73 protein-coding genes and 1 tRNA gene (1 of these 74 only partly in view) are annotated in these 87011 nt (G+C 47.8%); 7 read left to right on the top strand and 67 right to left on the bottom strand.

Annotation, left to right across the window (positions count from 1 at the left end; genetic code table 11):
* The 7 genes from rlmN to DWZ61_RS02815 form a co-directional block, all read right to left on the bottom strand.
* Positions 1-815, bottom strand: the 5' portion of a protein-coding gene (rlmN, locus tag DWZ61_RS02785) for a 23S rRNA (adenine(2503)-C(2))-methyltransferase RlmN (RefSeq protein ID WP_118537315.1). Its footprint begins 259 nt before the window's first position; the window shows 815 of its 1074 coding nt (coding positions 1-815); its start codon is at positions 813-815; the stop codon falls past the left edge of the window.
* A gap of 25 nt (positions 816-840) precedes the next feature.
* A complete protein-coding gene (gene rsmB, locus DWZ61_RS02790; RefSeq protein ID WP_118537316.1) occupies positions 841-2154 on the bottom strand; it encodes a 16S rRNA (cytosine(967)-C(5))-methyltransferase RsmB in 1314 nt (437 codons plus the stop codon).
* Positions 2155-2156: 2 nt separating this feature from the next.
* Complete coding sequence (locus DWZ61_RS02795; RefSeq protein WP_118537317.1) at positions 2157-2876, bottom strand: zinc metallopeptidase; 720 nt, start codon at positions 2874-2876, stop codon at positions 2157-2159.
* A gap of 61 nt (positions 2877-2937) precedes the next feature.
* Positions 2938-3873: a methionyl-tRNA formyltransferase gene (fmt, locus tag DWZ61_RS02800; protein ID WP_117464741.1), complete on the bottom strand. Its 936-nt coding sequence runs from the start codon at positions 3871-3873 to the stop codon at positions 2938-2940.
* A gap of 23 nt (positions 3874-3896) precedes the next feature.
* On the bottom strand, positions 3897-4379 hold the full coding sequence (gene def / locus DWZ61_RS02805) for a peptide deformylase (RefSeq protein WP_022312555.1): 483 nt from the start codon (positions 4377-4379) through the stop codon (positions 3897-3899).
* 13 nt (positions 4380-4392) lie between these two features.
* A complete protein-coding gene (gene priA / locus DWZ61_RS02810) occupies positions 4393-6657 on the bottom strand; it encodes a primosomal protein N' (protein ID WP_118502577.1) in 2265 nt (754 codons plus the stop codon).
* 13 nt (positions 6658-6670) lie between these two features.
* Positions 6671-8188 (bottom strand): UDP-N-acetylmuramoyl-L-alanyl-D-glutamate--2,6-diaminopimelate ligase, encoded by a 1518-nt coding sequence (locus tag DWZ61_RS02815; RefSeq protein WP_022312553.1) that lies wholly within the window; start codon positions 8186-8188, stop codon positions 6671-6673.
* A gap of 157 nt (positions 8189-8345) precedes the next feature.
* Here DWZ61_RS02815 and DWZ61_RS02820 point away from each other — a divergent pair, with 157 nt between their 5' ends.
* A complete protein-coding gene (locus DWZ61_RS02820; RefSeq protein ID WP_118537318.1) occupies positions 8346-10493 on the top strand; it encodes a hypothetical protein in 2148 nt (715 codons plus the stop codon).
* On the opposite strand, the gene DWZ61_RS02825 is transcribed toward DWZ61_RS02820, so the two are convergent.
* Positions 10483-11160 carry a YitT family protein gene (locus tag DWZ61_RS02825; protein WP_118502581.1) on the bottom strand — a complete coding sequence of 226 codons (678 nt, stop codon included), beginning with the start codon at positions 11158-11160 and terminating at the stop codon, positions 10483-10485. The two genes, DWZ61_RS02820 and DWZ61_RS02825, sit on opposite strands and share 11 nt — an antisense overlap.
* 637 nt (positions 11161-11797) lie before the next feature.
* Complete coding sequence (recJ, locus tag DWZ61_RS02830) at positions 11798-13561, bottom strand: single-stranded-DNA-specific exonuclease RecJ (RefSeq protein ID WP_118537319.1); 1764 nt, start codon at positions 13559-13561, stop codon at positions 11798-11800.
* A 228-nt stretch (positions 13562-13789) separates the two neighbouring features.
* On the opposite strand from recJ, the gene DWZ61_RS02835 reads away from it, so the two are divergent.
* Positions 13790-14608, top strand: coding sequence for an Rpn family recombination-promoting nuclease/putative transposase (locus DWZ61_RS02835; RefSeq protein WP_118537320.1), 819 nt, complete (start codon positions 13790-13792; stop codon positions 14606-14608).
* Positions 14609-14684: 76 nt separating this feature from the next.
* On the opposite strand, the gene secD is transcribed toward DWZ61_RS02835, so the two are convergent.
* The 4 genes from secD to DWZ61_RS02855 all read right to left on the bottom strand — a co-directional run bounded on the left by secD (position 14685) and on the right by DWZ61_RS02855 (position 19322).
* Complete coding sequence (gene secD, locus DWZ61_RS02840) at positions 14685-16946, bottom strand: protein translocase subunit SecD (protein ID WP_118537321.1); 2262 nt, start codon at positions 16944-16946, stop codon at positions 14685-14687.
* A 16-nt stretch (positions 16947-16962) separates the two neighbouring features.
* Complete coding sequence (gene scfB / locus DWZ61_RS02845) at positions 16963-18360, bottom strand: thioether cross-link-forming SCIFF peptide maturase (RefSeq protein ID WP_117464732.1); 1398 nt, start codon at positions 18358-18360, stop codon at positions 16963-16965.
* Between the two features lie 279 nt (positions 18361-18639).
* A complete protein-coding gene (scfA, locus tag DWZ61_RS02850) occupies positions 18640-18783 on the bottom strand; it encodes a six-cysteine ranthipeptide SCIFF (protein WP_022154192.1) in 144 nt (47 codons plus the stop codon).
* Between the two features lie 158 nt (positions 18784-18941).
* Positions 18942-19322 carry a TIGR04086 family membrane protein gene (locus tag DWZ61_RS02855; RefSeq protein WP_117464731.1) on the bottom strand — a complete coding sequence of 127 codons (381 nt, stop codon included), beginning with the start codon at positions 19320-19322 and terminating at the stop codon, positions 18942-18944.
* 148 nt (positions 19323-19470) lie between these two features.
* Between DWZ61_RS02855 and DWZ61_RS02860 the strand changes: the two genes are divergently transcribed.
* The gene (locus DWZ61_RS02860; RefSeq protein ID WP_118537322.1) at positions 19471-20769 is read left to right on the top strand and encodes a hemolysin family protein; all 1299 of its coding nucleotides are present in this window, start codon (positions 19471-19473) and stop codon (positions 20767-20769) included.
* Here DWZ61_RS02860 and DWZ61_RS19565 read toward each other — a convergent pair.
* Positions 20760-20909, bottom strand: a complete 150-nt coding sequence (locus tag DWZ61_RS19565) for a hypothetical protein (protein WP_182426968.1) — start codon at positions 20907-20909, stop codon at positions 20760-20762. The genes DWZ61_RS02860 and DWZ61_RS19565 overlap by 10 nt on opposite strands.
* A gap of 134 nt (positions 20910-21043) precedes the next feature.
* On the opposite strand from DWZ61_RS19565, the gene DWZ61_RS02865 reads away from it, so the two are divergent.
* Positions 21044-21325: a hypothetical protein gene (locus DWZ61_RS02865; RefSeq protein WP_243026334.1), complete on the top strand. Its 282-nt coding sequence runs from the start codon at positions 21044-21046 to the stop codon at positions 21323-21325.
* Between the two features lie 205 nt (positions 21326-21530).
* Here DWZ61_RS02865 and DWZ61_RS02870 read toward each other — a convergent pair whose 3' ends face one another.
* From DWZ61_RS02870 to DWZ61_RS02995, 27 genes are all read right to left on the bottom strand, one after another.
* On the bottom strand, positions 21531-22136 hold the full coding sequence (locus DWZ61_RS02870; RefSeq protein ID WP_118537323.1) for an HAD family phosphatase: 606 nt from the start codon (positions 22134-22136) through the stop codon (positions 21531-21533).
* Positions 22137-22212: 76 nt separating this feature from the next.
* Positions 22213-23121 carry a LysR family transcriptional regulator gene (locus DWZ61_RS02875; protein WP_022312299.1) on the bottom strand — a complete coding sequence of 303 codons (909 nt, stop codon included), beginning with the start codon at positions 23119-23121 and terminating at the stop codon, positions 22213-22215.
* A gap of 275 nt (positions 23122-23396) precedes the next feature.
* A complete protein-coding gene (locus tag DWZ61_RS02880; protein WP_117466207.1) occupies positions 23397-24689 on the bottom strand; it encodes an adenylosuccinate synthase in 1293 nt (430 codons plus the stop codon).
* A gap of 260 nt (positions 24690-24949) precedes the next feature.
* Positions 24950-26356 (bottom strand): amidophosphoribosyltransferase, encoded by a 1407-nt coding sequence (locus tag DWZ61_RS02885; RefSeq protein ID WP_118537324.1) that lies wholly within the window; start codon positions 26354-26356, stop codon positions 24950-24952.
* A 121-nt stretch (positions 26357-26477) separates the two neighbouring features.
* On the bottom strand, positions 26478-27935 hold the full coding sequence (gene purB / locus DWZ61_RS02890) for an adenylosuccinate lyase (protein WP_118537325.1): 1458 nt from the start codon (positions 27933-27935) through the stop codon (positions 26478-26480).
* A gap of 227 nt (positions 27936-28162) precedes the next feature.
* Positions 28163-29614, bottom strand: a complete 1452-nt coding sequence (gene purF / locus DWZ61_RS02895) for an amidophosphoribosyltransferase (RefSeq protein ID WP_182426969.1) — start codon at positions 29612-29614, stop codon at positions 28163-28165.
* Between the two features lie 55 nt (positions 29615-29669).
* Positions 29670-30545 (bottom strand): phosphoribosylaminoimidazolesuccinocarboxamide synthase, encoded by an 876-nt coding sequence (locus DWZ61_RS02900; protein ID WP_117466209.1) that lies wholly within the window; start codon positions 30543-30545, stop codon positions 29670-29672.
* Positions 30546-30657: 112 nt separating this feature from the next.
* Complete coding sequence (locus DWZ61_RS02905) at positions 30658-31425, bottom strand: amino acid ABC transporter ATP-binding protein (RefSeq protein WP_117466210.1); 768 nt, start codon at positions 31423-31425, stop codon at positions 30658-30660.
* A 15-nt stretch (positions 31426-31440) separates the two neighbouring features.
* Complete coding sequence (locus tag DWZ61_RS20050; protein ID WP_022313394.1) at positions 31441-32091, bottom strand: amino acid ABC transporter permease; 651 nt, start codon at positions 32089-32091, stop codon at positions 31441-31443.
* A gap of 30 nt (positions 32092-32121) precedes the next feature.
* A complete protein-coding gene (locus DWZ61_RS20055) occupies positions 32122-32922 on the bottom strand; it encodes an amino acid ABC transporter substrate-binding protein (protein WP_119623565.1) in 801 nt (266 codons plus the stop codon).
* A 110-nt stretch (positions 32923-33032) separates the two neighbouring features.
* Positions 33033-34193 (bottom strand): hypothetical protein, encoded by a 1161-nt coding sequence (locus DWZ61_RS02915; RefSeq protein WP_118537326.1) that lies wholly within the window; start codon positions 34191-34193, stop codon positions 33033-33035.
* A 21-nt stretch (positions 34194-34214) separates the two neighbouring features.
* On the bottom strand, positions 34215-35066 hold the full coding sequence (locus DWZ61_RS02920; RefSeq protein WP_118537327.1) for a hypothetical protein: 852 nt from the start codon (positions 35064-35066) through the stop codon (positions 34215-34217).
* A gap of 33 nt (positions 35067-35099) precedes the next feature.
* A complete protein-coding gene (locus tag DWZ61_RS02925) occupies positions 35100-36338 on the bottom strand; it encodes a DUF5716 family protein (RefSeq protein WP_118502595.1) in 1239 nt (412 codons plus the stop codon).
* A 37-nt stretch (positions 36339-36375) separates the two neighbouring features.
* Positions 36376-39951, bottom strand: coding sequence for a DUF5717 family protein (locus tag DWZ61_RS02930; RefSeq protein WP_118537328.1), 3576 nt, complete (start codon positions 39949-39951; stop codon positions 36376-36378).
* 77 nt (positions 39952-40028) lie between these two features.
* Complete coding sequence (locus DWZ61_RS02935; protein ID WP_118537329.1) at positions 40029-40916, bottom strand: hypothetical protein; 888 nt, start codon at positions 40914-40916, stop codon at positions 40029-40031.
* Complete coding sequence (locus tag DWZ61_RS02940) at positions 40910-41608, bottom strand: ABC transporter ATP-binding protein (protein WP_118537330.1); 699 nt, start codon at positions 41606-41608, stop codon at positions 40910-40912. The genes DWZ61_RS02935 and DWZ61_RS02940 overlap by 7 nt, the downstream gene beginning before the upstream one ends.
* Before the next feature lie 46 nt (positions 41609-41654).
* Positions 41655-42014 carry a GntR family transcriptional regulator gene (locus DWZ61_RS02945; RefSeq protein WP_118537331.1) on the bottom strand — a complete coding sequence of 120 codons (360 nt, stop codon included), beginning with the start codon at positions 42012-42014 and terminating at the stop codon, positions 41655-41657.
* Between the two features lie 252 nt (positions 42015-42266).
* Positions 42267-43508, bottom strand: coding sequence for a peptidoglycan-binding protein (locus DWZ61_RS02950; RefSeq protein WP_117466221.1), 1242 nt, complete (start codon positions 43506-43508; stop codon positions 42267-42269).
* A gap of 301 nt (positions 43509-43809) precedes the next feature.
* Positions 43810-45915 (bottom strand): molecular chaperone HtpG, encoded by a 2106-nt coding sequence (gene htpG, locus DWZ61_RS02955; RefSeq protein ID WP_118537332.1) that lies wholly within the window; start codon positions 45913-45915, stop codon positions 43810-43812.
* A gap of 201 nt (positions 45916-46116) precedes the next feature.
* Positions 46117-47193: a peptidylprolyl isomerase gene (locus DWZ61_RS02960; RefSeq protein WP_118502607.1), complete on the bottom strand. Its 1077-nt coding sequence runs from the start codon at positions 47191-47193 to the stop codon at positions 46117-46119.
* Between the two features lie 168 nt (positions 47194-47361).
* Positions 47362-48417 (bottom strand): branched-chain amino acid aminotransferase, encoded by a 1056-nt coding sequence (locus DWZ61_RS02965; protein ID WP_279220466.1) that lies wholly within the window; start codon positions 48415-48417, stop codon positions 47362-47364.
* A gap of 159 nt (positions 48418-48576) precedes the next feature.
* On the bottom strand, positions 48577-49530 hold the full coding sequence (locus tag DWZ61_RS02970; RefSeq protein ID WP_022313539.1) for a hypothetical protein: 954 nt from the start codon (positions 49528-49530) through the stop codon (positions 48577-48579).
* A 12-nt stretch (positions 49531-49542) separates the two neighbouring features.
* Positions 49543-50037: a dihydrofolate reductase gene (locus DWZ61_RS02975; protein ID WP_022153191.1), complete on the bottom strand. Its 495-nt coding sequence runs from the start codon at positions 50035-50037 to the stop codon at positions 49543-49545.
* 111 nt (positions 50038-50148) lie between these two features.
* Positions 50149-50997, bottom strand: coding sequence for a thymidylate synthase (thyA, locus tag DWZ61_RS02980; RefSeq protein WP_117466224.1), 849 nt, complete (start codon positions 50995-50997; stop codon positions 50149-50151).
* Positions 50998-51130: 133 nt separating this feature from the next.
* Entirely contained in the window at positions 51131-52732 is a 1602-nt protein-coding gene (locus tag DWZ61_RS02985) for an MBL fold metallo-hydrolase (protein WP_117466225.1), read from the bottom strand.
* Positions 52733-52756: 24 nt separating this feature from the next.
* Positions 52757-54517 (bottom strand): ABC transporter ATP-binding protein, encoded by a 1761-nt coding sequence (locus DWZ61_RS02990; RefSeq protein WP_118537334.1) that lies wholly within the window; start codon positions 54515-54517, stop codon positions 52757-52759.
* A 29-nt stretch (positions 54518-54546) separates the two neighbouring features.
* A complete protein-coding gene (locus tag DWZ61_RS02995) occupies positions 54547-56166 on the bottom strand; it encodes a diguanylate cyclase (protein WP_117466227.1) in 1620 nt (539 codons plus the stop codon).
* A gap of 214 nt (positions 56167-56380) precedes the next feature.
* Between DWZ61_RS02995 and DWZ61_RS03000 the strand changes: the two genes are divergently transcribed.
* On the top strand, positions 56381-57448 hold the full coding sequence (locus tag DWZ61_RS03000; RefSeq protein WP_182426970.1) for an acyltransferase: 1068 nt from the start codon (positions 56381-56383) through the stop codon (positions 57446-57448).
* An 89-nt stretch (positions 57449-57537) separates the two neighbouring features.
* Positions 57538-57609 (top strand) — tRNA-Gly (locus DWZ61_RS03005).
* A 397-nt stretch (positions 57610-58006) separates the two neighbouring features.
* Here the strand turns inward: DWZ61_RS03005 and DWZ61_RS03010 are convergent.
* From DWZ61_RS03010 to DWZ61_RS03100, 20 genes are all read right to left on the bottom strand, one after another.
* The gene (locus DWZ61_RS03010; RefSeq protein WP_118537335.1) at positions 58007-58384 is read right to left on the bottom strand and encodes a PBECR2 nuclease fold domain-containing protein; all 378 of its coding nucleotides are present in this window, start codon (positions 58382-58384) and stop codon (positions 58007-58009) included.
* Positions 58385-58584: 200 nt separating this feature from the next.
* On the bottom strand, positions 58585-59901 hold the full coding sequence (locus DWZ61_RS03015; protein WP_182426971.1) for a glycoside hydrolase family 3 N-terminal domain-containing protein: 1317 nt from the start codon (positions 59899-59901) through the stop codon (positions 58585-58587).
* A 622-nt stretch (positions 59902-60523) separates the two neighbouring features.
* Positions 60524-60703: a hypothetical protein gene (locus tag DWZ61_RS19470; protein WP_147354665.1), complete on the bottom strand. Its 180-nt coding sequence runs from the start codon at positions 60701-60703 to the stop codon at positions 60524-60526.
* Positions 60704-60771: 68 nt separating this feature from the next.
* A complete protein-coding gene (locus tag DWZ61_RS03020; RefSeq protein ID WP_118537337.1) occupies positions 60772-62517 on the bottom strand; it encodes an ABC transporter ATP-binding protein in 1746 nt (581 codons plus the stop codon).
* Positions 62517-64265: an ABC transporter ATP-binding protein gene (locus DWZ61_RS03025; RefSeq protein ID WP_118537338.1), complete on the bottom strand. Its 1749-nt coding sequence runs from the start codon at positions 64263-64265 to the stop codon at positions 62517-62519. Before DWZ61_RS03025 ends, DWZ61_RS03020 begins: the two co-directional genes overlap by 1 nt.
* A gap of 88 nt (positions 64266-64353) precedes the next feature.
* Positions 64354-65055, bottom strand: coding sequence for a 4'-phosphopantetheinyl transferase superfamily protein (locus tag DWZ61_RS03030; RefSeq protein WP_182426972.1), 702 nt, complete (start codon positions 65053-65055; stop codon positions 64354-64356).
* Positions 65056-65130: 75 nt separating this feature from the next.
* A complete protein-coding gene (gene aspS, locus DWZ61_RS03035; protein WP_118537340.1) occupies positions 65131-66894 on the bottom strand; it encodes an aspartate--tRNA ligase in 1764 nt (587 codons plus the stop codon).
* A gap of 27 nt (positions 66895-66921) precedes the next feature.
* The gene (hisS, locus tag DWZ61_RS03040) at positions 66922-68184 is read right to left on the bottom strand and encodes a histidine--tRNA ligase (RefSeq protein WP_118537341.1); all 1263 of its coding nucleotides are present in this window, start codon (positions 68182-68184) and stop codon (positions 66922-66924) included.
* A gap of 172 nt (positions 68185-68356) precedes the next feature.
* Positions 68357-68581 (bottom strand): hypothetical protein, encoded by a 225-nt coding sequence (locus DWZ61_RS03045; protein WP_118537342.1) that lies wholly within the window; start codon positions 68579-68581, stop codon positions 68357-68359.
* A 19-nt stretch (positions 68582-68600) separates the two neighbouring features.
* Entirely contained in the window at positions 68601-69119 is a 519-nt protein-coding gene (locus DWZ61_RS03050) for a hypothetical protein (RefSeq protein ID WP_118537343.1), read from the bottom strand.
* A gap of 222 nt (positions 69120-69341) precedes the next feature.
* A complete protein-coding gene (sstT, locus tag DWZ61_RS03055) occupies positions 69342-70565 on the bottom strand; it encodes a serine/threonine transporter SstT (RefSeq protein WP_118537365.1) in 1224 nt (407 codons plus the stop codon).
* 200 nt (positions 70566-70765) lie between these two features.
* Positions 70766-71335, bottom strand: coding sequence for a chromate transporter (locus tag DWZ61_RS03060; protein ID WP_118537344.1), 570 nt, complete (start codon positions 71333-71335; stop codon positions 70766-70768).
* Positions 71332-71916, bottom strand: a complete 585-nt coding sequence (locus tag DWZ61_RS03065; protein ID WP_118537345.1) for a chromate transporter — start codon at positions 71914-71916, stop codon at positions 71332-71334. Before DWZ61_RS03065 ends, DWZ61_RS03060 begins: the two co-directional genes overlap by 4 nt.
* A gap of 1 nt (position 71917) precedes the next feature.
* Positions 71918-72808: a hypothetical protein gene (locus DWZ61_RS03070; RefSeq protein ID WP_118537346.1), complete on the bottom strand. Its 891-nt coding sequence runs from the start codon at positions 72806-72808 to the stop codon at positions 71918-71920.
* Between the two features lie 3 nt (positions 72809-72811).
* Entirely contained in the window at positions 72812-73924 is a 1113-nt protein-coding gene (locus tag DWZ61_RS03075; protein WP_118537347.1) for a hypothetical protein, read from the bottom strand.
* Positions 73921-76146: a YfhO family protein gene (locus DWZ61_RS03080; RefSeq protein WP_147354666.1), complete on the bottom strand. Its 2226-nt coding sequence runs from the start codon at positions 76144-76146 to the stop codon at positions 73921-73923. The genes DWZ61_RS03075 and DWZ61_RS03080 overlap by 4 nt, the downstream gene beginning before the upstream one ends.
* A 131-nt stretch (positions 76147-76277) precedes the next feature.
* Complete coding sequence (locus tag DWZ61_RS03085) at positions 76278-77045, bottom strand: amino acid ABC transporter ATP-binding protein (RefSeq protein WP_022313277.1); 768 nt, start codon at positions 77043-77045, stop codon at positions 76278-76280.
* A 38-nt stretch (positions 77046-77083) separates the two neighbouring features.
* A complete protein-coding gene (locus tag DWZ61_RS03090) occupies positions 77084-77758 on the bottom strand; it encodes an amino acid ABC transporter permease (RefSeq protein WP_022313276.1) in 675 nt (224 codons plus the stop codon).
* A complete protein-coding gene (locus DWZ61_RS03095) occupies positions 77739-78398 on the bottom strand; it encodes an amino acid ABC transporter permease (protein ID WP_118502638.1) in 660 nt (219 codons plus the stop codon). Before DWZ61_RS03095 ends, DWZ61_RS03090 begins: the two co-directional genes overlap by 20 nt.
* A gap of 166 nt (positions 78399-78564) precedes the next feature.
* Positions 78565-79455: a transporter substrate-binding domain-containing protein gene (locus DWZ61_RS03100; RefSeq protein ID WP_118537349.1), complete on the bottom strand. Its 891-nt coding sequence runs from the start codon at positions 79453-79455 to the stop codon at positions 78565-78567.
* A gap of 224 nt (positions 79456-79679) precedes the next feature.
* Here DWZ61_RS03100 and DWZ61_RS03105 point away from each other — a divergent pair, with 224 nt between their 5' ends.
* Positions 79680-80999: a CapA family protein gene (locus DWZ61_RS03105; protein WP_118537350.1), complete on the top strand. Its 1320-nt coding sequence runs from the start codon at positions 79680-79682 to the stop codon at positions 80997-80999.
* Here the strand turns inward: DWZ61_RS03105 and DWZ61_RS03110 are convergent.
* The 6 genes from DWZ61_RS03110 to DWZ61_RS03140 form a co-directional block, all read right to left on the bottom strand.
* Complete coding sequence (locus tag DWZ61_RS03110) at positions 80989-82230, bottom strand: SH3 domain-containing protein (protein ID WP_118537351.1); 1242 nt, start codon at positions 82228-82230, stop codon at positions 80989-80991. The two genes, DWZ61_RS03105 and DWZ61_RS03110, sit on opposite strands and share 11 nt — an antisense overlap.
* A 105-nt stretch (positions 82231-82335) precedes the next feature.
* Complete coding sequence (locus DWZ61_RS03115; RefSeq protein ID WP_181968702.1) at positions 82336-83088, bottom strand: cache domain-containing protein; 753 nt, start codon at positions 83086-83088, stop codon at positions 82336-82338.
* 430 nt (positions 83089-83518) lie between these two features.
* On the bottom strand, positions 83519-84073 hold the full coding sequence (locus DWZ61_RS03125; RefSeq protein WP_118537353.1) for a hypothetical protein: 555 nt from the start codon (positions 84071-84073) through the stop codon (positions 83519-83521).
* A 44-nt stretch (positions 84074-84117) separates the two neighbouring features.
* Positions 84118-85047 carry an AEC family transporter gene (locus tag DWZ61_RS03130; protein WP_118537354.1) on the bottom strand — a complete coding sequence of 310 codons (930 nt, stop codon included), beginning with the start codon at positions 85045-85047 and terminating at the stop codon, positions 84118-84120.
* Between the two features lie 211 nt (positions 85048-85258).
* The gene (locus DWZ61_RS03135) at positions 85259-85939 is read right to left on the bottom strand and encodes a hypothetical protein (RefSeq protein ID WP_147354667.1); all 681 of its coding nucleotides are present in this window, start codon (positions 85937-85939) and stop codon (positions 85259-85261) included.
* A 163-nt stretch (positions 85940-86102) separates the two neighbouring features.
* The gene (locus tag DWZ61_RS03140) at positions 86103-86813 is read right to left on the bottom strand and encodes a LytTR family DNA-binding domain-containing protein (RefSeq protein ID WP_243026335.1); all 711 of its coding nucleotides are present in this window, start codon (positions 86811-86813) and stop codon (positions 86103-86105) included.
* Positions 86814-87011 lie beyond the last annotated feature (198 nt).

The raw sequence follows: 87011 nt of genomic DNA on the forward strand, positions 1-87011 counted from the left end.
GCATCCTCTTCCGTATCATTCACACCACCCACCAGACTGTATTCGAAAGTGATCCTTCGTCCGGTCTGTTCGAAATAATACTGACAGACTTCCATCAACTCTTTGATAGAATACCGGTTGGCAATGGGCATCAGTTTTCTTCGTTTTTCATCGGTGGTGGCATGCAAGGACAATGCCAGTGTGATCTGCAGCTTTTCATCCGCCAGCTGCCGCATTCTGGGCACGATTCCACAGGTGGACACCGTGACATTTCTCTGGCTGATGTTCAGACCGTTCTCATCGGTCAGAAGATGCAGAAATTTCAAAATATTGTTATAATTATCCATCGGTTCCCCAGTGCCCATGACTACCACATTGGAGACCCGCTCCCCCGTCAGTCTTGTGATGGCGTAAATCTGATCCAGCATCTCGGAAGGAGTCAGATTCCGTTCCAGTCCGTCCAGAGTGGAAGCACAGAATTTACAGCCCATGCGGCATCCCACCTGTGAAGAAATGCACACACTGTTGCCGTGCTTATACTGCATCCAGACACTTTCCACCACATTGCCATCAGATAATTCAAACAGGAATTTTTTCGTTCCGTCGATCTTGGACTCCTGTATTCTGACAGGGTTTACACAGGTGTATTCATATTTTTCCTTACATTGCTCCCTGAATTTTGCGGAGAGGTTGGTCATTTCATCAAAGCTCCTGACCAGCTTCACATGCATCCATTCATACATCTGCTTTGCCCGGAAGGCCTTCTCTCCCATGCTCTCCAGTTCTGTCTTCAATTCTTCCAGATTCAGGGATTTGATATCTTTTTTCGTATCCATTTTTCGTTCTCTTACTTCTTATCTCTCACGCTTTTCTGCGCAGTCTTGCATAATAGAATCCGTCGGTCTCATCCGTTCCCGGCAGAAGCTGTCTCTCTTCTTCCAGTACAAACGGGAAATTCTCTGTGATCCAGACTGCCATCTCCTGATTTTCCCCGCGGTGGATCGTGCAGGTACTGTAGAGCAGTACACCGTGCGGCTTCACATACTGCCATCCGGCTGCCACAATCTGCCTTTGCAGTTCTGTGATGGATTGCAGGCTTTCCGGTGTGGCATGATATTTGATATCTCTCTTTTTTCCCATAACACCAAGACCAGAGCAGGGGACATCCATCAGCACCACGTCCGCATATTTTTCCTTCTCCGGATCATGCACCGTGGCATCATACACCTGAACTTCCACATTCCTACGGTTCATGCGCTCCAGATTCTCCCGGATCAGGGCCGTCTTGTATTCCGATACATCACGGGACACGATGTGGCCTGCTTCCCCTGCAAATTCCGCCGCCAGGATCGTCTTGCCACCCGGAGCCGCACACAGATCCATGACCGTATTACCTGGGCATATACCTGCCGCTTCCACTGCAAGTGCGGAGCTGGCATCCTGCACGGTAAATTTGCCTTCCGCAAAGCCCGGAAGTTCACTTACATTTTCCAGATTCTGTGCCAGATACACATAAGGAAGTTCCCTGCTTTGTTGCAGTCGTACACCGGTTTTCTCAATTTTCTCCGCCAGTGACTCTCTCTCCGATTCGGTCAGTTCCGTGGAGAACCGCAGGGATACCGGATGAATGGAAAGGAGTCCTTTTAAAAGTGTTTCCGTTCCTTCTCTGCCATATGCAGGCAGCCACAGATTCACGATCCATTCCGGCATGGAATATTTTATGCTCAGATATTTCACCGTATCCTTGGGATCCGGCAACGGCATCTGTTCCTTGCTGCGGGAAATATTACGCAGCACCGCATTGACGAAGCCTTTCAGGGTACGGAAGCCTCTTTTGGCCGCCAGTTTGCAGGCCTCATTGCACACCGCACTGTCGGGAACTGCGTCCATATACAGGATCTGATAAGTACTCATGCGAAGAAGACAGCGGATCAGAGGCTTCATCTTCCTGACCGGAACAGAAGAAAACCGATCCAGATAATAGTCCAGCTCCAGCTGTCTCTCTATCGTACCTTCCGTGACTCTTTTAATAAACGCTTTCTCTCTGGGATCCAGATAATCGTATTTATCCAGAACCGCTTTCATCAATTTATGGGAAAAATCCTGCCCCTTTTCCAGACTGAGCAGGATCTCCACTATAATTTCTCTTGTATCGGTCGTTGCATGATCACTCAAGATTAGTCTCTCCTTCTGCGATTGCCGCCGTACAGCAGGATCAGTCTGAACAGCTGTAATGCGGAGGAGGCCGCTCCTGCCACATAGGTCAGAGCCGCTGCCGTCAGCACCTTTTTGCCGCCGCTTACTTCTTCACTGCCTAATAACCCGTATTCTTCCACCTTCACGATAGCTCTGTGGGAAGCATTGAATTCCACAGGCAGTGTCACCAGTTGGAAAATAACGGTCAGGGCAAATGCCCAGATACCAAGCTGGATCAATGTCTGGTTCCAGCTGAGCAGTACTCCTAAAAAGATCAGAGGAATGCTTAAATTGCTTCCGATATTCACCACCGGCACCAGTGCAGCACGAATGCTCATGGGAGCATAGCCATGGGCATGCTGAATGGCATGTCCGCACTCATGGGCTGCAACACTGACCGCAGTCACCGAGGTTCCGTTAAAGTTGTTGTAAGACAGTCGCACCGTATCCGTCCGGGGATCGTAATGATCACCGTCATCGGAGTTCAGGCACTCGATCTGTACATTGTATAAGCCTTCTCTGTTGAGAATGTTGCGGGCCGCTTCCGCTCCCGTCAATCCTCTCATATTCCGGACTTTGCTGTATTTGCGCATGGTGGAATTCACCAGTGCGCTGGCACCCAGACACAATACCAGTCCGACCAGTACCAGAAAATAAGTAGGATCCCAATAATAACCATATCCGTAATAGCCACCGTACATACGAAAGTCTCCTTTCTGTCAACACCGCTTACCCAATCGTTGCTTTTCGTTTCGTCGTATCCTAACGCTCTCCCAGAAGCTCTCCCGGCTGTACCTTTACCCCCAGCAGGAAATCGTGAGTTGTCATACGCTTTTTACCTTCCAGCTGCAGTTCCATCACCTTTAAGGAGCCTTCCGATGCAGCCACTTCAAAGGAATCCTTATTCACCGTAAGGATCGTGCCCGGTGCTTCCTTATGCGCAGTTGCCATAGGAATGGCTTTCCAGATTTTCAGCTGTTTTCCATGATAATGCGTATATGCACTGGGCCAGGGAGTCAGTCCACGGATCAAACGATCCAGTTCTGCCGCTGTTTTCGTAAAGTCCAGTTTTCCCATCTCTTTGGTGATCAGGGCCGCGTAGCAGGTCTTGGTATCATCCTGCTTTTCCGGTACCAGTTTGCCTGCCTCCAGCAGAGGCAGTGCCTCGGTGATTGCTTCCCCGCCCAGCACCATCAGCTTGTCATGCAAAGTTTCGAAAGTGTCCTCCGAAGTAATGGGGATTTTCTTCCGGTACAACATATCGCCGGTGTCCAGTCCCGCATTCATCTGCATGATGGTCACACCAGTCTCGGCCTCTCCGTCGATGATCACTCTCTGGATAGGAGATGCCCCGCGGTATTTCGGAAGGAGGGATGCATGGATGTTCAGACATCCGTATTTCGGCAGATCCAGAATCTCCTGAGACAGGATCTGTCCGAACGCCGCCACGATATAAATATCTGCTGGATATTTTTTCAGTTCCTCAATGGCTTCCGGTGTCTTGATCCGACGGGGCTGGAATACAGGAATGCCATGTTTTACCGCACATTCCTTCACGGGAGGAAACTGTAATTCTTTGCTTCTGCCCTTTGGCTTGTCCGGCTGGGTCACCACTGCGGTGATCTCATGGCCCTGTGTGATCAGTGCCTCCAGCGCTCCCACGGCAAAATCGGGAGTTCCCATAAATACGATCTGCATAGTCTGTCTCCTTTCCGGAAAGCTTACTCTTCTTCCTCATCCTCGTAGGTCATATCCTGCAGCGGTCCTTCCGCCTTTTCCACATAGAGATGACCGTCCAGATGATCCAGTTCGTGGCAGATGGCTCTGGCCAGCAATTCTGTTCCTTCTACTTCGATGGGCTTCATATTCACATCCAGTGCTACCGCTTTCACATAATTGGGTCTGGTTACGATGCCGAACTTACCGGGTACGCTAAGACACCCTTCCTGTCCGGTCTGCTCTCCACTGCTCTCTACGATGCGGGGGTTGATCAGAATATACGGATCCTCTCCGGTGGTATCGATCACCACGATTCTCTTCAGGACACCTACCTGTGGTGCCGCCAGCCCTACGCCATTGGCATCGTACATAGTCTCCAACATATCCTCGATCAGTTCTTTGGTCCGGGGTGTCATCTCCTTGACCTCTTTGCAGGTCTTGGTCAGTACTTCATCCCCATATTCACGAATGTTTCTGATTGCCACAGTTCTTTACCTCCTATAACACGCTTACCGGGTCAAAATCAAATTGTATACTCATCTGTCTGGGCTGCCACTGTCTGAGAGTTTCCTCCAGTCTGTCCTTTACTTCCACCAGGACATCATACTCCGCATGCTTCACATAGAACACATACCGGTAGATATCATTGATCTTGCTGATGTTGGCAGGGGCAGGTCCCAGTACCTGTATCTTCTTATTGGACTGTTCTTTTTGCTTTCCTGACAAAAAGTCCATATTAGACTTTACCACATCTGTCAGTCTCAGGGCAAGCTGTTTTACATTTTCTTCCTCTTTCCCGTAGATCTGTACTGCCAGCATATGAGCCACCGGCGGGTAGCCGGACAGCTCTCTATACAGAATCTCCTCCTGATAAAAGCTCTCGTAATCCTGAGCCGCAGCACAGGTAATGGCGTAATGATCCGGCTGATAGGTCTGGATCACCGCTTCCCCGGGGAGCACCCCTCTGCCGGCCCGGCCCACCGCCTGGGTCAGAAGCTGGAAAGTCCGCTCTCCCGCCCGGTAATCCGACGCATTTAACGACAGATCCGCCGCCAGGATCCCCACCAGTGTCACCTTTGGGAAATCATGTCCCTTGACGATCATCTGGGTGCCGATCAGCACGTCCGCTTCCCCGTTTGCGAAGGAGGATAATATTTTCTCATAGCTGTCCTTCGTCCGGGTGGTATCCGCATCCATGCGTAACGTCCGCACACCGGGGTACAGCTCCTTTAGCTTTTCCTCGATCTGCTGGGTACCTGCCTTAAATCCCAGAATATATTTCGATCCACACTTGGGACAAAGCTTCGGCATCGGCTGTGTATAACCACAGTAATGACAGATCAGCCTTCCTCCCTTATGTTCCGAGAGAGAGACATCACAGTGCGGACACTTCATGACCTCACCGCAGGAACGGCAGGACACAAATCCCGCGTAGCCTCTTCGGTTTAAAAACAGGATGGTCTGCTGGCCCTTGTTCAGCCGGTCTGTCATCAGTTCCTGCAATTTTCTGCTGAAAATAGAACGGTTACCCTCCTGCAGTTCCTGTCTGAGATCTACCGTGTACACCGTGGGAAGTTCCCCGCCGGTGAGCCGCTTTGTCAGTTGAAACAGCCGGTATTCTCCCCTACCGGCACGATAATAGGCCTCCAGGGAAGGTGTGGCTGAACCCAGCACTACACTGGCTCCGTACAGTTCTGCCACTTCCAGAGCAGTCTCTCTGGCATGATATTTCGGAGTACTTTCACTTTTATAGCTGTTCTCCTGCTCCTCATCCATAACGATCAGTCCCAGATTCGGAAACGGTGTAAAAAGTGCGGATCTTGGTCCGATGATCACATCGATTTCTCCAGCTTTGGCCCGTTCGCACTGATCATATTTTTCCCCGGGGGACAGTGTGGAATTCATCACGCTGACCCGGTCTCCGAATCTCTGATAGAATCTGAGCAGTGTCTGATACGTCAGGGCAATCTCCGGGATCAGCACAATAGCCTGCCGTCCCCTTGCGATCATCTCTTCGATCAGCTGCATATATACTTCCGTCTTGCCACTGCCGGTAATGCCGTGGATCAGATAGGTCTGTCTCCTTCCGGCATCAAAATCCGCAAGCACTTCCGTAACGATGGTCTGCTGTTCCTCACTCAGCGTATTACGCACTGCCTCTACGGACTGCATTTTGACTGGATTGCGGTAGCTTTCAGAGCTGACCAGTTTTGCCGCGCCGCTTTTTACAATACTGTTCACTGTGGCAGCACTGACACCCAGTTTCCCCGTGATCCACTCATAGGGAATCGTTTCCTGCTCTGACAGGGCTTTTAACAGTCTTGCTTTGGCCACCTGTCTTTTCCGTTCACATTCTCCTAATAATGACAAAATCTCTTCTCTGTTCATCAGACGTACCAGCTGTCTGTGTTCCAGCTTTTTTACCGACTGTTTTGCCGGCAATACTGTCTTCAGTGCCTGGATCATGGTACAGCCGTAATTCCGGCGGATCCAGGCAGCCAGGACAATCATTTTGTCCTCCACTCCGGTCTCTTTTTCCGGCATTCCTGCGATATCCTTGATCTTCTCCGGAGCGAACTGACATGTTTCCCCAAAAGCCACCACGTAACCCTTGATGAGACGATTGCCGTTGCCAAACGGGATCATGACACAGGCTCCCGGCTCCAGTCTGCCCCGCAGACTCTCCGGCACCCGGTATTGAAAGGTTCTATCCAGTTTTTCGTGGGAGATATCTACAATGATATCCGCATATAACGTATTCAATCTGTTTTCCTCATTATTTTGCTGCAGATCCCGGAATATGTCCTTCCGCCAGAATATCCCGAATCAGATCTCTCTCATCCATGGGATGCTTCACCCCGCGGATCTCCTGGTAATCTTCATGTCCCTTGCCTGCCAGCACGATAATATCTCCGGGTTCTCCGTGTTCGATAGCATAAGTAATGGCTTCCTTACGATCGCAGATCTCTACATAATTTCCATCCGTTTTTGCCATACCTGTCTTGATATCGTCGATAATATCCTGCGGTTCCTCAAAACGGGGATTGTCGGAGGTAATGATGGTCAGATCCGCCAGCTTGCCGCTGACCTCTCCCATCTCAAAACGACGCTGTCTCGAACGGTTGCCTCCGCAGCCGAACAGGCTGATCAGTCTGTGAGGTTCATATTCCCGCAACGTGGTCAGCAGACTCTCCAGTGCCATGGCATTGTGGGCATAATCGATCAGCAGGGTGAACTGATCGGATACCTTGATCATCTCGATACGGCCTTTTACCTTTGCCTGCAACAGCGCCTTTTTAATGTTTTCCTCATCTACCTTGAAATGACGGCAGATGGCAATAGCCGCCAGCGCATTGTACACGCTGAATTTGCCGGGCATGGGCACTTCCACATCAAAATCCATCAGTCCGGCTACGTGGAAAGTCACGCCCAGTTCTCCGGGCTTATGCACCAGTTTCCGTTCTTCCGCCCGGAGCATACAGTGCTCTCCCATTCCGAAGCTCTCCAGTGTGCAGGTATGTCCTTCCGTCACTGCCTGCCAGTGCTCATCGTCACCATTCACAATACCTACCTTGCACTGTTTGAACAATAATCCCTTGCAGTGCAGATATTCCTCGAAGCTGGCATGCTCGTTGGGACCGATATGATCCGGTTCCAGATTCGTGAAAATACCGTAATCGAACACAAAGCCCTGCGTACGGTGCAGCATCAGCGCCTGAGAGGATACTTCCATCACAACCGTATCCAGTCCTGCCTCCACCATACGGGCAAAATACTCCTGCAGCAGATAGGATTCCGGGGTGGTATTGTTGGCATGGATATGTTCGTCTCCGATGATCACTTCGATGGTTCCCACCAGTCCCACTTTATAGCCGGCATTTTCCAGAATGGACTTTACCAGATAGGTGGTCGTTGTCTTACCTTTGGTACCCGTGATACCGATGACTTTCAGCTTTTCTGCCGGATGGCCGAACCAGGCCGCAGAAATAAATGCCATGGCATATCTGGTATCCGCTACTTTGACCACCGTCACATCCACATTCTCCGGCAGTTCCACGTCTTTTTGCACCACTAGTACTCCGGCTCCCTGCTCTGCCACCTGTGCAGCAAAATCATGACCGTCAAAATTTGCTCCGCCGATGCAGAGAAATAAGCATCCCGGAACGACCTTGCGGGAATCATAGACCACCGCAGGGATCTCTCTGTCCAGTGTTCCCTGTACCAGCTCATATTCCAAGTGCTCCAGAAGCTCTGTTAATTTCTTGTTTTCCATCTTATTCTTATCCTTTTCCATAGAGGTATCCGCCTTTCTCTCAGGAATCTTTTTCACATACTGTATTTTATTTTACTCTTTTTTCTCAGAATGTACCACCCTTAAATTTAGTTGCATCTTTTGCTTTTTCCGAAGCAATGGTATAATATTACTGATTTTTATTTAAGGGGGAATTCTCATGAACGGTTTCTATGGATCTGCATTCGGAAATATCCTTGGCACACTTTATTTTCTTCTATTTCAATGTGTGGGGTTTCTGTACATAAAACGTATTTTTCCTAAAAAGGGACTTCTGTTCCATCTGCTGACCGGCAGTGTATCCGGCTCTGTTCTGTTGCAGTGGATTCCTGCTCTGTTTGCCTTCTTCTTCGGTTTTTCCATGACAGCTCATATTATGGCTCTGCTTTTCGTAGTCATTTGTCTGGTCCTGCTATATGTCTTTTACCATCCTGCCACGGCAGTATCTTCGACTGCTCCCACCAAAGACTACCGGCAGCTGTTGCGCAGAAATTATGCCTTTCTTCTGCTGGCAGGCGGTACCTTTGTTCTGTTTTGTATTTTATTATCCACCCACACCATCCTGCCGAAAGACGACGGTCTTCATGTGGGGCAGTGTACTTATGGGGATCTGCAGATGCACCTGGGAATCATTACAAGTATTGCCAATCAACAGACCTTCCCTCCTTACTACTCCATCTCTCCCTGGGATAAGCTCTGCTATCCTTTCCTGTGCGACAGTATTTCTTCCAGTATTTACCTGTTTGGTGCATCCCTGCGCTATGCTTATATGCTCCCTATGTATTTTGCCTTTTTCCAAATCATAACGGGATTTTATGCCATTGCCGATGTTCTGTTCCATGATCGCGCCAAATCTCTGGCTGCCTGGGTCTTATTTTTCTATAACGGCGGTCTTGGCTTCGTATATTTCATTGACTGGAGCAGAGAAGGCGGTTATAAATTCAGTGATATTTTTACCGGCTATTACACTACCCCCACCAATCTGGTCGACCGGAATATCCGCTGGGTCAATATCATCGCAGATATGCTCCTGCCACAGCGTGCAACACTCTTTGGCTATGCGGTCCTGTTCTGTGCCATCTGGCTGCTGCTTCGGGCCATCCGGAACGGGGAAAAAGAATGTTTTCTCCCTGCCGGCATCCTGGCAGGGACATTACCTATGATCCATACCCATTCCTTCGTTGCCATCCTGATCTTAAGTGCCTGTTGGATGTTGCTGTGCCTTTACCGGTTCGTGCCGCATAATACTTCCCCGGTAGAGCATCCGGGAGCCGTTCTGCTCGGATGTTTCGTGACCTGTATGATTCTTCTGGAAATTCTGAACGAAAGTTCTGCTGCCGTTGCACCTGTACTGCTCTTTCGTTTTGGCATCCTTGTTGCGGCATCCCTCGTGCTATACGGTCTGTCCTTACTGTACCGGTGCTTTTCCGGTAAAAGTACAAACAATGATACACTGCAGAAGTTTTTGACCACCTGGGGAGTTTTCTTTGGTGTGCTTCTGCTTCTTGCACTTCCGCAGTTATTGGAATGGACTTTTGGCCAGACAACGCAATCCGGCTTTTTGCTGGGGCATTTTAACTGGGGAAATCAGGGCGATACTTATTTGTGGTTTTATCTGAAAAACTGGGGTGCGATCCTGCTATTGTTCGTCCCTGCCATGATTCATTGTAAAAAAGAAGATTTTGATGTGATGTCCGGGGCATTTCTCCTGTGGTTTGTTGTGGAAATCATTTCCTTCACCCCTAACACATATGACAATAATAAACTATTATATATAACTTATATATTTGTCTGCTGCCTCAGTGCCGATTACGGAATTGATTTCCTGCGTTCTCTGAAAAGAGCCTCTTCACGATACCTCTGCATGATCGGCATGGTATTTCTTTGCACCTTTTCTGCCGTTCTGACCCTGTGCAGAGAGGTAATATCCGATTATACCGCTTATTCTTCCGCACAGGTGGAAGCTGCAGCATTCGTCGAGCAAAATACCTCTCCCACATCCCGTTTTCTTACCAACAACAGGCATGTAAATGAAATTGCCGCCCTTGCAGGGCGCAATGTGTTAAACGGGGCGGGAACCTTTTTGGCAATGCACGGTCTCTATCACACAGAATATCACGAAGATTTCCGGACAATTTATGAGACTCCCGCTGTTTCTGCAGATCTGATCCGTACTTACGACATCGATTATATTGAAGTCTCTTCCTGGGAACGGGCAAGTTACGCTGTCGATGAAAACTACTTCCGTTCCGCCTGGCCCTGTATCTTTGACAACGGAGAAATTCAGATTTACCAGATCAATCCATAATTTCACACTTGGAAGTCGCAAGACCCTCCGCATCACTGTGGGATGCACTTCCGAAGTTCTGGATCAGGCCGATCAGCTGTCCGGACATAAGCACGGTAAACAACGAATATCCGATACGTCTCACCGGAATGTAGCTTAAGGACATTACCAGTACGATCAGATCCGACATCAGATACACCCACTGGATCTTCCAGCCGGTAGCATGGGAAATACTCATAGCCAGGGCATCATCTCCGCTGGGGGCTCCGCCGATGCGCACGCACAGTCCGGCACCGACACCGACGAACAATGCTCCCACCAGTGCTGCCAGAAGGGGCATATTTGCCAGTTCCGGCCACAGATGAGGAAATTGCTCGCAGATTTTATAGGTTCCTGAGAATCCTGCGGTAGCCAGAGCCGAATAGGCGATAAATTCCTTGCCTAACAGCTTCCATCCCAGGATATAACATAAAATATTCATAATCCCTCCGGTAAACGCCGGAGAGATTCCTGTCCAATGCTCCAACAGCAACGTGGCTCCCAGCACACCACCCTCCGTTACTCCGGAGATGGAGTGCACGTTATATAATCCAAATGCCAGAATAAAACTTCCCAACAAAGTTATGGCACAATTTTTTAAGGTAATATTTTTCAGTGCCTGTCTCCATTCGTAAATCTGTGTTTTCATTTTTGTGCTGCTATTCCTTCTATATTTTTATAATTTTTATCTATATGATGTCGGGGTCAAAAGCCCCCGACTTTGATGCCTACGGATTGTTCCGTGCTACGCACTCCCACAATCCTACCCAATATTCGCATATCGTGGGATTATCATCCCACTTTTATGCTCGTATCGGGGCGGGTCCTAAGGTCTTTCACCCACCTATGAGCAAGCTCATGTGGGCTTAGACCTTTTGACCCTGGCATCATCCATATTTTTATATTATAATCCATAACTTTCGGGTGGTGTCAAACATTATCAGAAACTATTTTGCTTTTCCAGACATCGTAAAGCCCCAGGCTGTTGCGCCTGAGGCCTTACGATTTTCTTATGAGGGGGGGAGATAGTGAGTTCATCAACTATCTGAAATACATATTACAGGGTAAATGTGTACAGAGTGTGTACGAATTCTAACTTAATTCTAAAATGTGTCTTGAGGTTTTATAAACTGCGGTAAGTTTCTCTCCGGACACCAAAAAGCCTCAGGCATCGTACCTAAGGCTTTTCGGTTTCTTATGAGGGGGGGAGATAGTGAGTTCATCAACTATCTGAAATACATATTACAGAGAAAATGTGTCCATTTTGTGTTCAAAAAATAAAAAATTTAACAATAGTTCTGCATGACGAACTGTACTTCTGTTTTCCCCTTATAGGTATTCTGGCTGACCTGATATACCACGGACAATGGGAAATTCCCTTTCCCGGCATAAAGTGCCTCTTCACTTCCAACACCGTATTTTTCATCCAGGAAAGCTCCCAGTTTCTCCAGATCTCCAAAAAATACCACCGTCTGTGTCGTACCCTCCGGTGTCTTCACCCGGAATCTGGCACAGGTCTTGTTGGCACCCATTTTAAAGCCCGCCTGAAAGACCAGCCCCTTCTGGGCAAACAAAGGACGTGGATTCCCGGTGCCGAAAGGCTCCAACAGGGCAAACTCTCCCGCCAGCGCATCATCCGCATACCCCATGGGCATTGCTACATCGATATGTACTTTCGGAATAAAATCATCCTCCGTCAAAGTGCATTTTTTATTCAAAGCAGCTCTCAGCGGTTCAATATCCTCTTCTCGCATGGAAAGGCCTGCTGCCAGCTTATGACCGCCGTACTTGGTAAAATACTCTTTTACCTGCGTCATGGCATCATACATGTGATAGGCTTCTATGGATCGTCCGGAACCCTTAACTCCATCTTCTCCCTTGGTCAGAATGAAGACCGGATGATGGTATTTTTCTCTGACTTTTCCGGCAATAATACCGGCAATGCTCTCATGTACCTCCGGCAGATAGATCACCATAACTTTATCTTCTGCCATATGATGTTCCTGAATATACTCATCCGCTCTCTGAATTCCCTGTACTGTCAGGTTCTTGCGGCTCTCATTCAGGTCTTTCAGCTCTCTCGCCGCGGTCATGGCATCCGCCCTGGTAAAGCTCTGCAGCAGTTCCAATGCCCGTTTGGCAGTATCCAGTCTTCCCGTGGCATTCAGGCAGGGTCCCAGCACAAATCCCAGATGATAGGCGCTCAGCCGGTCTGGCGCAATATCATTCACTTCCATCAGCGCCTTCAAGCCTTCGTTATATCCCTTCTGGATACGCTTCAACCCTTCCTTCACCAGAATGCGATTCTCATCTTTTAACTCCATAACATCGCATACGGTAGACAGTGCTGCAAATTCCAGTAACTCCTCCTGAATATTTACAAGTCCCGGATTTCCTGTCTTTTCCGTGATCGCCTGGATCAGTTTCAGTGCTACCACGCCACCACAAATGCCGGAAAAAGGATACGTATCGTCTGCTCTCTTGGGATCCACCACTGCCAGCGCCGGAGGCAGCTGTTCCTTCCGCTCTCCGTTTTCTTCTATATATGGAACTTCATGATGATCTGTAACGATCACCCGCATGCCGAGAGAATTTGCCATTGCGATCTGGGGTGCCGCTGCAATTCCGTTATCGCAGGTCACGATCATACCGACACCTTCTCTTTTGGCCTCTTCTATCAGATGCTCGTTCAATCCATAGCCGTCATGGATTCTGTGGGGAATCGCCGTGTCCACCTGAGCCCCCAGCATCTGAAAACCTTTGGTCAGAATATAGGAAGAACAGATTCCATCCACATCATAATCCCCGATGACCCGGATATGCAGCCCTTCCCTTACCGCTTTTAGAATTTCCTCCGCTGCCTTATCCATATCCTTTAACAGCCAGGGAGAATAACAATCTTCCAGTTTCCCGTAGAGGAATTTCTGTATCTCACTCTCTTCCGTCAGATCCCGGTTTCTTAGGATTCTCGCCGTCACCGGACTGATATGAAATTCCTTCGCCCATTTATCAAAATCTGCCTTTTTTGCGGCTACATACCATTTTTCCATACTTTTCCCACTTTCATAATTTTGCTCACGTATTCGTGCTTTCGCACTCTACATTCTGCTTCACAGCCGATTGTTTTTCCCTGAGACTCATTACATTGTACCATAAAAATTCTTGTGCATCTTCTCTTTTTATGCTATAGTCAATTCAATTTCTATTTTAAATTTCTTACATCCGGCGTTTCGCCATTTTTCAAGCAACTTTTAATTGCACTAAGGAGGATTCTGCCTATGAAACACAAACAAGTATTTTCCATGAACCTTACCGGTCCTATTGACTACGGTTTCCGCAATGACTATATGTTCCGCGCTGCCCTGCAGCTAAGTCAAAAGGCTCTGATCGGTCTCATCAGTTCTCTGCTCCATCTGCCACCATCCGCAATTAAGTCCGTCACCATTACCAATCCAATCACTTTAGGTGCAACTATTGAAGACAAAGATTTTGTTCTCGATACCAATGTCTTGTTGAACAATAATACTCTCATAAATTTGGAAATGCAGGTGAATAACCTATACAACTGGCCGGAACGTTCCCTGAGTTATCTGTGCCGTAACTTTGATCAACTAAATAAAGGACAAAATTATTCTGAATTAAAACCTGTAATTCACATTGGTTTTTTAGACTACACCCTGTTCCCGGAACACCCTGAGTTCTATGCTACATATCGATTACTGAATCTTAAGGATCATTTTGAATATAGTGACAAACTCACACTTTCTGTGGTAGACTTAAAGCATATAGAATTGGCTACCGAAGCTGACAAAGCATATGGCATTGATAAATGGGCTGCTTTGTTCCGGTCTATTTCATGGGAGGAAATTCTTATGACTGCAAAAAACGATGAATACCTTATGGAAGCGACAAAGACTTTATATAATCTGAATGCGGACGATATGGTCAGACAACGTTGTCAGGCACGAATGGATGCTGAACTCCAGGAACAGTATCTGCTGAAGAAGATTGATACTCTGACTGCCGAGAATGCCGCGAAAGACGCAGAGATTGAATCTCTGAAAAAGGAACTTGCCAGTTTGCAGCAGAATGTATAACCATAACTTAACTTTAAAAGGAGCCGGAACATTTCATTCCGACTCCTTTTTTGATTCCATTCTACTATGTGAAATCTTATTTTGCCTTCGGCGCGAATTTCTTTCTCAGTACATACCACAGAGCACCTGCCACGCATACGGAGGAATAAGCACCGCAGATGATACCTACCATCAAAGGCAATGCAAAATCACGGATACTGGTCACACCCCAGATGTACAGAGCACCTACCATTACCAAGGTGGTAAGGGAGGTAAATAAGCTTCTGGATAATGTCTGCGTAATACTGCGGTTTACAACCTCCTGCAGGTCATCCTTCTTCGTCATGACTGCCATATTCTCACGTACACGGTCGAATACTACGATGGTGGCGTTGATGGAGTAACCTACGATGGTCAGCAGACACGCGATAAAAGTATTGCTGACGGATACTCTCGCCAGTGCGTAGAAGGTGATCACTACCAGCACGTCATGGAGCAGGCAGGCAATACTGCTGACACCGAAACGGATATCGCTGAAACGGAAGCGGATATAGATCAGCATGCAGATGATTGCTACTGCTACCGCCAGGATCGTATCGGACTTCATTTCATTACTGATGGTGGAGCTGATGGTCTCGGAAGTAATCAGAGACTCATCTACGCCGAAGTTATCCACAAATACCTGATTCAGAGCCTGTCTCTGATCCACATCCAGAGAGTTGGTCTTGAAGATAACTTCATTGGAACCCTGCACGGTCTGGATCTGTACTGCACTGCCGGTGGTGCTCTCGATCAGAGGAACCATCTGGCTATTGATCTCATCCAGGGTATAGCTTTCGTTGAATGTAACAGTAGTTGCGGTACCGCCCTTGAACTCCAGACTGTAGTTCAGTGCATCACCACTGTTTACTTTATATACTCCCATGGTAATGAATCCAACCAGGATCACTGCCAGAGACAGTCCAAAGAAAATACCCTTCTTGCCGAGGAAGTTGATCGGCTTGTGCTCCTTGCCGATACCATACCACTTAGTATCTTTCAGTCCCAGTGCGTAGAAAGCTTTCATAATGTACTTGGTCACTACCAGTGCAGTGAACATGGATAATACGATACCAAGTGCCAGCGTCTGTGCGAAGCCTTTGACAGTACCGGGGCCTAACAGCCACAGCACTGCCGCTGCGATCAGGGTAGTCACGTTACCGTCGATAATAGCGGACAGTGCCTTGTCATAACCGATCTGCATAGCACTCTTAACAGTCTTGCCTGTTGCCAGTTCCTCACGGATACGGGCAAATACGATAACGTTGGCATCCACTGCCATGCCGATAGACAGGATGATACCTGCGATACCGGACAGGGTCAGGGTTATGTCAAAGCCGTTCAGCAGCAATACTACCAATGCCACATAAATACCCAGTGCAATGACAGAAGCAAATCCGGGCAGGAAATATACTGCAATCATGAAAACAGCCACTACGATAAATCCGATCACAGCTGCTTTTAAACTGGTGGAGATTGCTTCCACACCCAACTGTGCACCAACTACCTTGGAATGCAGCTCTTCCAGCTCCAGCTTCAGTCCACCGATACGGATGGTGGAAGCCAGGCTCTCTGCCTCTTCATAGGAGTTCATAGGAGAGATCTGTGCATTACCATCGGAGAACACACCTTTTACGGAAGGAACACTTACAAAGGATCCATCATAATAGATACCCAGGGTCTCGCCCTTCTCGTAAGCATTTCTGGTAGCCTCTTCAAACTTCTTAGTGCCTTCCTCCGTCATCACCAGATCTACCGCATAAGTGGAATTGCCCATCGTCTGGTCCTTGATAGAGCCTGCGGTAGCAGTCTTGACATCTGTACCCTCCAGCATGATGGATCCATCTGCCTTCAGTTCATCGATGGTCTTATTCAGAGCGTACGCATAGCTTACATTGCCCTGTGCATCGGTTACTGCCTGCATAGAGTAGTTCGTATTGCCGTCCTTGTCTGTCTCTGCAATGAAATACAGGGAACCGGGACGTCCCAACTCTTCCAGGATCTTGTTGGCATCTGTTACACCGGGAATCTCGATATTGATACGATCGGTACCCTCCTGGTATACAATAGCCTCTTTACTGTAGTTCTCAACACGCTTCTGCAGCTTGGCAATAGTATCTGCCATGTCCGTTGCATCCGGCTCTTCATCGCCTACCACCTGATAAGTGATACTGACACCACCGGCCAGATCCAGTCCCAGACTTATGTCTGAAGCACTGGCAGTTCCTTCCGCATCTACGCCATACAGATCCACATAGCCGACACCCAGCAGGACCAGAAGGGCGCAGAGCAGAATGATGATTGCTTTACTTTTTTTCATCTTTCCTTTGTCCTTTCTATTCTTCTGAAGCTTCTGCTGCTTCCGCAGCCTTCAGCATGATAGCACATTCGATACGCTTTCTCTGCAGCTCACAGCCGATGTCATACGCATCATTGATATTGCCATGGAAATTATAGGAGTTCGCAGCACATCCGCCGCTACAATAGAACTTGGCAAAACACTTCTTACACTTGTCCTTTGCATAGACATTACAGCATTTGAACTCGTCACGGATATCATCTCTTACCACACCGGTATCCACATTGCCCATGAGGAACTTCTCGTTACCCACGAACTGATGGCAGGGATACAAGTCTCCCCAGGGAGTAACCGCCAGATATTCGGTACCGGATCCGCAGCCGGAGAGTCTCTTGGCTACGCAGGGACCGCCCTGCAGATCGATCATAAAGTGGAAGAAATTGAAAGCCTTGCCCTCTTTCTTACGCTTGATCATTTCTACTGCCAGTTTATCGTATTCTTCCTTTAAGATCGGAAGATCCTCTTCTCTGATGGCATAATCATCCGTAGGCTGTGCCACAACGGGCTCCACGGAGATCTGTTTGAATCCCAGATCTGCCAGATGCAGAACGTCCTTGGAGAAATCGAGATTATTGTGGGTGAACGTACCACGCACATAATAGTTCATCTGGTCTCTGCTCTCCGCTACCTTCTGGAACTTGGGAACAATGATGTCATAGCTGCCCTGTCCGCCACGGAAAGGACGCATCTTGTCGTTGATCTCCTTACGTCCATCGATACTCAGCACGATATTACCCATTTCCTTATTCACGAACTCCAGGATCTCATCATTTAATAAGATACCATTGGTAGTCAGGGTAAAACGGAACTTTTTATTGTTGGACTTCTCTAAGCTTCTGCCGTATTCTACCAGCTGCTTTACCACATCCCAGTTCATCAGTGGTTCGCCGCCGAAGAAATCCACTTCCAGGTTCACACGGTTGCCGGAATTGGCTACCAGGAAATCCAGTGCCTTTTTGCCGACCTCAAAGCTCATCAGCGCTCTTCTGCCGTGGTACTCACCCTCTTCCGCAAAGCAATATCTGCAGGCAAGGTTACAGTCATGGGCAATGTGCAGGCACAGTGCCTTGACTACGGTCTGGCGCTTCTTAAAATCAAAAATGTAATTCTCATAAATATCGGGAGCAAACAGCTGTCCTGCCTTCTCCAGCTCCAGGACCTCGTCCACCGCTTCGGTGATCTCTTCCTGGGGATAGGGGATATTTGCAAGATTCAGTACGGCGGCCTTGATAGTATCCGCATCCTTGATGCCTTCCGTTACCAGAGGCTCTACCAGCGGGATCATATCATACACAATATCATCTACCACATGGACAGAACCACTGTTCACATCCATAACGATATTATAGCCGTTGCTCTTATACTGGTGTATCACAGTTCTATTCCTCTTCTTTCTACTTCTTATTGCTTAAAACACATTAACATTAACTATTCGGAACCCCATTCGTAAAATCGTCCTCCGGACTTTCCTGAATAACATGCCTGCATGTTATTTGCTCATGTGGTTACTTCGCCGTATTTTGCCGGACGTATCCTCTTACGTATGCAAGCATCCGACGAAGAATACGCTGTCAAATTCGGCTCCGAATAGTTAACAGAGAATAAGCAGCGACCTGAATCGCTGCTTACGTTAGTCTCTTCTCAATTTCTTAGATTATTTAATCTTTTCACAACTCTGGTTTCCTACAGTGCAGGAAGTCTTACATGCAGACTGGCAGGAAGTCTGGCACTCACCGCAGCCGCCCTTTTTCATAGATTCCTTTAAATCTCTGGTTGTTAAAGTCTTAATATGCTTCATTAAAAATAGCCTCCTTATGATTTCAAAGCGCCTATAGACGCCAGCGTGTATATAAACATACAGACACGCAACTCATTTTTGCTCATTATATCATGTATTTGGCATTTGTAAAAGCTTTTTTTCTCAAAAACCGTTAAATTCCTGTCCATTTCTGTATTTTACCCTAACATTCCGCCCAGTGTCCCCCCGGCCACACACAATACCATTGTGGTCCAGAAGGAATTGCCCAATGCAGTTTCCGGCGTTTTGATCAATACGGATACCACCGCCAGTATCACGAAATATGCTGCCCCTAGCAGTGCTCCCCAAAGAAACTTCTGCGTCTCCATCTTTTTTCCTGCCAAAAATCCCGCCATAAAGGTAGTTACGACATAAATAGCCGAGATTGCAATGGTCACCATTCCTTCCGTCAGATGCAATTTATACAATAAAAGTGCCAACAGACATAAAAGCAACAGTGTCAGCACATAGGATGCCAGCAGACATTTTGCCAGTGCAAGCACCGGAACCCCTTCTTTTCTCTCGCCTCTTTTTTCCATGTTGCTCCTCCTTTTTACCTATGTAAAATATATATTCAAATCATTCGGAAAACTTGACAACTATTCCTGTCCTATTGTATATTGTTGCTTAATAACTTATAAATGGGGCTTATGCCTACTACTATTATTTAAGAAGGAGTGAACTTTTTTGGATACCTCTGGTGTCATACAACTTGTTTCTATCGTAATTCTGATTTTTCTATCCGGCTTTTTCTCTTCTGCCGAGACAGCGCTGTCCACGGTCAATCGTGTACGAATGCGTACCCTGGAAGAGGAAGGCAGCAAGCGTGCTGCACGCGTCAACAAAGTCCTGGACAATTACAGTAAAATGATCAGTACCATTCTGATCGGCAACAATATTGTCAATCTGACTGCATCTTCCCTGGCAACAACATTAGCTATGCGAATCAATCTGGCTGTAGGTATCGCAACCGGTGTTCTGACCATTGTCGTGCTGCTCTGCGGCGAAATCGTACCCAAGACCTGGGCAATACTGTATTCTGAGAAGCTGGCCCTGACATATTGCAATGTAATCTATTTTCTGATGCAGGTGCTCACGCCGGTCATCTTCATTGTGGATCTGCTGTCCCACGGTATCATGAAGCTGTTACATATCGATCCCAACAAAAAAGCCAGCACCATGACTGAAAGCGAGCTGAAAACCTACGTGGACGTCAGTCATGAGGACGGTGTCATCGAATCCGAGGAACGCAAGCTGATCTACAATGTGTTCGATTTTTCCGATGCCCACGCCAAGGATATCATGATTCCACGCATCAATATGGTAACGGTCAGTCTGGATGCTACTTATGACGATGTTCTGGCAGTTTTCCGGGATTCCATGTATACCAGGCTTCCGGTCTATGAGGATGACAAGGACAATATTATCGGTCTGATCAATATCAAGGACTTTATCCTGACGGAGGATCAGAGTGCTTTCCATGTGGGAAACATTTTGCGTGATGCTTACTATACTTACGAGTACAAGAAAATCGCAGACCTCATGTATGAGATGCGGGAAAAGACCACCAATGTCTCTTTCGTATTAAATGAATACGGTGCTACCGTTGGTATGATCACTCTGGAGGATCTGTTAGAAGAGATCGTCGGTGAGATCCGTGACGAATACGATGAGGACGAGGAAGAACTGATCCAGAAGATGTCAGAAGATACTTATCTGGTGGAAGGCAGCATGAAGCTGGATGACATCAACGACGTTCTTGGAACAAATCTGACCAGTGAAGATTATGACTCCATCGGCGGTCTGATCATCGACTGTCTGGATCGTCTGCCGGAGGATGGTGAGGAAGTTACCCTGGAGAACGGTATTCACTTGAAGGTACAGGGTATCGACCAGAACCGTATCATCAAGGTACTGATGACGATTCCAGAACCCAGCGAAGAACATGTGGAACACAGTTCCGAGACCTCTGAGAATCACGAATAACTCTGACGGTTCCGCAGTCCCTGAGGCACACGGACAGTTCTGGCACTCCCGCAGCTTTTGCGATCCACGAACCGCACCGGCACTTCCGCTCTTTTGAGGTCCACGAACTGCACCGGCACTTCCGCTCTTTTGAGGTCCACGAACCGCACCGGCACTTACGCTCTTTTGAGGTCCACGAACTGCACCGGCACTTCCGCTCTTTTGAGGTCCACGAACCGCACCGGCACTTACGCTCTTTTGTGAATTATGAATGGGAATAACGAAAGGAATACAAATGTCACAGGATAAAAATACACAAAACAAGAAAACAAAAATGACTTCCAAACAGATCTTCGCGATCATTGGAATTATTCTGCTGGTGCTTTTATATGTCGTGACGCTTTTTGCGGCGATCTTCGACAGCTCCGCCAGCCACGTGCTATTCGCCACCTGCCTGCTAGCCACCGTGGCCATCCCTCTTCTCATCTGGATCTACACCTGGATGTTTGGAAAACTGACAAACCGCTCCACCTTCGCAGACTTCCATCCGGAAGAAAAGGAGAACGAAAATAAATAGCAAGTTAGTTTGGTGTAAAAAGCCCCAAAACAACAAATTCCGTACAAAAAAGTTCCGAAATCAGGATTTTTTGTACGGAATTTCTTTATTTTGCTTGTGTAGCGAAAATAGAGACTTTTTACATAGCAAAATCTTATGTTTTTGTATTTTTTTCGTAGAAATTGGCGTTTTGAATACAAACAGAACTCCCTCCGCTACGAACCATTTAGCAGTCCACGCCGAGCTTACGCAGTTCCTCTTCCGCCTGCTCTTTGGCCAGGAAGTGGATGCCGTTGATACCCTGTTCTTCGGCCGCCTTCACATTCATCAGCGTATCATCCAGGAAAACGCTCTCATCTGCCTTTAATCCATAGCGTTTCAGAAGCAGCTGGTAGATCTCCGGTTCGGGCTTGATCAGCTGATCCTTGTAGGACAGGATGCCACCTTCCATCTCCGGCAGAAAATTCAACGCTTCCGCACATTCTGTCTCTGCCTTGTGTGAGAAGTTGGACAGATAATACACATGGTATCCCTTTGCTTTCAGTTCCTGTAACCATGGAATAGCGTAAGCTCTGGGGGTTACCATGCCAGCGATATTCTCGAACGCTTGATGCAGTTCTTTCTCCAGTTCCGGTGCATCCTTTACAAATGCAGCCAGAACCTGCTCGTCCGTCCAGGTACCGCGGTCATACTCTGCCCACAGCGGATGCATAATAGATGCCTTTGCGATTTTTTTGATCATTTCCGCATCAAATCCCTTGTCCGCCAGAAATCCCTCCCAGCGATAGTCTGTCAACACATTGCCAATGTCAAAAATTATATTGCGTATCATAACTCTTCTCTCCTATTCGTTTTACTAGTCAAAGCAGTTCCGTTTCCGCCGGTATATCCTCTTTTTGCCGTCACTTTTATATCTTCGCTTCTTCCTGTCTGTCCAGCTCCATGATCTCCAACAGTTTCTCCGCAGCCGGAGCCATAGGCATCTTCGTGTTCCTAACGACACAGAATTGACGCTTCGGTATTATTTTATTGAATCTAAGTTCGAAAAGCAAGCCGGATTCCACATAATCTCTGGCAAAATCCCGCATCACACAGCCAACACCCAGATTTCGTCTCACAAACTGTACGATCATATCGCTGGTGGCCAGTTCGAACTCCGGCTGCACATATACCCCGTTTCCCGCCAGAAATTCATCCATGTAGCTGCGGCTGCTGGTATTTTTCTCCAGGAAAATAAGAGGCAGACTTTCCAGTTTCTGAAAATCCAGCGTCCGGTTCTTGTAGCTGAAAAATCTTCTTCCCGCCACGAAGACATCCTCAATCTCCCGCACCGGTATCATCTGAATATCAGGTCTCTCCGGAAACGGCGTACTGACAATTCCGAAGTCAATGTGTCCCTCTCTTAAATAATTCAATGTCTCCGGTGTCGGCGCATTGGTGACGATCACCTTGATCCCGGGGTACTGTTCATGGAACTTTTCCAGATAGGGAAGCAGATAAAACTGCAATGTCATATCGCTGGCACCGATGCGGACTTCTCCCAGTTCCATATTCTGCATCTGGTGAACCTTCTTCACACCCATTTCGATCTGTTCGTACCCTTTTGCCACATAGGAATACAACAGTTCTCCCTCACTGGTCAGCCGTACTCCCTTGGCCGCCCGGTGGAACAGGGCGGCATCCAGGGTATTTTCCAGCTGCTTGATGGCCTGACTGACCGCCGGCTGTGAAATTGACAGTTCCCCGGCCGCTTTGGTCACACTCCCACATTTTGCCACATAATAAAATACTTTATACGCTTCCAGATTATTGATCATATCTCGCTGTCTCCATCTCAAAATTACTATCAGACACTGGTTTTTGTTCCTTCACAGTAAAAATCTGTAACTATTCAGAGCCATGCAAAACTGCGTTCTGCGAATGCTTGCATTCAGCCAGATACTGTGTAATCAAAATTCCTGCCGGATTCATCGTATACTAAAAAGGACACGGGCTGATCTCATACCAGCACCATGCCCTTTCCATTCTCATTCACATTTTACAGATGTTTTTTCCATCAAAGATTATCCTATCTCTCCGCATTTGACAGCATTTATTTCTTCAAAGGGCTCTCACGATAGATGATATCTTCCCTTCCCGGGCCGTTGCTGACCATGGTGATAGGGAATCCGATCTGCTCCTCAATGAATTCCACATACTTTCTGCAGTTCTCCGGCAGTTCATCGAAGTTGCGGATACCGCGGATATCGCACTTCCAGCCAGGGAGCTTTTTCAGTACGGGCTTTGCCTTTTCCAGCTTGTAGGTAACAGGGAAATCAGTGGTAACTTCACCGTCGATCTCATACCCTACACATACAGGAATCTCATCCAGATATCCCAGTGCATCCAGTACGGTAAATGCCACATCGGTAGCGCCCTGCAGACGACAGCCGTACTTGGTGGCAACACAGTCGAACCATCCCATACGTCTGGGACGTCCGGTAGTTGCACCGAACTCACCACCGTCTCCGCCGCGGTGACGCAATTCATCTGCTTCGTCACCGAAGATCTCAGATACGAAAGCACCTGCTCCTACGGAAGAGGAATATGCCTTACTTACGGTAACGATCTGCTTGATCTCATAAGGAGGGATACCTGCACCGATGGCGCCGTAAGCTGCCAACGTGGAGGAAGAAGTTACCATGGGGTAAATTCCGTGATCCGGATCCTTCATGGTTCCTAACTGGCCCTCTAACAGAATGGTCTTGCCCTCTTTCAGTGCCTTATCTAAGAATGCGGATACATCGCATACAAAAGGTGCGATCATATCGCGATACTCATGCAGGGTATTTAACAGCTCTGCGGGATCGATCATGGGCTTGTGATACAGATGCTCTAAGATGACATTCTTCATCTCACTGACACGCTGTACTTTTTCCTGCAGCAGTTCTTCATCAAACAGCTCACTTACCTGGAAACCGATCTTCGCATACTTATCAGAATAGAAAGGTGCGATACCGGACTTGGTAGATCCGAAGGACTTACCGCCCAGTCTCTCCTCTTCATACTGATCAAATAAAATATGGTAAGGCATTACCATCTGTGCACGATCAGACACCAGAATCTTGGGCATGGGAACATTTCTGTCTGTGATAGACTTGATCTCTTTCATCAGGATCGGAATGTTTAATGCCACACCGTTACCAATCACGCTGGTGGTATGATTGTAAAATACACCGGAAGGAAGGGTGTGCAGAGCAAATTTACCATAATTGTTCACGATGGTATGTCCTGCATTCGCGCCGCCCTGAAAACGTACGATAATGTCCGCTTTCTCTGCCAGCATATCTGTGATCTTTCCTTTTCCTTCGTCGCCCCAGTTGGCTCCTACAACTGCCTTTACCATGTTTTCCTCCATTCTTTACCACAGTTTCTGTGATAAATCTACATCCAATATCTTGTTCCGGGTGATCCAAAGAAACTCCTGCTTCTCTTTCTCACACCGTTTTACAGTATACAACACTTTGTGGTATAAGTAAAATCAATATTTATTATATTTTATATAACCTACATCTATATTCAAAACGCGTAGCGTTTTGCCATGCGAAACTTAGAACTTCTTCACGAAAGAGCCTATGCTCTGAGTGATTAGAAGTTCTTTTCGCATTATTCTCTGCCGTCCCAACAGTAGGTGCACAGCTTCTCTCTGCCGATGCCCACGGACTCAATCATATCATCCAATCTCTGAAACTGCAATGTGGTGAACTTCAGCTGTTTGCAGATCCGTCCTACCATCTCCTCGTATTCCGGAGTATCGGGATTCACATAGTTCTTCAGATCGATTTCTCTGCCCTCCTGCTCAATCTCCTTGATCACACGGCGGGTGATCAGATCCATCTCGGAAGAAGATCTGGAAAAGTTCAGGTACTTGCAGCCATATAACAGAGGCGGACAGGCCGGACGGATATGTACTTCCTTTGCACCGCTCTGGTACAGGAATTCCGTGGTCTCTCTTAACTGTGTGCCGCGGACAATAGAATCGTCGATCAACAACAGACTCTGATCCTGGATCAGATCATGTACCGGGATCAGTTTCATCTTTGCGATCAGATTTCTCTGGGTCTGGATCGTCGGCATAAAGGACCTGGGCCAGGTGGGGGTATACTTAATAAACGGACGGGAAAAAGGAATTCCCGAACGGTTGGCATATCCCACTGCATGAGCGGTACCGGAATCCGGCACTCCTGCTACGATATCCGGTTTTACATTATCACGCTCCGCCAGCTTGGCACCGCATTGATAACGCATCTTCTCTACACTGATGCCTTCATAGGATGAGGACGGATATCCGTAATAGACCCACAAAAACGTACAGATCTTCATATCCCTGCCGGGCTTCACCAGGGTTCGTACACCTTCCGGTGTCACCACGGCGATCTCTCCCGGTCCCAGCTCTCTCACGGGCTGGTATCCCAGATTCAGATAAGCGAAGCTCTCAAAGGAGACGCAATAAGCCCCCTCCTTTTTGCCTACTGCCACCGGAGTACGGCCCATCTTATCTCTGGCCGCATAGATTCCCTTGGGTGTCATGATCAGTAAGGTCATGGAACCGTCGATGATCTCCTGGGCGTACTGAATGCCCTCCACCAGATTGTCCTTCTGGTTGACAATGGCCGCCACCAGCTCCGTGGCATTGATGTCACCGCCGCTCATCTCCAGGAAATGAGAATGTCCCTTCGCAAACAGATCCTTAATGATGGCATCCGTATTGTTGATCTTGCCCACAGTGGTAATAGCATAAGTTCCGTGATGGGAACGCACCATCAGCGGCTGGGGCTCAAAATCGGAAATACAGCCGATGCCCAGATGTCCGTGCATCTCATTGACATCCTTGTCGAACTTCGTACGGAACGGTGCATTCTCTATGTTGTGAATGGCTCTGTTGTAACCTTCTTCTTTGCTGTAGACTGCCATGCCGGCACGTCTGGTTCCCAGATGGGAATGATAATCCGTTCCAAAGAACAGATCAAACACACAGTCTTCTTTTGCTGCGACTCCAAAAAATCCACCCATTTTCGTCTCCTGCTTTCTTATCATTCTGTAACGATTCAGAGCCATGTAAACATCAAAAGATCACCGATGAATGAGGTTCTGAATAGTTTTCGTTTCCACAAATTACTTCAGCAGAAAACGTTTATACGTTGATCTCGGCCTTTACACCCAGTAAGTCCTTGTTGGCCTCTAAGATCGGGCTGATCACATTTTTCAGGAAAGCTTCCACCTGCTCTTTGGAACGTCCGATATACTTGGACGGATCCATGGATGCTTTCAGTTCCTCCAGTCCCATGGGGAATGCGGGATCTGCGGCGATCAGCTCCAGGAGGTTATTCTCTTTTCCTTCTACCTTCACATTGCGTCCGGCCTCCATGGAAAGCTCACGGATACGCTCATGCAGTTCCTGACGGTTGCCGCCTAACTTTACGGCATCCATCATAATATTCTCGGTAGCCATGAAAGGAAGCTCGCTCATCATGTGCTTTTCAATTACCTTCGGATATACTACCAGTCCGTCTACCACATTCAGGCACAGATCCAGAATACCATCGATGGCAAGAAAGCCTTCGGGAATAGACAGTCTCTTGTTGGCAGAATCGTCCAGCGTTCTCTCGAACCACTGGGTTGCGGAAGTAATGGCGGGATTCAGCGCATCCACCATCACATAACGGGACAGGGAAGCAATACGCTCACTTCTCATGGGATTACGCTTGTAAGCCATGGCGGAGGAGCCGATCTGGTTCTTCTCGAAGGGCTCTTCCACTTCCTTCAGATGCTGTAACAGGCGGATGTCATTGCTCATCTTATGAGCGGATGCCGCAATACCGGCCAGCACGTTTGCTACTCTGGTATCCACCTTGCGGGAATAAGTCTGGCCGGATACAGGATAGCACTCCTTGAATCCCATCTTGGCTGCAATCATGGGATCGATCTTGTCGATGGTCTCCTGATCTCCGTTGAACAGTTCCAGGAAAGAAGCCTGGGTTCCGGTGGTTCCCTTAGAGCCTAACAGCTTCATGGTACCCAGAACGTGATCCAGATCCTCCAGATCCAGTGAGAACTCCTGTAACCACAGCGCTGCTCTCTTGCCTACGGTTGTAGGCTGTGCAGGCTGAAAATGCGTAAATGCCAGGGTAGGCTGTGCCTTATACTTATCAGCGAAATCCGCCAGTTCCTTCATAACATTGATCAGCTTTTTTCTGACAAGCTTCAGTGCCTCGGTCATCACAATAATGTCGGTGTTGTCACCCACATAGCAGGAGGTTGCGCCCAGATGGATGATTCCGGCTGCCTTGGGGCACTGCTGTCCGTACGCATACACATGGCTCATAACGTCATGACGTACCAGTTTTTCACGCTCTTTTGCCACATCGTAATTAATGTCCTCAGCATGGGCCTTCAGTTCCTCGATCTGCTCATCTGTGATAACGGGCTTACCGTCCTGGGACAGTCCCAGCTCTTTTTCCGTCTCTGCCAGTGCAATCCACAGCTTTCTCCATGTACGGAATTTCATATCCGGGGAGAAAATATACTGCATCTCCTTGCTTGCATAGCGTTCGGATAACGGGCTCTGATATCTGTCTGTACCTGTACTCATTTGTCTGCTCCTCTTATTTTCTAATTTATTGCAACTATTCAAAACCCATCCCTCACATTCACAAAACCGTATGCTTCTCATACTTTCCCGCTGCTTCGCAGCTAATTTTGTTCATGTGTGGGATGGTGACTCTACTCGAGTCACCTTACAAATAAGAAAACTGCTACTTACATGCAGGCATGACGTATCAGTTTTTCTTATTCTGCGGTTTTCTGAATAGTTATTGTTTATTTGTCAAATTCTCCGCGGATATCTTCCGCAGGCGGTTCCATCGGGTATTTTCCGGTAAAGCAGCCCTTGCAGATGCCAAGATTACCGCCCACCAGTTCTTCCAGTCTCTCAATCTTCAGATAATCCAGGCTGTCCGTGCCGATCAGATCACTGATCTCCTTGATGGAACGGTTATATGCGATCAGCTGGTCTCTCGCCGGAACGTCTGTGCCGAAATAGCAGGGCCACAGAAACGGCGGTGAACTGACTCTCATATGTACCTCTTTGGCTCCGGCTTCCCGTAACATCTTTACGATACGGTCGGAGGTGGTGCCGCGGACAATGGAATCATCGATCATGATGACACGCTTGCCCTCCACGGCTTCCCGGATAGGGTTCAGTTTGACCTGAACGCTGCTTTCTCTGCTCTTCTGCTTCGGTTTGATGAAGGTTCTGCCCACATAGGCATTTTTCACGAAGCCCATGCCGTAAGGGATTCCCGACTGCATGGAATATCCCATGGCTGCGCAGTTGCCGGATTCCGGTACGCCGATGACCAGATCCGCATCCACCGGGGAATCCATAGCCAGGAACTTTCCGGCCAGAATACGGGAATCGTATACGCTGACGCCGTCGATAAAGCTGTCGGGTCTGGCGAAATAAATATACTCAAAAATACATCTGGCGGTCTCCGCAGGCTTTAATACATGGGTGGTATCGGACTCAATTCCTTTCTCCGGGGAAATGGTCACGATCTCACCGGGAAGCACATCCCGGACGAACTCGGCACCTACCGTATCCAGAGCGCAGGTCTCGCTGGACAGAAAATACGCATTGTCTCTCTTGCCGATGCATAACGGCTTAAATCCATAAGGATCTCTGGCGCCGATCAGCTTTCTGGGAGACATCACCACCAGGGAATAGGCTCCCTTGATCTTCGTCATGGCTCTGCCCACAGCTTCCTCTACCGATTTGGAATTCAAACGCTCTCTGGCAATATGATAAGCAATGACCTCGGAATCAATGGTGGTCTGGAAAATAGCACCGGTATACTCCAGTTCTCTTCGAAGCTCAGGCGCATTGATCAGGTTACCGTTATGGGCCAGTCCCAGAGTACCCTTTACATAATTCAGTACCAGAGGCTGTGCATTCTCTCTGGTGGATCCTCCCGCTGTAGAATAGCGGACATGTCCCACACCGATGTCACCTTTTAACTTCTCCAGCTGTTCCGGTGTAAATGCCTCATTGACCAGTCCCATGTCTTTGCTGCTTAAGACTTTGCCCTTGGGCCCACTCGTGTCACTGACGGCAATACCGCAGCTTTCCTGGCCTCTGTGCTGCAATGCCAGAAGGCCGTAATAAATCGTGGATGCCACGTCGTGTCCGTCGAAATCATACACGCCGAAAACGCCACATTCTTCCTTTAATTTGTCATTATTTTCTGTCTGAATATAAATGTTGTCCGTCACTTGTAAGCCTTACCTTTCCTGCCTGCCCCGTGAAAAAAAACTAAAAAACCGTACCCTACAGATCCTTGCCTGTCAGCATCTTGTAAGCCTGAAGGTATTTGTCAATGGTCTTCTCCACGATGTCCTCCGGCAGCTTCCAGCCTTTTTCAGGGTTGGCTTTCAGCCAGTCACGGGCGAACTGTTTGTCAAAGGAAGGCTGGCCATGTCCGGGCTCGTAGCCGTCTACCGGCCAGAAACGGGAGCTGTCGGGAGTCAATACTTCATCCCCCAGTACCATGTTGCCGTTCTCATCCAGTCCGAACTCGAACTTGGTATCTGCGATAATGATTCCTTTGGTCAGTGCATAATCCGCACATTTTTTATAAATAGCGATGGTATAGTCACGAAGCTTGGCCGCATATTCTGCGCCCTTGCCGGGGAAACGCTTCTCCAGATATTCCACACTCTGCTCATAGGAGATATTCTCATCATGATCTCCGATCTCTGCCTTGGTGGAAGGGGTATAGATGGGCTCGGGAAGCTTATCTGCCTCCTTCAGACCTTCCGGAAGCTTGATACCGCATACGGTACCATTCTTCTTGTAGCTTTCCCAGCCGCTTCCGGTAATGTATCCACGAACGATGCACTCGATGGGAAGCATGTTCAGCTTCTTGCACATCATGCTGTTGCCGTCGAATTTCGGCTGTCTGAAAAATTCGGGCATATCCTTAACATCAGCGGATACCATATGATTGGGAATCACATCCTCAGTCATATCAAACCAGAATTTCGACATCTGGGTCAATACAGTTCCTTTCTTTGTTACTGTGTTGTCCAAGATCACATCAAAGCAGCTGATACGGTCAGTTGCCACCATGATCAGGGTGTCTCCGTTGTCATAGATCTCACGAACTTTGCCTTCCTTGATCGGTTTCATTTCCTGTACGCTCATACCATCAGTCCTCGCATTCTTATGTTTTTCAGTCTTTTATTGAAACAGGTGTGGGCAAGATACACCCACACCTAATAGATAAACAGATTTGCGAAAAAAAATCAATATATTTTTACTGCAACTTTCCGATAAATTCCCGAACCCGGGCATTTTCCGTTGTAAAAAGTGCTTCGGGAGAACCTTCCTCCACGATCACACCCTGTTCCATGAAAATAATGCGGTCGGATACTTCTCTGGCAAACTGCATCTCATGGGTTACGATGATCATGGTCATATGTTCACTTGCCAGCTGTCTGATCACCTTTAATACTTCTGCCGTCAATTCCGGATCCAGTGCCGAGGTCGGCTCATCGAAGAACAGGATCCTGGGCTGCAGTGCCAGTGCCCTGGCTATGGATACTCTCTGCTGCTGTCCGCCGGACAGCTGGTAAGGGTAGGCATCTGCCTTATCCGACAGTCCCAACTGTGCTAAAAGCTTCTCCGCCCTCGCCACGGCTTCTGTACGGCTTACCTTATCCACATGGATCGGCGCATCGATGATATTTTTCATCACCGTATAATGGGGAAAAAGGTTAAAATTCTGGAACACCAGTCCGAAACATTTCCGGATCTTATGTAATTCTGCCTTGGACGCATATTCGCACTGTATTCTGCCGTTTTTATCCGTTTTCTCCGAAGCTGCCGTCTGCCCTAAATAGATCAGCTCACCACCGTCCATTTTCTCCAGAAGCGTTGCACAGCGAAGCAATGTGGATTTGCCGGAACCGGAGGGGCCGATGATGGAGACAACTTCTCCTTCGTTGACCTTCAGGGATATATCCTTCAGCACCCCATTGCCGTCAAAACTTTTTTTCACATGATTCATTTCCAAAAGGACCATATTTCCGCACTGCTCCTATCTGTAATAAGATGTCTTCTTCTCCAGATACTCCATGAAAGAAGCCACCACGAGATTGAAGATATAATAGAACACACCTGCTGCCAACAGGGGAAGCACACTGGTCTGTGCCGCTCCGATCTGCTTTGCCACCGTGAACATTTCCGCAATGGAAATGGTAAATGCCATGGAGGTATCTTTGACCAGCGTAATGGTCTCATTGGTCACTGGCGGGAGAACCCGCTTCACCACCTGCGGCAGAATGATCTTCACGAAAGTCTGTGCCTTGCTGTAGCCCAGCACCTCCGCAGCCTCATACTGACCCACCGGTATGGACTCAATGCCCGCACGGTAGATCTCTGCAAAATATGCCGCATAATTGATCACGAATGCCAGTATCACCGCCGGGAAACGATACCCCGTTCCCACCTGCATGCGGAATACATAAAAGGGAGCAAAATACACCACGATGATCTGTAACATCAGAGGGGTTCCTCTCATGATGGATATGTATATTTTGGAGATAATGCGGATCACCTTACATCCTGACATTCTTCCGAAGGCTACGATCAGCCCCAGAGGAAGGGAAAACAAAAGGGTCAGTACAAATATTTCCACCGTTATCAGAAAGCCCTCTGCCAGTTGGGCACTCATGGTCAGCAAACTCATGAATTCTACTCCTTAACTATCCTTAGTTGATTATTTACCGAGACATACGCTGTCGGTCAGTCCCCATTTTTCAGCGATCTGTGCGAAGGTACCATCCGCTGCCATTTCGTCCAGTGTCTTCTGTACGGTATCTCTCAGTTCATCATTACCCTTCAGGAAACCTACTGCATACTGCTCTACAGCCAGCTTATTGTCCTCGCCCTGCAGCATAACGAATTTTCCTTCTTCTCTCTGCGCAATCTGATACTGTGCCACACCGATATCAATGGCTACGGCATCTACCGCACCCTGCTCCAGATCCATGAAAGCGGTATTGTAGTCCGCATATTCGATCAGCTGGGAGAAGGAATCACGCAGTGCAATGTTGTCTGCATTTTCTTCATCGTTCAGAGCAGCCAGTGCGGAGGAATCCTTCTGTACTGCTACCACCTTGCCTGCCAGTTCTTCCTTGTTCTGTACACCGGAAGCAGACGCTACGACGAATACCTGACTGTTGTCGATATAGGGCTCTGTCCAGGTGTAGGCATCTTCTCTGCCGTTCATGGTGAAACCGTTCCAGATACAGTCAATGGCCCCGGAAGAAAGCTCCATATCCTTGGCATCCCAGTCGATAGGCTGCTTTACCAGCTCCCAGCCCTGTCTCTTGCATACTTCTGCTGCCAGATCCAGGTCAAAGCCTACATATTCTCCACTGTCATCACGATATCCGTAAGGGGGAAATTCCGCATCGAAACCTACGGTAAATGTTTTCTCAGATCCTTTAGAACCACAGCCGGTAAGAGCACCTGCTGCCATGCTGATTGCCAGTAATGCCACTAATACTCTTTTCATAATACATCCTCCCGTTCTGCCACTCACTGTTGGCCGCGTCGTATACTTTAGCATGGTAAATTGCTAACACGGTGTCATAGTAACACAACGAGAGGTGTCTTGTCAATTCTTTATCGGTCGTACCGCTCCACCATGGCCAGGATCTCCTGGGCATATTTCGGATAGGTGGCTGCGATGTCTTTTACTTCGTTTCTTGCACTCTCCGCTACTTCCTGATTGTAGTCCATCTGTTTACGGAGCACCTGTCTTCTCTGGATCAGTTCGTGACGGATCTCCACCATTTCCCGCTTGTCCAAAAGCGCAGCTGTCTGGCTGATCCAGCGCTCCGGCATCTGCACACGATAACCGGCCAGCTGCTGTACCAGCTGCTTCTGGTAGTACTCGATCTTAGCTTCCGCCTCTGCGAACTGCTTCCGCTCTTCCTTTTCGTCCTGATACATTTTCCACTGTTTTTCCAGCTTTGCTGCACTGTCCGTATTGTACTTCAGATACAGATATTCCATCAGCTGACAGTTGTTCACATAGCGGATCTTGACTTTATTCTGCAGCTGGATGATCTTGTTGATGGTCTTCTCCACCCGCTGCAGTTCCCGTCCTGCATCCATGTACCGGATGCAGACATAGGAGATGGCTACAGCTCCTGCACCTACTGCCAGAAAAAGTCCCACATAGACATCCATTTCAAAAACATACTGCAGGATCACCAGCATGATCACACAGACGATCAATGCCGTAAGGAAAATGACAGACATGCCCCGTTGGTTGTTCATCAGATTCTCCAGCTCATTTCTCCGGTATTCGTAGGCATGTCGTTCTCCGTCCAGTCTGTGCAGATCCTGCCTTATCAGATTGCCGTATTTCTCGCCGTCCCGAATCTTCTGAATGCCTTCTTCAATCTCGTTCTCTCTTTTGCGGATCGCATAGAAGTCCGCATCACGCATACGGTTCTTCTTTTCCCGGTATCTGCTGCGTTCCTGTTCCAGCCCGGCCAGCTTGCCGGCCACCCGGTTGACCTCTTCTCTCTGCTCTGCTGGCAGGGCCTCAATCTCATCCGTATCCGTCAGATAAGAAGTCACCAGCGTATACTCTCCCGTCAGGAGGTCGATCTCCTTGGAAGCCTCTGCGATCTGCTCCAGGCAATTTACAATGTAACGTTTTCTCTGGTCTTCCTCATCAAAATTCACACCGTTGCGGGTATAGACCAGCTGTTCCCAGTCCTCTTCCTGCTGTATCGGTTCTTTTTTCTTAAATAAACGGTTCCACCACGCCATAATTCTCTCCTGCTGTCTTCTCTATACGCTGACACTTGTCCGGTAACTGTTTTTCAGTGCCTGAGTCAGTCTCTTATTTTCCGCATCGTATCTCACCCTGTCGTTCACCCGCCAGTCACCACGCAGCCGTAGCTGTCGGTACTCTGGCTGCTGTTCCCATTCCCATTCAAATTGCTCGATCCGCTTTTCCAGTTCCAGGGACTCCGTATAATTTTCCGGATTCTGCGCTGCAAATGCCACATAGGCATCCTCCGTCAGTTCCATTCTCTTTGCCGCCAGATAGGCATCCAGGTGTTCTCTGTCCGGATCGGTCTTCCAGGCTTCGTTAAAGTAATATGCCGCCTTGCCATAAAACATCAGCCCTGTCAGCGCCACACCCTTATTGTGCAGGATCGCCGCCCGGACTTTTCCCGCCGGAAGTTCCTTGCCTTCCTGTTCCAGATGGTTCCAGGTCTCCAGCAGCATATCATATCCGCGGATGGCTGCCGCATATTTTCTTTTTTCCACCATATAGTCGATCTGGCTCTTGCGTTTCTCCAGATTGCTGAGTCCGGCTCCTTGCTTCAGTACCTGCTCCACCTGCAGGATTTCTTCCGGATCGTACATCCCCACATATTGCAGGATCGTCACCACGAACACACTTAAAGATCCCTGCTTATGTACCATGGGGTAGAGCTGTTTTGCCAGTTCCCACACTTTACATTCTTCTCCGATCCAGTCCACCAGCTTATCGTTCATGATGGACAGGTCTAACAGGAATGCATTCTCCTTTAGGCAATAGCACAACTCTTCCATACTATAGACCCGGATATCCAGGCCTTCCACATTATAGGCATTCTCGCAATATTCTCCTACACACAGACTTGCCTTCATTTTTCATCCTCATTTTCTCTGCCCCGGGCAGATCTACAACTCTATTTCTTCCTTCCAGATATGATGCGTAGCTGTTCGGAAGCTGCCAAAACCAAGATCCTCCAGTTCCACCTGCAGATGTGTTTCATCCTTCATCTCCACCTGAATCCGCAGTCTGGTGATTCCTTCCTGCAATTCTTCCGGCACGATTCTGGCGATCCGGCTGCCCTTTCCCGTCAGGGACGTGATCAGGATCTCCACCGCTCTTCCTTCCAACAGGTAAAACTCCATGGTATTCTGCGCCTCATACCAGTTGATTCCGGCGTCTAACAGTGCCTGATAGGATTCCTCTCCCTGTCTGCGCACTTTCATACCGATATTGGATTTCAATTTATCCTGTCCCAGATAGACATGATTTTGTCCGTTTTCACTGGGATGCAGTCGCTCCATCATGCTGTAGCAGGCACCCTTGCTGAACAGGTTGTTCCCCTGAAAGACTCTCCGTCCACGGCACAGATAGCGTAGCGATTCTTTCATCCATTCTTGAGAAAACTCTTCCCCGATCAGATATACCGAGGACACCATCCGGTTCTCACATAGCTGTGTGGCGATCTCCAGGAACTTTTCATCCGATTTTTCCACCGGAAAAGGGAATTCCCGCTCTTCGATGTACGTTACCACCGGCGTCGTATGGCGGTTGCATTCCATATAATAAGTCTGGATGGAACTGTCCCTATACTCGCACAGCACGCTCCCCTGCTTCCACAGATTTTCCGGCTGATACAGATTGTAATAATAAAAGCTCTCCCGATGGCTCTGAAAACAGACAGCATCCGTCTTCAGGTGTAATGCCTCCACTGCCTGCGTCAGCACCTCCAGCATTCCTGCATCCAGTTCCTCGCAGGTGATCATCAGGGCCCCGATCCGCTCTGTGGAAGTCATCTGGGACAGCATTCCCAGACTACGCTTGAGAAAAAGAGTCAGTAGTGCCACCGGATCCAGAGTCGTTCCATCGATCTGCACCGGTTCCCCATCTTTTGCCAGCTTCAGAAGATGCTCCACCAGGATTCCCTCTTCTTCCTCCGCATGCCGGAGGGCTTCACTTCCATAGAACCACTGGTTGACTCCCTGTCTCTTGCTCAGGACCAGGGGAATCGTATAGACCTGTGAGCCTGCAACGGAAGACAATGTGGTGATCTCTTCTTCCCTGCCTGTGACATAGCAGCTGATCTGCGCATAATCTTTCCCCAGGTCATAACCCACTATAACTTTATCACTTCCCGGCAGTCGCATGTTCTTCCGCCTCCTCTCCTGCTGTCTTTTTTTATCTTTACTGCAATGTGAACAATCTGTGATCCAGATATTCCCTGCGGTAATATTCCTCGATCAGATGATCCAGTGTCGTATCGTCCTGCAGTGTCATGCTGATCATCATATCATTGATAATCTCGTATTTGCTGTCCGGACTTTCATTCATAATATCGCTCTTCTGCAGGCTTCCGCTCTCCGTCAGCTGTTCTTCGTTCTCTGATTCTTCCATAATGTAATATTGAAGATTCTCCCCGAAAAACAGTACGAATTCCTTGAAAAATACACCGCTGTATACTTCCTGCATATATTCCGACAGGTAATCCTCCGCCTGCCCGTTCTCATGCATCATCACATAATGAATCCTTGCACGGACGCCGCCTCTTGTGTGATACTCCACGATAGTCTTGTCCTTCATCTCCTGCAGCTGTGGCAGGCAGTCCTGATATTCCCTGAAAAAGTTCAGATGAATGTGGTCCTTCATCATTTCCTCCAGGAAATTCCGGACCAGAGTTTCATCTTCCCGCTCCAGCTTGTCCTTATTCTCCGCATAGAATTTCAGATAAGCCAGCTTGCAGATCCGCTGGGTCTCTTCTCCCCGCAGATAGCAGTTACGGATCTCCCGGAATACATATTCCTCCGTGATCTTCTCCCGGCAGAAATAATCATAAGAGCTCTGTACAAGCACAGCTTCCTCGATCTCCTGTCTGGCTCCCTGGGATACATAATAACGGAAAATATCCATCCGCTCTCCCACAAATGCCCCGGAGAACAGCATCTGCAGCAATATCTTTTCACTTAAGCTGTAGCAGTCTATCTCAAAGGATCTTGCCGCTTTCCAGATGTCACGCAATTCCTTCGTGGTACCGGTGGCATAACGCACCAGATACTCTAAAATTCCACCGTTGTATTTTCCCTTGCGGAACACCGTCAATGCCGCCGCATACAGGACTGCCTCTCCCTCATGGACCGACTGCGTGATCACACCGTCCGTAAGCCGCAACAGAATCTTGGCCTCCACAAAATAAGGGGTATATGCTTCGATCCAGGCATATGCCTTCTCATAATTTCCCCGCAACACCAGAAAACGCAGGATCAGTTCCCGCTGTTCCTCCGTAAAGCCGTCCCCCTGCAGCTCCTGCAGGTATTCATCCAGTGCCTGCAAATTATCCGCGTCGAAATAGGCCTGTACCAGCTGTACCGCAATCTCACTGCGCAGCTTCGGCTCCACGGCATCGCTTTCCACCAGTCTTGCCATCCGCATCAGCTTTGTGGAAGATATGGTCTCTTCTGTTCTGCCGTTCTCCATGAAATACAGATCCAGTTCTGCCGTATCCGGCACATAATGTTCCAGAAGTCTGAGATATTTCCCCGGTACCAGCAGTTTTTCCAGGGTATATTCCACATTTTTAAGGAACCTGTTACCATATGCATCCTCAAAAGCAATGGTATAATCATTCCCGTAGACTGCCACCCAGGCCGTGCCGTTTTGCAGAGGCGTCTCGGACAGTATCAGATTCCCCGGCTGGCTGACGATCACCTTACGCATTCTGCTGTCATCCACTCTTACCATATGGGCAAACAACAGACGGGACAAAGGCTTCGCCATAGCTTCCGTTACAATGGCCGGAGACAGGAATTCCTGATACAGTATTGCCAGATGTCTGTTAATATGCTGCTTCTGGATCTGGTCAATGACGAACCGCTCCATTCTCGGCTCGTAATGTTCGTACAGTTCCTCATAATCTTTCCGGTGTTTTAACAGATACGCATACAGGAACGCACTATGTTCATAATCCAGATTGCTCTGGAAAGAAAAATACATCAGAATCACTTTCGGAAGCTCCAGCACAGCATCCAGATCTACCGACGCCATATAATATTCATAGAGATTCGTGATCCTCAGATGGCTTTCCACACCCATCTGATACCACGTGAAGGCATCCGGTCCCGTCTTACTTCCCTTGATCAGAAGGCTGCACACCTCCTGCAGGATCCGCACATCCTTCTTTTTCTCATACAGTCTTCGTAAAATTCTGCCCAGTAGTGGAGAATACTCTCTGACTCTTCCCGACAGATACAACAGCTGTTCGATCAGGCTGTCGTTTACCGCATCCTGACGGACACCGAAGTTCAACACCTGCAGTTCAAAACTGTTCAATTTACGTAGCAGCGCCGGATTGCCGTTCAAAAGGGCCAGTGCTTCCAGGTAGATCACCGGACTGGTGCAGCCGTACTGGTACTGTTTTTCTAAGAACATCCATTTCCCGGAGGTTGAACGATTGTATTCCTCCGACAGATACAACAGCAGCCATGCCACACGCCAGCGGGTCCTGTCATAGCGGTAGATCTGTTCCACCTGCTCCGCCATTTGCAGTGTATACTGGGGGTCCCTGTGGATCAGTGTGGTCAGATACAGATAGTAAGCCCACTGTTCTCCGCCGGTAGCTCCCTGGGCTTCCAACATGTCCGCCGCGTGATCCAGGATCCATCCGGCTTCATTGTAGCGTTCCTCTGTGATCAGAAGCTGTGCCTGGAACAGTCTCGCCGGCACATCCTTCTCATCCATGGTCACCATGCGCTCCACCAGTTTGCCGGTCTCCGCGAGCCAGGTTCCCGTACCGATCTTTTTCAGTCTCGATTCTTCATAATATTTCATGATCTTTGTGATGCACTGCATATGACTGTGATCCGCATGCCGGGCCACTACACCGTCTCCCAGCTGTACCATGACCGGGATCTCCAGTGAAGTATAAGCATTATATATGTAGACTTTACCGAAATTTTTGCCAGATCTGCACAGGCTGCTGTCGATGTAGACCGGCAGGCGGCAACGGTTTCCCAGAAAATCATCGTCTGTAATGTTTTCCTTTTCCGTAAAGACAAATTCACCCTCACACTCGATCTGGAGATTCGTATATCCCCAGCCGTTCCTCACGATGGTCAGATTGTTCTCCGTGATGCCGTAATTATCTGCGCTGCGAGGCAGTTTTTTCACCAGTTCTTTCTCTTCCGTCAGGAATTCCAGCTGTTGCTTTTTATTGATACAGATCAGGAATTCCTCCACATTTTGTTCGTTGCCCTCATAAGTGGACAGGATCCGGTAACTGTCATAGAAATGGGCATCGTTCCCCTGGAACAGCCGCAGAAATTCCGGATCATAGAACAGCCGCACAGCTTCCTTCCAGTTGCTCTTCGCCAGGTTGGCAAAATGGAACAGATTCCGGATAGCCCCGATGGAAGAATTCAACATCCCATGCTCCACCGTCACCACAAAAGGAAGATTGTATTCTCCTCTGTTGCTGACTACGGAAAAAGAGCCCTTGATCACATCCCCTTCCTCCAGATCTTCTCCGTGGAAGCAGTAAAAAATTTCTGCATCGGAGCCGGTAAACTGATCCGTCATACATTCCATCCGAAGATGGTCCGAGATCACGGATCCCTTTACATAGCCTTCCGACGCAGAAAGAATGTGAAAAGAGCCCTCATATATTGTCCCCTGTGACAGGGAAATCTCTATTTTAGCGCAGGAGAATTCCAAAGAACCGTTCTCATAATCGAAGTTTCCTCCTAAAATTCTATCAATAATCTCCTGCATGTACCTTCACCCGTTCCCTGTTGTCATTTGGATTTATTATACCAAATTTACCAGTTGAGGGCAAGGTGTAGACCCGGTTAGTCCAGGTTTAATTTTCGGTTCATGATGTAATAAGATACGCCGTACATGATGGCCGCAATGAGCAGGCTGGTGATCACGTTAATGTCATAGGCCATATTGGTCGTTACCGAAAATCCGCCGGAGTTGCTCATGACATTTGTGCCAAACATGAAGGCACTCTGTACAGTACTTCCGATGATGGAAGACAGGATCGTCAGGCCGGCATATGCCAGGATTCCCATCAGGCCTTTATGTTTGGAGGAAAGCTGTCCGATGGTCAGCGCTCCGAACAGGGTGACCATAGTAATGAAAGGTCCTGCCACATAGGTTAAGAGTAGTGTAATCCCATAATGCAGCAGATTGATTCCCATCTCTTCTTCGTATGTTCTGCCAAGTTCATAAAAAGCATCTGCCAGGAATTCCCAGATATTTCCATTATATTGTATCAGTACACCACTCAGTTCACCAATATTTAAAAGTCCTGTCATCAAAGAGACGACCAGTGCCACCACTGAAATACCAATGCCTATCGAAATGAACAGATACCAGACACCGGACACCAGTACCTTGCTTAAGAACAGTTGGTTGGCCGTCACCGGCAGGGTGTGGGACAGATATCCCTCATCCGTATACATGCTGCGGTAAAAGCGGATGCCCAGGAAGATCAGCATACCCCAGGTGGATGCCAGCAGCATGATCACATACAGGATCAGGATTGCCGCGAAGGAAGAGATCACAAGCCAGGCCTGCGCGCCATTTACATCATTGCTGTCGAAAAATTCCGCCACTCCCGGCATTTGCAGTACGACACAGCCGATCACTGTGACGATAAACATTCCCAGAAGCATCAGTGTACCGGCTTTCCAGATATTTTTCCATTCATATTTCATTAACTTTCCTAACATGCGAACACCTCCCTGAAGTAAGCATCTACAGACTTACCTTTCTCTTCTCTGATATTGTCAACGGATGTATATAACACCAGCTGACCATAACGCATGAAGATGACTTCATCCAGTACCTGTTCCACATCCTCGATCAGATGGGTAGAGATCAGCACGGTGGCTTCCGGATTGTAGTTGTTGATAATGGTGCGCAGGATGTAATCTCTCGCTGCCGGATCCACACCGGCAATCGGCTCATCCAAAATATACAGGCTGGCATTCCTGCTCATCACTAAGATCAACTGTACCTTCTCCTTCGTACCTTTGGACAATGTCCGCATTTTCACTGCAGGATCGATCCCCAGACTCTTTAACATCTCTTCCGCACGTTCCCTGGAAAAGTCTGTATAAAAGTCCTGAAAGAAATCCAGGATCTCCCGGATCGTCTGATTCATGGTCAGATACGTGCGGTCCGGCAGATAAGCTACCTTGCTCTTGGTCGCCGGTCCTACATAATTTCCGTCGATCATAATAGTGCCTTCCGTCGGTGTCAGCAGACCGTTCAGCATTTTGATCAGTGTCGTCTTACCGCTGCCGTTGGGTCCCAACAGGCCAATGATCTTCCCCTTGGGGAGACTTACGGTCAGATTGTTCACAGCCACATTGGCACCATATTTCTTGGTCAGATTTACAATTTCTACCAGATTATTCATTTCTATTTCCGCCTCTCTTTATTTTCATCATAAATTTGCACCCCTGTCAGGCCTGTACCTTATCGAAGAGATTCCGGATCTCCTCTCTCTGATATCCCAGTTCCTGCATGTTGTTGATAAAATTCCGGACATGCCCGGCTGCCAGCTGTTCTCTGGTATTCCCGATCAGCTCAGTGTCCTCCGTCACGGTTCTGCCGCTGGTGCGCTGTGTCACGATCAGGCCGCTCCGCTCCAGTTCCGCAAAAGCTTTCTGCATCGTATTCGGGTTCACCGCCGCCACGGCCGCAAGATCTCTGACACTCGGCAGCTTCTCTCCCGGCTGATATTTGCCGGACACGATCTCTTTCTGGATCCGCTCCACCAGCTGCGCATATATGGGTCTGTCAGCATCCAATTCCCACGCCATTCCTATCATCCTTTCTTGTTTCTTATTTTCTGTTTCTTATTACCTGTCACGCATCGTTTCTATCGATGCCTCCCCGGGTCCCTCATTGTCTTGTTGTTTTACTGTATTATTTATTTAATACAATAATACGTTATTTATTTTTATCTGTCAAGCGGATTTTATGCTTGTCCGGGAAAATTGTTGGAATTACACTTGTTACAACATGGTAAATGGGAAGTTACGCGGCTCATTGCTCGCGTAACTTCCCATTTACTACGCATCCGGCTCCGAAATACGTGTCACCCCCACATAAATATCCGAGATTTCAAACCATGTAGGATAATCCACGATTCCGGTCTGAGGAAGATTAAATATCTTCTGGAACGTCCGGACAGCCTCCGCAGTACCGGAGCCATAGATTCCGTCGGGTGTCAACGTAGGAATCGCCGGATAATTTCTGGCGATCCGGTTCAACTGCTGTTGCAGCTGACGGACTTTTTCCCCGGAAGAACCGATAGTCAGATCATACCCCGGCCAGGAAGAAGGCACTCCCGAAATAATATCTGCGGAATTGATATACATATCATTGCCGTAATAATAATGAATGATATCAATAGCGGAATATCCCTGATCCGCCAATGACTTGGAGCCCCACTGGCTCAGCCCCCGGCAGGTAGTCCGATTACCGTCACAATACGATGTGAAAATGGGCTGTCGTACACCGGGCCTTGACAAATAGTTGGTAAAAATGGAATCTACCAGATAGTCGATCTCTTCGAACACATTTCTGCCATAGATCCATTTTTGATCATACGCCGTAGAAGAAGTTATCGTAAAATCGTACCCACGTCCCCTGTACCACTCTGTAAATATACGGTTTAACGTAAATGATTGAATGACCAGAATATTAGCATAAATTGCACTCTCCGGCCAGGTGGAATAAATCTCGCTGGAGGCCACATTTTTAATGTAATCCTTATAGCGCACCCAGTAATTCCGGGCAGTGGGATCCTCCGGAACACCGTCATGTACGATCACATATTCCGGAATCACCACACGGCTCAGTACGATCTCCCCGGTCTCGTTCATAGGTTTGATTTCTTCTTCCGGAATCTTCGGAGGATACTCTCCGAAAAGCGTATGTGCAGGTATTACTACTACTTTTTCTTCCTCCTCTGTTACATTCAGCGGATTCATGCGGATCGGTTGTAGGGAAAATTCGCCTGCCAGAATTTCGGAACCAGATACCAGTACCGGTTCAAAGCCTTCTGCAGTCACCTGAATGTTGTACTCCGAATAGGGCTGTGCCGTAATATCCGGAGATAAAGAAAGCTCTCTCGGCGGCGCATCCAGTGTTATCGTAGGGGTTTGCCCGGATTCGTCAGTAGTCATCGTCTCCAGCGGGGAATCCGGATCCCCGGTATAGGAGACGGTGACGGTCGCGCCGGGTATCGGTGTCATCCTCAGAGCGGAGACAACGCTGATCTGAAGTGTTCCTGTATAAGTAGTGTCCATGGACAGAGGTCCTTTCTGCCTATGCCGTTTTGTCTGTCTTGATCCGGTCAGGCAACAAATGTTCCTTACAGAATATGCAAAGTCAGAAAAATATGTGCATGTTCCCATATACTAAGTAGACTAACTTCTATCCGTTTTGTCTTCATCATACATCTACTTGATTAACAGACGGGTGATATGCATTCACTAAATACTAATTCCGGTACCGGTCTGCATCTGTCCCCGAGCCGCCGTGTAGCCCAAAAAAGGAACCACAAACCGTTCCCAGATTGTGATTCCCTTTGTTTTTAATCCGTCATTTTTATTTGGTCAACAGCATCATAATGTCATTGCTTCTTGCCACGAACTTGGTCATGGCATCGGCGGACAAGGGTGCATGCTGGAGCTTTGCCAGATCGTACAGCTGCTCGCAGATCATTTCTGCGTTCTCGCCGTCCTGGTGCTCGGTGATGTACTGTACCAGAGGATGGTTGGCATTCAGAATCAGGGTCTCGCCCTCACCGCCGAAAGCACTCATATCCATGCCGGGCATGGAGTACATCTTCATCATATCCTGCATACGTCTGCTCTCTTCGGACAGCGTGATCATGGAAGAGATCTTCTTGTTCTTCAGCTTCTCTACCTTGACAGTGATCTTGTCGTTCTTCAGAGCTTTCTTCATCAGCTTGCTGATGCTCTCTGCCTGCTCTTCCATCTCTTTTTCAGCCTTCTTGGAAGTCTTGGACTTCAGGGCATCGGTCACATCCGCATCGATACGCTGGAACTTGATTCCCTCATTCTTCTGCTCCAACTGGGAGATGAAGGGCTGATCGATATTATGGGTCAGGATCACAGCATCCATCTTAGCAGCCTTGAACATATTGATGTACTGGCTCTGCTGCTGTTCATCCGTTACATAGTAAATGATCTTTTCCTTCTTCTCTTCCCCGGCATTCTCCTCAGAAGCCTCCGCTTCAGATTTATCCTCTACGACTTCGGCTTCTACCTTGTTGCCGTTCTCATCTATGGCAGTTTCCTTGTTCTCTTCCTCATCCTGAGGCTTGATCTCCAGGCACTCCGGCAGCGTCAGATATTTGCCGTCCAGATTCTTGAAGAGGATGTAATCGTTCATCTTCTCACAGAACTTGTCATCCTTCAGGCAGCCAAACTTGATGAAAGGACTGATGTCATCCCAGTATTTGTCGTACTCTTCCTTGTCTGTCTTGCACATGCCTGCCAGCTTGTCCGCTACCTTCTTGGTAATGTACTCTGCGATCTTCTTGACAAATCCATCATTCTGCAATGCACTTCTGGATACGTTCAGAGGCAGATCCGGGCAGTCGATGACACCCTTTAACAGCAGCAGGAACTCAGGAATGACTTCCTTGATGTTATCTGCGATAAATACCTGATTGTTGTACAGCTTGATGGTACCTTCGATGGACTCATACTCCATGTTGATCTTCGGGAAGTACAGGATACCTTTCAGATTAAAAGGATAATCCATATTCAGGTGGATCCAGAACAGAGGCTCCTTGTAATCCTGAAATACCTTGCGGTAGAAGTCCAGATACTCTTCCTTCGTGCACTCATTGGGATGCTTGGTCCACAGAGGCTGTGTCTCGTTGATCAATTCAGGACGCTTTCTGATCTTCAGCTTCTTAGGCTCTTCTGTTCCCTCAGCAGCTTCAGCATTTTCACCTTCTGCCGCTTCCTTCTTCTCCGGCTCGATCTCTTCCAGGACTTCATCATCGGGAAGCTTTTCCTCTTCCTTGATGATCTGGGTCTCCTTGGTGTTCGCCTTGGACAGATAGATCTCGGTAGGCATGAAGGAACAATACTTCTTCACGACCTCACGAGCCTTGTACTCATTACAGAACTCCAGACAATCTTCATTTAAAAACAGGGTAATGGTCGTACCGACATCCGTCTTGTCTCCGTCTTCCATGGAGAACTCGGTGCCGCCGTCGCACTCCCAGTGCACTGCCTTGGCGCCGTCCTTGTAGGACAAGGTATCAATGTGTACTTCATCCGCTACCATGAATGCAGAATAGAAGCCCAGTCCAAAATGACCGATGATCTGGTCGGAATTGCTCTTGTCCTTATATTTCTCAATGAAATCCGTTGCGCCGGAAAATGCGATCTGGTTGATGTACTCTTCCACTTCGTCGTCAGTCATGCCCAGACCGTTATCCTTGAAGGTCAGTGTCTTCTTTTCAGGATCCACGATGACATCCACACGTCCCTTATAGCCTTCAGGCAGGGCATATTCTCCCATCATGTCCAGCTTTTTCAGCTTGGTCACGGCATCGCAGCCGTTAGAGATCAACTCTCTGTAGAAAATATCGTGATCGGAATACAACCACTTTTTAATGATCGGAAATATGTTTTCACTGTTAATTGACAAACTGCCGTTTTTTGCTACCATTATTACCACATCCTTTTCTAAAATTGCACAGCCATGGCTGACTGTTTCCTAACTGATTCTAAGTGTAGGACTGTAAAATTAAAAAGTCAAGGCAAATTTAGCACTCATTATAAATGAGTGCTAACAATCAGTCAAAAATCCAGTATTTATCAATATTTCCGTAATTCTAAAATTTTAATAAAGCGTGTAAAAAACCAGAAATTACTCCTCCGGAAAGTACTTTGCATACACATCAAAAAAGTTGTCCGTAGTCACCTGTTCGTCCATGATCAGCGTGATCTCATCCCACAGCTTGTCATTGAGCTGACGCACCAGTGTATTCACAAAGCTGTCATACTCCTGCCCGAAGACTTCCCGTTTCCGCTCTTCTACAATCTTTAATTTATTAGCGTCCGTCTCTTCCCGATCCAACGTATTGATGCATTTGATAATGTAATAGCCTCGTTCACATTTCACAACCTGGCTCACCTCGTCTGTTGCCAAATTGAAAGCCGCTTCCTCATAAGCGCTCTCCGCTTCTCCTTTGCCAAAGGAATAGGTGATCTCGGAATCGTCGCTGTATTTGGATGCCAGTTCCGTGAAATCGTGTTCTCCGTCCACCGCCAGGTCTCTTACCTCGCAGGCTTTCTCATAGGCACTCTGAATGGAGCTTTCCGAATAAGGCTTCAGGTTTCCGTCCATATCCGTGGATGCTGTTGCAAAAAAGATCTGCTGCACCGTAATTTTGCGAGCCTCGTCATCACTGATCTCCGGATTGATGTCCTGTATAATCAACTGATAGACCTTGTCTGCCATGGCATATTCCCGATACAGATTCTCCACAATCTCCTCCGTGGCACCCATAGCCTCGATCTCCGTATCATTTAAGGAAGAATAATACTCCTGTGCCGCCTGAACGACCTTTGCCTCCTCGGCTTCATCCAACGTGACCTCTTTCTCTTTTGCCAGCAGGTACATGGTCTTGATCTGAGCAATCCTTGCCAGCACTGTCTCCTTGACATTATCCTCCAGAGTCACTCCGTTCAGGGAAGTATTCCAGATCTCCGTCCCGTAGACATTCTCATATTGATTCTGGGTCGTGGTCAGGTAGATCATGATCTCCGCCTTAGAGCAGGACTCGTCCCCGATCCGAAATACCTCATTTTTCCCAAATCCTGTGGTAAATACCACTTTTGTGCCGTCACTGCTGCCGCAGGCGGTCAGTCCCGTCACCATACTTATTCCCAGCACTCCCGCCACCAATACCGCGGTGATATGACATCTATTTTTAAAAAACATAACATTTCCTACTTTCTCAAAGTCTCTAAATTCTGATTATACCCTATTTTTTTCTTCTGTGCCACGGTTTCTTGGAAGTTCAGAAAAATCTAAGAATTCTACAGACAAAAAAATGCGTGCGGATATTCTCCACACGCATTTTTAATATTATTCAATTTTGATACCAGATTACTCGATCACATGGATCCAGCCCTTAGGAGCTTCGATCCTGCCCATCTGGATACCGGTCAGAGTCTCATACAGCTTCTTGGTGACAGGTCCCATCTCGGTCATGCCGCTGGGCAGGCAGATCTCTTTACCGTGGTCAACGATCTTGCCAACAGGGGAGATTACTGCTGCGGTACCGCACAGACCAGCCTCTGCGAAGTCTTTTACTTCATCCAGGTATACTTCTCTCTCTTCTACTTCCAGTCCCAGATATTCCTTGGCAACATATACCAGAGAACGACGGGTGATGGAAGGAAGGATACTGTCGGACTTGGGAGTTACGACCTTGTTGTCCTTGGTAACGAACAGGAAGTTCGCACCGCCGGTCTCCTCTACCTTGGTACGGGTAGCAGCATCCAGATACATATTCTCATCGTAGCCTTCCTTGTGAGCGGATACGATTGCATGTAAGCTCATAGCATAGTTCAGGCCAGCCTTGATGTGACCGGTTCCGTGAGGTGCCGCACGGTCAAAGTCGGTGACACGGATGGTCAGAGGCTTAACGCCGCCCTTGAAATAAGGTCCTACAGGGGTGCACAGAATACGGAACTGATACTCATCCGCAGGCTTTACACCGATGACAGGGTTGCTGCCGAACATATAAGGACGGATGTACAGAGTTGCACCGCTGCCGTAAGGAGGTACGAAAGCATCGTTCGCCTTAACCGTCTCGGTAACAGCTTCCACGAAACGCTCCTTGGGGAAAATGGGCATCTCCAGTCTTGCTGCGGAAGACTCCAGACGTTCACCGTTTAAGTCAGGACGGAAGGTTACGATATGTCCGTCTTCTGTGGTGTAGGCCTTCAGGCCCTCGAATACGGTCTGTGCATACTGCAATACACCTGCACACTCATTTAATACGATGTTGGGATCCTGGGTCAGCTGACCGTCATCCCATTTGCCGTCCTTGTAATTGGACACATATCTGTAATCCGTAGGGGTATAACCGAAACCGATGTTACCCCAGTCAATGTTCTTCTTTTCCATTTTGTATTCCTTCTTTCCTCGGTTTACCACTCTGCCTGTTGATTTCTCTTAACAGAATTTATTGATTTTCATTATTATACCATTTGTAATAAAAGTCAATATACACATTTATGCTTTCCAGTGACTTTTTCAGCGAAAATGTGGCTCATTTCTCCTTTTAGCTGAAAACTCAAATTAAATTCACTACAATTATTTTTCTCCGGTAGCTTCCTGATATGCACTGTTCGCTACCACTGACCATCCGGTCTTATCCCCCGCAATGACCTGCAGATCTTCACTGCGGACCGCATAAAACTCCACGATCTGTGCTGCCTCTGTGGACAGATTCTCTTCCGGATTCCGGTACAGCACGAAAATCTCACATTTTCCGTTCTGCGAGGTACGATTGTAGACCAGCGTGTATGCATAGGTCTTTCCCGCCTGCTCCTGTTCTCCCAGCTGCAGATAGAAATTGCCTTTGGCATTGTAGCAGACTTCGAAGGAAAAGCCCTGTTGTTGCAGCACAGCATCATATACTGCCTGTGCGTAAGGCTCTAAGGGATCCTGTACATCTTCCGCGTTTTCCGTCTCCGACGCATAGTATTCCGCAAGCCACTGTTCTTCCATCGCCTGCTTTGCTACCGTTTCTGCATCCTCCGGGTGGGTATTTTCTTCCTTGTCCATCAATTCCGTCAGATAAGTAATGTAATCCTCACCGGCAAGCTCCGTCTCTCTCCGAAACAGCACGCCCTCTGGACGCCAGTAGGAATACCAGTGCCTGTCCGGGAACTCCATCTCTTCCACACTGATCAGATTCTCTGTGAGCCGCGTCTCCGAAGGGATGTCATTTTCAAACCAAATCCAGGCAATTCCGGCAAACGTGACGATCAGGCACAGCACTGCCCACAAAGCAATGCCGATATCCTCCAGCCACTCCCATTTCCCGGGAGTTCCCCACTTGTCCCGTATTTTCCGGTGCAGCCTGATGGGTACTCTCAGATATACATAAAACAGGAGAAGCAGCAGACACAGCAGATCCCCCAGTAACAACACATAACTGCGAAAACTTACGGGACCACCCCACAGAATCATTCTGGCTGCCACATATATTCCTGCCAGAGTAAGCAGTAAAACCGTAACTGCCAAATATATCTTCTTTTTCATCGTTTTCCGCACTCAGGCTTTCTTGCGCTCGTACTTTAAGAACTGATAGGTAATGTCAAAATAGACCTGCTCGTCACTGTCTGCGGTAATCTCCCACTCAGGATCACTGTCCAGATCCGGGAAATAGGCATCCGCCTCGTAGGCATGGTCAATCTTCGTCACATGGGCCACGTCACAGTAAGGCAGCATCTGGCGGTAAATACTCTCTCCGCCGATGATATAGATATTCTCTTCGTCATATTTCTTCAGTTCTTCCAGCAATTCTTCAATAGAGTGTACCACGATCGCATCCTTGACCTGATAATTCGGATCTTTGGACAAAATAATGTTGATGCGGTTCTTTAAAGGCATGCCCTGCGGGAAAGTCTCCAAAGTCTTGCGTCCCAGAACCACTACCTTACCTGTCGTCTCTTCGCGGAAATGCTTGTGATCGTTGGGGATGCGGATCAGCAGTTCGTTCTTGCTGCCGATGGCCCAGTTGTTGTCTACTGCTACAATTAAATTCATGGTGTACCTCGTTTCTGTTTGTTTCTATGATAATAACCGGTTTCTCCGTTCTTCGCACTCACGAAACCGTACTGATATTCGTATTCCGGGCTACCGCCCTACTTACTCATGTCAGATTGCAATCGGAATATCCCTGATCTGCTCCCCGGTCTGGTAACCCTCCAGCTTCACATCATCCGGTGTGAACTGATAGAAGTCCCTGATCTCCGGGTTCAGCCAGAACTTCGGCGCCGGGAAGGGGTCTCTGCTGATGAGCTCCTTAATGGCATCCACGTGGCGGTCATAGATATGGGCATCCGCAATGACATGCACCAGCTCGCCCACGTTCATATCGCAGACCTGTGCCAGCATATGCACCAGCACCGCATACTGTACCACATTCCAGTTGTTGGCTGCCAGTACGTCCTGGGAACGCTGGTTTAAAATGGCATTCAGGGTCAGCCTGTCCTCTCCCTTTTTCTGCGTCACATTAAAGGTCATACCGTAAGCACAGGGATACAGATTCATCTCGTGCAGATCCTGATGCACATAGATATTGGTCATGATCCGGCGGCTGAAGGGATTGTTCTTCAGATCGTAGATCACGCGGTCCACCTGATCCATCATGCCTTCCTTATACTGATGCTTCACCTGCATCTGATAGCCGTATGCCTTACCGATCGAGCCGTTTTCATCTGCCCACTCATCCCAGACGTGGCTGTTTAAATCATGAATGTTGTTGGACTTGCGCTGCCAGATCCACAGCATCTCATCTGTGGCGGATTTTAATGCCGTCCGGCGCAAGGTCAGGATCGGGAACTCCTTCGACAGATCGTACCGGTTCACTACTCCGAATTTCTTAATAGTGTAGGCAGGGGTACCATCCGGCCAGTGGGGGCGCACTTTCTCGCCCTCCGTGCTGGTACCGTTGGTTAAAATGTCATTGCACATATCGATAAAAATATGATCCGCTAAACTCATGTTGTCTCCTTATTCTGATTCCAATATAATATATAAACGATTTCTCCGTGCTTCGCACTCTCGAAATCGTCCCCCCTTCGTATTCCGGACTATCGTCCTACATACTCAGGGTTGTTTGTGCCTATGGATGCACTTATATCTCCCACTTGTCACATAGGGAATTGATCTGGTCCGCGAACTTCGCCATATCCTTGTTGGTCATGACGCCCTCGCTCTTCGTAACCAGTGCCAGTAAGCGTCTCGCAGAGGCAAGCAGTCGTTCGAAGACTCCGGTAGCAGGCTTCGTCTTTTTCTGCACGGCAACAGGTGCTGCCTCATAGGTGAACTTATTGCCTGCCAGATCGAACTCCGTACCGCTGTAAGGAGCGTAGGCTCTCTGCCCGTACTCGATCTTCAGGCACTCAGCAAATCCGGTACATACGCTGTCCTCTCCATGTACCACGAACACCTTCTTCGGTTTTTCTTCAAAGGCCCGGATCCAGTCGATCAGGCCTTCCTTATCCGCATGACCGCTCAGTCCCGTCATTTTCCGGATCTCGGCGCGCACTGAAACCGTCTCACCGAACAGCTTCACCTCATCAGCACCCTCTACCAGTGCCCGGCCCAGTGTTCCCACCGACTGATAGCCGACGAACAGGATCGTACACTCCGGTCTCCACAGATTATGCTTCAGATGATGCCGGATACGTCCTGCGTCACACATACCGGATGCGGAGATAATGACCTTGGGTGTCTCGTCGAAGTTGATGGCTTTGGATTCCTCACTGGTGATGGACAGCTTTAATCCCGAAAAAGCAATGGGATTAATGCCTTCTTTTACGAATTCCATGGCCTCATCATCGAAGCATTCCCACCTGTTCTCCTGGAATACGCCGGTAGCCTCTACCGCCATGGGACTGTCCACATACACCGGGAAATCTTCATGACCCTTTACCAGGCGCCCTACCTTGATCTTCCGCAGGAAATACAGGATCTCCTGGGTACGGCCCACAGCAAAAGACGGGATCACCACGTTACCACCCCGGTCTAAGGTCTCCTGCAGCACCTTGGTCAGTTCTGCCACATAATCCAGCTTATCCTTCGGATGCAGTCTGTCACCGTAGGTAGACTCCATCACGACATAATCCGCTTCCTTCGTAGGTGTCGGATCCTTAAGTAACGGCTGGTGCTTGTTGCCGATATCGCCGGAAAATACGATTTTTTTCGTATTGCCGTCCTCCGTCAGCCAGACTTCGATGCTGGCAGAGCCCAGCAGATGTCCGATATCCGTAAAACGGATTTTTACTCCCTCGCATACTTCCACGATCGTATTGTAATGACAGGGAACGAACCGGCGGATCACACCATCTGCATCCTCCATGGTATACAGCGGCTCCACCACTGCATTATTCGCAGAACGTTTTGCCTTACGATTCTTCCATTCCGCTTCGGCACTCTGGATATGTGCACAGTCACGCAGCATAATGCTACACAGATCCGCTGTAGCATCCGTGGAATAGATCTGTCCTCTGAAGCCTCTGGCATACAGAAGCGGCAGAAGACCCGAATGATCCACATGAGCATGAGTCAGGAATACATAATCAATCATGGATTCCGCCACCGGCAGCGGCACATTTTCAAATACATTGACACCCTGCTCCATACCGTAGTCCACTAAAATATGTTTCCCGGCAACCTCCAGATAATGACAGCTTCCGGTTACTTCATGGTCTGCCCCCACAAACACAAGTTTCATAGCTCTACCTCCGTTTTTGTAATGTTATTTCAAAGCATTGGCTGTTTCATAGAACTGATAATAGATCCCTTTTTGTTCCATGAGCTGGTCGTGATTGCCTTCCTCCACAATGCCGTCATCCGTCAGCACCAGGATCCTGTCGGAATTGCGGATACTGGAAAGTCTGTGGGCGATAGTCAGAGTAGTACGCCCCTCCGACAATTCTCCCAGAGATTTTGCCACGGCGAACTCACTCTCATTGTCCAGTGCGGAAGTGGCCTCATCCAGAATGATGATGGGCGGATTTTTCAGAAATACTCTGGCAATACTGATCCGCTGTTTCTGTCCGCCGGACAGCTTTACACCCCGTTCTCCCACATAAGTATCATAACCGTCCTTCAGTCCCATGATGAATTCATGAGCCCCGGCACGCTTTGCCGCATTGATCACATCTTCTTTCGAAGCCCCGGGACGTCCATAAGCGATATTTTCATAGATCGTACCGGAGAAAAGATACACATCCTGCTGTACGATACCGATATTGCCCCGCAGACTCTTTAACGTAAAATGCTTAATGTCCTGGCCGTCCAACAGGATCCTGCCTTCTGAGACATCATAAAATCTCGGGATCAGATTGCACAGCGTTGTCTTACCACCACCGGAAGGACCGACGATGGCCACCTTTTCTCCCGCGTGGATCTGCAGGTTCAGATCAGTGAATACCTTGTTATGGTCATCCGGATATTCAAAGCTTACTTTTTCAAAAGAGATTTCTCCCTTCGGGTCCTTCAGTTCTATGGCATCTGGCTCATCGAAGATCTCGATATCCGCATCCACGATCTGTAAAAAGCGCTCGATACCGGTCATGCCCCGCTGGAACTGTTCGGCAAATTCGATGATACGCCGGATTGTTGCGATCAGGGTGGATACATACAGCATATATGCCACCAGGTCACCAGCGGCGATCCGTCCGTTTACCATAAAAATACCGCCTGCCACCAATACCACCAGATACATCAATCCGTCAAACAGCTTCACTGTGGTATTGAATGCCGCCATGTAACGGTAGGTCAGCTTCTTAATATCCAGAAAAGTGCCGTTATCTTTCTCAAACTTGACATTTTCCACCTCTTCATTGGTAAATGCCTTGACCACCTTATGGCCCAGCAGACTATCCTCGATCCGGGCGTTCAGCTCTCCGATCTGGTTACGCTGCTTGCGAAAGGCACTTCGCATCCGGAAATTCAGGATCATGCACACACCGCACATCAGCGGCACGCACAGAAAGATCATCAATGTCAGCGGCAGATTGATATTTGCCAGAATGATAAAAGAGATTACGGTCTTGATTCCGGCGATGAAAAATTCTTCTGGGCAATGATGGGCGAATTCCGTCACATCAAACAGATCATTGGTGATCCGCCCCATGATCTGACCGACTTTGGTATTGTTATAATAAGTATTGGACAGCTTCTGCAAATGGTTGTATGCATCTCTGCGCATGTCCGTCTCGATCTTCGCGCCCATGACGTGTCCCATATCGGACATATAGTAACTGGCGATGCAATCCACGATACGAAGTCCGAAATACAGAACTCCCAGTGAAAGTATGGTCTTCACCGACAGGGACGCAAGATCCCACAGCCCTTCATTGGTAATGTAGCGCATAATTAACGGCAACACCAGTTCACAGACCGTGGTCAGTGCTGCACAGAACAGATCCATCCACAAGGTAAAACGGTATTTTTTAAAATAAGGTGCAAACCTGCGAAACAATTCGCGGGTGGAATATTGCTTGTTATCCATTGTTGTGTTCCTTTATTTTGGTTTCAGAGCTATAGGTATTGTCCTTCTCCCACATAGAAGCGTACTTTTCCTTTTTGCTCATTTTTCTGGTCATAAAGTGTTTTGTCCGCAGCCGACAGGAAATCCCACACTCGGTTTGGTTCCTTCGGAATAGCACAGACACCACCCACGGAAATCGTAAGCCAGGGTTCCACAGAAGAGTCTTCATTGGGAATCTCACATTCCCGGATGCCCATACATAGCTGTCTTGCATGTTCCTCTGCATACTCCCTGTCACGTCCCGTCATGACCACCAGGAATTCATCTCCGCCGTAACGCGCCACATAGTCCTCCGGAAAACATTTTTTCAGAGTATCCGCTACCGCGCAGATTCCTTCATCTCCCCTTCCATGTCCATAGCGATCATTCAACTGTTTGAAATGGTCAATATCCAGGAACAGAATGCCCAGTTCCTTCTCATTCAGAAGACAGTCTTCAAACACATCCTCCAGATAACGATTCAGGCTTCTCTTATTATAGAGTCCTGTCAGCTCGTCATGGTCTGCCTGATACAACAGCCGGTTTCTCTTACGTTCCTGTTCCTTCTGCTCCTCTTCTGCCGCCTGTAATCGCTTTCTAAGCTCCATCATATACATGACCTGACTGTTTTCTGTCAGCTCCCAGCTGTCTTTCAAGTGGAAGAAGGTGTCTGCGCTCTGTTTGAATTCTTCCGGAGTCATTCTGGAACTGCAATAACGCATCCGCAGAGACAAAAGCTGCAACAGCAGACTTTTATTCTGTTCAATGGCAGCTTTGGGTTCCAGACAGTTCAATACTTCCTCTATCTGTTCCGTCTTGCCTATCTTTTCCACATATTGCAGCAGATTCTGAATACTGTCGTATTCGGAAGAGACCTGTGTCATATCCTCTAATGCCATTACCGCTGTACGTACATGCTCTTCTGCCTTCTTCCTGTCTCCGTTTCGCTCCGCCAGATAAGCCAGAAATACATTGACACCCAGCCTTGTCTCACGTATGACCTCCTTGCTCTGCCCGGTCTCTTCCAGTTTACACAGTACCTTTTCCGCCTCGTCATCCATATGCAGATGCAGCAGGCAGCATCCGTACTCTGCCAGCATTTTCCGGAAATTAATCCTGCTGTATGTACTGTTGTCATCCGCCTGTTCAAATTCGCGGATACATTCCGCATGGCACTGCACAGCTCTTTCATAAGCTCCTATGAGATAATACGCATCCGACATATTGCTCAGTACAATGCTGTGCACCATCTTATCATCGTATTTTTCCGTATAATCCAATGCTTTATCGTACTGTTCCATGGCCAGCGACAGGTTGTTCTGCATATGTGCCACAATACCGATCATATTGTACACTCTGGCTACATGATGCTCCTGATCCGTTCCCAGAAGACACCTGACGCTCTCATCCAGATAATGCAGGCAGCCCTCCTGATTCCCTGTTGTCAGTTGATAAAAGGCAGCAAAATAGCAGATCCATCCGTGGATTCCCTTATCATCCTGTTCTGTCACAGAGGTAAGTGCCTGTTCCAGAGTCTCCCAGGTAAAAGGAATTCCGTCTGTCATCTGCTGATTCAGGTGTTCTGCTGTCTCTAACATCTGCTGTCTCGTTGCGCTCATATCTATATCCATACCGTCCTGTTATTCTCTGCCAGTTCCGCAAATTGCGGTTCGCCGGTTCCTATGCCCAGCCCGTTGGGCATAATCTATATTCACTTATTATTGTATTATTTTATATCGCAGTACGCAAGTTTTTTTCCTGAATAAAATGTTTCCCAATCTCCCGCAAAAATGTTAAAATGGAGTTATATTTCGTAAACTAGTACAAAAAGGCATGGTTATTTCTATGGAAAATATAACAGTTAATAAAGAGTTTCATGAACTGCATTTTGACAGCATCCAGGCTTTACGCGGTCTGGCTGCTCTTTTTGTGGTATTTCAGCATGTCCGTTTTCTGAACTTTGGAGCTTTCGGTGTGGACATCTTTTTTTGTATCAGCGGATTCATGATCATGTTTACCACGGAAAAAAGTACCAAATATTTCTTCCGCAAACGCCTGGTCCGGATTCTTCCGCTTTACTACCTGATGACACTGGGAACCTATCTGTCGCTGTTGTTGTTTCCTTCCATGTTCCAACAGACCAGACACGATTTTTCCTATCTTGTCAAAAGTCTGCTGTTTATTCCTTTTGATATCGGCAGCGGAGCGATCCAGCCTTTGGTACGGATCGGCTGGACCATCAACTGTGAAATGCTGTTCTATCTGCTGTTTTTCATTGCCTTTCACATCAGCATGAAATACCGCGGTCTGATCTGCAGCGCATTTCTGGTGATTCTGGTGGGAATGGTACAGATATTTGCTCCGGCGATCTCATCCTGGCAGTCTCCTATAGGTAATGTACTTTCTCCTTTCCTCATTTTTTACGGAGATCCTGTCATGTTGGAATTTCTCTTCGGAATTCTGGCTTACTATCTGCTGCGGTATTTGTATCGCAGGCATACCCTTCATCCGGTTTCGCGGACAGTAAGCCTCGTATCCGCGGTATGTATCCCGGTAATCTTTTGTCTGCTTGCTTACTTTACGCCCCGGATCAATGTGATTGGGTTCCTCAGGCTTCCCCAGTGGGGGCTCCCGGCTCTGCTATTGTTAATCCTTGCTTTTCTCGCAGGCCTGCAGCTTTCCATGCCCCGCTTTTTTGTGCAGTTGGGAAATATCAGCTATTCCCTGTATCTGGTACACTACTATCCGGTTATGTTTCTGGACCGTGTGGTATTTGACTTTTCCACCCTATCCGTATTGTCTGTTGTCGGACTGATCGTAAGCGTTGTAATAAGCATTGTTCTGGCTTATCTGTGCTGGATCCTGATAGAGCGGAAATTCACCGGATGGCTGCGTAGAATACTGCTGCGTTAATTGTATATGCAATTTGCAAAAAAGATGCACACTTTTTTTATTGACATTTCCGGAGCCCTATAGTATATTATAACTTGTCCGTAAGATATGCGCGAGTGGCTCAGCGGTGGAGCACCTCCTTGCCAAGGAGGGGGTCGCGGGTTCGATCCCCGTCTCGCGCTTGAAAAAAGAACGATACCAAATCGGTATCGTTCTTTTTTTTCGAGCCCTGCCAGGGCTCGAAAGTTCGATGTCTACGCTCCGCTCCGGTCTGCGCAGTCCGAGGTCCCCCGGACCTCGTGCGCCGTCTCGCGCTTCTTTTATTTGCATCGGAAGCCTTGATTTTACAGGGTTTCCACTCTTTTTGTGTCTGCATGAAATTGTAGACAGCTGATTCTACAACGAATGTGGTTAAAACTAAAAAAGCCACCACAAAATGGTGACTCAATAACATAAGCAAGAAACCATCCGGCAGGCGTCGCCTCTCCTGCATCTCTTTTGACCCATAGGGTGCGTGGTTGCAACGAAATTTACCACCTCGGATAGTTCCTCTCTTATTGTATATAGATTATACCCTGTTTATTCCCTACTGTAAAGAATTTCTTTATTTCGCAAGTAATTCTGCAATCTTCTCTCACTAATTTTCCAGCATGAAATCACAGAATTTTTATATCCATGTTCATCCCCCGAAGTACATAATCTTAATACAATCTGTAAAAATCTTTCTTCCGTTTGTATTCTTTTAATAATCAGTCCCGTATATGCATGCTTATCCCTAATAATATAATCCGGGGTACTTATTGCCTCCTGTATATTTTTCAATACTTTATTATATGCCTCTGGATGTCTGTCCTTAATATGTTGAATCTGATTGTCTGTGATAATAACCTCTTCGGTAATAATATCCTCTGTTATACATTTATATATTTTTTGATTTATTTTTCCTATGCTATACACTTCACTCTTTTCACCACCTTCATTTTAACTTCATGTTTCTTTCTTCCATTCACGTCTCTGGGAAAACGACTATAGATCGCTAGTCAACGATATGAGAATTTGTAAGAGAAATATTGCTCTTATTGCTAAGATAACATGAACGGCCATTTTTTACAAGAAAAAAGACGACTGCACTCACATGCAATCGTCTTCTATCTTCTTTACTGTTCCAGTTTATCCGCATATTTGATACGGTAGATTCTCCGCAGGGAATCATTGATGCGTTCCTCGGAAATGGTGCCGTTCTGTACAGCCTCCAATACTCCGTTGTATGCCGTCTCAAAATTCTCCGGTGCATAGATCATATCACAGCCTGCGCGAAGTGCCAGTACCGCAGCTTCATCTGCTCCATAGTAATTGGAGATTGCAGCCTCATTCATGGCTCCGGACACGATCACACCGCGGAAATTCAGTTCATTTCTTAAAATATCCGTTACCACCGCGCTGGAGAACGTGCAGGGGGTATTGTCTCCGGTCAGGGAAGATGACGCCATATTACTGATGCGGATCATTTTGGTCATGCCATTGTCGATACAAGTCTGGAAAACCACAAATTCATTGGCCCTGAAATCTTCCGCACTTCTGTCTGTAGATGCCATGCCGTCCTTCGTGCTCTGGGTACTGCTGCCGATACCAGGGAACTGTCCGATACATGCGGTCACCTTCTGCTCCTGTAATCCTGCCTGCATATATCCTACAAAGGATGCCACATTGTCCGCTTCCGATCCGTAAGAACTGCTGCCTGCCGCATTTCCATCCACTACACTGAGATCTGCAGAAGGTGCGAAATCAAGATTAAATCCCAACTCTGCCAGATAAGTTCCCACCGTGGTTCCCGCTAGGTACGCATTATTGGTATCTCCGGCAGCCCCGATGCTCTGGGGTGTGTCCACTTTAGTGCCAAGGCCTGCCGCAGCTACCGCATCTGTATCGCTTCCCTCTCCGTCAATGGCAATAAACAGGGGATAGCTGGTATATAATTTGGTATTATCGATCATCTGCTTCAGCTGATCTGCAGACTGGATGTTTTTCGCAGCGTATACGATTCCACCTACCGGGTATTGGGATAACGCATCCTTGGTACCGTCTCCCGCCTGTACTGCCGCAGACACACCGGTGATCGATTCCGGCGTCGTAATGAATAATCCGGCTACCTTATCTTCCAGAGGCATGTTCTGGATGATTGCCTCATTAATAATGGTATCCAGCTTCTGCTCATCCGTGAGTTCCACCACTGTCTCCTGGCTTTCCGTCGGCGCCTGGATTGTCTCCTCATCCGAAAGGATCTCATCCACCTTGTTCTGCTGTTCTTCCTGATTACGACTCATGCTGGTAATCTTGCTTACAGCAAAAGCAATTCCCACCGCCAGCAACAGGATCATAATACCTACGGCCGTATATGCAATGATCTGATTTCTCTGTCTTCTCTTATGTCTGAGTTCTCTTTTGTCCTGCTGATTCTGTTCGTTTGTGTCCATTTTCATAACTCCTCTATCTGTACTATTCTTCTATTGTACATGATATCGGTAGGTTTTTCCACTGGAAAATTGTACAACTATTCAGAACCTCATTCGCAAAATAAAAAATCCAATATGGACTTACAAATGCAAGCATTTGACGACCATCTTGATTTTTTACTTGGCTCTGAATAGTTATACAACATTAAGAGAGCGTACCGATCATTCTTTCAATCAGTACGCCCTCTCAGACTACAGGCTCCAATGGCTTGCCCTCTCTTTCTTAAATTTGATCTTCCATTTTGTCTTTTGTTCTCTTTCCACTTTTCTTTTGTACGTATGTACTGTAATGTGAGATAATTCTTATCTTCTGTTGTTCATTACTTTTTCTTCTGTGTACTTGATGTTCTCTATGTAAATTGGTTCTCTTTGGTAGTTCTATTCAGTTGTACATCATGGAAGACTGTGGTAGGACTTTACTTGTTAGGTGGACTATACCTCTCTTTCTATAGATTCTTTTGTACTTCTCTCCCAACCTTCTTTGTTGGGTTGTTCCGTTTCTCTTTTGTTAAGTCTAATATAATACATGCTTGTACATTTGTCAACACATTTCTCGAAATATTTTAATTTATTTTCAATATTTTTATTGCGCTGGTATATTTTTACAATTTTTGATATTTTTCGACATATTTTCTGTCTTTTCGGAAAAGAACAGGGCAAAGGGTGTGCCGCTGACGGGGGTACGTGTAACGAGCCATGCCAGCATCCGCAAAAAGCCCTGGCGGGCTTTCGGCGGATGACGGCTGTCGCCGTATAAAGTCAAAAAAACTACCACTCCCTGGTGAGCAAGCTCCCCATTGAGTGGTAGTTTCCTTGCCTTTGCATGTCTCGTTACACGGCAAACTGGCTATTATACAGATTCGCGTAGAAACCGCCCTTTGCCAGCAGGGTCTCATGGTTGCCCTGTTCGATGATGTTTCCGTCTTTCATTACCAGGATGACATCAGCGCTCTGGATGGTGGAAAGTCTGTGGGCTACGATGAAGCTGGTGCGGCCTTCCATCATTTTGGCGAATGCGTTCTGGATCTTGATCTCGGTACGGGTATCGATGGAGGAGGTTGCCTCATCGAGGATCAGCATGGGAGGCAGGCACAGCATGACTCTGGTGATACACAGAAGCTGTTTCTGTCCCTGGGACAGGCTGCCGCCGTCTTCGGTGATCACGGTGTCATACCCTTGGGGCAGTCGCTTGATAAAGCTATGGGCATGGGATGCCTTGGCTGCTGCGATGATCTCTTCCTCGGTAGCGTCCGGTTTACCCATGCAGATGTTGTCACGGATAGTGCCGGAACGTAACCAGGTCTCCTGCAGCACCATACCGTAATTGGTACGGAGACTTCCTCTGGTGATATCCCGGATGTCGGTACCATCCACCTGAATGGAGCCGGAGTTCACATCGTAAAAACGCATCAACAAATTGATCACGGTGGTCTTACCGCATCCGGTAGGGCCTACGATGGCAACTCTCTGCCCGGGTTTTACCTGCAGGTTAAAGTTCTGGATCAGCTTCTTCTCCGGTACATACTGGAAATATACATCCTTCAGATCTACGTTGCCCTGAGCCTCTTCTAATACTCTTGCATCCGCAGCATCGGGCACCTGAGGCTCCTCGTCGATCAGTTCGAAGATACGTCCGGCACAGACAAAAGCATTCTGCAATTCTGTTACCACGCCGGAGATCTCGTTGAAGGGCTTGGTGTACTGGTTCGCATAGCTTAAAAAGCAGGACAGACGGCCTACGCTGATACCGCCCTTGATCGCTACGAGCGCACCGAACACACCGACACCGGCATATACCAGACTGTTAACGAAACGGGTCGCCGGGTTCGTAATGGAGGAGAAAAAGATAGCTTTCAGAGAGCATTTCTGCAATCTGCCGTTGATCTCTCCAAACTTGCTCTTCACCGCTTCTCCTCTGGAAAAGGTATTTACGATCTTCTGGTTGTCGATCATTTCCTCAATCAGGGAAGTCTGCTCGCCTCTGGTCTCGGACTGCTCCTTGAACATGGAGTAGGTCTTGGTTGCAATGAATTTTGCCACCAGGAAGGATACCGGAGTGATACATACTACTACCAATGTGATGGGCACATTGGTCACCAACATGAAGCCCAGCGTACACAGGATCGTCAGTACACCGGTGAACAGCTGGGTAAATCCCATCAGCAGACCGTCCGCGAAAGTATCCACGTCCGCAATAACACGGCTCACGATATCACCGTAAGCATGGGCATCCAGATATTTTAAGGGCAGGATCTCCAGCTTTGCAAAAGCATCCGTACGGATATCCCGGATCACATGATAGGTAATATAGTTGTTGCAGGTGTTCATGACCCACTGGCCGACTGCTGTGATGATCATTGCGATGGCAATTTTTTTCATAATAGAAAAAATACCCGGCATATCTACCTGTCCCTTGCCGATGATCAGATCCACCGCATTACCGGTGAGGATAGGGATATATAAGGTCAATAACACGGTCAGGCCTGCTAACAGCAGGGAGAGTACCAGTGCCGGTGTATATTTCCGGATATATTTCAGCACACGCTTCATGGTTGCTTTATTATTTGTCTTCTGCATTACCGAACACCTCCTCTCTGCTCAGGATACTGGGAATAATAAATCTCCTGATATACCGTACAATCCTTCAACAATTCATCATGGGTTCCCACACCTGCGATCTCACCGTCATCCAGTACGATGATCTTGTCCGCATGGCGGATAGTGGAAGCTCGCTGGGATACGATAAAGGTCGTGGTCTTATCTTCCAGGGTACGCAGTGCCGCACGCAGTTTTGCGTCGGTGGCATAATCCAGTGCGGAGGCACTGTCATCCAGGATCAGGATCTCAGGCTCTCTGACCAAGGCTCTTGCGATCGTCAGACGCTGTCTCTGTCCACCGGAGAAGTTCTTACCGTTCTGTGCCACAGTTGCATCTAACTTTCCGGGCTTACCGTCTACCACTTCCGATGCCTGTGCCAGTTCCAGTGCTTTCCACATCTCCTCTTCGGTAGCGTCTGGCTTGCCCCACTGGAGGTTGCTGCGGATCGTTCCCTTGAACAGGACTGCCTTCTGCGGTACGACGCCGATACGTCCGCGCAGTTCCTCATCACTCATGGTCCGGATATCTCTGCCTTCCAACAGGATCTCACCTTCTGTCGCCGGATAGAAACCTGGGATCAGATTCACCAGGGAGGTCTTACCGGAACCGGTACCTCCGATGATACCTACGGTATCGCCACGGTTTACGGTGAAGTTCATATCCTGCAAAGTAGGTGCTCCGGCTCCCTGATAAGTCAGGGATACATGTTTGAAGTCTAAGAAAGGTGCGCTCTTATCTACCTTATCCGCTAGTTTCTGATTCTGCGCTCCCACATATGCAGCATCTGCGCCGATATCGAAAACGGAAGCTACACGTTCTGCACAGGCCAAAGCCTTGGTCATGGTCACGATCAGGTTTGCCAGCTTCACCAGCTCTACCAGTATCTGGTTCATATAGTTGATGATCGCTACCACCTCACCCTGGCTTAAGTTACCGATATTGACCTGTACCGCACCGGTATAGATTAGGGCAATGATAGCACCGTTTACGATGACATAGGTCACAGGATTCATGCAGGCACTGATCTTACCTACGAAGATCTGCATGGCGGACAATGCCTCATTGTTCTCCCGGAATCGCTCTTCTTCCTTCGCTTCCTGATGGAATGCACGGATGACACGGACACCGGTCAGATTCTCTCTGGTGATGCCCAATACCTGATCCAGCCTGGACTGCACCTTTTTGTACATAGGGATTGTGGATAAAATAATACCGAATACCACAATGGACAACAAAGGAATCGCCACTACAAAGATCAGGGCACATTTCACATCAATGGTGAATGCCATGATCATGGCACCAAAGACAATGATCGGGGAACGTAAGAACAGACGCAGTGTCATGTTGATACCGGACTGCACTTGGTTCACATCACTGGTCATACGGGTGATCATGGTGGAAGTTCCCGCCTTATCAATATCCGTAAAGCTCAGATCCTCAATATGATCAAACAATGCCTGACGCAGCTTGGTAGAAAATCCCACTGCCGCCTTGGCTGCGAAAAACTGCGCCGTAATGGAGGAAGCCAGTCCTACTACGCCGAGCAGGAGCAGAACCAGCCCCATTTTGCCAATATAACCCATATTTCGATTGAAAATACCATAGTCAATGATATTTGCCATTACCAGAGGAACCATCAGTTCGAAAAATGCTTCCAGCAGTTTGAACAGTGGTGCCAGTATGGACTCTTTCTTATAATCTTTCAGATACATCATTAATCTTTTCATAAAGTCCTCATTTCTTCGCGCTTTCCATGTAAGGCGCATCCGCTTTTCATGCTTCCTATCCCTGTACAGCTTTCTCGTTCCCTATCTTTTACGCTTCTGCTGTTCCGTAACAGACCGCCAGCGAATAGCTATCCTCCAGAACCCGTTCCCGGAAACATATCTGCTTTTCCTGCCAGTTCTGTTCGTCGGAGAAATCTTCTCCCACTGCACTGCCGATCCCCTGGCCGGTGTATTTGCCATAGGCTTCTTTTCTGCTCCACAATCGGTAAAACAGTTCCGTGCGCTGTGACGCAGGCAGTTCCTGCAGCAGTTTCCATTCCGTTGGCGCAAAAAAACGCTCTGCCGTCCGTTCCTTATAGGGAACCCATTTCTGAATGTCCGCTCCCACTTCTCCGTCTCCTACCGCGCAGACCACATAGTCTCCGGAATGAGACAGATTGAATTTTTTCGGGATATTCACGATCTGTGGCTTCCCCAGTTCTCCATATTCGTAGGAAAAGGATAACGCCCCCGCCTTGTCCCGGTGCATCCGCTCCTGTAACACCGCAAGCAGCTCATCCTCTTCCAGAAACAGGATTCCGGTATTCTCCGTACCGTCTATCAGATCCAGAGCCATCTTCTGCAACAGCATTCCCGCGCCGAGACTGGCTGCCTTTGCTCCGGTGCTTTTCAGCCGTTGTACCTTCTTACACCGCACCGGATCCACATATTCTGCAGCTTCCCGCAGGAATGTCCGCCTGATTTCTTCCTCACCTGGGTGCAGATGCAATACATAAATTCCTACAGACATATTCTTCTCCTGACAAATTGCCATATATACCCAACATAAAGGCTGTCACACAGAAATCGTGCGACAGCCTCATTATTATTCTTCCGGCTTGGCGGTGATGGCCAGATGCAGTTCATCCAACTGCTTCTGCTCTACCGTACCCGGTGCTCCCATCATAATGTCCATGGCATTCTTGTTCATGGGGAAAGGAATGATCTCACGGATGCTTTCCTCACCACAGATCAACATGATCATACGGTCTACGCCGGGAGCGATTCCTGCATGAGGGGGTGCTCCGTAACAGAATGCATTGTACATGGCAGGGAACTTTGCCTTCACATCGGCTTCGCCTAAGCCTACCAGTTCGAATGCCTTGATCATAATCTCAGGATCATGGTTTCTCACTGCGCCGGAGGACAGCTCTACGCCGTTGCAGACCAGATCGTACTGGTATGCCAGAATCTCCAGAGGATCCTGATTGTTCAGCGCATCCATACCGCCCTGGGGCATGGAGAACGGATTATGACAGAATTCCAGTTCGCCGGACTCTTCACCGATCTCATACATCGGGAAATCCACAATCCAGCAGAACTCGTAGCAATCCTTCTTCATATGTTTCTCGCTGGCTGCACCCAGCAGCTTTCTGTATACACCTGCTGTCTTCTGCGCTTCCAGCTTCTTGCCTGCGGCAAGCCCTACAAAGTCACCGTTCTTAAGGCCGAGAGCCTTGATGACTTCTTCCTTGCGATCCTGCAAGAACTTGGAGATACCGCCTACGAACTCTCCGTTCTCGTCTACACGGAACCAGAATCCCTTGCGTGCGGTCTGTACTTCTACCTCTGCGCAGATAGCATCGATCTGCTTACGGGTAGCGGTGAAGCCATCCACCACGATAGCCTTTACCGTCTGACCTTCGAAAGCAGCAAAGCCACAGCCCTGCATTACCTCGGTGGCATCGGTCAGCACCAGATCGATACGCAGATCCGGCTTATCGGAGCCGTACTTATCCATAGCCTCCAAATAAGGGATGCGTACGAAAGGCGCCTTGGAAGCTTCTTTATAAATGCCATACTTTTCAAATACGGGAGGCAGCACCTGCTCTACGATGGAAAATACATCTTCCTGGGAAGCGAATGCCATCTCCATATCCAGCTGATAGAATTCTCCGGGAGAACGGTCTGCTCTCGCATCCTCATCACGGAAGCAGGGAGCGATCTGGAAATAACGGTCAAAACCGGAAGCCATCAGGATCTGCTTGAACTGCTGGGGTGCCTGGGGCAAAGCGTAGAACTTGCCGGGATGATTTCTGGCAGGAACCAGATAATCTCTCGCACCTTCCGGGGAAGAACAGGTCAGAATAGGGGTGGTGATCTCCATGAAGTTCAGAGCATACATTCTCTGACGCAGCTCTGCCACGATCTGACTTCTCATCACGATATTCTTCTTCATGTTCGGATTTCTCAGATCCAGATAACGGTATTTCAGACGGGCATTCTCGTCTGCATCCTTGGACTGATTGATCTCAAAAGGAAGTGCATTGTAGATACACTTACCTAAAATCTCGATCTTGTCAGGCACTACTTCGATCTCTCCGGTAGGCAGATTGGCATTCTTGCTGGAACGCTCTCTTACCACACCTTCCACGGAGATGGTGGACTCCTTGTTGATGCCATCCATCACGTTCATCATCTCTTCGGTCTCTACTACCAGCTGAGTGGTTCCGTAGAAATCACGCAAAATGACAAATCCGAGATTCTTGCTGACTTTTCTCATGTTCTCGAACCAGCCGACCAGTGTGACTCTCTCACCGACATTGCCGATCCGAAGTTCATTACAATTATGGGTTCTGGACTGAATCATTGCTTTTGCTCCTTCGTCTGTTGCTTTTTATCTCTTTAATTCTTCTTTATAGAATTCCACGAATTCTTCGTAGCCTTCCTTGTTCAGCTGTTCTTTCTGGAATTTCTTATTCTTGTTCATGCGGGCTACCAGTACCTGAGTACCGTCCTTACGGGCTTCCTGGGCCTGTGCGATCACCTCACACAGTCTTTCACCACTGACACCCTTCTCGATCAGATATGCTACCTGCTTCGGTCTCGTAGGAACTTTGAATCCTCTCTCCATGAGCAACATGATGATACGCTCGAAGCCGATGGAGAATCCGCAGGCGGGCACATCATTGCCGGTAAACTTGCCGACCATCTTGTCGTAACGTCCGCCGCCACCGCAGCTGCCACCGAATTCCGGCATAGCGATCTCGAAAATGGTTCCGGTATAATAAGACATACCTCTTACCAGCGTAGCATCGAACACGATCTCGAAATCGGAAGCCTTCGTCGCTCTGACGCTGTCCATGATCTCTCTGAGGCTCTGGGCGATCTCGGGCTCTAAGAATCCTTCCAGGGTATCCGCCAGATAAGCCACACCATCCTCTGCACTCTCCAGACCCTTGAACAGTTCCAGATACTTGTCTACACATGCCTTATCAAAACCGTTCTCCAAAAGCTCAGCTTCCACGCCTTCCAGACCGATCTTGTCCATTTTGTCCAAAGTGATGAATACACTGTCATAGGACTCTTCGGGGAATCCGCTGTAAGCAGCCATTGCCTTCAGAATACGGCGTTCATTGATACGGATCTGGAAATTTTTAAATCCAAGCCTGCCCAGTGTGGTGGTGGTCGCCAGGATCAGTTCGATCTCCGCTAAGTTAGACGGCTCACCGAGAATATCGATATCACACTGCATGAACTGACGATATCTTCCTCTCTGAGGTCTGTCCGCTCTCCATACATTGCCCATCTGCAATGCCTTAAAAGGAGAAGGCAGGGATGCCGCATTATTGGAATAATAACGTACCAGCGGTACCGTCAGGTCATAACGCAGCCCACTGTCGACTACCTCTTCCTCGGTGGTCGCAGCTGCTACATTCAGTTTCTCGCCGCGCTTTAAGATTTTGAAGATCAGCTTCTCATTATCACCGCCCTGCTTACTGCTTAAGTTTGCAATATTTTCCACACAGGGAGTCTCAATGGAAGTAAAACCGAATTTGCCGTAGGTGTCCTTGATGACGCTGATCACGTAATCACGGATCTGCATCTCCTCCGGCAGGATATCTTTCATGCCCGTTGTAGGCTTCTTGCTAAGTGCCATGGTTTTCTACCCTTCCGCTCGTATATTTTATATCTGCAAATTGCCTTTCCCGCAATTTTAGCTCAATATCTTATATATGATACTTTTTTTCCCGATAACTGTCAACCCTCCCGTGCCCCGCTTCTGCCAGAAATTCAAGCATTTTTCTATAGAAAAACAGGACAGTGATCTCTCACTGTCCCGCCTTCTCTTTCATCTTCCTCAAATAGGCATCTTTCAATGCACATTTTTCCTCTAACTGACGGATCTGCTTCTTCAGATCCTCCAGATATTCCGCGGTGACTTTCACGCCTCCGCGGACCGCTACATCTTCATGTCTGCTCATATCCTCCAGCCATTGTCTGATGGAGTTTTCCCGCAGATCATTATACGTATTGTCTTCCTGTTGTTGCCACATAATTTCCCTCCAAACTTACTCAGACACGGAACTGCCGCATATTCTGCTGAAGTTTGCCGATGCTCTGTAATACGCCCTTGGTCTCTGTAGACATATTTTCACTGGAATAGGTGATCCCCTGAAGGTTCTTATTCACTCCGGCCACCGCATCCGCCAGTTCCGCCTGCGCTCTGTTGATGTCACCTAATATGCCATTGATAGTATGAATGGACTCGCTGACACCGGAAGCATTCTGCCCCAGACTGCTGCTGACTTCCGCATAATATCCGGCATCGTTTTTATAATCCTTCGCCAGATTCACTTCCAGATAATCCATGATCTGATCTGTATCCTTCGTGTTCATAAATGCCACACCGTTGCGGATCGTGTGCACAATGTTTCCATCTTCTACCAGCCATTCATTCACTACATTGGCATTGGTTCCGGCCTGTGCCTCCACGAAATTTCTGGCCTGTGTCGTCATATTGTTCTGTAAAGTGCTCACACTGAGCAGTTCGCAGAGCAGGATCGCCAGAACCAGTGAGATCACCGTCTGCATCGCAATTTACCTTTTGATCGTTTTCCCCATAGTGCACCATCCCTTTTATCCTTATTTTGTTTTGCGTACCGTATAGTACTTTTGTCTTAATTGTACTTTTTCTCATACAATGTGTCAAGAAATCACTGCGTCAAATCGCCAAAGTTTTTAGTTGCAGAAAAGCTGCTACCCACGATCGGATAACAGCTTTCTGACTGCCTGTTATGATTTTCAGACTATTTTTTAATATTTGATCTCTTTGCCTTCCAGTCTCCACTGTCTGAACTCTGCGGATGCGGACAGTAACAGGTCGGAGGAAGAATTCAGTGCGGTCTCCACAGAATCCTGGATGACACCGATGATGAAGCCGACACCTACGATCTGCATGGCAATGTCGTTGGAGATTCCAAACAACGAACATGCCATAGGAATCAGTAACAGGGATCCTCCTGCCACGCCGGATGCACCGCAGGCTGCCAGGGTTGCCAGAATACTCAGCACGATACCGCTTAAGAAGTCTACGTGAATCCCCAGAGTATTTGCCGCTGCCAGTGTCATTACGGTAATGGTGATGGCTGCACCGTCCATGTTAATGGTAGCTCCCAGCGGGATGGTTACGGAATAGGTATCCTTATCCATTCCCCACTCTTCACAGGCCTTCATATTCACAGGAATATTGGCTGCGGAGCTTCTGGTGAAGAACGCAGTAATGGCACTCTTCTTCAGGCACTTGAAGATCAGCGGGTACGGGTTCTTGCGGATACACCAGAACACGATGATCGGGTTGGTCACAAAGTAGATAAACAGCATGGAACCTACCAGTACTAACAGAAGTTTTCCGTATTCGGAGAAGATCTCCAGTCCGTTGGAAGAAATGGAGCTGAATACCAGACCTAAGATTCCGAAGGGAGCCATACTGATGATCCAGCTGACTACCTGGGACAGACCGTTGGAAATGTCATCCAGTACTTTCTTGGTGGTATCATTGGCTGCTCTCATACCGACACCGATGACCACACCCCAGGTCAGAACACCAATATAGTTGGCATTTAACAGAGAGGATACCGGATTGGCTACCATATTCATTAACAGAGTCTTCAGTACTTCCACGATACCGTCCGGCGCTGCCATATCGGTGGCTGCGTCTGCCAGTGTCAGTGTCACGGGGAATAACCGGCTGGCGATCACGGCTACCAGCGCTGCCAGAAAGGTACTGAACATGTACATAATAATAACGGTCTTAATGATGCCGCCATGGCTCTTCCCTGCATGACACAAGGCACTGATCAGCAGGAAGAATACCAACAAAGGCGCAATGGCCTTCAGGGCACCTACAAAAACATCTCCCAGAATGGCAATACCGGTTGCCTGCGGCACGACCAGTCCCAGGATCACACCAATGACCAGACCACATACGATACGCAGGATCAGGCTGATGCTGTTCCACTTTTCAAATAGTTTTTTCATACTTACACTCTTCTTTCCCTTTTTTCTGATGTATACATGTACTTCATTGCACACATTATGTGCTATTATATAGTATTTCTTATATAAAGACAAGTGTATTTTTCCCGCGGACATTTTGAGGCTATTTGTTTTTCGATTTTTAGAACAGAAAAAAACGGATCCGCAAAAAGCAGATCCGCTTTCCTCATTTTCCTATTACATTACAAAACATTTGTCATTGCGGAGATTCCCACCTTCATGACACCCGCCAGTACCATGACCCAGATGGGATTCAGTTTCGTCTTTCGAAGCAGCAACACACAGATTCCGAAGATCACCACCATACTCCACTCAGTTCCCGTCAGGGAGATGCTCTCCGCACTTCCCCAGAATGCATTTTTGAGGATCAGGATCCCTGCCGATGCGATCATTGCCACCACTGCAGGCCGCAGAGATTTCAGCACTCCCTGCAGCAGATCCAGATTACGATACTTCAGGTATAGTCTTGCGAGGATCGTCACAATGATACAGGACGGCAGAATACATCCGGCCGTCGCCACCACGGCTCCGGGAATCCCGGCAATCTTCAGTCCCACGAAGGTGGCGGAATTCACTGCAATGGGGCCCGGTGTTATCTGTGATATCGTGATCAGATCCGTGAATTCCGACATGGTCAGCCATCCGTGAGTCGTGACTACTTGTCCTTGGATCAGAGGCATGGCCGCATAGCCGCCCCCGAAGCTGAACATTCCTATTTGCAGAAAACTTAAAAATAATTGCAGATAGATCATTTTCCGGACCTCCTTTTGGAAAGAAGTGTCCGGACCAAACCAATCAGTCCGCAGACGATCACAATGTAGACCACATTGATCTCCAGAATACATGCTGCCAAAAAAGCTCCCAGCATAATGACAAGTGACATAGGATCTTTTTCTTTTACGATAGGTGCACCCATATCATACGTCACGGAAGCGATCACCGCTCCCACTCCTGCCTGCATCCCAGACAGCATCTGCGCCACGAAGAAGTTACTGCGGAACACATTGTAGCAGACAGATATTGCCGCTATAATCACAAAGGGCGGCAGGATCGTTCCAAGGATCGCCACCAGTGCCCCCGGGATCCCGGCCAGCTTGTACCCCACCACGATGGCTCCGTTGACTGCGATCGCGCCGGGCGAAGACTGGGCGATGGCCACCAGATCCAGCATTTCGTCTTCTCCGATCCAATGGTATTCATCCACGAATTTCTTCTTCATCAGCGTAACGATGACATAACCGCCCCCGAACGTGAATGCACTCAGATACAGTGTGGACAGGAATATTTTCCACAATATTTTTCCCTGGGATTCTTTTTCTTCCCTACTTTCCATGCTACTTTTCTCCATTCTTTTTGACAGTGCCTTCCCGCATCCTTGCTGTTCTGTCTGTCAACTGTAAAACTGCACCGCATTTTTCAATGCTCCACACACACAACAGTATCTGGACGTAACCGAAAAACACCGCTGGAGTCCCGATCAGCGTTACCAGCCCCAGTGCCCAGCTTCCCATTCTCTGTACAAAATCCCACGGGAAATACCGCAGAGACATTACAGTGAGCAATGCCGCCGCTCCCAGCCAGATATGATCATTTTTGGCGCATATCTTTTTTCCTTTTACAAAGCTTTGATAGAGCAAAAACAACAGACAGCCAAGCAGCAGAATTCCCATTCCGGGGTGTCCGTTCCTATAAAAATAAGTACTGAACAGACCGCCGATACTGTATCCCTGCTCCATGATGCTGGTATATTCCAATCCGCTCTCCGCAAAGGACCCGTCGAACAGCCAGTGTTTCCACGTCATATAGGTGGGGTATGCCATGGCAACTCCCAGAATTCCGATCACCGGATATTGCCATTGTCTCCGGCAGATACCACCCACGCAGATCAGGAACAAAAGCGTCAACGCGGCTACGCCATCCAGTCTTCCGATAATCCCCAGGGCCAGTACTGCGGTCAATCCGTAGCCTGTCTTCCAGAACATTTTCTCCGTATCCGACATTTTTACCAGAGACGCTGCCAGGATCGGCACCACCATCCATATCAGAATCTGTGACCGATCCACACTTTCCGTTACCACATATACATGATAAGGCAGCAACAGATACCCCAATGCCCCCACCAGTGAAAACCAGTCTTTCTTTTTTCTCTTTAAAACGCAATGGAACATACTCCATGCGGTTCCAAAGGTAATAATCTGGGTCAATATGATAAAAGTACTTTCCATCTGTTATTCTCCTGTCATGAAAGGTTCTTCATTGTACCAGTACTGAACATCCGATTGCAGTATAATGGTATTTTCATAATATACCACCTGTAAAACAAGTATTAACAGTACCGCAAACACGATCCAAGGGGAAATTTTGTTCTGGCTTTTTCTTTTTTGAAGAAGTATCCATACCACACTGCCCAGTACTGCATATCCCAACACACAGACAACAAACTTTCCGGGATTTCCCATTACATATAAGGTCTTCACCGCCAGAGGATTCCATATACCAAAAGCTGCTGCCGCCAACACCAGTCGCGCATCCTTTCCCCATTTGGAAAACAGGAAATAAAGCAATGCAAGTGCAGCTCCGGATAAAAATGCTATCATGATCTTATAAGATGTTGCGACCGGAAATCCAATCCACCGCATTCCTGCCGGAATCCATAAATATAGTAAATGGGCTGCCGGAATCCTTCCCCATTCTCCCTGAAACATATACTCTGTTTCTCTCAGGCACTGTACACTGTCAGTCCCCAGAACAAGATAATCCACCAGCAAGGGGATACAGGCTATCATCCAGATTCCCACCATTGCACAGTTGATCCATTTTTTCTGTCCGCTCACTTCTTTACACAATACTTTTCTGCGGAATATCGCAATTCCATCCAGACAGGCAAAAAGAACCAGCACTATTACAAAAAGGATCCTTCTTCCGGCGGTTGTCTTCTCTACTTTCAACTCATAGGAAACATTTCCTCCCTCCGAAAATGGCTGTATCTGCAGATGTGCTGCATCAACCGTATCTGCCACATAATAGGTAATCCTTTTATGCTCCGTATCTGCAGGCAAAGTTGCCCGGTTGCCCCTGATCGCACGAAAAGTGGTCTCCTCCGCTTCCAGACTGATCTCCATTCCGCTTCCGATTCCGCCATTTGCAATATCCGACTCTACTATGATGCGATATACTCCCGGGTTCAATGCAAAATCTTTGCTGACGATCCCCCCTGTTTCTTCCACCCGATACAATTGCTGATGATCTGCCTCGAATACAATATCCGATCCCCCAAAAGACAGCACGAACAGAACCGCTAAGAGAAGCCCTTCCGCTAATAAAATCCATTTCTTTTTCATCTCTGTCTCCTCTTCCGAATCCCGAAAAACACAATACCCGCTGCTGTGATCAAAGTAACCAGTTCCGCCGTTCTCCAATACCACGGTTCCACGAATCGCACACTGACTGTTCCGGCATATCCACCCGGAATGCACACTTGCAAAATATGTCCACCGTCGTCTGTGATCTCCAATACTTCTCCTTTGTCATCCCTGGCTGCATATCCCTTATACATGAGAACCGGAAGTGTTACTATTTCCTCCCGGGCCGAATCATTCCTGCAGAAAAAGCTTATATTTAAACCTCTCTTTTCATAGTCTGCGATCTGAATATTCTCATTGGCTTCCGGTCTTGCAAAAGTCAGCTTTGTGCTGTCCGTTCCATAGATCAGATACTCTTCTCCGGAGATGTAACCAAATCCCATACTTTCCTGATTATATAATGTAACGTCCCTCTCCTGTACTCCCGAATCCATCATAAACAGATAGGATGCAGACAAAGACACTACTGCCGTGATCAGACTCATCTGATAGAAGATTTTCCGGTTGTTCTGAAAATATCGAATCACATATCCCGTTACCGTCACCAACAGAACCGTACCCCATCCCAGAAAACGATTGGGGAACTGCAGACTGCTCACCAGTGTCGCTGCAATGCCGGAAATTTTCTGAATGTTATCCCATGGAAAGGAATTTGTGGACATCCATAATGCAAGGCATCCGAATCCTGCTGCCTTTATCGCAAAGCTCTTCTCAGCCTCTTTTTGTTTTTGCAAATCTCCCAAAAATAACAGCAGCCAGAAAATCATCATTCCTATTACCAGAAACAATCCTACCCCAATAGGATTCAGTAAATCCCCTGCCTTGCCTTCCATGGATTCCGGAATTCTGCTGAACCAGAACTGCTGTAATATTTGCGCAAAAATGGTTCCTCTGTCCTGGATAGTTCTCGCCGATGCATGGCGTATCCTGACATCCTGTGTCAAATAATAGTCAACAAACGGTACCAGATACCACAAGCTTAATCCCAGCGCAAAAAATGCTCCACATGCAAGCTGCCGAAATCTCTGCCATGCAAATACTCTGCGGATATAAATCAGACAGAACAGCACTGTGAACAATGCCGTAATCTCACAGGTCAGTACATGGGTCTGGATCAATCCGGCATATCCCAGTCCCAAAATGATCCAGCTTTTATGAAACTCTCTGTCTTCCACATCTTTTTCAAAGACAAGATAAATTCCGTATACCACCAGCGGCAGAAACGTATAGGCGCTTCCCTCTCCTACAGCTCCTACCATTACCAGCTTAAAAAATCTGAATATCGATAAAGTATACAATGCGCTGCAGACCAGGCCTATGATCCGGTCTTTGAATATTCCACTAAAGCAGTACCAGGCTATCGCTGCCGTAGCAATATTAAGTCCTATGCAATAGAAAGCATAGCTTTCTGTCATCGTAAAGCCTGCCATGCGCAGAAGTGCCGGAAAATACAATAACAGATTGCAATAGAAAATACCATTGGCGTATCCGTGGTCAAATACCCATCTGGGTTCCAGCCGTACCGGGAACTGTCCGGTCAGAAGTCCATCCTTTACACCTTCAATACGGTGCAAATGATAGGTCAGATCCGCTCCGGACACCATGCCGTCATAAAAATAGGGGATGGAGGCAAAAAAGGCGATCACACCGATTCCAAACAGGATCTGACGTCTCTGCTCATTTCTGCCTTTTACCACCTCCCAACGCTCCAGCCACATGGTCGCAAGAACCAACAGTGCTGCTGCCGCAAGGATCACAAGATATCTTGTCCACAGAAGATTCGTCTCCACGATCCGCAGATTCCCGGTGGTCAGCTTTTCCCGTCCGGAATAATCGATTGTCACCGTCAGTTCTTCTGTGGGCTCATAAAGCCAGAAATCATAGGAAGTATGCCCCAGTGCACTGTACAGATGCTCGCCGTTGCACAACAGGCCTCCCTGATACACAGTGCCGTCTTTCACATTACAGACCGCGATGGCATCCCCGGTGCATTCGTAGGACAGCTCCACCCGGTATACTCCTGTCCCTAGAGAAATATGCTCAAATACCGGCTCTTCTGTATAAGATTCCCCTTCCGCAAAAGTATAGCTTCCGGTATAGTTCCATTCCCGGTTGGGCATGGCAATACGGATGATACAACCCACCATCAATGTAGCCAGAATCCCCAGAATCACATATCTGATATAAGGTTTTTTCTTCACCTTTCCCATTCTCCTTTGGTCACATGTTGTAAATCATTTGAAATAAAACGCAAAAATCCATAATGAGTATAGCACAAAAAAAAGATAATGAAAACTCTCTTCATTATCTTTTTCCTGTATTTATGCGATTCCTATGCCTGTTTTGTATGATGTTCCACATGTTCGAAGGTGAATACATTCAGGAACTGTTTTGCTCTCTCTGTCTCCGGATGTTCGAAAAATTTATCGGGAGCGGCCTCCTCCACGATCTTACCCTGGTCGATGAAAATAACTTTGTCCGCTACCGCCTTTGCAAACTGCATCTCATGGGTGACAATGAGCATGGTCTTGCCCTGTTTTGCCAGATCCAGCATAACATCCAGCACTTCTCTTACCATCTCCGGATCCAGTGCCGCGGTCACTTCATCGAACAGCAGGATCTCCGGATGCATGCACAATGCCCGGACGATGGCTACACGCTGCTTCTGTCCACCGGACAACTGTCTGGGATAACTCTTTGCCTTATCTGCCAGTCCCACGCGCGCCAGAAGCTCCATGGCCTCCTTCTGTGCCTCTGCCTTATCGCGCTTCTGTACCTTGACCGGTGCCAGCGTAATATTGTCCAGTACCGTCAGATGCGGGAACAGTTCATAGCTCTGGAATACCATACCGATCTTCTGACGCAGGGTGGTGATATTTTTACTGCCCTTGCGGATATCCATGCCCTGCAGCTTTATCGTACCGCCCTGAATAGGTTCCAGTGCATTAATACACCGAAGCAGCGTACTCTTACCACAGCCGCTGGGACCTACCACTACCAGAACATCTCCCTGTTTTACTTCCAGATTGATGCCGTCCAGGATCTTCTGGCCTTCATATTCTTTTGTCAGATTTTCTATCTTCAACAATGTCTCTGCCATGTTTTCACTCCATTCTCATTCCGACTCCGGTTCCATTTCTAATTCCACTTTTTCTCCAGCACTCTGGCCAGAACACTGAAGGGCCAGCAGGCGAAGAAATACAGAACAAATACCACAAGGAATACTCCGAACGCAGCATTGGGACTGCTCATACGATTGGCCTCAATGATCTGCTGTGCCACCTTCAGCATTTCCACCACGCCGATCATGAGCACCAGGCTGGTGGTCTTGATCATACGGGTGATCAGGTTGATGGACAGCGGAATCAGTCTCCGCACAGTCTGCGGAATAATGATATACAGATACGTCTGTATTTTACTGAATCCCAGTGCTTCACTGCTTTCGTACTGATGCTTCGGAATACTGATCAGCGCTCCACGCACCAGATCTCCCATCTCTGCGGTGCCCCACAGGACGAAGACGATGACGGATGCCACCTCTCCGGACAGATTCCAGCCCAGTGCTCTGGTAGATCCGAAATATACGATAAATAAAAGCACCAGCTGCGGCATGATACGGATGAATTCCAGATAGACCCGGAAGATAGCTTTGACGAACCGGTTCTTCACCGTCATCAACGCTCCCACCAGAATACCTAACGGCATACTGATCAGAATAGATACGATACTGATCTTCATGGCTACCCATAATCCCTGCAGCAGACGGAGCATGTTCGTGCCTTTGAATAATACATCAATCCCCAAATCCGGCATAACGCATCCTCCTCTCCACCAGAGATCCCACGATCGATACCGGCAGCAGGATCAACAGATAAAATACCACCAGAAGGAAAAGGCTCTCGGTAGTCTTATAATACAGGCCGATCAGATCCTTTGCCGTAAACATCAGATCCATCAGACTGATGGCACTGAATACACTGGTCTCCTTCAACAGGAAAATAATATTCGCCACAAATGCCGGGATACTGGTAGACATGGCCTGGGGCAGGATCACATATCTTAGTACCTGTCCGGAGTTCATTCCCAGGCTGATGGCACTTTCATTCTGGATCGGTTCCACGGCCTCCAGACCGCTGCGGAATGCCTCCGCCATATAACTGCCACCTAAAAATGCCAGTCCTACCACACCGCAGACCTCTGCTGACATCCGGATCCCAATCTTCGGAAATCCGTAATAAATAAAAAACAGCTGTACCAGAAGCGGTGTATTACGGCTCAGTTCCACGTAGACCGCTACGATCCACCGAAGCACCGGTACTTTATAATATTGTATCGCCGCACATACCAGTCCCAGCAGAATCGCAAACAGGATTCCGATGACACCGATCTTCACGGTGAGCAACGCTGCCTTTTCATACATAGGCAGATATTTTCCTATAAATTCCCAGTTCATGTATTTCTTTCCTTTCAGGAAGCTTTTCAACAATCGTGACTATTCAGAATAGTTACACACAACTTTTTAGATTATAACAAAAGAAGTAGCCAGATGCAAGAAAAGACTGCGGCGGCAACATACGTGCCCCGCAGTCCCCTCTCTATCATTCTATTCCGATCCGTACTTATTGTGCGGTTACCTTGCCGCCTTCTACTACCAGGCTGTCCTCATAATCCAGGCCATAGGTATCTGCCAGAGTTGCCTCGTAATCTGCATGGAAGAAGTTCTCTTCACCAAGGCTTGCGATCTCATCATTGATCCAGTCAAGCAGAGTAGTATTGCCCTTAGATACTGCGGGAGCGATGGTATCAGCGCTGCCCAGGGAAGGAATACCTACGGTATAGCCTTCATTCTGCAGAGCAAATGCGATGACCTCAGTGTTGTCGTTTGCCCATGCTACGGAAGTACCGTTTTCAAAAGCTTCCTTAGCGGTTGCATAGGAATCGAACTTCTGTAAAGGAATGTCCGGATAATTAGCAATCAGATAGGTCTCTGCGGTGGTTCCGGAGATCACAATAATAGAATCATCTGCATTCCAGTTATCCAGAGTGGTGATTACATTGTCATCCTTGGATACTACGCCAAGTGCTACATTCATATAAGGAACAGCGAAATCAACTTCCTCTGCTCTCTCGGGAGTTACGGTGAAGTTAGCCAGGATCACGTCTACCTTACCGGTCTGCAGATACTCGATACGGTTGGCCGCCTCGGTAGATACGAAGTTCACATCGACACCCAGATCCTCACCGAGTCTTCTTGCATAATATACATCATATCCCTGATACTCGCCGTTCTCATCCACATAACCAAACGGATTCTTATCAGAAAATACACCGATATTGATGGTACCGCTTTCCTTGATCTCATCCAGAGTGCGGTATACAGCCTTGCTTCCAGCATCGTTGCTGCCGGTAGCTGCTGCGCCGTTATCGTTGCTGCCGCATGCGGTCAGTCCCAGTGCCAATACTCCTGTTAATGCCAGTGCCAAAACGCTCTTCCACTCAAACTTCTTCATAATCCTTTTCCTCCTCTTCGATGTCTCATTTAAGTATCGAATCAACTTATGGGTAGGATTATATCTCCTATTTCATACTATGTCAATAGGAAAACAGTAATTTGTTTCTACTTTTTGCGAAAAAATAAAATCAATGCTATAATATTATTGTTACTTTTGATTGTAAACAGACCTTGTAACCGGAATTCCGTAAGAGATAATAAAGGAGAACAAAAGAATAATATATGAAAAAACCGATTTCACGTTTCTATCTGCTGTTGGTTCTCGTTCCGTTACTGTTACTGGCGAGCATGGGCGGCTATTACTTTCTGGAAGAAACTGCTGCAGGCAGCGATGTTGTTGTCGTTCCACAGACCCCTGCACCGCCTTCTGCCACACCGGTTCCCGTCCCTACTCCGGAGCCGACCCCCACTCCCTTCCCGGAGCATGACATTACGCTCATGGCTGTCGGGGACAACCTGATGCATCTGGGAATCGTGGCCAGTGGAAAACAGGAGGACGGAACTTATGATTTCTCCATGCTGTTTCAGGGGATTTCACCCTTCTTAAACGCGGCAGACATCCGGATCATCAATCAGGAAACTGTCATGGGCGGCAATTCCCGGGGATTTTCCGGTTTTCCCTATTTTAATTCTCCTACCGAAGTTGGGGATGCGATTGCGGATGCCGGATTCAACGTGGTTCTGCAGGCATCCAATCATACCGCGGATCAGAAGCTGGACGGCCTGTTGTACTGTGCGGATTTCTGGAAAAACAAGCACCCGGAGGTACTGGTAACCGGTATTCACGAAGACGCTTCACAGGCAGATGACATTCCGTTACTTACCATCGATGATGTCACTTTCGCCATCTTAAATTATACCTACGGTGCCAATACCGAGACACTCCCCTTAGATCTGCTGGGGCATCTGAATCTTCTGTGTGCCGTAAATGAGAAAAACGGACAGATGGACTTCACCACGCTGAACCCGCAGGTCTTAGAGGATATCTCCCGGGCAAAAGAACTGGCAGACATCGTCATCGTCTGTCCTCACTGGGGGACTGAGTATTCCTCCAAAATCTCAAGCTATCAGGAGAAATGGGCACTGGAGATGACAGAAGCCGGTGCCGATGTCATTATCGGAACCCATCCCCATGTGGTAGAGCCTGTGGAATGGATCACCGCAGAAAACGGCAATGAGTCTCTGTGCTATTATTCGCTGGGCAATTATGTGTCCACCCAGAAAAATGCTCTCAGCATGTTAGAGGGTATGGCCTGGCTGACTTTTCACGTTGCAGAGGACGGTGTCTCCATCGAGCGGAAGACCACCGGTGTGATCCCACTGGTCTGTCAGTACACCTCCGGACCGGTACGGTTTGAAAATGTCTATCTGCTGGAAGAATATACCGAAGAGCTGGCGGCCTCCCACGGCATCCGCAATTATGCCGGTGTGGTCCTTCATCTGGAAGACCTGCAAAAATGGAGCGACGAGATCCTCGGTGATTTCGTACTCACCAAAGATCAGGCGCTCCATAATTTCAAAACCGATTCTATTAATCAATAACGTTTCGCATACCGATGATGGGACTGTAGTCCACAGCACTGATAATGACACCTTTCCGTGAATTGGCGGAATGGATGATCTGTCCGTCACCGATATACAGTCCTACATGGGTACAGCTCTTCCCTCCATTGGAACTATAACATACAATATCTCCTGGCTGAAGTTCTTCAGAACTGATACTGCGTCCGGCACCGGAATACTGTCCTCCCGGTGTACGGCTGATAGAATATCCGAACTCCGCATAGATAAAGCAGGTAAATCCCGAACAATCTGTACCTCCTGACAGACTGGAACCTCCGTGTACATACCGGTTGCCCAGATACTGCATGGCATACTCAATGATTCCCTGTCTGAGTTCCGCATTGGAGGTATAAGTAGTTGCGGGAAGTGTGATGCTCGTGATCACCTCCGGGGCATCCTGCTCGGCAGTCTGTTCTCTTGCCTGCAATGCCTTCTGTGCGGCAATTTCCGCCTGTTCCTCTTCTATTGTCTTCGCATAGATAAATTCTTCCGAGATCGTAACATATTCCGCAGAGACATAGCCTTCCTTGCTGTCGGTGTACTGTACCTTCAGCCAGTCTCCGTCATTCTCCAGAATTTTTACCTTTTCTCCATTGTCAATGTAACCAATTCTTTTTGCATCTGTGGCAGGATCCTGTCTCACATTCAGACGGTCTGCGATAACCACAGCATATCTGGTCACATAATTGTCTACAACCTCAGCTGCTGCATCTCCGTAAATAAAAAACTCTGCCTTGATATAGCCCTCCACATTACCGGAGATGATCCGGAACCAGTCCTGATCCTCTCCTGCCACATCCAGGATCTGTGCCACCGCTCCATCATAGATTTTGCCCACTACAGCACTGTCTGTGTTCGGTTCTGTCCGGACATTGACGTAATTCGTCACATTGGCGATCGCTAACGACGCATATTCATCTGCGGTCGTATCCTCTACGGAAGCTTCGTCTACCGGAACATCCTCCGGATCCGACACCCCTTCCAGTGCTCTGGGATCTTCCGTCTCGCCACCCTGTACCGCCAGCAGATCCTCTATGGTAATCTGTCCGGTAGCCGGGATCGGCTCGACACCGATCTGATGTATTTCTGCCGCATGTACTTTCTGTACCGAGGTTTCACTCTGTATTTTCAGTTCTCCGTTTCCTGCTGCCACCACCATACTGACTCCGGTGAGAGCGACCGCCAGTGCCATGAACATTCTTTTTTTCATTATAATCCCTGTTACTTCCTACAATTACTGTTTTCTGATGACATTCTGCATAATAGCACATAAAGCAGCACCCGTCCACGAATGTCTCCAAATATCTCAAACTACTTAAAATACTGCATCAACTCTTCCAGATCCGTGGATACTGACAGATGCCCGGATCAGAGTGGTCACTTCACGGATCACAGATTTCACTTCAAGATTGCCTGACAGATTACCATTGGCAATTTGGTCAATATATTCTGCGGTCGTCAGTAATGGTTTTCGTATTTTGAATGACAGATAAACCATGACAGCAATAAAAAGAACATTCAGACATACTGAGCGCAGAACCAGACTTCTTAACATGTCGGATATTGCATCCTGAACTATGCTCTCCCGTTCTCCGGCAAAAGCCATTCCCAGAATCTCTCCGTCATCGGAACATACCGGCATATAATAGACATAATATTCTTCTCCCTGAATCTCTACTCCATCAGTTTCATAATCGTTACCGGCTCTGACCGTCTCCCATATCTGTGGATCAGCCTTGGTTCCTTCTGCCCTGTTCCCATCCTTGTCCACAATGGAAGTAATAAATCTCTCATCCTCCATGAAAAGCGTCTGTTCAATATGCTCATCCTGCAAAGAATCTATAAACTGATAACTGATATCATCCTTTTCCAGAATATCCTCACGGATATCCCATGTGAAATACTGCTCCACTGATGTAGCACATGCTTTCAGCCGCAGATAGGTACTGTCGACCAGTTCATCTTTCATTTTGCCCGATGCATATACAGTCAGAGCAACCATCGTTGCAAGCATCGGAATGCAGCCGATCATTAAAATCACCTGCAAATACCCCATTTTCTTCTTCATTTCAGCACCCTCCTCGTTTTCTGATATAAACTTTTTCCTGCTGTTACCCATCCCCGTACGGGCATGATGAAACATCCGCAAGTTGATCTAATTGAAAAATATCATAGCATATTTTATCAGGATCCACAACACTTCGACATTCTTGAGTTTCCGCAGTTTTATCCACAACTGCCTGTTTTTTCAGATACTATTATAAACAACTTTCAAATATCCGGCAGATTGGTGCTTTAGAAGAAGTTTGGCTATTGGAATTTGGCTACCTGTTCTAATTTCTTTTATAAAAAGAACCGTTCTTTGCTCTCTCCTTTCTTTAATTGCAGTCTCCTTATATTTCACTACAGTATCCACATCCGAATGCGCCTGAAAAGCAGCTCCGGTAATCCTACCGCCCTTCCTCCTGTGTTTTCTCACCACATTTTGTCTGAAATTTTTAAAAATAAAGAATGCTTACGCCATGTAACATCGTGGTATTTCTCCAGTTCTCCGTTCCCAACGATCCGGTGTGCCAGATCAGTAGTCCGGTGTTTTCGGCATTTTCTCTTCTGCCTACTTCTGCCGTAAGCTCCACTCCCCGGGCATAGCCCCTTTCCTGCTGTACCACCGTAGGTTCCGTAACCGTCCATGCTTTTGCCGATAATATTCCGTTCTCATACCGCACCCAAATTCTGCATCCCGTTACAAAGCAGTTTGTCACGACCTCGCGGGAAATGCACTGCGCCTGTCCACGCACATACTGTATCAGATACATGGATACCGCATCGGAATGGGCCGCCGTACGGATGATCCGAAGTCCATAACCGTCCAGAGTGTCCGTGTCCGTCTTGATGCAGACATCCAGATACTGTCCGGCGCTGCCAAAACCCTGTCCGGCAGACTTTGCCGGATCGACTTCCAACAAGACTTCCATATTCCGTTTGGTTTCCGTTCCCATCTCCGGTGCCGTGGTCGGCGTATAGCGGATCCTGGCCCCCTGCATTCTTGTCATCAACCAGACCGGACAGCAGGATACCGCTTGCCTTTTTCACACTTCTAATAAACCACTGCTGCCAGAATGATATATACCAGAATCGACACCATACAGTACATAGAATTGGTTGTTGATACATAGGCACTGCCCTCTTCCTTTTTCAGAAAAGTCTGCATGCTGAAAGTGGCCGGCGCCGACATATAGGAAATGATGGCAAGATTCAACAGCATGTTATCTCCTATCCACAAATGCACTGCCCACAGCACTCCAATTGCCATAAGTGTCTGTAGCAGAACTCTCATCAGGATTGTCTTCAGGCATGGCCGGATCAGTTCCTTTGTCAGTTCCATGCTATATCCCACAACGATCAGAATGATTGCTGTCACGGATGTGGTAAGGATCCCTTCCACCGCCAGATATGCACCGCCGAAGGGACTGTCGATCAGGCAAATCACCACCTTGGACAGTCCTGCCAGGATTCCAAGCACACTTGCAATAAATGCCGGTGTGTGGAATGCACTCATACATAGTTTCTTTGCATTGATCTTCTCTCCGTTTTCCACCTGTCCCAGCATCCCCATATAGATGCTGAATCCAAACAAAAGTCCTGCAATATCCAGTACTGCGATCTGTGAGAGATTTTCCTGCCCGCACAGGCTGGTATACAAAGGATACGCCATGAGGCCACCCTCATATACACTGACCATAAACGGCAGGTACTTGCGGTATTCTCCGTTCATAAGCGGCTTCAACAGAAATCCTACTCCGAAAGATACCACCAGCATAACGAACATAATCCCCACCAGTTTCCAGGTCTTCACACTGTAATCCGCTGTGGCCAGTGCATGAAAGATTGCCACCGGAAGCATGATATTGGTTACCAGCAGTTTCATATTATCTATTCCGCTTTTGGTAAGTAACTTTAATTTTCTGCATGCCATACCGAGAACCAGCATGACAAGTACCGGCAATATAATTTCTAATATTCTCATTTGTTATCCCTTTCCGAGGTATCCTATACTTTTTTATTTATTATACTTCGATTTTCCTATCCTGTATATTATGTATCCCGGAAGTTTTGTAGAAATGTTTTAGAATTGATGCAGAAATGTTAATGCCAGAATTCGGTCTCCATTTCAGATATGCAAAAAGGCACTGTATCTCAATTTTTTTGAAATACAATGCCTTTTTTACAACACAATCTTACCCAAAGAAATTATACTTGTTAGCCTCAAAAACTTCCATATAGGTTGCCCCATTGGAACCATACCGGTTGGATGCGCTGACCACATTTTCGGAAGCATTCTTATTGATGTGCTCACCGAGAAATCCTATTTTGGAGGCGATGCCCTTCTCTCCTCCCAGTACCTTCTGTAAGGTATCCGCATCCGCATTCCGGAATACTTTCTCGTCCACGATCAGGCTTCCGTCCTTTGCCTGACTGATTCCTATACTTTCCAGTGATTCTTTACTGCCCGCTGGAATGTTTTTTAACTGTTGCTGGTAAAATTCATTCATGATTCCGCCGGTGGTCTTAAGCTGCTTCATGGTAGCATTGTACGCTTCCACCATTTTGTTCACGTCACTCAGGATGTCCGTGGTGTCTCCGCTCTCTTTTGCCTTGTCGTAGATGGAATCCTTATCGCTGCCTGCAAGCTTTGACGCAGATTGGCTCAACTTCTCCGACAGATCCTCCAGCTTTGCATAATTATTTTTCCTCAGAATGTCCGTGGCACCGGTACTTGTGGTGTTCATGCTCTTCCCGATGGTTCCCAGCAGGTTCTGGGATGACTTGTTATTGATAATGTCCAAGAGCGACGTTCTCTGAATGGGAATCCCGCTTTTTGCTGCGGAATTTGCCAGCATTTGGGTTGTGATCCTCATTTTGCGACCTCCTTTGATCTGCAATTTTTTCTCTCTGTCTTCTATATCGCCGCTTTTCTTTCACCCTTAATATGTCTTGTAACGAACCGATCTTTTCATGTAACGAAACATCAAAAAATCAGCAGGCCCATCACCCGCTGATTCCTTTCTGAAGCATCACCGCTTACACTTTTCTCAGATACTTCATGTATGCGGTGACAAAGTCATTGTATTTCTGTTTTGCTAAAAATACGCTCTCACCGTTTTTCAATTCTATGTTGCTGTTGTCATACCGGGCCACCTCCTGCAGATTCACAAGAAATCCCCGATGGGAGCGGAAAAAGCGATCTCCCAGCTTCTGTTCCAGCACTTCCATTTTTTCATAAAAACAGTAGGGCTCCTTCTTTGACTTGGTGTGCAGCATAATTTTTCTGGCCTGGTTCTCGGCATAGAGGATATCATCCACAGGAATCCTGACATAGTTGCCGCCTACTTTTATAACCAGCGGTTCAACATTCTTTTTACTCCGGATCTGGCAGATTGCCCTGTCCATGACTTCTGTGAACTTCTGCTCATCGATAGGCTTCAAAAGATAATGAAATGCCCCCACATCATAGCCTTCAAACACATATTCACGTAAGGCCGTCACGAAGATAATCAGTGCATCCGACCTTTCCCGGATCTTTCTGGCCGTCTCCATACCGTCCGGTTCCACCGCATTCTGCTCCCGGTTCAGGGAAATATCTAACAGGATCAGGTCAAACGCCGTCGGATCCGCCAACAGTTCTCCGCCGTCGGCAAACAGTCGGATTTCCCCCTCCGTACATTTCTTTACCAGCCTTTTCAGGTATTCTCTTATGGGCTGTTCATCGTCACATATTGCTATTTTCAGCATTCGTCTTCTACTCCCCCGGATCTTATTCCATTCAAACATTTCCTTTTTTATATCGCCACTTTTCCTTTGAAATTCAATCCTATGTAACGAAATGCGATTTTTGTGTAACGAAAAAATCAGCGGGTATATAGCATCCCAAAAGCTCTGCTCAATAGTCACCCGAGTTTCCCGTTTTGTAAACGAGTTTCACATTTTGAA

The sequence above is a fragment of the Clostridium sp. AF34-10BH genome, from assembly GCF_003478095.1.
Classification (GTDB): domain Bacteria; phylum Bacillota; class Clostridia; order Lachnospirales; family Lachnospiraceae; genus Acetatifactor; species Acetatifactor acetigignens.

Excerpts from the sequence above, each read along its gene's own strand:
- DWZ61_RS02865 (WP_243026334.1), top strand. The coding sequence starts at position 21,044 with ATGTCACAGGATAAAAATACACAAAACAAGAAAACAAAAATGACTTCC.
- thyA (WP_117466224.1), bottom strand. The coding sequence starts at position 50,997 with ATGAGTTTAGCGGATCATATTTTTATCGATATGTGCAATGACATTTTA.
- DWZ61_RS03025 (WP_118537338.1), bottom strand. The coding sequence starts at position 64,265 with ATGAAAAGATTAATGATGTATCTGAAAGATTATAAGAAAGAGTCCATA.
- DWZ61_RS02885 (WP_118537324.1), bottom strand. The coding sequence starts at position 26,356 with ATGGGTGGATTTTTTGGAGTCGCAGCAAAAGAAGACTGTGTGTTTGAT.
- DWZ61_RS02950 (WP_117466221.1), bottom strand. The coding sequence starts at position 43,508 with ATGGACACTACTTATACAGGAACACTTCAGATCAGCGTTGTCTCCGCT.
- DWZ61_RS02875 (WP_022312299.1), bottom strand. The coding sequence starts at position 23,121 with ATGATCAATAATCTGGAAGCGTATAAAGTATTTTATTATGTGGCAAAA.
- DWZ61_RS02940 (WP_118537330.1), bottom strand. The coding sequence starts at position 41,608 with ATGAATAATCTGGTAGAAATTGTAAATCTGACCAAGAAATATGGTGCC.
- DWZ61_RS03060 (WP_118537344.1), bottom strand. The coding sequence starts at position 71,335 with ATGATCTATCTGCAATTATTTTTAAGTTTTCTGCAAATAGGAATGTTC.
- DWZ61_RS02900 (WP_117466209.1), bottom strand. The coding sequence starts at position 30,545 with ATGAGCGTACAGGAAATGAAACCGATCAAGGAAGGCAAAGTTCGTGAG.
- aspS (WP_118537340.1), bottom strand. The coding sequence starts at position 66,894 with ATGATTCAGTCCAGAACCCATAATTGTAATGAACTTCGGATCGGCAAT.
- DWZ61_RS03125 (WP_118537353.1), bottom strand. The coding sequence starts at position 84,073 with ATGACAAGAATGCAGGGGGCCAGGATCCGCTATACGCCGACCACGGCA.
- DWZ61_RS20050 (WP_022313394.1), bottom strand. The coding sequence starts at position 32,091 with ATGAGTTTGCTGACCATGAGTGCCCAACTGGCAGAGGGCTTTCTGATA.
- DWZ61_RS03075 (WP_118537347.1), bottom strand. The coding sequence starts at position 73,924 with ATGAAAAAGAAATGGATTTTATTAGCGGAAGGGCTTCTCTTAGCGGTT.
- DWZ61_RS03045 (WP_118537342.1), bottom strand. The coding sequence starts at position 68,581 with ATGTGGCAACAACAGGAAGACAATACGTATAATGATCTGCGGGAAAAC.
- DWZ61_RS02905 (WP_117466210.1), bottom strand. The coding sequence starts at position 31,425 with ATGGTCCTTTTGGAAATGAATCATGTGAAAAAAAGTTTTGACGGCAAT.
- DWZ61_RS02995 (WP_117466227.1), bottom strand. The coding sequence starts at position 56,166 with ATGGATATAGATATGAGCGCAACGAGACAGCAGATGTTAGAGACAGCA.
- DWZ61_RS02920 (WP_118537327.1), bottom strand. The coding sequence starts at position 35,066 with ATGAAGGCAAGTCTGTGTGTAGGAGAATATTGCGAGAATGCCTATAAT.
- DWZ61_RS02825 (WP_118502581.1), bottom strand. The coding sequence starts at position 11,160 with ATGAAAACACAGATTTACGAATGGAGACAGGCACTGAAAAATATTACC.
- fmt (WP_117464741.1), bottom strand. The coding sequence starts at position 3,873 with ATGCAGATCGTATTTATGGGAACTCCCGATTTTGCCGTGGGAGCGCTG.
- DWZ61_RS20055 (WP_119623565.1), bottom strand. The coding sequence starts at position 32,922 with ATGAAAAGAGTATTAGTGGCATTACTGGCAATCAGCATGGCAGCAGGT.
- htpG (WP_118537332.1), bottom strand. The coding sequence starts at position 45,915 with ATGGTAGCAAAAAACGGCAGTTTGTCAATTAACAGTGAAAACATATTT.
- DWZ61_RS02970 (WP_022313539.1), bottom strand. The coding sequence starts at position 49,530 with ATGAAAAAGAAGATATATTTGGCAGTTACGGTTTTACTGCTTACTCTG.
- DWZ61_RS03030 (WP_182426972.1), bottom strand. The coding sequence starts at position 65,055 with ATGTCTGTAGGAATTTATGTATTGCATCTGCACCCAGGTGAGGAAGAA.
- DWZ61_RS03100 (WP_118537349.1), bottom strand. The coding sequence starts at position 79,455 with ATGAAGAAGTTTGAGTGGAAGAGCGTTTTGGCACTGGCATTAACAGGA.
- DWZ61_RS03065 (WP_118537345.1), bottom strand. The coding sequence starts at position 71,916 with ATGGAAAGTAGGGAAGAAAAAGAATCCCAGGGAAAAATATTGTGGAAA.
- sstT (WP_118537365.1), bottom strand. The coding sequence starts at position 70,565 with ATGAAAAAACTATTTGAAAAGTGGAACAGCATCAGCCTGATCCTGCGT.
- secD (WP_118537321.1), bottom strand. The coding sequence starts at position 16,946 with ATGAAAAAAAGTAAAGCAATCATCATTCTGCTCTGCGCCCTTCTGGTC.
- DWZ61_RS02975 (WP_022153191.1), bottom strand. The coding sequence starts at position 50,037 with ATGAATTTAATTGTAGCAGTAGACAACAACTGGGCCATCGGCAGCAAG.
- DWZ61_RS02855 (WP_117464731.1), bottom strand. The coding sequence starts at position 19,322 with ATGGAAAAAAGAGGCGAGAGAAAAGAAGGGGTTCCGGTGCTTGCACTG.
- DWZ61_RS03000 (WP_182426970.1), top strand. The coding sequence starts at position 56,381 with ATGGAAAATATAACAGTTAATAAAGAGTTTCATGAACTGCATTTTGAC.
- DWZ61_RS02795 (WP_118537317.1), bottom strand. The coding sequence starts at position 2,876 with ATGTACGGTGGCTATTACGGATATGGTTATTATTGGGATCCTACTTAT.
- DWZ61_RS02990 (WP_118537334.1), bottom strand. The coding sequence starts at position 54,517 with ATGGATAACAAGCAATATTCCACCCGCGAATTGTTTCGCAGGTTTGCA.
- DWZ61_RS03130 (WP_118537354.1), bottom strand. The coding sequence starts at position 85,047 with ATGAGAATATTAGAAATTATATTGCCGGTACTTGTCATGCTGGTTCTC.
- recJ (WP_118537319.1), bottom strand. The coding sequence starts at position 13,561 with ATGGAAAAATGGTATGTAGCCGCAAAAAAGGCAGATTTTGATAAATGG.
- DWZ61_RS02835 (WP_118537320.1), top strand. The coding sequence starts at position 13,790 with ATGAAACACAAACAAGTATTTTCCATGAACCTTACCGGTCCTATTGAC.
- DWZ61_RS03020 (WP_118537337.1), bottom strand. The coding sequence starts at position 62,517 with ATGCAGAAGACAAATAATAAAGCAACCATGAAGCGTGTGCTGAAATAT.
- DWZ61_RS03090 (WP_022313276.1), bottom strand. The coding sequence starts at position 77,758 with ATGCCGGATTTGGGGATTGATGTATTATTCAAAGGCACGAACATGCTC.
- DWZ61_RS03070 (WP_118537346.1), bottom strand. The coding sequence starts at position 72,808 with ATGGAAAGTACTTTTATCATATTGACCCAGATTATTACCTTTGGAACC.
- DWZ61_RS02870 (WP_118537323.1), bottom strand. The coding sequence starts at position 22,136 with ATGATACGCAATATAATTTTTGACATTGGCAATGTGTTGACAGACTAT.
- DWZ61_RS02960 (WP_118502607.1), bottom strand. The coding sequence starts at position 47,193 with ATGTTTTTTAAAAATAGATGTCATATCACCGCGGTATTGGTGGCGGGA.
- DWZ61_RS03015 (WP_182426971.1), bottom strand. The coding sequence starts at position 59,901 with ATGGACACAAACGAACAGAATCAGCAGGACAAAAGAGAACTCAGACAT.
- DWZ61_RS02945 (WP_118537331.1), bottom strand. The coding sequence starts at position 42,014 with ATGGCGTGGGAATTGGATGCTGACAGACCCATATATGCGCAGCTGGTG.
- DWZ61_RS03050 (WP_118537343.1), bottom strand. The coding sequence starts at position 69,119 with ATGCAGACGGTGATCTCACTGGTTCTGGCGATCCTGCTCTGCGAACTG.
- DWZ61_RS02985 (WP_117466225.1), bottom strand. The coding sequence starts at position 52,732 with ATGAAACTTGTGTTTGTGGGGGCAGACCATGAAGTAACCGGAAGCTGT.
- DWZ61_RS02935 (WP_118537329.1), bottom strand. The coding sequence starts at position 40,916 with ATGTTAGGAAAGTTAATGAAATATGAATGGAAAAATATCTGGAAAGCC.
- DWZ61_RS03110 (WP_118537351.1), bottom strand. The coding sequence starts at position 82,230 with ATGAAAAAAAGAATGTTCATGGCACTGGCGGTCGCTCTCACCGGAGTC.
- scfA (WP_022154192.1), bottom strand. The coding sequence starts at position 18,783 with ATGAAGCATATTAAGACTTTAACAACCAGAGATTTAAAGGAATCTATG.
- DWZ61_RS02925 (WP_118502595.1), bottom strand. The coding sequence starts at position 36,338 with ATGCGACTGCCGGGAAGTGATAAAGTTATAGTGGGTTATGACCTGGGG.
- DWZ61_RS02915 (WP_118537326.1), bottom strand. The coding sequence starts at position 34,193 with ATGGCGTGGTGGAACCGTTTATTTAAGAAAAAAGAACCGATACAGCAG.
- DWZ61_RS03135 (WP_147354667.1), bottom strand. The coding sequence starts at position 85,939 with ATGAGGATCACAACCCAAATGCTGGCAAATTCCGCAGCAAAAAGCGGG.
- DWZ61_RS03085 (WP_022313277.1), bottom strand. The coding sequence starts at position 77,045 with ATGGCAGAGACATTGTTGAAGATAGAAAATCTGACAAAAGAATATGAA.
- DWZ61_RS02930 (WP_118537328.1), bottom strand. The coding sequence starts at position 39,951 with ATGCAGGAGATTATTGATAGAATTTTAGGAGGAAACTTCGATTATGAG.
- DWZ61_RS02880 (WP_117466207.1), bottom strand. The coding sequence starts at position 24,689 with ATGGTAAAGGCAGTTGTAGGAGCCAACTGGGGCGACGAAGGAAAAGGA.
- DWZ61_RS03105 (WP_118537350.1), top strand. The coding sequence starts at position 79,680 with ATGAAAAAACCGATTTCACGTTTCTATCTGCTGTTGGTTCTCGTTCCG.
- hisS (WP_118537341.1), bottom strand. The coding sequence starts at position 68,184 with ATGGCACTTAGCAAGAAGCCTACAACGGGCATGAAAGATATCCTGCCG.
- DWZ61_RS02815 (WP_022312553.1), bottom strand. The coding sequence starts at position 8,188 with ATGGAAAAGGATAAGAATAAGATGGAAAACAAGAAATTAACAGAGCTT.
- purB (WP_118537325.1), bottom strand. The coding sequence starts at position 27,935 with ATGAGTACAGGTACAGACAGATATCAGAGCCCGTTATCCGAACGCTAT.
- DWZ61_RS02820 (WP_118537318.1), top strand. The coding sequence starts at position 8,346 with ATGAACGGTTTCTATGGATCTGCATTCGGAAATATCCTTGGCACACTT.
- DWZ61_RS03140 (WP_243026335.1), bottom strand. The coding sequence starts at position 86,813 with ATGCTGAAAATAGCAATATGTGACGATGAACAGCCCATAAGAGAATAC.
- DWZ61_RS03095 (WP_118502638.1), bottom strand. The coding sequence starts at position 78,398 with ATGAACTGGGAATTTATAGGAAAATATCTGCCTATGTATGAAAAGGCA.
- DWZ61_RS03115 (WP_181968702.1), bottom strand. The coding sequence starts at position 83,088 with ATGAAGAAGAAAATGGGGTATTTGCAGGTGATTTTAATGATCGGCTGC.